This is a genomic window from Mycolicibacterium peregrinum (assembly GCF_001665625.1).
Classification (GTDB): Bacteria; Actinomycetota; Actinomycetes; order Mycobacteriales; family Mycobacteriaceae; genus Mycobacterium; species Mycobacterium peregrinum_B.
Window position 1 is genome coordinate 57,672 of record NZ_LZSY01000110.1, and the last position, 111,862, is coordinate 169,533.

General features: G+C 66.7%; 120 protein-coding genes and 1 riboswitch (2 of these 121 only partly in view). Of the genes, 48 read left to right on the forward strand and 72 right to left on the reverse strand.

What is annotated here, in order from left to right:
- Positions 1 to 1,541, forward strand: partial view of a DUF5682 family protein gene (locus tag A5779_RS16750; protein WP_064883755.1) — the 3' portion only. The gene continues 655 nt to the left of window position 1, outside the view; only the last 1,541 of its 2,196 coding nucleotides appear in the window; its start codon lies beyond the left edge, outside the window; it ends in the stop codon at positions 1,539 to 1,541.
- On the forward strand, positions 1,534 to 2,688 hold the full coding sequence (locus A5779_RS16755; protein ID WP_064883757.1) for a VWA domain-containing protein: 1,155 nt from the start codon (positions 1,534 to 1,536) through the stop codon (positions 2,686 to 2,688). Before A5779_RS16750 ends, A5779_RS16755 begins: the two co-directional genes overlap by 8 nt.
- Before the next feature lie 103 nt (positions 2,689 to 2,791).
- Here A5779_RS16755 and ipdF read toward each other — a convergent pair whose 3' ends face one another.
- Positions 2,792 to 3,580 carry a (5R,7aS)-5-hydroxy-7a-methyl-1-oxo-2,3,5,6,7,7a-hexahydro-1H-indene-carboxyl-CoA reductase gene (gene ipdF / locus A5779_RS16760; RefSeq protein ID WP_110777400.1) on the reverse strand — a complete coding sequence of 263 codons (789 nt, stop codon included), beginning with the start codon at positions 3,578 to 3,580 and terminating at the stop codon, positions 2,792 to 2,794.
- Entirely contained in the window at positions 3,580 to 4,728 is a 1,149-nt protein-coding gene (ipdE1, locus tag A5779_RS16765) for an acyl-CoA dehydrogenase IpdE1 (protein ID WP_064883759.1), read from the reverse strand. Before ipdE1 ends, ipdF begins: the two co-directional genes overlap by 1 nt.
- Positions 4,729 to 4,775: 47 nt before the next feature.
- Here ipdE1 and fadD3 point away from each other — a divergent pair, with 47 nt between their 5' ends.
- From fadD3 to A5779_RS16790, 5 genes are all read left to right on the forward strand, one after another.
- Positions 4,776 to 6,329 carry a 3-((3aS,4S,7aS)-7a-methyl-1,5-dioxo-octahydro-1H-inden-4-yl)propanoate--CoA ligase FadD3 gene (gene fadD3 / locus A5779_RS16770; RefSeq protein ID WP_064883761.1) on the forward strand — a complete coding sequence of 518 codons (1,554 nt, stop codon included), beginning with the start codon at positions 4,776 to 4,778 and terminating at the stop codon, positions 6,327 to 6,329.
- Entirely contained in the window at positions 6,320 to 7,462 is a 1,143-nt protein-coding gene (locus A5779_RS16775) for an acyl-CoA dehydrogenase family protein (RefSeq protein ID WP_064883763.1), read from the forward strand. Before fadD3 ends, A5779_RS16775 begins: the two co-directional genes overlap by 10 nt.
- On the forward strand, positions 7,459 to 8,415 hold the full coding sequence (locus A5779_RS16780; RefSeq protein ID WP_064883765.1) for an acyl-CoA dehydrogenase family protein: 957 nt from the start codon (positions 7,459 to 7,461) through the stop codon (positions 8,413 to 8,415). The genes A5779_RS16775 and A5779_RS16780 overlap by 4 nt, the downstream gene beginning before the upstream one ends.
- Complete coding sequence (gene ipdE2 / locus A5779_RS16785; protein ID WP_064883767.1) at positions 8,412 to 9,347, forward strand: acyl-CoA dehydrogenase IpdE2; 936 nt, start codon at positions 8,412 to 8,414, stop codon at positions 9,345 to 9,347. The genes A5779_RS16780 and ipdE2 overlap by 4 nt, the downstream gene beginning before the upstream one ends.
- A 106-nt stretch (positions 9,348 to 9,453) precedes the next feature.
- On the forward strand, positions 9,454 to 10,611 hold the full coding sequence (locus A5779_RS16790) for a pyridoxal phosphate-dependent aminotransferase (protein ID WP_064883769.1): 1,158 nt from the start codon (positions 9,454 to 9,456) through the stop codon (positions 10,609 to 10,611).
- Between the two features lie 37 nt (positions 10,612 to 10,648).
- On the opposite strand, the gene A5779_RS16795 is transcribed toward A5779_RS16790, so the two are convergent.
- Genes A5779_RS16795 through A5779_RS16805 form a run of 3 tightly spaced genes read right to left on the reverse strand, consistent with a single transcriptional unit; the run spans position 10,649 to position 13,485 of the window.
- Positions 10,649 to 12,025 (reverse strand): MFS transporter, encoded by a 1,377-nt coding sequence (locus tag A5779_RS16795; RefSeq protein WP_064883770.1) that lies wholly within the window; start codon positions 12,023 to 12,025, stop codon positions 10,649 to 10,651.
- Positions 12,026 to 12,064: 39 nt separating this feature from the next.
- The gene (locus A5779_RS16800) at positions 12,065 to 12,721 is read right to left on the reverse strand and encodes a 3-oxoacid CoA-transferase subunit B (RefSeq protein ID WP_064883772.1); all 657 of its coding nucleotides are present in this window, start codon (positions 12,719 to 12,721) and stop codon (positions 12,065 to 12,067) included.
- Complete coding sequence (locus tag A5779_RS16805) at positions 12,718 to 13,485, reverse strand: CoA transferase subunit A (RefSeq protein ID WP_055117909.1); 768 nt, start codon at positions 13,483 to 13,485, stop codon at positions 12,718 to 12,720. Before A5779_RS16805 ends, A5779_RS16800 begins: the two co-directional genes overlap by 4 nt.
- 161 nt (positions 13,486 to 13,646) lie before the next feature.
- On the opposite strand from A5779_RS16805, the gene A5779_RS16810 reads away from it, so the two are divergent.
- Both A5779_RS16810 and A5779_RS16815 read left to right on the forward strand, forming a co-directional pair.
- On the forward strand, positions 13,647 to 14,420 hold the full coding sequence (locus A5779_RS16810; protein WP_064883774.1) for an IclR family transcriptional regulator: 774 nt from the start codon (positions 13,647 to 13,649) through the stop codon (positions 14,418 to 14,420).
- Positions 14,421 to 14,465: 45 nt separating this feature from the next.
- Entirely contained in the window at positions 14,466 to 15,236 is a 771-nt protein-coding gene (locus A5779_RS16815; protein ID WP_064883776.1) for an alpha/beta fold hydrolase, read from the forward strand.
- Here A5779_RS16815 and A5779_RS16820 read toward each other — a convergent pair.
- Positions 15,233 to 15,793, reverse strand: coding sequence for a TetR/AcrR family transcriptional regulator (locus A5779_RS16820; protein ID WP_064883778.1), 561 nt, complete (start codon positions 15,791 to 15,793; stop codon positions 15,233 to 15,235). The two genes, A5779_RS16815 and A5779_RS16820, sit on opposite strands and share 4 nt — an antisense overlap.
- Positions 15,794 to 15,879: 86 nt before the next feature.
- On the opposite strand from A5779_RS16820, the gene A5779_RS16825 reads away from it, so the two are divergent.
- From A5779_RS16825 to A5779_RS16870, 10 genes are all read left to right on the forward strand, one after another.
- Complete coding sequence (locus A5779_RS16825; protein ID WP_064883780.1) at positions 15,880 to 16,710, forward strand: mycofactocin-coupled SDR family oxidoreductase; 831 nt, start codon at positions 15,880 to 15,882, stop codon at positions 16,708 to 16,710.
- Complete coding sequence (locus tag A5779_RS16830; protein ID WP_174554230.1) at positions 16,710 to 17,510, forward strand: mycofactocin-coupled SDR family oxidoreductase; 801 nt, start codon at positions 16,710 to 16,712, stop codon at positions 17,508 to 17,510. Before A5779_RS16825 ends, A5779_RS16830 begins: the two co-directional genes overlap by 1 nt.
- Positions 17,507 to 18,304: a carboxymuconolactone decarboxylase family protein gene (locus A5779_RS16835; protein WP_064883782.1), complete on the forward strand. Its 798-nt coding sequence runs from the start codon at positions 17,507 to 17,509 to the stop codon at positions 18,302 to 18,304. Before A5779_RS16830 ends, A5779_RS16835 begins: the two co-directional genes overlap by 4 nt.
- On the forward strand, positions 18,301 to 19,677 hold the full coding sequence (locus tag A5779_RS16840) for an aldehyde dehydrogenase family protein (protein ID WP_064883784.1): 1,377 nt from the start codon (positions 18,301 to 18,303) through the stop codon (positions 19,675 to 19,677). The genes A5779_RS16835 and A5779_RS16840 overlap by 4 nt, the downstream gene beginning before the upstream one ends.
- 12 nt (positions 19,678 to 19,689) lie before the next feature.
- A complete protein-coding gene (locus tag A5779_RS16845; RefSeq protein ID WP_064883786.1) occupies positions 19,690 to 20,259 on the forward strand; it encodes an ankyrin repeat domain-containing protein in 570 nt (189 codons plus the stop codon).
- A 66-nt stretch (positions 20,260 to 20,325) separates the two neighbouring features.
- Positions 20,326 to 21,105 (forward strand): DeoR/GlpR family DNA-binding transcription regulator, encoded by a 780-nt coding sequence (locus A5779_RS16850; protein WP_064883788.1) that lies wholly within the window; start codon positions 20,326 to 20,328, stop codon positions 21,103 to 21,105.
- A gap of 86 nt (positions 21,106 to 21,191) precedes the next feature.
- Positions 21,192 to 22,682: an amino acid permease gene (locus A5779_RS16855; RefSeq protein ID WP_064883790.1), complete on the forward strand. Its 1,491-nt coding sequence runs from the start codon at positions 21,192 to 21,194 to the stop codon at positions 22,680 to 22,682.
- Complete coding sequence (locus A5779_RS16860) at positions 22,679 to 24,103, forward strand: FGGY family carbohydrate kinase (RefSeq protein ID WP_064883792.1); 1,425 nt, start codon at positions 22,679 to 22,681, stop codon at positions 24,101 to 24,103. The genes A5779_RS16855 and A5779_RS16860 overlap by 4 nt, the downstream gene beginning before the upstream one ends.
- Positions 24,100 to 25,503, forward strand: a complete 1,404-nt coding sequence (locus A5779_RS16865) for an NAD(P)/FAD-dependent oxidoreductase (protein WP_064883793.1) — start codon at positions 24,100 to 24,102, stop codon at positions 25,501 to 25,503. The genes A5779_RS16860 and A5779_RS16865 overlap by 4 nt, the downstream gene beginning before the upstream one ends.
- Entirely contained in the window at positions 25,500 to 26,738 is a 1,239-nt protein-coding gene (locus A5779_RS16870; RefSeq protein WP_064883795.1) for an NAD(P)/FAD-dependent oxidoreductase, read from the forward strand. The genes A5779_RS16865 and A5779_RS16870 overlap by 4 nt, the downstream gene beginning before the upstream one ends.
- Here the strand turns inward: A5779_RS16870 and A5779_RS16875 are convergent.
- Together A5779_RS16875 and A5779_RS16880 are read right to left on the reverse strand one after the other, a co-directional pair.
- Positions 26,719 to 28,002 carry a cytochrome P450 gene (locus A5779_RS16875; protein WP_064883797.1) on the reverse strand — a complete coding sequence of 428 codons (1,284 nt, stop codon included), beginning with the start codon at positions 28,000 to 28,002 and terminating at the stop codon, positions 26,719 to 26,721. The genes A5779_RS16870 and A5779_RS16875 overlap by 20 nt on opposite strands.
- Positions 28,003 to 28,005: 3 nt before the next feature.
- Positions 28,006 to 28,242: a ferredoxin gene (locus tag A5779_RS16880; RefSeq protein WP_236734795.1), complete on the reverse strand. Its 237-nt coding sequence runs from the start codon at positions 28,240 to 28,242 to the stop codon at positions 28,006 to 28,008.
- Positions 28,243 to 28,383: 141 nt separating this feature from the next.
- Between A5779_RS16880 and A5779_RS16885 the strand changes: the two genes are divergently transcribed.
- Positions 28,384 to 28,977 (forward strand): TetR/AcrR family transcriptional regulator, encoded by a 594-nt coding sequence (locus A5779_RS16885; RefSeq protein ID WP_064883799.1) that lies wholly within the window; start codon positions 28,384 to 28,386, stop codon positions 28,975 to 28,977.
- Here the strand turns inward: A5779_RS16885 and A5779_RS16890 are convergent.
- The 6 genes from A5779_RS16890 to hsaA form a co-directional block, all read right to left on the reverse strand.
- Positions 28,970 to 29,809: a mycofactocin-coupled SDR family oxidoreductase gene (locus A5779_RS16890; protein WP_064883801.1), complete on the reverse strand. Its 840-nt coding sequence runs from the start codon at positions 29,807 to 29,809 to the stop codon at positions 28,970 to 28,972. The two genes, A5779_RS16885 and A5779_RS16890, sit on opposite strands and share 8 nt — an antisense overlap.
- A gap of 175 nt (positions 29,810 to 29,984) precedes the next feature.
- Positions 29,985 to 31,529 carry a hypothetical protein gene (locus tag A5779_RS16895; protein ID WP_236734796.1) on the reverse strand — a complete coding sequence of 515 codons (1,545 nt, stop codon included), beginning with the start codon at positions 31,527 to 31,529 and terminating at the stop codon, positions 29,985 to 29,987.
- Positions 31,530 to 31,883: 354 nt separating this feature from the next.
- On the reverse strand, positions 31,884 to 32,453 hold the full coding sequence (gene hsaB, locus A5779_RS16900; RefSeq protein ID WP_064883803.1) for a 3-hydroxy-9,10-secoandrosta-1,3,5(10)-triene-9,17-dione monooxygenase reductase subunit: 570 nt from the start codon (positions 32,451 to 32,453) through the stop codon (positions 31,884 to 31,886).
- Positions 32,453 to 33,352 carry an iron-dependent extradiol dioxygenase HsaC gene (gene hsaC, locus A5779_RS16905; protein ID WP_064883805.1) on the reverse strand — a complete coding sequence of 300 codons (900 nt, stop codon included), beginning with the start codon at positions 33,350 to 33,352 and terminating at the stop codon, positions 32,453 to 32,455. Before hsaC ends, hsaB begins: the two co-directional genes overlap by 1 nt.
- A 3-nt stretch (positions 33,353 to 33,355) precedes the next feature.
- Positions 33,356 to 34,222, reverse strand: a complete 867-nt coding sequence (gene hsaD, locus A5779_RS16910; RefSeq protein WP_055117946.1) for a 4,5:9,10-diseco-3-hydroxy-5,9,17-trioxoandrosta-1(10),2-diene-4-oate hydrolase — start codon at positions 34,220 to 34,222, stop codon at positions 33,356 to 33,358.
- A 3-nt stretch (positions 34,223 to 34,225) separates the two neighbouring features.
- Positions 34,226 to 35,416, reverse strand: a complete 1,191-nt coding sequence (gene hsaA, locus A5779_RS16915) for a 3-hydroxy-9,10-secoandrosta-1,3,5(10)-triene-9,17-dione monooxygenase oxygenase subunit (protein ID WP_064883807.1) — start codon at positions 35,414 to 35,416, stop codon at positions 34,226 to 34,228.
- Between the two features lie 168 nt (positions 35,417 to 35,584).
- Between hsaA and A5779_RS16920 the strand changes: the two genes are divergently transcribed.
- Together A5779_RS16920 and A5779_RS16925 are read left to right on the forward strand one after the other, a co-directional pair.
- A complete protein-coding gene (locus A5779_RS16920; RefSeq protein WP_064883809.1) occupies positions 35,585 to 36,643 on the forward strand; it encodes a ferredoxin--NADP reductase in 1,059 nt (352 codons plus the stop codon).
- 28 nt (positions 36,644 to 36,671) lie between these two features.
- The gene (locus A5779_RS16925; protein WP_064884041.1) at positions 36,672 to 37,241 is read left to right on the forward strand and encodes a hypothetical protein; all 570 of its coding nucleotides are present in this window, start codon (positions 36,672 to 36,674) and stop codon (positions 37,239 to 37,241) included.
- Positions 37,242 to 37,266: 25 nt separating this feature from the next.
- Here the strand turns inward: A5779_RS16925 and A5779_RS16930 are convergent, their stop codons facing one another.
- Positions 37,267 to 37,728, reverse strand: coding sequence for an Rv1443c family protein (locus A5779_RS16930; protein WP_064883811.1), 462 nt, complete (start codon positions 37,726 to 37,728; stop codon positions 37,267 to 37,269).
- 60 nt (positions 37,729 to 37,788) lie between these two features.
- On the opposite strand from A5779_RS16930, the gene A5779_RS16935 reads away from it, so the two are divergent.
- Positions 37,789 to 38,454 (forward strand): TetR/AcrR family transcriptional regulator, encoded by a 666-nt coding sequence (locus tag A5779_RS16935; RefSeq protein ID WP_064883813.1) that lies wholly within the window; start codon positions 37,789 to 37,791, stop codon positions 38,452 to 38,454.
- A 37-nt stretch (positions 38,455 to 38,491) separates the two neighbouring features.
- On the opposite strand, the gene A5779_RS16940 is transcribed toward A5779_RS16935, so the two are convergent.
- Positions 38,492 to 40,621 (reverse strand): acyl-CoA dehydrogenase family protein, encoded by a 2,130-nt coding sequence (locus tag A5779_RS16940; protein WP_064883815.1) that lies wholly within the window; start codon positions 40,619 to 40,621, stop codon positions 38,492 to 38,494.
- 201 nt (positions 40,622 to 40,822) lie between these two features.
- Here A5779_RS16940 and kstR point away from each other — a divergent pair, with 201 nt between their 5' ends.
- Both kstR and otsB read left to right on the forward strand, forming a co-directional pair.
- The gene (kstR, locus tag A5779_RS16945; protein WP_055117958.1) at positions 40,823 to 41,500 is read left to right on the forward strand and encodes a cholesterol catabolism transcriptional regulator KstR; all 678 of its coding nucleotides are present in this window, start codon (positions 40,823 to 40,825) and stop codon (positions 41,498 to 41,500) included.
- Positions 41,501 to 41,503: 3 nt separating this feature from the next.
- The gene (gene otsB / locus A5779_RS16950) at positions 41,504 to 42,247 is read left to right on the forward strand and encodes a trehalose-phosphatase (protein ID WP_064883817.1); all 744 of its coding nucleotides are present in this window, start codon (positions 41,504 to 41,506) and stop codon (positions 42,245 to 42,247) included.
- 80 nt (positions 42,248 to 42,327) lie between these two features.
- Here the strand turns inward: otsB and A5779_RS16955 are convergent, their stop codons facing one another.
- The 4 genes from A5779_RS16955 to A5779_RS16970 are packed head-to-tail and all read right to left on the reverse strand — an operon-like array spanning position 42,328 to position 46,065.
- Positions 42,328 to 43,428, reverse strand: a complete 1,101-nt coding sequence (locus tag A5779_RS16955) for an Rv3575c family transcriptional regulator (RefSeq protein WP_064883819.1) — start codon at positions 43,426 to 43,428, stop codon at positions 42,328 to 42,330.
- A gap of 11 nt (positions 43,429 to 43,439) precedes the next feature.
- Complete coding sequence (locus tag A5779_RS16960; RefSeq protein ID WP_064883821.1) at positions 43,440 to 44,321, reverse strand: metal ABC transporter permease; 882 nt, start codon at positions 44,319 to 44,321, stop codon at positions 43,440 to 43,442.
- Positions 44,321 to 45,115, reverse strand: coding sequence for a metal ABC transporter ATP-binding protein (locus A5779_RS16965; RefSeq protein ID WP_064883823.1), 795 nt, complete (start codon positions 45,113 to 45,115; stop codon positions 44,321 to 44,323). The genes A5779_RS16960 and A5779_RS16965 overlap by 1 nt, the downstream gene beginning before the upstream one ends.
- Positions 45,115 to 46,065, reverse strand: a complete 951-nt coding sequence (locus A5779_RS16970; RefSeq protein WP_064883825.1) for a metal ABC transporter solute-binding protein, Zn/Mn family — start codon at positions 46,063 to 46,065, stop codon at positions 45,115 to 45,117. Before A5779_RS16970 ends, A5779_RS16965 begins: the two co-directional genes overlap by 1 nt.
- A 57-nt stretch (positions 46,066 to 46,122) precedes the next feature.
- On the opposite strand from A5779_RS16970, the gene A5779_RS16975 reads away from it, so the two are divergent.
- The 4 genes from A5779_RS16975 (at position 46,123) to A5779_RS34050 (ending at position 48,965) form a co-directional block, all read left to right on the forward strand.
- On the forward strand, positions 46,123 to 47,253 hold the full coding sequence (locus A5779_RS16975; RefSeq protein ID WP_064883827.1) for a GTP-binding protein: 1,131 nt from the start codon (positions 46,123 to 46,125) through the stop codon (positions 47,251 to 47,253).
- 62 nt (positions 47,254 to 47,315) lie between these two features.
- Complete coding sequence (gene bluB, locus A5779_RS16980; RefSeq protein WP_064883829.1) at positions 47,316 to 47,975, forward strand: 5,6-dimethylbenzimidazole synthase; 660 nt, start codon at positions 47,316 to 47,318, stop codon at positions 47,973 to 47,975.
- A 9-nt stretch (positions 47,976 to 47,984) separates the two neighbouring features.
- Complete coding sequence (locus A5779_RS16985) at positions 47,985 to 48,746, forward strand: LamB/YcsF family protein (RefSeq protein WP_064883831.1); 762 nt, start codon at positions 47,985 to 47,987, stop codon at positions 48,744 to 48,746.
- A 42-nt stretch (positions 48,747 to 48,788) separates the two neighbouring features.
- Positions 48,789 to 48,965, forward strand: a complete 177-nt coding sequence (locus A5779_RS34050) for a hypothetical protein (RefSeq protein WP_165609799.1) — start codon at positions 48,789 to 48,791, stop codon at positions 48,963 to 48,965.
- Here A5779_RS34050 and A5779_RS16990 read toward each other — a convergent pair.
- From A5779_RS16990 to A5779_RS17090, 21 genes are read right to left on the reverse strand one after another with little or no spacing between them, the layout of a single operon-like run.
- Positions 48,926 to 50,137, reverse strand: a complete 1,212-nt coding sequence (locus tag A5779_RS16990) for an MlaD family protein (RefSeq protein WP_064883833.1) — start codon at positions 50,135 to 50,137, stop codon at positions 48,926 to 48,928. The two genes, A5779_RS34050 and A5779_RS16990, sit on opposite strands and share 40 nt — an antisense overlap.
- Positions 50,134 to 51,258, reverse strand: coding sequence for an MlaD family protein (locus A5779_RS16995; protein ID WP_064883835.1), 1,125 nt, complete (start codon positions 51,256 to 51,258; stop codon positions 50,134 to 50,136). The genes A5779_RS16990 and A5779_RS16995 overlap by 4 nt, the downstream gene beginning before the upstream one ends.
- Entirely contained in the window at positions 51,255 to 52,370 is a 1,116-nt protein-coding gene (locus tag A5779_RS17000; protein WP_064883837.1) for an MCE family protein, read from the reverse strand. Before A5779_RS17000 ends, A5779_RS16995 begins: the two co-directional genes overlap by 4 nt.
- Positions 52,367 to 53,377: an MlaD family protein gene (locus tag A5779_RS17005; protein WP_064883839.1), complete on the reverse strand. Its 1,011-nt coding sequence runs from the start codon at positions 53,375 to 53,377 to the stop codon at positions 52,367 to 52,369. The genes A5779_RS17000 and A5779_RS17005 overlap by 4 nt, the downstream gene beginning before the upstream one ends.
- Positions 53,370 to 54,455: an MCE family protein gene (locus A5779_RS17010; RefSeq protein ID WP_064883841.1), complete on the reverse strand. Its 1,086-nt coding sequence runs from the start codon at positions 54,453 to 54,455 to the stop codon at positions 53,370 to 53,372. Before A5779_RS17010 ends, A5779_RS17005 begins: the two co-directional genes overlap by 8 nt.
- Positions 54,456 to 54,466: 11 nt before the next feature.
- The gene (locus A5779_RS17015) at positions 54,467 to 55,933 is read right to left on the reverse strand and encodes an MCE family protein (RefSeq protein ID WP_064884044.1); all 1,467 of its coding nucleotides are present in this window, start codon (positions 55,931 to 55,933) and stop codon (positions 54,467 to 54,469) included.
- Between the two features lie 11 nt (positions 55,934 to 55,944).
- Positions 55,945 to 56,757 (reverse strand): MlaE family ABC transporter permease, encoded by an 813-nt coding sequence (locus tag A5779_RS17020; protein ID WP_064883843.1) that lies wholly within the window; start codon positions 56,755 to 56,757, stop codon positions 55,945 to 55,947.
- 1 nt (position 56,758) lies between these two features.
- The gene (locus A5779_RS17025; RefSeq protein WP_064883845.1) at positions 56,759 to 57,595 is read right to left on the reverse strand and encodes an MlaE family ABC transporter permease; all 837 of its coding nucleotides are present in this window, start codon (positions 57,593 to 57,595) and stop codon (positions 56,759 to 56,761) included.
- Positions 57,592 to 59,187: a fatty acyl-AMP ligase gene (locus tag A5779_RS17030; RefSeq protein ID WP_064883847.1), complete on the reverse strand. Its 1,596-nt coding sequence runs from the start codon at positions 59,185 to 59,187 to the stop codon at positions 57,592 to 57,594. The genes A5779_RS17025 and A5779_RS17030 overlap by 4 nt, the downstream gene beginning before the upstream one ends.
- The gene (locus tag A5779_RS17035) at positions 59,184 to 59,468 is read right to left on the reverse strand and encodes an acyl carrier protein (RefSeq protein WP_064883849.1); all 285 of its coding nucleotides are present in this window, start codon (positions 59,466 to 59,468) and stop codon (positions 59,184 to 59,186) included. The genes A5779_RS17030 and A5779_RS17035 overlap by 4 nt, the downstream gene beginning before the upstream one ends.
- Before the next feature lie 12 nt (positions 59,469 to 59,480).
- The gene (locus tag A5779_RS17040; RefSeq protein ID WP_064883851.1) at positions 59,481 to 60,251 is read right to left on the reverse strand and encodes an ABC transporter permease; all 771 of its coding nucleotides are present in this window, start codon (positions 60,249 to 60,251) and stop codon (positions 59,481 to 59,483) included.
- Entirely contained in the window at positions 60,248 to 61,195 is a 948-nt protein-coding gene (locus A5779_RS17045; protein WP_064883853.1) for an ABC transporter ATP-binding protein, read from the reverse strand. The genes A5779_RS17040 and A5779_RS17045 overlap by 4 nt, the downstream gene beginning before the upstream one ends.
- Before the next feature lie 7 nt (positions 61,196 to 61,202).
- Complete coding sequence (locus tag A5779_RS17050; protein WP_082941720.1) at positions 61,203 to 61,949, reverse strand: hypothetical protein; 747 nt, start codon at positions 61,947 to 61,949, stop codon at positions 61,203 to 61,205.
- The gene (locus A5779_RS17055; RefSeq protein WP_064883855.1) at positions 61,946 to 62,452 is read right to left on the reverse strand and encodes an Rv1443c family protein; all 507 of its coding nucleotides are present in this window, start codon (positions 62,450 to 62,452) and stop codon (positions 61,946 to 61,948) included. Before A5779_RS17055 ends, A5779_RS17050 begins: the two co-directional genes overlap by 4 nt.
- 10 nt (positions 62,453 to 62,462) lie before the next feature.
- Positions 62,463 to 63,095, reverse strand: a complete 633-nt coding sequence (locus tag A5779_RS17060) for a hypothetical protein (protein ID WP_064883857.1) — start codon at positions 63,093 to 63,095, stop codon at positions 62,463 to 62,465.
- Positions 63,092 to 64,594, reverse strand: a complete 1,503-nt coding sequence (locus A5779_RS17065; RefSeq protein ID WP_064883859.1) for a pyridoxal phosphate-dependent decarboxylase family protein — start codon at positions 64,592 to 64,594, stop codon at positions 63,092 to 63,094. The genes A5779_RS17060 and A5779_RS17065 overlap by 4 nt, the downstream gene beginning before the upstream one ends.
- Positions 64,591 to 65,916, reverse strand: coding sequence for an aminotransferase class III-fold pyridoxal phosphate-dependent enzyme (locus tag A5779_RS17070; protein ID WP_064883861.1), 1,326 nt, complete (start codon positions 65,914 to 65,916; stop codon positions 64,591 to 64,593). Before A5779_RS17070 ends, A5779_RS17065 begins: the two co-directional genes overlap by 4 nt.
- On the reverse strand, positions 65,916 to 67,001 hold the full coding sequence (locus tag A5779_RS17075; protein ID WP_064883863.1) for a fatty acid desaturase family protein: 1,086 nt from the start codon (positions 66,999 to 67,001) through the stop codon (positions 65,916 to 65,918). The genes A5779_RS17070 and A5779_RS17075 overlap by 1 nt, the downstream gene beginning before the upstream one ends.
- Positions 66,998 to 67,978 (reverse strand): SDR family NAD(P)-dependent oxidoreductase, encoded by a 981-nt coding sequence (locus tag A5779_RS17080; protein ID WP_064883865.1) that lies wholly within the window; start codon positions 67,976 to 67,978, stop codon positions 66,998 to 67,000. The genes A5779_RS17075 and A5779_RS17080 overlap by 4 nt, the downstream gene beginning before the upstream one ends.
- On the reverse strand, positions 67,978 to 69,099 hold the full coding sequence (locus A5779_RS17085; RefSeq protein ID WP_413784924.1) for an N-acetyltransferase: 1,122 nt from the start codon (positions 69,097 to 69,099) through the stop codon (positions 67,978 to 67,980). Before A5779_RS17085 ends, A5779_RS17080 begins: the two co-directional genes overlap by 1 nt.
- Positions 69,100 to 69,112: 13 nt before the next feature.
- Positions 69,113 to 70,207 carry a hypothetical protein gene (locus tag A5779_RS17090; protein ID WP_064883869.1) on the reverse strand — a complete coding sequence of 365 codons (1,095 nt, stop codon included), beginning with the start codon at positions 70,205 to 70,207 and terminating at the stop codon, positions 69,113 to 69,115.
- A 196-nt stretch (positions 70,208 to 70,403) separates the two neighbouring features.
- Here A5779_RS17090 and A5779_RS17095 point away from each other — a divergent pair, with 196 nt between their 5' ends.
- Positions 70,404 to 70,943 (forward strand): Rv1363c family protein, encoded by a 540-nt coding sequence (locus A5779_RS17095; protein ID WP_064883872.1) that lies wholly within the window; start codon positions 70,404 to 70,406, stop codon positions 70,941 to 70,943.
- A gap of 18 nt (positions 70,944 to 70,961) precedes the next feature.
- Complete coding sequence (locus A5779_RS17100; protein WP_064883874.1) at positions 70,962 to 71,483, forward strand: Rv1363c family protein; 522 nt, start codon at positions 70,962 to 70,964, stop codon at positions 71,481 to 71,483.
- Positions 71,484 to 71,506: 23 nt separating this feature from the next.
- Here the strand turns inward: A5779_RS17100 and A5779_RS17105 are convergent, their stop codons facing one another.
- Positions 71,507 to 72,388: a metal-dependent hydrolase gene (locus A5779_RS17105; RefSeq protein WP_064883876.1), complete on the reverse strand. Its 882-nt coding sequence runs from the start codon at positions 72,386 to 72,388 to the stop codon at positions 71,507 to 71,509.
- A gap of 150 nt (positions 72,389 to 72,538) precedes the next feature.
- Between A5779_RS17105 and A5779_RS17110 the strand changes: the two genes are divergently transcribed.
- The gene (locus tag A5779_RS17110; protein ID WP_064883878.1) at positions 72,539 to 72,925 is read left to right on the forward strand and encodes a hypothetical protein; all 387 of its coding nucleotides are present in this window, start codon (positions 72,539 to 72,541) and stop codon (positions 72,923 to 72,925) included.
- Here the strand turns inward: A5779_RS17110 and A5779_RS17115 are convergent.
- Together A5779_RS17115 and A5779_RS17120 are read right to left on the reverse strand one after the other, a co-directional pair.
- The gene (locus A5779_RS17115) at positions 72,881 to 75,046 is read right to left on the reverse strand and encodes a heavy metal translocating P-type ATPase (RefSeq protein ID WP_110777421.1); all 2,166 of its coding nucleotides are present in this window, start codon (positions 75,044 to 75,046) and stop codon (positions 72,881 to 72,883) included. The genes A5779_RS17110 and A5779_RS17115 overlap by 45 nt on opposite strands.
- A 44-nt stretch (positions 75,047 to 75,090) precedes the next feature.
- Complete coding sequence (locus tag A5779_RS17120) at positions 75,091 to 75,375, reverse strand: DUF1490 family protein (protein ID WP_064883882.1); 285 nt, start codon at positions 75,373 to 75,375, stop codon at positions 75,091 to 75,093.
- A gap of 79 nt (positions 75,376 to 75,454) precedes the next feature.
- Here A5779_RS17120 and A5779_RS17125 point away from each other — a divergent pair, with 79 nt between their 5' ends.
- Positions 75,455 to 76,462: a permease gene (locus A5779_RS17125; protein ID WP_064883884.1), complete on the forward strand. Its 1,008-nt coding sequence runs from the start codon at positions 75,455 to 75,457 to the stop codon at positions 76,460 to 76,462.
- Complete coding sequence (locus A5779_RS17130) at positions 76,459 to 77,166, forward strand: TIGR03943 family putative permease subunit (protein ID WP_064883886.1); 708 nt, start codon at positions 76,459 to 76,461, stop codon at positions 77,164 to 77,166. Before A5779_RS17125 ends, A5779_RS17130 begins: the two co-directional genes overlap by 4 nt.
- Here the strand turns inward: A5779_RS17130 and A5779_RS17135 are convergent.
- From A5779_RS17135 to rpmB, 8 genes are all read right to left on the reverse strand, one after another.
- Positions 77,157 to 77,822, reverse strand: coding sequence for a (2Fe-2S)-binding protein (locus A5779_RS17135; protein ID WP_064883888.1), 666 nt, complete (start codon positions 77,820 to 77,822; stop codon positions 77,157 to 77,159). The two genes, A5779_RS17130 and A5779_RS17135, sit on opposite strands and share 10 nt — an antisense overlap.
- Positions 77,819 to 78,559 (reverse strand): ABC transporter ATP-binding protein, encoded by a 741-nt coding sequence (locus A5779_RS17140; RefSeq protein WP_110777426.1) that lies wholly within the window; start codon positions 78,557 to 78,559, stop codon positions 77,819 to 77,821. The genes A5779_RS17135 and A5779_RS17140 overlap by 4 nt, the downstream gene beginning before the upstream one ends.
- Positions 78,560 to 78,594: 35 nt before the next feature.
- A complete protein-coding gene (locus tag A5779_RS17145) occupies positions 78,595 to 79,614 on the reverse strand; it encodes a FecCD family ABC transporter permease (protein ID WP_064883891.1) in 1,020 nt (339 codons plus the stop codon).
- Positions 79,611 to 80,582: an ABC transporter substrate-binding protein gene (locus A5779_RS17150; protein WP_064883893.1), complete on the reverse strand. Its 972-nt coding sequence runs from the start codon at positions 80,580 to 80,582 to the stop codon at positions 79,611 to 79,613. Before A5779_RS17150 ends, A5779_RS17145 begins: the two co-directional genes overlap by 4 nt.
- A 40-nt stretch (positions 80,583 to 80,622) precedes the next feature.
- Positions 80,623 to 80,748, reverse strand: a riboswitch (cobalamin riboswitch).
- An 11-nt stretch (positions 80,749 to 80,759) separates the two neighbouring features.
- Positions 80,760 to 81,023, reverse strand: coding sequence for a 30S ribosomal protein S18 (gene rpsR / locus A5779_RS17155; RefSeq protein ID WP_064883895.1), 264 nt, complete (start codon positions 81,021 to 81,023; stop codon positions 80,760 to 80,762).
- Positions 81,023 to 81,328 carry a 30S ribosomal protein S14 gene (gene rpsN, locus A5779_RS17160; RefSeq protein ID WP_055117987.1) on the reverse strand — a complete coding sequence of 102 codons (306 nt, stop codon included), beginning with the start codon at positions 81,326 to 81,328 and terminating at the stop codon, positions 81,023 to 81,025. Before rpsN ends, rpsR begins: the two co-directional genes overlap by 1 nt.
- Positions 81,328 to 81,492 (reverse strand): 50S ribosomal protein L33, encoded by a 165-nt coding sequence (rpmG, locus tag A5779_RS17165; RefSeq protein ID WP_036442423.1) that lies wholly within the window; start codon positions 81,490 to 81,492, stop codon positions 81,328 to 81,330. The genes rpsN and rpmG overlap by 1 nt, the downstream gene beginning before the upstream one ends.
- Complete coding sequence (rpmB, locus tag A5779_RS17170; protein WP_036442426.1) at positions 81,492 to 81,728, reverse strand: 50S ribosomal protein L28; 237 nt, start codon at positions 81,726 to 81,728, stop codon at positions 81,492 to 81,494. Before rpmB ends, rpmG begins: the two co-directional genes overlap by 1 nt.
- 72 nt (positions 81,729 to 81,800) lie before the next feature.
- Between rpmB and mrf the strand changes: the two genes are divergently transcribed.
- The 4 genes from mrf to A5779_RS17190 are packed head-to-tail and all read left to right on the forward strand — an operon-like array spanning position 81,801 to position 85,402.
- Complete coding sequence (gene mrf, locus A5779_RS17175; RefSeq protein WP_110777406.1) at positions 81,801 to 82,979, forward strand: ribosome hibernation factor-recruiting GTPase MRF; 1,179 nt, start codon at positions 81,801 to 81,803, stop codon at positions 82,977 to 82,979.
- Positions 82,976 to 83,230 carry a type B 50S ribosomal protein L31 gene (locus A5779_RS17180; protein WP_064883897.1) on the forward strand — a complete coding sequence of 85 codons (255 nt, stop codon included), beginning with the start codon at positions 82,976 to 82,978 and terminating at the stop codon, positions 83,228 to 83,230. Before mrf ends, A5779_RS17180 begins: the two co-directional genes overlap by 4 nt.
- Positions 83,231 to 83,246: 16 nt before the next feature.
- Entirely contained in the window at positions 83,247 to 84,170 is a 924-nt protein-coding gene (locus tag A5779_RS17185) for an MBL fold metallo-hydrolase (RefSeq protein WP_064883899.1), read from the forward strand.
- On the forward strand, positions 84,167 to 85,402 hold the full coding sequence (locus A5779_RS17190) for an SLC13 family permease (RefSeq protein WP_064884058.1): 1,236 nt from the start codon (positions 84,167 to 84,169) through the stop codon (positions 85,400 to 85,402). The genes A5779_RS17185 and A5779_RS17190 overlap by 4 nt, the downstream gene beginning before the upstream one ends.
- Positions 85,403 to 85,475: 73 nt before the next feature.
- Here A5779_RS17190 and rlmB read toward each other — a convergent pair whose 3' ends face one another.
- Genes rlmB through carD form a run of 5 tightly spaced genes read right to left on the reverse strand, consistent with a single transcriptional unit; the run spans position 85,476 to position 89,522 of the window.
- Positions 85,476 to 86,420, reverse strand: a complete 945-nt coding sequence (gene rlmB, locus A5779_RS17195; protein ID WP_064883901.1) for a 23S rRNA (guanosine(2251)-2'-O)-methyltransferase RlmB — start codon at positions 86,418 to 86,420, stop codon at positions 85,476 to 85,478.
- Positions 86,421 to 87,857, reverse strand: coding sequence for a cysteine--tRNA ligase (gene cysS, locus A5779_RS17200; protein WP_110777409.1), 1,437 nt, complete (start codon positions 87,855 to 87,857; stop codon positions 86,421 to 86,423).
- A 19-nt stretch (positions 87,858 to 87,876) separates the two neighbouring features.
- A complete protein-coding gene (gene ispF, locus A5779_RS17205; protein ID WP_064883903.1) occupies positions 87,877 to 88,353 on the reverse strand; it encodes a 2-C-methyl-D-erythritol 2,4-cyclodiphosphate synthase in 477 nt (158 codons plus the stop codon).
- The gene (ispD, locus tag A5779_RS17210; RefSeq protein ID WP_236734798.1) at positions 88,347 to 89,030 is read right to left on the reverse strand and encodes a 2-C-methyl-D-erythritol 4-phosphate cytidylyltransferase; all 684 of its coding nucleotides are present in this window, start codon (positions 89,028 to 89,030) and stop codon (positions 88,347 to 88,349) included. Before ispD ends, ispF begins: the two co-directional genes overlap by 7 nt.
- A 3-nt stretch (positions 89,031 to 89,033) precedes the next feature.
- Positions 89,034 to 89,522 carry an RNA polymerase-binding transcription factor CarD gene (carD, locus tag A5779_RS17215; protein ID WP_003882506.1) on the reverse strand — a complete coding sequence of 163 codons (489 nt, stop codon included), beginning with the start codon at positions 89,520 to 89,522 and terminating at the stop codon, positions 89,034 to 89,036.
- A 297-nt stretch (positions 89,523 to 89,819) separates the two neighbouring features.
- Here carD and A5779_RS17220 point away from each other — a divergent pair, with 297 nt between their 5' ends.
- The 3 genes from A5779_RS17220 to disA all read left to right on the forward strand — a co-directional run bounded on the left by A5779_RS17220 (position 89,820) and on the right by disA (position 93,037).
- Entirely contained in the window at positions 89,820 to 90,410 is a 591-nt protein-coding gene (locus A5779_RS17220) for a copper chaperone PCu(A)C domain-containing protein (protein ID WP_064883905.1), read from the forward strand.
- Between the two features lie 80 nt (positions 90,411 to 90,490).
- Entirely contained in the window at positions 90,491 to 91,897 is a 1,407-nt protein-coding gene (radA, locus tag A5779_RS17225; RefSeq protein WP_064883907.1) for a DNA repair protein RadA, read from the forward strand.
- 21 nt (positions 91,898 to 91,918) lie between these two features.
- Positions 91,919 to 93,037, forward strand: coding sequence for a DNA integrity scanning diadenylate cyclase DisA (gene disA / locus A5779_RS17230; protein ID WP_064883909.1), 1,119 nt, complete (start codon positions 91,919 to 91,921; stop codon positions 93,035 to 93,037).
- Position 93,038: 1 nt separating this feature from the next.
- Here the strand turns inward: disA and A5779_RS17235 are convergent, their stop codons facing one another.
- Together A5779_RS17235 and A5779_RS17240 are read right to left on the reverse strand one after the other, a co-directional pair.
- Positions 93,039 to 93,809, reverse strand: coding sequence for a hypothetical protein (locus A5779_RS17235; protein ID WP_174554231.1), 771 nt, complete (start codon positions 93,807 to 93,809; stop codon positions 93,039 to 93,041).
- 73 nt (positions 93,810 to 93,882) lie between these two features.
- The gene (locus A5779_RS17240; RefSeq protein WP_064883913.1) at positions 93,883 to 94,503 is read right to left on the reverse strand and encodes a carbonic anhydrase; all 621 of its coding nucleotides are present in this window, start codon (positions 94,501 to 94,503) and stop codon (positions 93,883 to 93,885) included.
- A gap of 25 nt (positions 94,504 to 94,528) precedes the next feature.
- On the opposite strand from A5779_RS17240, the gene A5779_RS17245 reads away from it, so the two are divergent.
- Positions 94,529 to 95,401, forward strand: coding sequence for an HhH-GPD family protein (locus A5779_RS17245; protein WP_110777411.1), 873 nt, complete (start codon positions 94,529 to 94,531; stop codon positions 95,399 to 95,401).
- An 82-nt stretch (positions 95,402 to 95,483) separates the two neighbouring features.
- Complete coding sequence (locus tag A5779_RS17250; protein ID WP_064883915.1) at positions 95,484 to 95,768, forward strand: hypothetical protein; 285 nt, start codon at positions 95,484 to 95,486, stop codon at positions 95,766 to 95,768.
- Positions 95,769 to 95,772: 4 nt separating this feature from the next.
- Here A5779_RS17250 and A5779_RS17255 read toward each other — a convergent pair whose 3' ends face one another.
- Complete coding sequence (locus A5779_RS17255) at positions 95,773 to 96,744, reverse strand: helix-turn-helix domain-containing protein (protein ID WP_064883917.1); 972 nt, start codon at positions 96,742 to 96,744, stop codon at positions 95,773 to 95,775.
- Between the two features lie 71 nt (positions 96,745 to 96,815).
- Between A5779_RS17255 and A5779_RS17260 the strand changes: the two genes are divergently transcribed.
- On the forward strand, positions 96,816 to 97,046 hold the full coding sequence (locus A5779_RS17260) for a hypothetical protein (RefSeq protein ID WP_064883919.1): 231 nt from the start codon (positions 96,816 to 96,818) through the stop codon (positions 97,044 to 97,046).
- Here A5779_RS17260 and A5779_RS17265 read toward each other — a convergent pair.
- Entirely contained in the window at positions 97,029 to 97,790 is a 762-nt protein-coding gene (locus A5779_RS17265) for an alpha/beta fold hydrolase (RefSeq protein ID WP_064884067.1), read from the reverse strand. The genes A5779_RS17260 and A5779_RS17265 overlap by 18 nt on opposite strands.
- Before the next feature lie 39 nt (positions 97,791 to 97,829).
- Between A5779_RS17265 and A5779_RS17270 the strand changes: the two genes are divergently transcribed.
- The 4 genes from A5779_RS17270 to A5779_RS17285 are packed head-to-tail and all read left to right on the forward strand — an operon-like array spanning position 97,830 to position 101,471.
- Positions 97,830 to 98,147, forward strand: a complete 318-nt coding sequence (locus A5779_RS17270; protein ID WP_064883921.1) for an antibiotic biosynthesis monooxygenase family protein — start codon at positions 97,830 to 97,832, stop codon at positions 98,145 to 98,147.
- A complete protein-coding gene (locus A5779_RS17275; RefSeq protein WP_207549087.1) occupies positions 98,122 to 99,486 on the forward strand; it encodes a serine hydrolase in 1,365 nt (454 codons plus the stop codon). The genes A5779_RS17270 and A5779_RS17275 overlap by 26 nt, the downstream gene beginning before the upstream one ends.
- Before the next feature lie 18 nt (positions 99,487 to 99,504).
- A complete protein-coding gene (locus A5779_RS17280) occupies positions 99,505 to 100,962 on the forward strand; it encodes a serine/threonine-protein kinase (RefSeq protein WP_064883923.1) in 1,458 nt (485 codons plus the stop codon).
- Positions 100,959 to 101,471, forward strand: coding sequence for a hypothetical protein (locus A5779_RS17285; protein WP_064883925.1), 513 nt, complete (start codon positions 100,959 to 100,961; stop codon positions 101,469 to 101,471). Before A5779_RS17280 ends, A5779_RS17285 begins: the two co-directional genes overlap by 4 nt.
- Positions 101,472 to 101,504: 33 nt before the next feature.
- Here A5779_RS17285 and A5779_RS17290 read toward each other — a convergent pair whose 3' ends face one another.
- From A5779_RS17290 to A5779_RS17340, 11 genes are all read right to left on the reverse strand, one after another.
- Entirely contained in the window at positions 101,505 to 102,056 is a 552-nt protein-coding gene (locus A5779_RS17290) for a histidine phosphatase family protein (RefSeq protein WP_064883927.1), read from the reverse strand.
- A 16-nt stretch (positions 102,057 to 102,072) separates the two neighbouring features.
- On the reverse strand, positions 102,073 to 102,837 hold the full coding sequence (locus A5779_RS17295; protein ID WP_064883929.1) for a CbtA family protein: 765 nt from the start codon (positions 102,835 to 102,837) through the stop codon (positions 102,073 to 102,075).
- Positions 102,838 to 102,858: 21 nt separating this feature from the next.
- Positions 102,859 to 103,074, reverse strand: coding sequence for a CbtB domain-containing protein (locus A5779_RS17300; protein WP_064883931.1), 216 nt, complete (start codon positions 103,072 to 103,074; stop codon positions 102,859 to 102,861).
- Between the two features lie 221 nt (positions 103,075 to 103,295).
- Entirely contained in the window at positions 103,296 to 105,824 is a 2,529-nt protein-coding gene (clpC1, locus tag A5779_RS17305) for an ATP-dependent protease ATP-binding subunit ClpC (RefSeq protein WP_064883933.1), read from the reverse strand.
- Positions 105,825 to 106,116: 292 nt separating this feature from the next.
- Positions 106,117 to 106,458 (reverse strand): histone-like nucleoid-structuring protein Lsr2, encoded by a 342-nt coding sequence (lsr2, locus tag A5779_RS17310; protein ID WP_036442478.1) that lies wholly within the window; start codon positions 106,456 to 106,458, stop codon positions 106,117 to 106,119.
- A gap of 131 nt (positions 106,459 to 106,589) precedes the next feature.
- Positions 106,590 to 108,113, reverse strand: coding sequence for a lysine--tRNA ligase (gene lysS, locus A5779_RS17315; protein WP_064883935.1), 1,524 nt, complete (start codon positions 108,111 to 108,113; stop codon positions 106,590 to 106,592).
- A gap of 134 nt (positions 108,114 to 108,247) precedes the next feature.
- Entirely contained in the window at positions 108,248 to 109,063 is an 816-nt protein-coding gene (locus tag A5779_RS17320; RefSeq protein ID WP_064883937.1) for a type III pantothenate kinase, read from the reverse strand.
- Complete coding sequence (gene panD / locus A5779_RS17325) at positions 109,063 to 109,479, reverse strand: aspartate 1-decarboxylase (RefSeq protein ID WP_064883940.1); 417 nt, start codon at positions 109,477 to 109,479, stop codon at positions 109,063 to 109,065. The genes A5779_RS17320 and panD overlap by 1 nt, the downstream gene beginning before the upstream one ends.
- Positions 109,479 to 110,423, reverse strand: a complete 945-nt coding sequence (panC, locus tag A5779_RS17330; protein ID WP_064883941.1) for a pantoate--beta-alanine ligase — start codon at positions 110,421 to 110,423, stop codon at positions 109,479 to 109,481. The genes panD and panC overlap by 1 nt, the downstream gene beginning before the upstream one ends.
- Positions 110,420 to 111,403 (reverse strand): Rossmann-like and DUF2520 domain-containing protein, encoded by a 984-nt coding sequence (locus A5779_RS17335; RefSeq protein ID WP_064883943.1) that lies wholly within the window; start codon positions 111,401 to 111,403, stop codon positions 110,420 to 110,422. The genes panC and A5779_RS17335 overlap by 4 nt, the downstream gene beginning before the upstream one ends.
- A gap of 80 nt (positions 111,404 to 111,483) precedes the next feature.
- Positions 111,484 to 111,862, reverse strand: the final stretch of a protein-coding gene (locus tag A5779_RS17340) for a DUF6779 domain-containing protein (RefSeq protein WP_064884071.1). Its footprint extends 1,160 nt past the window's final position; 379 of the gene's 1,539 nt are visible here — the last part of the coding sequence; the start codon falls outside the window, past its right edge; its stop codon occupies positions 111,484 to 111,486.

Genomic DNA, 111,862 nt, shown 5'->3' on the forward strand with positions numbered 1-111,862 from the left:
GCGCCGACGCGGCACTGTTGCGAGGGCTGCCCAAGGCCAAGTCCGCGACGGTGTGGGTGCCGTGGACACATTCGCGACTGGCCGCGGCCTCAGGTTACGGCGCAGGCGTCCGGTCACCCGGCTGGTACCAACACGCCTTCCTCGAGCGGGACCGGCCGGTGGAAACCTGGCTGACGTTGGCGGCCCGGGCATTACGCGAGCACGACATCTTCGTCTCCTCGGCGCACGTCATCGAAGGCGTCCGGCTGGCCAACGCGCTGGCCGCGATGCGGGGTCGGGCCCATCCCGGTCTCAGCGAGGTCAACGAGGCCACCGAGGCCGTGCTGTGCGAGGGGTCCGACACCCGGTTCGGGCTGATCGTGCGTGAGTTGGTCGTCGGCGAACGGCTCGGCAGCATTCCCGAACACCTGCCGATGGTGCCCCTGCTCGCCGATATCACGAAGCAGCAGAAATCGCTGCGGCTCAAACCCGATGCCAATGCCAAGCAGGTCACTCTCGACCTGCGCAAGCCCAACGATCTGGCGAAATCACATCTGCTGCACCGGCTTACCGTGCTCGATATTCCGTGGGGCGAGCCCGAGATCGCCACCGGCCAGGGCACGTTCAAGGAACCCTGGACGCTGCAGTGGCAGCCGGAGTTCGCGGTGAGGGTCGTGATTTCGTCGGTGTGGGGCAACACCGTGTACCGCGCCTGCAAGGCGAAACTGACCGACACCGCCGAGAACGCGACACATCTGGGCCAGGTCACCGCGGCGATAGAGGCGGCCCTGCTCGGCGGTGTCGACGAGGCTGTCCCACCTCTGCTGACCATCCTCGAGAACAAGGCCGCAGTCGACCGGGACCTGACCGAACTCATGGCGGCCCTGCCCGCGCTGGCCCGCTCGCTGCGCTACGGCGACGTGCGTCGCACCGACGCAGGCGCGCTCGGTGCGGTCACCACGTCGCTGCTGCGCCGGGTCAACGTCGGTCTTCCCGCGACGCTGACCGGGCTCGGTCCGGACGCGGCCGCCGAGATGCTCGCACACGTCAACGCCGTCACCGATACCGTGGATCTGCTCGAGGCCGATGTGCGCGGCGAATGGCTGGCCACCATCGCACGGCTGGCCGGTCGCGACGATCTGCACGGCAGCCTGGTCGGCCGATTCGTCCGAATCGGTGTCGACGGCGCCGTGTTCACTACCGCCGAAGCGGCCCGCCGCATGCGGCGGGCCTTGAGCATCGGCGCCCCGGCCGACGAGAAGTCCGCGTGGATCGAGGGCTTCCTGTCCGGCAGCGGACTGCTGTTGGTGCACGACACCGAGCTGTTGGCTGTGATCGACGAATGGTTGAGCGGTTTGACCGCAACGGAATTCACCGATGTCCTGCCGTTGGTGCGTCGCACCTTCAGCACCTTCGACGCCGGCATCAAACGCAATATCGGGCATGCGGTGACCACCGCAGGCGCCACCGTCCATACCGAATTCGACATCGATGCCGACCGCGCCCGCCCCGTCGTGATCGCGGCGGCCGCCATCTTCGCAAGAGGTATCAACCATGGCTGACGACACCACCCCGGACGAACGCGACCGCCGGTGGCGGCTGGTACTGGGGTCGGATGCGGACTCGCTGCCGAGCCTGCAAGCCGGTGACGTCGAGATGGACAAGGCGCTGTCGGAGCTCTACGACCGCAAGGTTGGCCTCGGCGGATCCGCGCCCAAGGTGGCGCGGTGGCTGGGTGACATCCGAAAGTACTTCCCCAGCACGGTGGTTCAGGTGATGCAGCAGGACGCCATTGAGCGGCTCAATCTGCGCATGCTGCTGCTCGAACCGGAGATGATGGACAGCATCGTCCCGGATCTGTCGTTGGCCACCACACTCATCACGCTGGGTGAGGCCATTCCCGACGAGTCGAAGGCCTCGGCCCGGGCACTGGTGCGCAAGGTGGTCGAGGACATCGAGCGGCGCATCGCCGACGGTACCAAGGCCACACTGCGCGGGGCGCTGTCGCGGAGCGCGCGGACCAACCGGCCGCTGGCTTCCGACATCGACTGGAATCGCACCATCGCCCGCAACCTGAAAACCTTCCAGCCGGACCTGAAGACGATCATCCCCGAACGGCTGGTCGGGTTCCGCCGCGCCGGCCGATCGGTGACCAAGGACATCGTGCTGGCCATCGACCAGTCCGGTTCGATGGCCGAATCGATCGTGTATTCAGCAGTTTTCGGGGCGGTCATCGCGTCGATGCGGTCATTGCGCACATCCCTCGTGGTGTTCGACACCGAAGTCGTCGACCTCACCGATCTGCTCGACGATCCCGTCGACGTGCTGTTCGGTACCCAGCTCGGCGGCGGCACCGACATCAACCGGGCCATCGCGTACTGCCAGAGCTTGATCACGCGGCCCACCGACAGCATCTTCGTGCTGATCTCGGACCTCTACGAGGGTGGCGTCCGCGACGAGATGCTGGCCCGGGTCAAACAGCTCGTGGATGCGGGCGTCCAAGTGGTCGTGTTGTTGGCGCTGTCCGATTCGGGCGCACCGTCATTCGACCGGGAGATCGCCGCCGACCTGGCTGCGATGGAGATCCCGGCGTTCGCCTGCACTCCCGACGCATTCCCCGAACTGCTGGCGCTGGCCATCACCAAGGGCGACATCCGCGGCTGGGCTGACCGGACCGGCCTCGCTCAGCGCGGGATGGAGACGAATTGAAGACGCCAATTTCGACAGCAGGGCTGCTGCGCCCACCAAAGCGCGACCTGCTGTCGAAAGCGATGGTTCACAACCGGTTCAACCCGGCCCATAACAACGAGCCCTAGGCGCGCTGGCTGGAAACCGCGATGACCTCGCCGGTCAGGTAGCTCGAGTAGTCGCTGGCCAGGTAGGCGATCGTGGTGGCGATCTCCCACGGCTCGGCCGCACGGCCGAACGCCTCGTCCGAGGACAGCCGGTCCAGCAGCGCCGCGTCGGCGGACTTCTCCAGGAACTTGTGCCGCGCGATACTCGGCGACACCGCGTTGATTCGCACCCCGTACTCGACGGCTTCGATTGCGCTGCAACGAGTCAGCGCCATGACGCCGGCCTTGGCCGCGGCGTAGTGCGACTGCGAGTGCTGCGCACGCCAGCCGAGAACACTGGCGTTGTTCACGATCACCCCGCCGTGCTCGACGTCACGGAAATAGCGCAGCGCGGCGCGGGTGGCCCGCATCACCGAGTTCAGCGTGACGTTGAGGACGCGATCCCACTCGTCGTCGGCCATGTCGACCAACGGGGTCTCGCCACCCAGGCCGGCGTTGTTCACCAGAACGTCCAGGCGGCCCATCTTTTCGACCGACCGGGCGATCAGCGCGTCGACCGCCTCGGTGGAGGTCACGTCGCAGACCACGGCGTCGACCCGGCCCAGGCCGAGCTCGGCCAACTGGTCGCGGGTCTCGTTGAGGCGCCGCTCGTGGTAGTCGGACACCACGACGTCGGCACCCTCGAGCAGCGCGCGACGGGCGGTGGACGAGCCGATGCCGGTTCCGGCGGCGGCGGTCACCAGGACGACCTTGCCCTTCAGCAGGCCGTGGCCCTCAACCTCTTTGGGAGCTACCGACAAATCCATCAGCCCTTGGCCTCTCGGGGTAGGCCGAGCACGCGCTCGGCGATGATGTTGCGCTGGATCTCGTTGGACCCGCCATAGATGGTGTCCGAACGCGAGAACAGGTACAGCCGCTGCCACTCGTCGAATTCACCCTCGGGCAACGTCAGCCCGGCCGTACCCTGCACGTCCATGGCGATCTCGCCGAGCTCGCGATGCCAGTTGGCCCACAACAGCTTCGACACATTGTCCTGCCCGGGCTGCTCGACATCCATGGTCGCCAGGGCGTAAGACCGCATGGCCTGCAGGCCGGTCCACGACTCGGTCAGCTTCTGGCGGATCAGCGGATCGTCGGCCGCGCCGCTGCGCTTGGCCAGCTCGACGAGGTTGGAGTGCTCGCGGGCGTAGCGGATCTGCTGGCCCAGCGTGGACACGCCGCGCTCGAAGGTCAGCGTGCCCATCGCCACGCGCCAGCCGTCACCGGGCTGACCGACGACCAGCGAGGCCTCGGTGCGGGCGTCGTCGAAGAACACCTCGTTGAACTCGGAGTCCCCGGTCAGCTGGATGATCGGGCGGATCTCGACGCCGGGCTGATCCAGCGGCACCAGCAGATAGGACAGGCCGGCGTGCCGCTTGGAGCCCTTCTCCGTGCGCGCCACGACGAAGCACCACTGCGCCCAGTGCGCGAGTGATGTCCATACCTTCTGGCCGTTGATGACCCATTCGTCGCCGACCAGCTCGGCCGTCGTCGCCACATTGGCCAGGTCACTGCCGGCGTTGGGCTCGGAGTAGCCCTGGCTCCACAGCTCGGTGACGTCGAGGATCTTGGGCAGGAACCGCTGCTGCTGTTCGGGGGTGCCGTACTCGATGAGCGTCGGCCCGAGCAGTTCCTCGCCCAGGTGGTTGACCTTGTCCGGCGCGTTCGCGCGGGCGTACTCCTCATAGAAGGCGACGCGGTGCGCGACCGACAACCCGCGGCCGCCGTGCTCCACCGGCCAGCCGAGGCAGGTCAGTCCCGCCGCGGCGAGATGCTGATTCCACGCCCGACGCTCTTCGAAGGCTTCGTGTTCACGCCCCGGTCCACCCAGGCCCTTGAGCGCTGCGAATTCGCCAACAAGATTGTCTGCGAGCCACTGCCGGACCTCGGCCCGGAACTCCTGGACCTCTATCACCCCTGTAGGCTAACCTACCAAGCACTTGCTTTGTTAAGGGAGCATCGATGACGAGCGATCGCCGCACCGTTCCAGCGGTGCTGGACCGGGTTGCCGTGGAGTTTTCCGACCATGAGGCCCTGGTCAGCGACAATAAGAGCCTCACCTATTCGGAACTGCGCGCGCACGTACGCCAAGCCGCTGCGGCGATGATCGACCTCGGTGTCGAACCCGGCGACCGGGTGGCGATCTGGTCTCCCAACACCTGGCACTGGGTGGTGGCCTGCCTGGCCACCCACTACGCCGGTGCGCAGATGGTGCCGCTGAACACCCGCTACACCGCCAGCGAGGCCACCGACATCCTGGCCCGCACCGAGGCCCCGCTGCTGATCGCCTCGGGCGAGTTCCTCGGCTCGGACCGCGCGGCCGAACTGGACCGCGACGCACTTCCCGCGTTGCGGCACATCGTGCGGGTGCCCATCGAGAAACAGGACGGAACCTGGGACGAGTTCGTCGCCCGGGGATCCGGACCGGATGCCCTGGAAAAGGTCGACGTGCGGGCGGCTGCGGTGCAGCCCGACGACGTCTCCGACATCCTGTTCACCTCCGGCACCACCGGGCGCAGCAAGGGTGTGCGCTGCGCCCACCGCCAGTCACTCGACGGATCGGCAGCTTGGGCCGAGTGCGGCCAGGTCACCAGCACCGACCGCTACCTGTGTATCAACCCCTTCTTCCACAACTTCGGCTACAAGGCCGGCATCCTGGCCTGCCTGCAGACCGGCGCCACGCTGTACCCGGTGCTCACCTTCAAGCCTGAACAGGTCCTGAAAACCATTGCCGAACAGCGCATCACGGTGCTGCCCGGCCCGCCGACCATCTTCCAGACCCTGCTGGACCAGCCCAACCGCGCGGACTACGACCTGTCCTCGCTGCGCTTCTCGGTGACCGGCGCGGCCGTCGTCCCGGTAGTGCTGATCGAGCGGATGCAGTCAGAGCTCGACATCGACATCGTCCTGACCGCCTATGGCCTGACCGAGGCGGCCGGCTTCGGCACCATGTGCAGCGCCGACGACGACGCCGTCACCGTGGCCACCACCTGCGGCCGGCCCATCGCCGATTTCGAACTGCGCCTCGCTGATTCGGGCGAGGTGCTGCTGCGCGGACCCAACGTCATGCTCGGCTACCTCGACGACCCCGAGGCCACCGCGGCCGCGATCGACACCGAGGGCTGGCTGCACACCGGCGACATCGGGACGCTCGACGCCCGCGGCAACCTGACCATCACCGACCGGCTCAAGGACATGTACATCAGCGGCGGGTTCAACGTTTACCCGGCCGAGATCGAGCAGGTGCTGGCCCGGTTGGACGGTGTCGCCGAGACGGCGGTGATCGGCGTTCCCGACGAGCGGCTCGGTGAAGTCGGGAAGGCCTTCGTGGTACTCAAGCCGGGCGTGACGCTCGACGAGGTGGCCGTGATCGCGTACGCACGTGAGCATCTGGCGAACTTCAAGGCGCCGCGATCAATTGAGTTTCTGGATGTGCTGCCGCGAAATCCGGGCGGCAAGGTGATCAAACCGGTGCTGCGCAGCAGAGGGACCCGAGAAGGGGTGCAATGGACCTGACATTCGACGACGAGACCGAGGCCTTTCGGGCCGAGGTCCGTGAGTTTCTGACGGCCAATCGGGATTCGTTCCCGACGAAGTCGTACGACACCCTTGAGGGTTTCGAACAGCACCGCCGCTGGGACAAGGTGCTTTTCGACGCCGGACTGTCGGTGATCGCCTGGCCCAAGGAGTACGGCGGCCGCGACGCCACCCTGCTGCAGTGGGTGGTGTTCGAGGAGGAGTACTTCCACGCCGGAGCGCCCGGTCGGGCCAGCGCCAACGGCACCGCCATGCTGGCCCCGACGCTGTTCGCCCACGGCACCGAAGAGCAGCTCCAGCGCGTGCTGCCGAAAATGGCCAGCGGCGAGGAGATCTGGGCCCAGGCCTGGTCGGAGCCCGAGTCAGGAAGTGACCTGGCCTCGCTGCGCTCGACGGCCACCAAGGTCGACGGCGGCTGGAAGCTCAACGGGCAGAAGATCTGGAGCTCACGCGCACCATTCGGTGAGCGCGGCTTCGGCCTGTTCCGGTCCGACCCGGAGGCCCAGCGCCACAAGGGTCTGACCTACTTCATGTTCGACCTCAAGGCGCCGGGCATCACCGTGCGCCCGATCGCCCAGCTGGGCGGGGACACCGGTTTCGGCGAGATATTCCTCGACGACGTGTTCGTGCCGGACAACGACGTGATCGGCGGCGTGCACGAGGGCTGGCGCGCGGCGATGAGCACATCGAGCAACGAGCGCGGCATGTCGCTGCGCAGCCCGGCGCGCTTCATGGCGCCTGCTGAACGTCTTGTCGCACAGTGGAAGTCCGACCCTGACCCCGTGTTCACGGACCGGGTTGCCGACGCCTGGATCAAGGCCCAGGCCTACCGGCTGCACACGTTCGGCACCGTGACCCGCCTGGCCAACGGCGGTGAACTGGGCGCCGAGTCCTCGGTGACCAAGGTGTTCTGGTCCGACCTGGACGTCGCCCTGCACCAGACCGCCCTGGACCTGCAGGGCGCGGACGCCGAACTGGTCGATCACTGGACCGAAGGCCTGCTGTTCGCGCTCGGCGGCCCGATCTACGCCGGCACCAACGAGATCCAGCGCAACATCATTGCGGAAAGACTGCTTGGCCTACCGCGCGAATCTGGAGGGAAGCCTAAGTGAACTTCGAAATCGACGAACAGCAGCGGGACTTCGCGGCCAGCATCGACGCCGCACTCGGCGCCGCCGATGTTCCGGCCGCGGTACGAGCCTGGGGGGAAGGGGACACCGGGCCGGGCCGCAAGGTGTGGGCACAGCTGACCGACCTTGGGGTCACCGCACTGCTGGTGCCCGAGAAGTACGACGGCATCGAAGCCCATCCGGTCGACCTCGTCGTCGCCCTGGAGCGGCTGGGCTACTGGGCAGTGCCCGGTCCGCTGACCGAGTCCATCGCCGTTGCACCGGTTCTGCTGGCGAACGACGAACGCTCGGGTTCGCTGGCCTCCGGCGAGCTCATCGCCACGGTTGCCATGCCGCCACAGGCACCGCGCGCCGTCAACTCCGATTTCGCCGGATTGACGCTGCTGGCCGCCGACGGTCAGGTCGGTGACGCGACTGCCGGCGCCGGCCACGATTCCGTCGACCCGGCCCGAAAGCTGTTCGACGTCACCGCATCCGGCGATACCCAGGCCGCCGACACCGCGCGCGCCTACGAGTTCGGTGTCCTGGCCACGGCCGCCCAGCTGGTGGGCGCCGGCCAGGCCATGCTGGACCAGTCCGTCGAATACGCCAAACAGCGCGCGCAGTTCGGCCGGATCATCGGCTCGTACCAGGCCATCAAGCACAAGCTGGCCGACGTGCTCATCGCCGTCGAGCTGGCCCGCCCGCTCGTCTACGGTGCGGCGCTGTCGCTGGCAGAGGGGTCACCCGACACCGCCCGCGACATCAGCGCCGCCAAGGTGGCCGCCGCCGATGCCGCCCTGCTGGCCGCCCGCTCGGCGCTGCAGACCCACGGTGCCATCGGGTTTACCCAGGAACACGACTTGTCCCTGTCACTGCTGCGCGTTCAGGCGTTGCGGAGTGCCTGGGGCGATCCCACCCTGCACCGTCGTCGACTCCTGGAGGTCCTCTCGTGAGTGAAGAACGCCAACTGCTGCGCGAAACCGTCGCCGCGCTGGTCGACAAGCACGCCTCCCCTGAGGCCGTGCGCACCGCGATGGAATCCGAGCGCGGCTACGACGAGAAGCTGTGGAGCCTGCTGTGCGAGCAGGTCGGCGCGGCCGCACTCGTGGTTCCTGAGGAACTCGGCGGTGCCGGAGGCGAACTCGCCGATGCCGCAGTGGTTCTCGAGGAGCTCGGCAAGGCGCTGGTGCCGACCCCGCTGCTGGGCACCACGCTGGCGGAGCTCGCGCTACTGGCGGTCGACGATCACGAACCGCTCGAGGGTCTTGCCGAGGGCACGTCCATCGGGACCGTGGCCTTCGACGCCGACTACGTCATCAACGGCGACGTAGCCGATGTGGTCATCGGCACCGACGGGGAAAACCTGACGCGCTGGACCACGTTCACCGCGACACCCAAATCCACCATGGATCTGACCCGCCGGTTGTCCGCGGTGATCGCGGGCGACACCGTCGTCCTCGGTGCCGATCCCGGTCTGGCCGACACCGCGGCCCTGCTGATGGCCGCCGAACAGATCGGTGCCGCCTCGCGCTGCCTGGATCTCACCGTCGCCTACACCAAGGACCGGGTGCAGTTCGGCCGCGCGATCGGCAGCTTCCAGGCGCTCAAGCACCGGATGGCCGACCTGTACGTCAAGGTGTCCTCGGCGCGCGCCGTCGTCAACGCCGCCATCGCCGACCCGTCGCCCACCACGGCCTCCCTCGCCCGCTACTTCGCCAGCGAGGCGCTGTCCGCAGTGACCGCCGAAGCCATCCAGCTGCACGGCGGTATCGCGATCACCTGGGAAAGCGACATCCAGCTGTACTTCAAGCGTGCTCACGGCAGCGCCCAGCTCCTGGGTCCGCCGCGGGAGCATCTGCGCCGGCTCGAAACACAAGTTTTCTAGGCGTGTCCGATGTTCGCCGAAACCGCATTCCAGCAGGTGGCTACTCGCACTTTCTCTGCCGGAATGCCATTTCGGCGATCAGAGCGGCATTGTTAACCTCACTCCGATGACCGACCACGTCTCCCTGCGCGCCGGGATCCCTCCGTTTCACGTCATGGATGTGTGGCTAGCCGCGGACGAACGCCAGCGCACGCACGGCGACCTGGTCAACCTGTCCGCCGGACAGCCCAGCGCCGGGGCGCCGACGGCAGTGCGCGATGCCGCCGTGGCTGCGCTCAACCAGGGCTCCCTCGGTTACACGGTCGCGCTCGGTCTGCCAGAACTGCGCGCGCAAATCGCCGCGTCGTATCTCAGGTACGGCGTCGAGGTCGGTGTCGACGAGGTGGTTCTCACCACCGGGTCGTCGGGCGGATTTCTGCTGACCTTCCTGGCTTGCTTCGACGTCGGCGACCGGGTGGCGATCGCCAGCCCGGGCTACCCCTGTTACCGCAACATCCTCACGGCGCTCGGCTGCGAGGTGGTGGAGATCCCGTGCGGGCCGGAGACCCGGTTCCAGCCGACGGTCGCGATGTTGGAGGCACTCGATCCCCCGGTGGCCGGCGTGATCGTCGCCAGTCCGGCCAACCCGACCGGCACCGTCATTCCGCCCGAGGAATTGGCCGCGATCGCTCGCTGGTGCGACAGCGCAGATGTGCGGCTGATCAGCGATGAGGTCTACCACGGTCTGGTCTACCCAGGCGCGCCGGAGACCAGCTGCGCCTGGCAGACATCGCGGAATGCCGTGGTGGTCAACAGTTTCTCGAAGTACTTCGCGATGACCGGTTGGCGGCTGGGCTGGCTGCTGGTGCCGACCGGCCTGCAGCGCGCGGTCGACCGCCTCACCGGCAACTTCACCATCTGCCCACCGGCTCTGGCACAGCATGCCGCGGTGGCCGCGTTCGCTCCGGAATCCCTGGCCGAGGCCGACGGCCTGCTGTCGCATTACGCCGACAACCGCAGGCTTCTGCTCGACGGGCTTCGCAGCATCGGTATCGACCGGGTGGCCCCGCCCGATGGCGCCTTCTACGTGTATGCCGACGTCAGCGATTACACCGACGACTCACTGGCCTGGTGCTCGAAGTTGTTGGCCGACACCGGCGTTGCGATCGCCCCTGGCATCGACTTCGACACCGTGCGGGGTGGCTCCTATGTGCGGCTGTCCTTCGCCGGACCGACCAGCGACATCGAAGAGGCCCTGCGCCGCATCGGTGCGTGGTTGAGCTAGTTCGACTCTGCGGTGAGGGCGCGGCCCAGTCGCACATTCACGCCCTGGACGCAGAGTCGACGGCGTTCAGGTCGGCGCGGTCCACGTCGGCCAGGTCGATACCCCTGGTTTCCCTGGCGAAGTACACCGCCACCAGGGTGACGACCGAGGCGCCGGCCAGATAGATCGCGATCGGCACCGATGAGCCGAAATCGCTCAACAACCGCACGGCGATGATCGGCGCCAGTGAGCCCGCCACGATCGCGGTTACCTGATAGCCCAGCGAGACACCGGAATAACGCATCCGGGTCGGGAACATCTCGGACATCATCGCCGGCTGCGGCGCATACATGAAGGCGTGGAACAGCAGGCCGATGACGACGGCCGACATGATCACCAGGTGGTTCTGGCTGTCCATCATCGGGAAGGCGAAGAACCCCCAGGTTCCGGTGGCGACGGTGCCGATCAGGTACACCGGGCGCCTGCCGACGCGGTCCGACAATGCGCCGACCAGCGGGATGGCCACGAGGTGCACGGCATGGGCGACCAACAGCCAGCGCAGGATCGCGCCGGTGTCGGCGTGCGCGTGCACCTTCAGGTACGTGATCGAGAAGGTGACGACCAGGTAGTACATGATGTTCTCGGCGAAGCGCAACCCCATCGCGGTCAGCACACCGCGCGGGTAGCGGCGCAGCACCTCGACGGCGCTGAACGACGATGTCTTGAGCTGCTCTGCTTCCTGTTGTGCCACAACGAAGATCGGCGCGTCGGTGACCTTCGTGCGGATGTAGTAGCCGATCAGCACCACCACCGCCGACAGCCAGAACGCGACCCGCCAACCCCACGACAGGAAGTCCGCGTCCGAGAGGGTGCTGGTCAGCACCAGCAGCACGATGGTGGCCAGCATGTTGCCGACAGGAACACCGGCCTGCGGCCAACTCGCCCAGAAACCACGGCTGCGATCGGGACTGTGCTCGGCCACCAGCAGCACCGCCCCGCCCCATTCGCCGCCGACCGCGAATCCCTGAAGGAAGCGCAGCACCACCAGCAGGGTGGGCGCCCAATATCCGATCTGCCCGTACGTCGGCAGACAACCCATCAGGAAGGTCGCGGCGCCGACCAGAAGCAGCGAGAACTGCAGCAACTTCTTGCGGCCGTACTTGTCCCCGAAGTGGCCGAACACGATCCCGCCCAACGGCCGCGCCACGAACCCGACCGCGTAGGTGACGAACGCCGCCAGGATCGCATCCAGGTCGCTGCCGGACTGGGCGAAGAACACCTTGCTGAAAACCAGCGTCGCGGCAGTGCCGTACAGGAAGAACTCGTACCACTCGACGACCGTGCCGGCCATCGACGCGGTGACGACGCGTTTGAGGCCGGAGGTCGTCGAGAGACCCTCTTTGACTATGAAGGGGTTGTGATCGGCAGCACACATGGTGTGTGAGTATGCAGGTCGGACCGAACCCGCGCGGCGCTAACCCTCGATCAGCGGCGCGCCCGTGGCGGCTTGCACCTCGTTGAAACTGAGGTCCGGCGCGGCCTCGACAAGGGTCAGCGTGCCGTCGCCGGAAACGTCGATGACCGCCAGATCCGTGATGATCCGGTGGACCACGCGTTCTCCGGTCAATGGCAACGTGCAGCTCTCGACAATCTTCGGCTGACCCGACTTGTCGACATGTTCCATCAGGACGATGACCCGGCCGGCCCCGTGGACGAGGTCCATCGCCCCGCCCATGCCTTTGACCATCTTCCCCGGGACCATCCAGTTCGCCAGGTCCCCGAATCGCGACACCTGCATGCCGCCAAGCACTGCGACGTCGATGTGGCCGCCGCGGATCATTCCGAAGGACAGTGCCGAATCGAAGAACGCCGCCCCGGGGAGCACCGTGACCGTTTCCTTGCCCGCGTTGATGAGGTTGGCGTCGATCTGGTCGGCCGTCGGGTACGGACCGGTGCCCAGAATCCCGTTCTCCGAGTGCAACGTGACATGGACGTCGGGGTCCAGATAACCGGGAATGAGCGTCGGAAGGCCGATTCCGAGGTTTACGTACTGTCCATCGGACAGTTCACGCGCCGCACGGGCGGCCATCTGCGCACGCGTCCAACCTTTGGTGATCACCGAATCCGTCATGCGGACACCTCTGTCTCCTCGCGCACGGTGCGCTTCTCGATGCGTTGCTGCTGTGGTCCCGTCTCGACGATGCGCTGCACGAACACACCAGGAAGGTGGACGGCCTCGGGATCCAGTTCGCCTGGCTCGACCAGTTTTTCGACCTGGGCGATCGTGATCCGGCCGGCCATGGCGACCAGCGGGTTGAAGTTCATCGCAGTCTTGTCGAAAACCAGGTTGCCGTGGGTGTCACCGACGGCGGCGTGCACGAGGGCGAAATCGGCGTGGATGCCGGTCTCCATCACGTATCGCCTGCCGTCGAATTCCCGGGTCTCCTTGGGCGGCGAGGCGACGGCGACCGAACCATCGGCCGCGTAGCGCCACGGCAGCCCACCGTCCGCAACGAGAGTGCCCACCCCGGCGAGCGTGTAGAAGGCGGGGATACCGGCCCCGCCGGCGCGCAACCGCTCAGCGAGCGTGCCCTGGGGCGTCAGCTCGACTTCGAGCTCACCGGCCAGGTACTGACGCGCGAACTCCTTGTTCTCCCCGACGTAGGACGCTGTCACGCGGCGGATACGCCCCAGGCCGAGCAGGACGCCGAGACCCACGCCGTCGACACCGCAGTTGTTGGAGAACACCGAGAGGTTCCCGACCCCGGAATCGGCCACGGCCTGAATCAGGCTGTCCGGAATCCCGCAAAGCCCGAATCCTCCGACTGCCACCGATGCGCCGTCGCCGATGTCGGCGACCGCCTCGTGGACGTCAGCGACCTTCTTACTGGCCATACTCCATGCTCCCGCGTTCGTTCAGTGGATCACTTGCCTATGCGAGGACATCACCATCGGGCCGGGTAACGCAAGACCCAGCGGTGTGCCAGGCGGGTTGTGTCCGCTCAGATGACGCGACGCGCCACCGGCGTCCATTCAGTGGACGCTAGAGTGTGGCTGTGACCGACGGTGGACCTGGTACTCCGGTGATCACGCGGGCCGCGGCGATCCTGCGTGCTCTCGCCGACGCCCGGTCGGACGGACTCACCACGACCGCGCTTGCCCGCACGACGGACACGCCTCGCGCGACCGCGCACCGCATGCTCACCGCGCTGGCCGGCGAAGGCCTCGTCGACCGCGCGTCCGACACCGGTGTGTGGTTCCTGGGGCCGGAGATCTACCTGCTGGGATCGGTGGCCGCCACCCGCTACGACGCGGCACCGCTGGCCACCGACATTCTCCGCACACTGGCGCGCGACACGGGCGAGAGCGCGTTCCTCTCCGCCCGCCGGGGCGACGAATCGGTGTGCGTGTCAGCCGAAGAAGGCAGCTTCCCCCTGCGCTCGCATGTGCTGTACCCGGGTAAGCGATTCCCCCTCGGGGTCGCCTCGGCCGGTATCGTCATGCTGGCACATCTTCCGGATTCGGAGATCGCGGCATACCTCGATCGTGTTGACCTGACCGGGGATTGGGGCGCGGTGCACTCGACTACCCAGCTTCGACGCCGCATCGAACAGACCAGGGTCAGCGGGTACTCGGTCAATCCGGGCCTGATCGTCGAGGGCAGCTGGGGTATCGGCGCCGCAGTGTTCAACGAGCTGGGTCAGCCGATGTGGGCGCTGAGTCTCACCGGGGTGGAGATGCGCTTCGATGCCCGACGCCAGGCCGCACTCGGAGAGTCGTTGCTGCTAGCCGCACACACTCTCGGCCAACGCCTGAAGCGGAAGCGATGAGCAGAATGCTTGCGGCCGAGCCTCGACCTTGCTGCAGTGAGAGGTATGCCATTCACCGAGCACGACCGCGGGCGGGCCTACTACCGGCACTGGGCCACCCCGGAGCCTCGCGCAGCCGTCATCTTCCTGCACGGGTTCGGTGAGCACACCGGGGTCTACCACCGCTACGGATTCGCGCTCAACGCCGCGGACATCGACCTGTGGGCGGTCGATCAGTTCGGCCACGGCCTGACCCCGGGCCCCCGAGGAGATTTCGGCAGCATCGAGGACAGTTCGGCGCTGGCCGAGGCTTTGACCGCCCTCGCCGAACGCGACACCCCGGGCATACCGCTGGTGGCGCAAGGACATTCGTTCGGCTCGGTGGTCACGCTGTTCCGGCTGCTCGGCGAGCCCACTCGCTACCGGGCCGGCGTCATCTCCGGTGCGCCGCTGGTGCCGATTCCCGAAATGGTCGACCCGGACACCTCATTGGACCTGGATCCGAAGTGGCTCTCGTCCGATCCGTTCTACCTCGACAGCCTGGAGAACGACCCGCTGGCCTTCGTAGACGCCGACGGCGCCGCGCTCACCCGCGAGCTGGACCGGGCCTGGGATCGGTTCGGCGCGGAACTGCCCGGCCTCACGGTGCCGACCCTGGCCCTGCACGGCTCGGCCGACGTCATCGCTCCGGCCGGCGCGGTCAAGGCCTATGCCGAACAGATAGAACCCTTGCAGTTCAAGGAGTTTGACGGCGGCCGCCACGACATTCTGAACGAGTCCGTGCACCGCGAGGTGGCCGCGGACATCGTGGAGTTCATCGGCGCGCAGATCGGCTAACGCCCGGACTCGTATCCCGCGGTGAGCCAGTAAATCGTCCGGTCGAGCCTGGGCAGGATCTCGGCGATGGCGATCTCACCCGCCGTGAAACGGCCGACCAGGCCGAACACCAAGCTGGTCAGGATGTTGTCGAGATCGTGCACGAACGCGTCGTCGACGCCGGACAGGATGGACAAGCCCGCAGGCACCACGGCGTCGAGGCCGCGGCGCACGAGACGGTCCCCGCCCGGCGCGGCCCGGGCCCGCGAGTAGGCCCTGAGCATGTCCGGGTGCTTCTCCCAGGGTTCGAAGATGGTGCGGAACATCCGCATCAGCGCCTCGTACAGCGATTCCCCCGGTGCGCGCGTCTGACCGGCCACTCCCGAATACCGGTTCTCCGCCATCCAGGAATCGAGCGCGGCCAGGATCAGCTCGTCGCGGGTGGAGTAGCGCTTGTAGATCGTGGCCAGCGAGGTCTTGGCCCGGCGCGCCACCTCCCGCAATTGCACGGCCTCGTAGCCCTCGGACTCGAGGATCTCCACGACGATGTCGAGGATCCGATCACGCTCATCTGCCACTTCGAGAACACCCTTGCCGCCGGAGAGTAACCACGTTACCGTACCGCTGTAACACGGTTACACCCATTCGAGCGAAGCGAGGATCAATGGGGAATCTGGACGGAAAAGTCGCCTTCATCACCGGGGTAGCCCGAGGCCAGGGGCGCAGTCACGCGGTGACGCTTGCCAAGCAGGGTGCGGCCATCATCGGGGTGGACATCTGCGCGGATATCGCATCCAACCCGTACCCGATGGCCAGCCGCGACGAGCTCGACGAGACCATCGCCCTGGTCGAAGCAGCCGGCGGCAAGATGCTCGGATCGGTCGCCGACGTGCGCGACTTCCACGCCGTCAAGAGCGCACTCGATGCGGGGGTCGAGCAGTTCGGCCGACTGGACATCGTGCTCGCCAATGCCGGCGTCGCCCCCACCGCGTTTCGTGAGGTGACGATCGAAGAAGACCTCGAGATGTGGACCGATGCGGTCGGCGTCAACCTGGTCGGCTCGTTCCACACCGCCAAGGCCGCGATCCCCCACCTCATCGCAGGCGGGCGAGGCGGGTCGATCGTGTTCACCAGTTCCACCGCCGGACTGCGCGGCTTCGGCGGCATGCAGGGCGGCGGCCTGGGCTATGCGGCATCCAAGCACGGCATCGTCGGACTGATGCGTACCCTGTCCAATGCCCTTGCCCCGCACAGCATCCGGGTCAACACCGTGCACCCCACCGCGGTGAACACCATGATGGCGGTCAACCCGGCCATGACGGCGTTCCTGGAGAACTACCCCGACGGCGGTCCGCACCTGCAGAACCCGATGCCGGTCTCACTGCTGGAGCCCGAGGACATCAGCGCGACGATCAGCTACCTGGTTTCCGACGCTGCCAAATACGTCACCGGGGTCACCCTCCCCGTCGACGCCGGCTTCACGAACAAGCTCTGATGGGGCGCGTCACCGGCAAGCGCGTGCTGATCACCGGCGCAGCACGCGGTATGGGCCGAAGCCACGCGGTACGTCTGGCCGAAGAGGGCGCCGACGTGATCCTCGTCGACATCTGTGAGTCGTTGCCAGAGGTGGAGTATCCACTGGCAACGCGCGCTGACCTGGACGAAACCGCCCGCCTCGTCGCCGAATTCGGCCGTCAGGCATTGACCTATGTGGTCGACGTGCGCGACGGCGAAGCGTTGAGCGCCGCAGTCGCCGATGGCGTCGAGAAGCTGGGCGGCCTGGACGCCTCGGTCGCCAACGCCGGCGTCCTGACCGCGGGCACCTGGGACACCACCACCGCCGAACAATGGCGCACCGTCGTGGACGTCAACCTGATCGGCACCTGGAACACCTGCTCGGCCGCACTGCCGCATCTGGTGGAACGCGGCGGCAGTCTGATCAACGTCAGTTCGGTGGCCGGGATCAAGGGCTCACCGCTGCACACGCCCTACACCGCGTCCAAACACGGGGTGGTCGGCATGAGCCGCGCGCTGGCCAATGAGCTTGCCGCGGTGAATGTCCGGGTCAACACCGTGCATCCCACCGGCGTCGCCACCGGGCTACGACCCGACACCCTGCACACCCTGATCCACGAGACCCGTCAAGACCTCGGGCCGATCTTCCAGAATGCGCTGCCGATCCAGATGACCGACGCACTCGACATCAGCAATGCGGTGCTGTTCCTCATCTCCGACGAAGCCCGGCACGTCACCGGACTGGAGTTCAAGGTCGACGCCGGGGCGACGATCCGATGACCGCCGCCGATACCCGGGTCGAGCGGGGCAGGCGCGAGTTCGCCGAGGTGATGACGTTTGAGGCGCCGTCCGACGGTTCGCCGGCCACTGCGAACCTCATCGACTTCGTGTTCGCCGAGGTGTGGGCGCGCACCGCGCTGAGCCGCCGGGACCGGCGGTTCGTCACGCTGCCGTGCGTCGCGGCAGCCGACGCCGAGGGGCCGTTGCGCGACCACGTGTACGCCGCGCTGAACAGCGGTGACGTATCCATCGTCGAGATGCGGGAGACCGTCCTGCATTTCGCGGTGTACGCCGGGTGGCCCAAGGCCTCGCGGTTCAACATCATGGTCGACGAGCAGTGGGACCGGATCCACCGTGAACGGGGGCTGACCCCGCCCGCACCCGAACCGCTGCTGCCGCTACCGACACCGAGCGATCCGGAGGAACGGCTGGTCTGCGGCGAGCAGTCCTTCCGCGACATCAACTGCATCCCGTTCGCCCCGACCCGGGACAACCCGTACTCCGGCGCAGGCATCCTCAACTTCGTCTTCGGAGAGATGTGGCTGCGGCCCGGACTCGGCATGAAGGAACGACGCCTGGTGACGGTGGCCTGCGTGGCCTTTCAGGATGCGCCGCTGCCGATCCTCAGCCACGTCTACGCCGCACTCAAGAGCCGCGACGTCTCCTTCGAGGAAATGGACGAACTGGCACTGCATTTCGCGGCCTACTACGGATGGCCCAAGGCATCGAACCTCAACCAGGTGATCCGAGATCAGCAGCAACGTGTTCTTGAGGAAGAGAACGCCGAGGCATGAAGTTCGAGCACATCTACCCGGCGACCGGCCGGCCGAACGGAACCGTGGACCTGGCCGGAACCGCCGAGATAGACGAAGCGGTAGCGGCCGCGGCAAGGGCACAGCGGGAATGGGTCTCACTGACCGTCGACCGGCGCCGCGACCTGCTGATCGACCTGGCCGACGTGGTGCACGAACACCTCGACGAGCTCGCGAAGCTCAACGTGGCCGACTATGGGGTGCCGATCTCGTTCGCAGGCACCGCAATGCTTCTGGAGCGGTTCCTGCGACATTTCGCGGGCTATGCCGACAAGCCGCACGGGGTGACGACACCGGTCAACGGATCGTTCGACATCAACCTCGTCGAGCGTGAGCCCTATGGCGTCGTCGGTGTCATCACCCCGTGGAACGGCTCTCTGGTCGTCACCGGATCGTGCGTCGCTCCGGCGCTGGCCGCCGGCAATGCCGTCGTCCTCAAACCATCCGAGCTCGCCCCGTTCGCGGTGCTGCGCTTCGGCGAGCTCTGTCTGGAGGTCGGACTGCCCGAGGGACTGGTGACCGTCGTACCGGCCGACGCCGAGGGCGGCGACGCGCTGGTGCGGCACCCCGGCATCGGCAAGATCGCCTTCACCGGCGGCGGTGGTACGGCGCGCAAGGTATTGCAGGCCGCCGCAACCAATCTCACTCCGGTGGTCACCGAGCTGGGCGGAAAATCCGCCAACCTCATCTTCGCCGATGCCGACCTCGATCTGGCCGCATCGCTGTCGGCCCACCAGGGCCCGCTCATGCAATCAGGCCAGAGCTGCGCATGCGCGAGCCGGATACTGGTCCACGACGCGGTCTACGACGAGTTCCTGGAGAAGTTCCTCGGCGTCATCGGCACGGCCAACATCGGCGACCCGATGGACCCTGCGACCACGTTCGGACCGGTGATCAGTCAGGCCGCCGCCGACCGGATCCTGACCGCCGTCGATACCGCGGTGGCCGGCGGTGCGGGTGAATTGCTGGTGGGCGGCAAGCCGATCGACAGCGAGGGCTACTACGTCGAACCGACGGTTTTCGGCGATGTGGACAACTCCTCGGAACTCGCGCAATTGGAGACCTTCGGACCCGTCGTCTCGGTGATGCGGTTCCGCGAGGAGGACGAGGCCGTGCGGATCGCCAACGACACCCCGTACGGCCTCAACGCCTTCGTCCAGACGTCGGATCTCAACCGGGCCCATCGGGTGGCCCGCCGGCTGGAATCCGGATCGGTGTGGATCAACCAGTTCAGCGACATCTCACCCCAGGGCCCGTACGGCGGTTACAAGCAGAGCGGCTCGGGGCGGACCGGCGGCATCGAGGGCCTGAACGAGTTTCAGCAAGTAAAGAACATCCGGATCGCCGTGCGTTGATACGGTTTTTCGGTGAAGTTCAGGTTCACTCCTGGCCGCCGAAACGACCGCAGAGTGGTGCCCCGCGATGATCCCGTCGGTACCGATCGCGCGGGCCGCACGGCACTGCACTACGCCGTCACCAACGACCCGGTTGGTCTCAACTACACGGCCGCCCTCAAAGACCCGCAGCTCGCGGCCGAGAACTTCCGGATCGGCAACCAGTTTCGGATCGAGAACACCACGCGACTGCTCGCGTTGGGTGCTGACGTCAACGCCGTCGAAAACGTCGGGATGACGCCGCTGCACTTCGCCGCCCAGAGCGACAGCGTCGACATCGTGAGGATCCTGCTCGAGGCAAACGCGGACGTGAACGCCGTCGCCGAAGACGGCTGCACGCCGCTCTATCGGGCCGTCCGCAACACGACCGGGAAGCGGGCCGACATCGTGGCGGTGCTGATGGCCGCCGGTGCCGACCCGACCATCGACGACGGCAACGGGCCGGCGGTGCTGAGGTTCATCGCGCGCGTCGGCGATACCCAGCTGCGCGACATCATGGCCGGGTACGGGCACACGGTGGCCGGATTTCCCGGCTCCGGTTGACGTGGGCCACACCACACCCCACAATAACCGTCATGTTCGGTCAGAAATCCACATCGACGGTCAACCGTGCTGCCGGTTGAGCGCCATGAGGCGATCGTCGAGGCGGTAGGCACCGCCCAGGCCATCAGCACCGACGAGCTGGTCCGCCGCCTCGGGGTTTCGGCTGAGACCGTCCGCCGCGACCTGGCATTTCTCGAAGAACGCGGGGCACTGCGCCGGGTACACGGGGGCGCAGCCGCTGTCGCCGACCACCGCCCCATCGAGCCCTCATATTCCGAGCGCACGATGATTCGCCACCAAGCCAAGGCCCAGCTGGCCCGGGTCGCCGCGGGGCTGCTCGAAAACGGTCAGACGGTGATCATCGACATCGGGACCACAGCCGTCGCCGTCGCCCAGGCGATCCCGCGCGCGTTCACCGGCACGGTGATCACCCCGTCGCTGCCGGTCGCGGTGGAACTCGCCGACCGCTCGGGAATCGAGCTACTGCTGGCCGGCGGACGGGTCCGGGCCGGCGACCTGGCCTGCTCGAATGCCCACACGAAGTCCTTCTTCACCGACGTCTACGCCGACATCGCCCTGCTCGGGTCCGGCGGGGTGGACGCGGTAGCCGGGCTCACCGATTTCCATCTCGACGAGATCGACGTGCGCCGCACGATCATCGCCAACAGCGCCCGCAGCTACATCCTGGCCGACTCGTCCAAGCTCGGGCAGGTGGCGCCGTACCGCGTGTGCGATCTCAGCGCCGTCAACGGACTGATCACCGACCAGAACACCGACCCGGCCGTGGCCGCGGCACTCGAAGAGACGGGAGGTGTGGTCATGCCGGCGCGGCCGGCAAGCGCCTGAAACGGGTGCGGGCGACGTTGCAGCGTCGCCCGCGGACCGAGCAATTCCTTCGCGAAACAGTCGATTTCCCTCAGAAAGCTCGATCAATGACAAATTCTTCCACATCGCCGTACGGCTACACCGAGACACTGGAACGCGGCACCGGTAAATTCGCCTCGTTCGCCGTGGCCTTCGCCTTCGTCTCGATCGCCACCGGCATCTTCACCACCTACGGCAGCGTGCTCAACAGCTCCGGCCCCATGGGGATCTGGACCTGGCCCATTGTGATCGTCGGCCAGGTCGCGGTAGCCCTGCTGCTCGGCTCGCTGGCCGCCCGGATCCCGGTGACCGGCTACGCCTATCAGTGGGTGTCGCGGCTGGCGAACCCGATTCTCGGCTGGATCACCGGCTGGATCTCGTTCACGTTCCTGGCGATCGTGGTGGTCGCGGTCGATTACACCGTGGCCGCCACCGTGGTACCCGCACTATTCGACTTCACCGGAACCCCCATAACGTCGTTCGAGATCACCGCCGCTGTCCTGTTCCTGCAGGCATTGTTGGTCGGGCTGTCGACCAAATGGACCGAGCGGGTCAACAACTTTGCCGTGACCGCGGAACTGATCGGCATGGTGGCGCTGGTGGTGCTGCTGTTCATCGTCGGCGTGATCGCACACAAGCTCTCCGTCGGCAACCTGTTCTCCCGCGGCGACATCCCCGCCGAGGGGTACTGGAGCTTCGGCACCGCCACCGCGGTGGGCCCGTGGATGCTCGGTTTCCTGCTCGGCGCCTTCACCATCGTCGGCTTCGAATCCGCCGCCAATCTGGCCGAGGAAACCAAGAAGCCCGAAATCGTTGTGCCACGCGCCATGTGGCAGGCCGTGCTGGCCTCAGGCGTGCTGGGCTTCTTGTTCCTGCTGGTGGTTACCGCCGCCGTCAACGATCCGACCACGCTGGCCCAGTCGGGCACCCCGATCGCCGACGTGATCCGCGACATCCTCGGCTCTTTCGTCGGCACCGCGCTGCTCGTGCTGGTGGCGATCGCGATCTTCGCCTGCGGCCTGGTGATCCTGATGAGCGGCGTGCGCCTGGTCTGGGCGATGTCACGTGATCAGCGCTTCCCGGGATGGCAGCTGCTGCACAAGGTTTCACCGCGGTTCCGTACCCCGGCCAACGCCACCGTGTTCATGGCAGCCACCTCGGCGGTGATCCTCGGCATCTTCTCCACGAGCACCGACGCCTTGTTCAAATTGTTCTCCGCAGCCACCCTGCTGCCCGCATCCATCTACGCCATCACCATCGCGCTCTACATCGCGACCCGCAAGAAGCTGCCCGCGAGTGCGGGATTCAGCCTGGGACGCTGGGAGGTTCCGGTTCTCGTGGTGGCCGTGGTGTGGCTGGTGTTCGAGCTCTCGTTGTTCCGCGACGCGTCGTTCAAAGATCCGTGGCTGTACGTCCTGGCCATGGTCGCGATCGGTGCGGTCTACCTCGGGTACCTGCTGGTCACCCGCGGCAAGGAAGGTCTCAAGATGCCCGAGCTGGCCTCGATCGACGCCGAATTGGACGAGGTCGCCGGCGCAGTCGAGGAACCCGTGAAATGACCGTTCTGGCCATCGACCAAGGCACCTCGGGGACCAAGGCGATCGTCGTCGACCCCGAACAGGGTGTGGTCGGCTTGGCCGAGGTGCCGGTACACCCGCGCTACCTCGACGGCGGCGGCGTCGAGCAGGATCCGGCTGAACTGCTGCAGTCCGTGCTCGGCGCCGGTCGCGCCGCCCTCGAGCAGGCCGGCCGGCCAGTTCAGGCGGTGTCTCTGGCAAATCAGGGCGAGACCGTGCTGGTCTGGGATCCCGATACCGGCCGCCCGCTCAGCCCGGCCATCGTGTGGCAGGACCGGCGCGCCGAATCCCTGTGCGCGGACCTCGCCGGGCACGCCGACATGCTCACCACGCGAACCGGATTGGTGCTCGACCCGTACTTCTCGGCACCGAAGATGGCCTGGCTGCGCCGCAATGTCGAGTCCACCGGCGTCGTGACGACCTCGGATACCTGGCTGCTGCACCAGCTCACCGGTGAGTTCGTCACCGATGCCACGACGGCCAGCCGCTCGGCCGCCGTGGACCTCGGTGCTCAGGACTGGAGTCCCGATCTGCTGGCACTGTTCGGTCTGGACGGCGAACGTCTGCCCCGGATCGCGGCGAATGACGAGATCGTCGGCACCACATCGGCTTTCGGTTCGGACACCCCGGTCGGTGGGATCGTGGTGGACCAGCAGGCCGCACTGCTGGCCGAGGCGTGCCTCGAATCCGGCATGGCCAAGTGCACGTTCGGTACGGGTGCCTTCCTGCTGTCGAACACCGGGACCACCCCGGTGCGTTCGACCACGGGCCTGACGTCGTCGGTGGCCTGGCGGGTCGGTGGCGTCGACTCGTTCTGCATCGACGGCCAGGTCTACACCGCGGCGTCGGCCGTCAAATGGCTGACCTCGCTCGGTGTGATCAGCGGCGCCGCCGAAATCGACGCCGTCGCAGAATCCGACAGCGGCGGCGTGCTGTGCGTTCCCGCGCTGGCCGGGCTGGCTGCGCCGTGGTGGAAATCTCAAGCCACCGCGACGATCTCGAGGATGACCCTGTCAACCGGGCGCGGACACATCGTGCTGTCTGTTCTACAGGGCATCGCCGCACAGGTCGCCGAGCTGGTCGCGGCGATCGATGCCGATGCGCCGCCACTGACCCGGCTGCGGGCCGACGGCGGGCTCACCCAGTCCACTGTGCTGATGCAGGCCTGCGCCGACATCCTGCAGGTGCCCGTCGACGTCTATCCCTCGGCGCACGCCACCGCCCTTGGCGCGGCCGCGCTGGCCCGACTCAGCCTGGCACCTGAGAAGTCGGTGGCCGACGTCGTCACCGACTGGACCCCGTCGGCGACTTACGAGCCCCGCTGGAGCGCGGCACGTGCCACCGAATTCCGCTCGGCCTGGCGCGAACTCGCCGAGACCACGTACCACCAGGAGATTTCATGAACACCCCGAGTGGACCCGACGTATTCGACGTCGTGGTCATCGGAGCCGGAATCGTCGGCTCGGCCATTGCGCGTGAGCTGTCGGGATACCAATTGTCCGTTGCCCTGCTCGAAGCCCGCGACGATGTCGGGGACGGCACCAGCAAGGCCAATACGGCGATCCTGCACACTGGGTTCGACGCCAAACCCGGAACGCTGGAATCCACCATGGTCAGCCGCGGTTACGAGCTGCTGTCCGGCTATGCGAGCCGCACCGGTATCCCCGTCGAGCACACCGGGGCCATCCTGGTGGCCTGGGACGACGAACAGCTCGATGCCCTACCGGGTTTGAAGGAGAAAGCCGCAGCCAACGGGTATCAACGGTGCGAGATCGTGGATTCCGCGGCCGTCTACACCGCGGTCCCCGCTCTGGGGCCAGGCGCACTCGGCGGGCTCACCGTGCCCGACGAATCCATCATCTGCACCTGGACGGTGAACCTCGCGTTGGCCACCGATGCCGTCAACCGGGGCACCACCCTGCTGACCGATCACCGCGTGGAACGCGTCGAGGTTGGTCACGGGGTCACCACACTGCACACCTCCGCCGGCGCTGTGCGCACACGGTGGGTGGTCAACGCGGCCGGCCTGGGAGCCGATGTCATCGACAACCTGTTCGGCTTCTCGCGATTCACCGTGACCCCGCGCCGCGGCGAGCTGATCGTCTACGACAAGCTGGCGCGACCGCTCGTCGACAAGATCGTGCTGCCGGTGCCGACCTCACGCGGCAAGGGAGTTCTGGTCAGCCCCACCATCTATGGCAACGTCATGCTCGGCCCCACCTCGGAGGACCTGACCGACCGCACTGCCACCGGTACCTCGGAGAGTGGATTCGAGTTCCTCCTGAAAAAGGGCCGCGCGTTGATGCCCCGGCTCCTCGACGAAGAGGTCACCGCGACCTATGCCGGGCTTCGGGCCGCGATCGACCACAGCGACTACCTGATCGAGGCGGATCCGGCGCAGCATTACCTGCTGGTCGGCGGCATCCGGTCCACCGGCCTCACTGCGGGCATGGCCATCGCCGAATACGCCCGCGCTCAACTGGTCTCGGCCGGCCTAGAGCTGGTACCCGCCGACGAACTGCCCGATCCGCCACAGATGCCCAACCTCGGCGAGGCGTTCCCCCGCCCCTATCAGCAGGCTGAGAAGATCGCCGCCGATCCTGCCTATGGCCGGATCGTGTGCTTCTGCGAACGCGTCACCGAGGGCGAACTGCGCGACGCCTGCCATTCCGTCATCCCACCCGCAGCCCTGGAAGGTCTGCGACGACGCACCCGCGTGATGAACGGTCGCTGCCAGGCATTCTTCTGCGGCGCCGAGGTGCAGTCGGTGTTCGAGCAGGAACGTCAGGAGAGCAACAAGTGAGCACCTACGACGTCGCGATCATCGGCGGCGGCCCCGCAGGTTTGACCGCCGCGGCTGATCTGGCGAACAGCCCGGGCCTGAATGTGGTTGTGCTGGAACGTGAGTCCGAGGCCGGCGGCATCCCTCGCCACAGTGATCACCCGGGTTACGGCATCCGCGATATGAAGACCTTCATCAGCGGGCCGGCGTACGCCCGCCGCCTGGTTCGTAAGGCGACGGCGGCCGGGGCCGAGATTCGCACGGCCACCATGGTCACCGGCTGGGCCGGCGAGAGGTCCCTGGAGCTCACCTCGCCCGCGGGGCGCGAACAACTCGACGCCCGCGCGATTGTCCTGGCAACCGGTGCTCGCGAGCGGGCCCGCCCGGCGCGGCTGATCCCCGGCGACCGGCCCGGCGGCGTCTACACCACCGGACAGTTGCAGAACACCGTGCACCTGCAGCACCGCAGCGTGGGCAAGCGTGCCGTCATCGTCGGAGCCGAACTGGTCAGCTACTCGGCGGTGCTCACCCTCAAGCACGCCGGCTGCGAAACCGCGCTGATGACAAGCGAATACCCGTCGCCCGAGTCGTATGCGGTCTTCAACCTCGCCGGCCGCACCCCGCTGATGGACGTCGAGGTCGCCACTACCACCCGGGTGGTCCGAATCATCGGAAAGGGTGTTGTCGTGGGGGTCGAGATCGAGAACACCCGCACCGGGCAACGCCGCATCGTGGCCTGCGACACCGTGGTGTTCACCGGTGACTGGATTCCCGACCACGAGCTGGCCCGCGCCGCGGGGCTCGACATGGACCCGAAAAGCCTGGGGCCGGTCGTCGACACCGCGCTGAGGACCAGCCGGGAAGGCGTGTTCGCGATCGGCAACCTGCTGCACCCGGTGGACACCGCCGACATCGCCGCGCTCGACGGCCGCCATGTGGCCGCCCAGGTGCGTCGCTACCTGGGCGGCGAGGCTACGCCCGGCGACGGGATCCATATAAAGGCCGCGGCCCCGCTGCGCTGGGTGGCACCGGGCTTGCTGCGGCCCGGCGACCCCGCCCCGGCGCGGCAGCGCCTGCTGTTGTGGACCGACTCCTTGGTGCGCATACCGAAAGTGGTTGCGCGCCAGGACGGCACGGTCATCGGCCGGAAGACCCTGCCCTGGCCGGCCTCACCCGGCCGGGTGTTCCGGGTGCCGTCGAGCATCCTCGACAAGGCCGATCACCGCGGCGGGACGGTCACCCTTTCACTGGGGTGAACGTGATGTTCAGTCCGGTGAGTCCCCGGAGCAGGAACGTCGGCTCATAGGTGTAGTTCCGCTGCCCCGCCGGCCCGTGCACGGACTCGTCAATGCTGATGTCCCGCATACGATCCAACAAGCGGCGCACGGTAATCTGCCCCTCGACGCGGGCCAGCGGTGCCCCTGCGCAGGTGTGGATGCCGCGGCCGAAGGCGATGTGTTCGCGGACGTTCTTCCGGTCCGGACGGAATTCGTGAGGATCGTCGAACTTGCGAGGATCGCGGTTGGCCGCGCCGAGGCACAGCATCACGATGCTGCCGGCCTTCAGATGCACTCCGCCGAGCGTGGTGGTCTTGCGGACCAGCCGGAAGTCTACCTTCGTCGGTGCGTGCATCCGCAGCGCTTCCTCGATGAAAGTCGGGATACCGTCCGGATTCTCGCGCAGTGTCCGCTGATACTCCGGGTAGTCACCCAGGGTCTGCACGGCGGCGGTGAGCAGCTTGGTGACGGTCTCCTGCCCGGCGGCGAACAGGAAGGTGGCCGGCTTGACGACCTCCAGCAGTTCCGGCGTCGAGCCGTCGGGATAACTGGCGGTGGCCATGCCGGAGAGCACGTCGCCACGAGGCTCACGCCGACGCTCGGCGAGGTATCCGGCGAACTTGTCGTCCAGGTACTGCAGCGGGTCGCGACCCACCGGCTCACCGTCGAGCGCCCCGACCCGATTGCCCTCCGGCCGCTCGGCACCCAGTGCGGCAAGGAATTCCGGGCGATCCTCCTCGGGAACACCCAGCAGATCGATGATCGCCGAGGTGGCGAAGGGTTTGGCGTACTCGGAGAGGAACTCGCATCTGCCGTTGCCCATGATCTGATCCAGCTGGTGATCGACCAGCTGCCACATATAGTCCTCGTTCTCCTTGAGACGACGAGGCGTGAGCAGCTTGCTCAGCAGCGAGCGGGCCCGCTCATGCTGCGGCGGGTCCATCACCACCATGTGCTCATGGATCGGGAACAGATGGCGGTGCGCCTCGATCTGTTCGCTGATGTCGTCGCCCTCGGGCTCGAAAGGCAGCGGCGGGAACAGCCCGCCGATCGCGTTCACAGCCGAGAACGACGCATGGTCCTTGAAGGCCGCCATGACTTCCTGGTAGCCGGTCACCGCCACGACACCGTGATGCGGTTCGGCAAACACCGGCCCGTTGCTGCGCAGATATTCGTAGTACTCGTACGGGTCCTGGGCGACGGCCGGGTCGGCGAAATAGTCGACTGAGGCGAGATCGGTCATGGCTCACTGGCCTTTCGTGCTGGTGTTGAGCAGGCTGATCGCCTGGCGCGGGCAGGCGTCGACGGCAGATTTGACGTTGTCCCAGGTACCTTGATCCCACTGCCCGCTCACCGGGGCAGCGCCGGCCACCTCGTCGTCGGACAGGTCGAACACCTCAGGGGCAAGTTGGATGCACAGTGCATGGCCTTCGCACAGGCCGGCGTCCACCTGGACCCGGGCCGTACTCATGTCTTCGGGCATCTGTTTCCTCAGTTCTGAATTTGATCAGTCGATCAAACCGTTAGGATGGCTCATGCTTACCACCCCCGGCGTTCGGCGGTCAAGGTTCCAGGCCGGCAAGAAATATGTGTTGTCGGGCAATGACTTTGGGGGGCCGTCCTGATGCCTGCCGCACGCGCCGCCAAAGAGAAGGACGCGGGAACCCGCAAGCGCCTCATCGAGGCAACCGCCCAGGTCATCCGAGACGAGGGGTATGCCGCCGCCACCACCCGGCGGATCGCAGCCGTGGCCGGCGTGCGCTCGGCGCTGGTCTACTACTACTTCGACACCCTCGACGACCTGTTCGTCTCGGTGCTGCGCAGCGGTGCCGACGCGGCGCTGGCCCGGCTGCGCGAGGCGATCACCACCGACGATCCGCTCCGGGCCCTGTGGCTGATCAACTCCGACTCCCGCGTGACCGGACTCAACACCGAGTTCATGGCGCTGGCCAATCACCGCAAGGAGATCGGCGTCGAACTCAAGGCCTACTCCGAGCGGGTCCGCGACATCGAGGCCGCAGCCATGGCCGGGGTACTGCGCGCCCACGGTGTGGACATGGAGGAGTTCCCGCCGGTCGTGATGTCGATGCTTCTCACCCAATCGGCCCGCAGTCTGTGCAACGAAGAGGCGGTCGGCGTGACCGAGGGCCACGCCGAGTTCCGCGCCTTCGTCGAGCGGTTTCTGCGGCGGTTCGGCAGCGAAGCAACCGCTACTTGAGCATGCTGCCGGCATCCACCGTGACCGGCAGACCGGTGATGTAACGGGCCTCGTCAGAGGCCAGGAACAACACCGCGTTACTGATGTCGACAGGCTCGACCCAACCGACCGGAAGCACGTGCATCAACTGGGCGACCACAGCCATGTCGTCGGGACCCGGGTTCTCCAGGTCGGGACGGAACAGCTTCATCGTGCCCTCGTTCATGAACATCGGCGTGTTGACGTTCGTCGGGCACACCGAGTTGACCCGGATCGAGTGCTGCCCCAGTTCCACCGCGAAGCTGCGCATCAGACCGATCACACCGTGCTTGGCCGCGATGTAGTGGCCGGTATGCGGATAGGCCTTGAGCCCGCCGACCGAGCTGGTCAAGACGATCGAACCGCCACGTCCGCCGGAAAGAATGTGCGGCACTGCGGCTTTCACAGTCTTCCAGACGCCGGACAGATTGACGCCGATCATGTCGTCCCAGTCGGATTCTTTGGTCTCGTGCAGGACATCGCCACCGTTGCCGATGCCGGCGTTCGCCACCACGATGTCGAGCCGGCCCAGCTGCTCCACACCGCTGTCGACGGCCCCTTTGAGCGCGCCGAAGTCACGCACATCGAGCTCGGCGGTGACGATGCGACGGTCGAGACCCTTGATCAGATCCGCCGTCTCTGCCAGGTCGTCCGGGGTCGACGCCGGGATCGCACTGGTATCGGTGACCGGGGCGCAGACGTCGACCGCGATGATGTCTGCGCCCTCTTGCGCCAATCGCAGCGCATGGCTGCGTCCCTGCCCGCGCGCCGCACCGGTAACGAGGGCGACCTTGCCCTCTACCCGACCATTCATGTGTGTCCTCTTCCCATCGGTTTGATCGATTGATCAAACCTTGGCAGGGCACAACCATGTTCGTCAAGAGCCGGGTTGATCAACCGGTCAGGGACTGCTGGATTCGACGTCGGCGCCGAACGCAACTGGGCCCCACCCGTCACGGGTGGGGCCCAGCTACGCGTCGTGCTACTTATTACGAGTCAGAGCCCGAGCTCTTCTTGGAGTCACTGGAGCCCTTGGACTTGTCAGCCCCGGCCTTGGTCGCCTTGGGCTTGGCCTTGGCTTCCTTGGCGGTGCTCTCCTTGGCGGCGCTCTCCTTGGCGGTGGCCTTCGATTCCTTGGCCTCCTGGGCCTTGGCCTGCTTGGCTTCCTTGGCCTCGCTGATCTTGGCCCTGATCCGGTCCGTGATCTTGGTCTTGCCCGTGGCCTTCGCATCGGCATTGGCCGACTTGCTGGTTGCAGGCGTGGCGACAGACTCTCCGGCAGCCTCATCGGCCGCAGGAACGGCACTGGCAACCGACGTCTCGACCTTCGCGGCCTCGACAACCGGGGTTTCGACCTTCGGAGCCTCAACAGCCACGGTCTCGGACTTCGGAGCCTCGACCGGGCTTTCAGCCTTCGGAGCCTCGACGGCCGGAGCCGCTTCCTTCACCGACTCGACGGGCGACACGGTCAACGCCGTCTTGGGCGCCAACGCGGAAACCAGCTGAGCCGAGATGCTCGCGGGCACCGATGACGGAGCCGAAGCGGGAGCAGGTGTTTCCGGGGTGTTGTCGATGGCATCGGCGAGGCTCTTGGGGATGTTCACCAGCAGGTTCTGCAGAAGACCTGCGACGATCCGGGCGCCACCCTGCTCGCCGGGCTCGGCCCAGGTGAGCAGTGCCGGCCACTCGGTGTAGCCCCCGGTGCCCGTCTCCGGGTCGGGATCGGAGTACTTGAATCCGTTGAGCGCCGCGTTGACGAGGATGCCCGGCGTGTTCACGACGGCGTTGAAGGCCCCCTGCATATCGCCCGCGGCGACGCTGGTGCTGATCGCCTCGGCAACGCGGGCGAGCTCGAACGTCGGACCGCTGATCGTTGCGAAGGCGCCCTGGAACAGGGCGCTCACGACGACGCTGGAGGTGAAGGTCGCACCGATCAGATTCGTGAAGTTCTGCGCGATCTGCTCCGGGATCCCGGTCAGGTACTCGGTCCCGCCGCGCGGGATGCCCGAAAGGATGAACCCCGGAGCGATCAGCGAACCGAAGGCGCCCTGGAACGCGTACAGCATGGAGTGGTTGAACCACCGGTACGCCTCGCCGATGTCGCCGGCCTCGAGTGCGGCCTGCGCCTGCGCCAACCGCGCCTGCCCGTTGGGGCCCTCATACCAGTTCTTCAGGTTGGTGGGGATGGCCTCGAACGCCGCACCGAACTTGCCCGCGTAGCCCAGCTGGTTCTCCAGCACCTGGTTCAGCAACGGCGCCGGATTGGCAGCCAGGGCGGCACCCAGAGACTCGAGGTTGCCCAATGTGTTGCTGAACAGCGTCCCGTAGACGTCCACGGGCGAGGCCGTCGCGTCCATGGTCGACGCCGTCAGGTCGTAGGCGAAGCTCTGAGCCTGCTGAATGAGCGTCGTGTTCTGGGCAACCGGGGTCACCGCAATCGCGCTGGCGCTGAGCATGGCGACGCCGGCGACGAGGAACCGATCCTTCCGGCTCACCACTGGGGTGTCGCCGGAGGGGAGTGCAGGTAGGGGCACGAAGAACTCCTGAAAGCTGATAGTTGACTGAGGAACGAGCAAAAATTAGCTTAGGTTTTCCTAAATATCAATAGGTATGCCTGCCCTAAATTCTGTTTGCCTAGGCAAGCGCTTGGCAATCGCCAGGTCGGAGGCCGGTGGCCCGGCAGATTTCCTGTTCGGGGCGTGTTTTGACGGCTTCAGACCGCATCGATGGGATCGGCTTCCCGATACTGGGAGCCTTCCTGGTCATCGGGGCAGACCGTCCGCGAATCCCTATGCGTTCGTTTCTTTGCCAGACGAACCTGTGGAGCAGGAACACAAACTGGGCCCCCTCCCATCGGGAGGGGGCCCAGTCGTGTCAGCGACGAAAAGTCAGAGCCAGGTGTCAGGCGTGGTGGCCGTCAGGAACGCGTCCAGATCGTCACGCCACTGTGCCGGGGTGTTCTTGTCCGGCTCGATCCCGGTGTACTCACCACGGTAGAACAGCAACGGCCGCGGCTTGCGCTTGGGCACTTCCGACAACGAGTGCACCGCACCGAACACCACGAAATGGTCGCCGCCGTCGTGCACGGAATGCACATTGCAGTCGATGTGGGCAAGGCTGCCGTCGATCACCGGAGAACCGAGTTCCGAAGGGGTCCAATCGATCCCGGCGAACTTGTCCGGAGCCTTGGAGCCGAACTGCGCCGACACATGCTGCTGATTCTCGTGCAGCATGTTCACGCAGAACTTTCCGCTGGCCTCGATGGCCTGCCACGCCCGCGACTGCTTGGTGGGACAGAACAGCACCAGTGGCGGATCAAGCGACAGCGCCGCGAACGACTGACAGGCAAAGCCGACCGGCACGTCATCGTGAAGCGTGGTGATGACCGTGACGCCGGTACAGAACTGGCCCAGCACATTTCGGAACGTGCGCGGGTCGAGCGGCTGAGCCTGTGCCATCACTTGAATCCGACAGAGAAGTCGTGGCCCCAGAGACTGATCCCCACGCTCTCGCGGGCGATCCAGCTCTCGTCCTCGACTTCCAGTCCCTCGCAACCGAATTCCATGTCGAACCCACCGGGGGTCTTCATGTAGAAGGACAGCATCTTGTCGTTGATGTGCCGGCCCAGCGTCGCCGACATCTTCACGTTGCGACGGTTGGCGCGGTCCAGGCACAGGCCGACATCGTCGGAGTTCTCCACCTCGACCATCAAGTGCACGATGCCGGTCGGGTTGGGCATCGGCATGAAGGCCAGCGCGTGGTGCCGCGGGTTGCAGCCGTAGAAGCGCAGCCACACCGGGTCGCCATCGGCTGGGCGGCCCGCGAGCTGCGGCGGCAGCTGCATCGAGTCACGTAGCTTGAAGCCCAGCACATCCTGGTAGAACGCCTGCGCGGCAGCGTCGTCGTTGCAGGTCAGCACCACGTGCCCGAGGCCCTGCTCGGCAGTCACGAACTTGTGGCCGTACGGGCTGACGAACCGGCGGCCCAAGTACTGCGCACCGTAGAACGCCTCGAGGACGTTGCCGGCGGGATCGGAGAACCGGATGAGCCCTTCGACCCTGCGCTCGCGGATCTCGTCCCTGGTGCCCTCGACGAAGTCGACGCCCGCCTTGGACAGGCTCTCGCGCAGGCTCTGCAGCGCGGGAGCGTCGGCGACCTCCCAGCCCGAGATCAACAGTCGGTCCTGGTCGCCCGGCACGATCACCAAGCGGGCCGCGAAGTCATCCATCCGCAGGTAGAGCGCGTCCGGGATGGAACCCTCGCCCTCCACCATGCCGAGCACTTTCACGCCGAACTGGCGCCACGCGGCCACGTCGGTGGCCTCGATGCGCATGTAGCCGAGTGCCTTGATGCTCATCTGCTAACCCCCAAGGAAATCGATGGTGAGTTTGTTGAACTCGTCGAACTTCTCGACCTGAGCCCAGTGTCCACACTGCCCGAAGACGTGCAGCTGTACCCGCGGAATCTGCTTGAGGGCGACCAGCGCGCCGTCGAGCGGGTTGACCCGGTCCTCGCGGCCCCAGATCAGCAGCACCGGCTGACGCAGCTTGTACACCTCGCGCCACATCATGCCGAGCTCGAAATCCGCACCCGCGAACGACTTACCCATCGCGCGGGTGGCCGCCAGCGATTCGGGGGTGCTGGCGATCGCGAACCGCTCGTCAACCAGCTCCGGGGTGACCAGCTTCTGGTCGAACACCATGATCCGGATGAAGGCCTCGAGGTTCTCCCGGGTCGGTTCGAAGTTGAACTTCGCCAGGGCCTTGACGCCCTCGGTCGGATCGGGCGCGAACAGGTTGACGCTCAGGCCGCCGGGGCCCATCAGGATGAGCTTGCCCGCCCGGTCCGGGTAGTCCAGCGCGAACCGCACCGCGGTGCCGCCGCCGAGCGAGTTGCCCAGCAGCGGGATCCGGCCCTGCAGACCGAGGTGGTCGAACAGGCCCAGCAGCGCCTTGGCGCTGTAGCGGTTGTACTGCTCGTGCTCGGTGTGCTTGTCCGAGTGCCCGTAACCCGGCTGGTCGACCGCGAGCACGTGGTAGTGCTCGGCCAGAACCGCGATGTTGCGGCCGAAGTTCGACCAGCTCGAAGCGCCGGGGCCACCGCCGTGCAACAGCACGATGGTCTGGGCATTCGGGTCACCCGCCTCGTGGTAGTGCAGCCGCATGTCATCTCTGACCTGGGCGTAGCGCGAGGTGGATTCGAAGGTGATCTCTTGGGTGGCAGTCATGTATCAGACCATCGTGTCGGCCGGGGGCAGGCCGAACTCGTTGTTGCCGAAGATCAGGTAGGCGCGCTCGGGATCGTTGGCCGCGTGCACCCGGCCGGCGTGCGCGTCACGCCAGAACCGCTGCACCGGAGCGTCATTGGACAGTGCGGTGGCACCCGAGGCCTCGAAGAGCCGGTCGATCGAGGCGATCGCGCGGCCGGTGGCACGCACCTGATCGCGCCGCGCCCGGGCCCGCAGCTCGAACGGGATCTCCTCGCCGGCGACCAGCAGGGCGTACTCGTCGGCGACGTTGCCCGACAGCTGACGCCAGGCGGCGTCGATGTCGCTGGCAGCCTCGGCGATGCGGATCTTGGCGAACGGATCGTCCTTGGCCTTCTCACCGGCGAAGGCGGCGCGGACGCGCTTGCCCTGGTGCTCGACGTGGGCGTCGTAGGCGCCGTAGGCCATACCGACGATGGGCGCCGAGATGGTGGTGGGATGGATTGTGCCCCACGGCATCTTGTACACGGGAGCGGTGTTGGTCTCATACCCGCCGGCGGTGCCGTCGTTCATCGCCTTGTAGGACAGGAAGCGGTGCTTGGGCACGAACACGTCCTTGACCACGACGGTGTTGCTGCCGGTACCGCGCAGGCCGACGACGTTCCAGACGTCGTCGATCTGGTAGTCGGTACGCGGGATCAGGAAGCTGCCGAAATCGACCGGCCGGCCGTCCTTGATGACCGGGCCGCCGAGGAAGGCCCAGCTGGCGTGATCGCAGCCCGAGGACCAGTTCCAAGCACCGTTGACGAGGTAGCCGTCACCGGTCTCGGTCACCACACCGGCACCCATCGGGGCGTAGGACGAGGAGATCCGGACCGAGGTGTCCTCGCCCCAGACGTCTTCCTGAGCCTGCTGATCGAACAGCGCCAGGTGCCAGTTGTGCACACCGATGATGCCGGCGACCCAGCCGGTGGAACCGCACGCGCTGGCCAGACGCCGGACCGCCTCGTAGAACACGGTCGGGTCGCACTGCAGGCCGCCCCACTGCTCGGGCTGCAGCAGCTTGAAGAAACCGATGTCCTCCAGCGCCTTCACGTTCGCGTCGGGCAGCTTGCGCAGATCCTCGGTCTCCTGAGCGCGCTCACGCAGCGTCGGCAGCAGTTCATCGATGCCGGCCAGCACTGCCTGCACGTCACGCTGTTCAATGGATGTCACGGAAATGCCTCCCAAGATTCGGACTGCGATAAGCGCGAGCTGACCGCTTAGACTGAGATTAGAACACGTTACGATTTGTGTCGAGTAGCGCCTGGCAATGGTGGGCTGGACCAGGGCAAGTACGTTTTTGTAACATGTTCTAGTTATGAGTGAAGAGAGGGTCCAGCCGTGACTGATGAGCCACTGGGCAGCCATGTGCTCGAACTGCAGGTGAGTGCAGTCATCGAGGAGACGGCCGACGCCCGGTCTCTCGTGTTCTCCGTGCCCGAGGGCTCAGAGATTCCCGCCGACCGGCTGCGCTATGCCCCGGGCCAGTTCCTGACCCTGCGGGTGCCGAGCGATCGCACCGGCTCGGTGGCCCGCTGTTATTCACTGTCCAGCTCGCCGGTGACGGACGACCAGCTGACCGTCACGGTCAAGCGAACCGTCGACGGTTACGCCTCGAACTGGCTGTGCGACAACGCACATGCCGGCATGAAGATGCACGTGCTGGCCCCGTCGGGCACCTTCGTACCCAAGAATCTCGACACCGACTTCCTGCTGCTGGCCGCGGGCAGCGGCATCACCCCGATGATGGCGATCTGCAAGTCGGCACTCGCCGAGGGCACCGGCAACGTCGTCCTGGTCTATGCCAACCGCGACGAGAACTCCGTCATCTTCGGTGCCACCCTCCGCGAACTGGCGGCCAAGTACCCCGACCGGTTCACCGTCGTGCACTGGCTGGAGACCGTGCAGGGCCTGCCCAGCCCGGCCGCACTCGCCACACTCGTCGGCCCGTATTCGGCGCGCGAGGCCTTCATCTGCGGGCCCGGACCGTTCATGGCAGCAGCCGAGCAGGCGCTGCAGCAGGCCGGCGCCGCCGACGAGCGCATCCACATCGAGGTGTTCAAGTCGCTCGACTCCGACCCGTTCGCCGCGGTCGTCATCGAGGAAGAAGAGGGCGACCAAGAGCCGGCCACCGCGATCGTCACCCTGGACGGCACCACCCACGAGGTCCGTTGGCCACGGTCGGCCACGCTCCTCGACGTCCTGCTGGACAAGGGATTGGACGCACCGTTCTCCTGCCGCGAAGGCCACTGCGGTGCCTGCGCCGTGCTCAAGAAGTCCGGGGACGTCGAGATGAAGATCAACGACGTACTCGAACCATCCGATCTGGACGAGGGCCTGATCCTGGGTTGCCAGGCCACACCGGTGTCGGATTCGGTCGAAGTCACCTACGACGAGTAACGAGCGGATACCTTTCTTGACGATGACGATCAACAGGCTTTCCGCAGCGAGCACGGCAGCAGTGCTGACCGCGGCTGCGCTGGCGTTCCCCGGGTCGGCCGCGGCCGCCTCCAATTCGGCCGTCAGCTCGATCCCGAGCCCCCAGGGCACGATCGAGATGCACGTCAGCGCGGACTGCGCCGGCACCACATGCAACTTCCGGACGTCGGCGAACCTGCTGACCCCGGACGGGCCGATCGGGTTCCCCGGCGACGCGTGGGCGCGTCAGACCATCACCCTTCGTAGTTCCAACAAAGACACCTGGCAGGAAGCCTCCTACAGCGCCCCGGCCGGGATGCCCCGGGAGATCAAGGGCTCCAACCACGACAACGTGCTGTCGAAGTTGTACCGGTCGGTCAACAAGGTCGAGATCTCGGCGACGTACTTCGGTGGCGGGCCGATCGAACGCTTCACCATCGACGGCGTGTCGACACCCACCAAGTGGCAGACCGGCCAGCCGAACACCGCGGACAACTTCATCATCTGCTCGGACATCCACGTGACCTGGGGCGGGGTGAACCTCACCACGCCGAGCGCCTGCGCCACGACCGGGTTCTGACCGCGCGCGCCTTCTGGATTGGCGCTCAGGCGTCGTCTACAGCCATGTGTTTGTCCACGAGCCTGCGCCACCGGCGGTGCCGGTAGGCGTAGATCCCGCGGGCAACCGCGACCACCAGGGAAGTCATTCGGTCGGCGTCGATCTCGACGGTGTCGCTGTAGCGGCACGACCGATCGGTGACCGGTTCGACGTGCAGGGTGTGATCCCAGGAACGCAGCATGCCGCCGTACTCGTGGGTGCGGATGGTGCGGGTGGTGTCGTCGACGTCGAGAACCTCGATGGTGTGCCGGTAGGCCGGGATCACGTGGAAGGCGAACAGCCATCCGGTGCCCAGGTCCCCGGCCCGGAACGGTTCGGTGCGTCCGGCCAGAGCGGGCACGCCGAACAGGCCGCGGCAGACATAGAGAAACGTCGGGACCTGCTGCATGGCCTGCCACACTCGTTCCGTGTCGGCAGGAAGAATCGTCTCAACATGGATGCGCTGCATGCCACCAATTTTCGAGAGCAGCGCGACGCCTGACTACTCGCTTTTCGTGCGGAGGCGACAATGACCCCTACCGACCGATTTCGGGCTCGTAAGCAGCCCAGACAGCAGCGCGCCGTGGAGACCCGACAGGCCATCCTCGAGGCGGCGGCTCGCGTTTTCGCCGAGTACGGGTATGCCGCGGGCACCACCAACCGCATCGCCGAAGCAGCGGATCTGTCGATCGGCTCGCTGTATCAGTACTTCCCGAACAAGGACGCGATCCTGTCGGCGCTCACCGACGCACACGTCGACGCCGGTACGGCGCTGCTGCGCGAGCGCACTGCCTCAGGCCTGCCCGAATCACTCGAAGATCTCCTGCGCCTCTTCGTCCGGGCGACCATCGACAACCACCGCGACGACACCCGACTGCACCGCGTGCTGTTCGAGGAAGCTCCTCGCTCACCGGCTCTGCTCGACCGGTTGCACCGCGCCGAAGAGGATGCCGTCGGCACGGCAAAAGCCTTGCTGGACAGCCACTCTGACGTTGCGGTGGCCGACACCGGGTTTGCGGCGCGCATGGTGGTCGCGACCGTCGAGTCGCTCACACACCGGCTGTTGGCGTGCGACAAACCCGCCGACGCCGAACAGCTCGAGGACGGCATCGTCACGATGCTGGCGGGGTACCTGCGGGACCCCAACGGCCCCCCACCTTCGCGAGCAGACGCAAAGTCGCACCAAAACCCTTGAATTTGCGCGATTTTGCGTCTGCTCGGCGGAGAAAGTCCTAGCGCGGCAGGCCGAGGAGACGCTCACCGGCGACGGTCAGCAGGATCTGTTCGGTGCCGCCGGCGATGGTCAGGCAGCGCGTGTTGAGGAAGTCGTGCACCTCGCGGTTACGCACCGCACCGCCGCCGTCGGACAGTTCCAGGCGGAACTCGGCCAGTGTCTGCCGGTAACGCACGCCGATCAGCTTGCGGGCGCTGGCCTGCGCGCCGGTGTCCTGGCCGCTGACCGCCAACTGCGCGATCCGCTGGTCCAGCAGTGAACCCACCTGGGCTGTCAGGATCAACCCGCCGAGGCGGTCCAGGTCGGCCGGATCCACGTCGGGCTGCGCGCCGAGGGTGCGCAGCAGCTCTTCCATCGGATTACCCAGTGCCGTGCCGCCGGCCATCGCCACGCGCTCGTTGGCCAGGGTCGTGCGGGCCAGCCGCCAGCCGTCGTTGACGGTGCCGACGACCATCTCGTCGGGCACGAACACGTCGTCGAAGAAGACCTCGTTGAACAGCTCGTCACCGGTGATCTCGCGCAGCGGGCGGATCACGATGCCCGGCGACTTCATGTCGATCAGGAAGTAGGTGATGCCCTTGTGTTTCGGAGCGTCGGCGTCAGTGCGTGCCAGGCACACGCCCCAGTGCGCTTTCTGTGCCGCCGAGGTCCACACCTTCTGACCGGTCAGCTTCCAGCCCGGCTCACCGTTGGGACCTTCTGCGCGAACAGCTTTCATACGCAGTGCGGCCAGGTCGGAGCCGGCGCCGGGCTCGGAGAACAGCTGGCACCAGGCCAGATCGCCGCGCAGCGTGGCCGGCACGAACTGGTCGATCTGCTCGGGGCTGCCATGCTCCAGGACGGTCGGCACCGCCCACCAGCCGATCACCAGATCCGGGCGCTCCACCTCTGCCGCAGCGAGTTCCTGGTCGATCAGCAGCTGCTCGGCCGGAGATGCGTTGCGGCCGTAGGGACGTGGCCAGTGCGGCGCCAGCAGGCCGGACTCGGCCAGGGCCACCTGACGCTTTTCCACCGGCAGCGCGGCCACCTCGGACACCGCGGCGCTGATCTCGGGGCGCAGGCCGGCCACCGACTCCAGATCGATCCGGAGTTCACGACGCACACCCTGCTGGGTCAGTGCCGAGACCCGGCGGATCCACCGGCGCCGACCACCGAGCGCGTGCGAAATCCCATATGCGCGACGCAGATACAGATGCGCCTCGTGCTCCCAGGTGATGCCGATACCGCCGAGCACCTGGATGCAGTCCTTGGCGTTGGCCTCGGCCGCGTCGATACCGGCGGCGGCCGCGACCGCAGCGGCGATCGACAGCTGGGAGTCATCGGCCTCCGAGACCGCACGCGCCGCGTCGGCGGCAGAAACCGAGATCTGCTCCGAGCGCAACAGCATCTCGGCACACATGTGCTTGACGGCCTGGAAGCTGCCGATCGGCTTGCCGAACTGCTCGCGCACCTTCGCGTACTCGGTGGCGGTCTGCAGGGTCCACCGCGCCAACCCGGCGGCTTCGGCGGCCAGGACAGCCGCGGTGATGTCGGAGAACCGCTGCCGCGAGACATCGAGCACCTGCGCGGGCGCCGAGTCCAGCACGACCCGGGCCAGCGGCAGCGAGAAGTCGGTGGCGGTGAGCAGTTCGACGCTCACACCGGCAGCACCCGCGTCGACCAGCACAACGCGGTCCCCGGCGGGCAGCAGCAACACCCCGGCGGCGTCCGCGCCGAGGACAAACTCGGCGGTGCCCGAGATCTTGTCGCCGGACAGCGTCAGGTCCGCATCCAGGGCCGCACCGGCCGTGCGCTCACCCGATACCAGGGCCTCCAGCACAGCCTCGTCGGTGACGACCAGGGTGGCCAGCGCCGTGGTGGCCACCGGGCCGGGCACCAGCGCGGCCGCGGCCTCGTCGACCATCGCGCACAGATCCTCGACCGTGCCGCCGGCGCCGCCCTGTTCCTCGGGGACCGCCACGCTGAAGATCCCTAGTTCGGCGAGACCCTGAAACGGCCCGCGCCAGGCATCGGCATCATGTTCAGCCTCGCGGACGGCGGTAGCTGTAGCAGCTGCGGCCGCCCAGCTACGCACCAGGTCACGGGCGGCAAACTGCTCGTCGGTGATGGTGGCAGACGCGCCGGACATGGTGGACCTCCTAGCCCCTAGCGCGAGAAGTCCGTGCTTCTCACTAGAACGTGTTCTAATGGTGACAGTGTTCGACCGTCAAGTCGACCCGCATCACAGCAGGACACGTCCGTGTGTTTAACGGCTCGGAGGTGTGTAGAAGGAGATCGCCGTGCGTATCGTTTTCGACGGGGCACGCGACGAGAGGGGGCCACACACCGCATGTCCAGCGCACCACAGAAGACAGGCAGCGAATCGTCCGGGTCTGACACCCGGCCGCGTGAGGTTATGAACGTGGCAGTCCTCGCCGAATCCGAACTCGGCTCCGAAGCTCAGCGGGAGCGCCGCAAGCGCATCCTGGATGCGACCCTGGCCATCGCCTCCAAGGGCGGCTACGAGGCCGTCCAGATGCGTGCCGTGGCCGAACGGGCCGATGTCGCCGTCGGCACGCTCTACCGCTACTTCCCGTCCAAGGTCCACCTGCTGGTGTCGGCCCTCGGCCGGGAGTTCGAGCGCATCGACGCCAAGACCGACCGTGCCGCACTGGCCGGCGGCACCCCCTACCAGCGGCTGAGCTTCATGGTCGGCAAGCTGAACCGCGCGATGCAGCGCAACCCGCTGCTCACCGAGGCCATGACCCGGGCCTTCGTCTTCGCCGACGCCTCGGCCGCGGGCGAGGTCGACCATGTCGGCAAGCTGATGGACTCGATGTTCGCCCGCGCGATGAGCGACGGCGAGCCGACCGAGGACCAGTACCACATCGCCCGGGTCATCTCCGACGTGTGGCTGTCGAACCTGCTGGCCTGGCTGACCCGCCGTGCCTCGGCCACCGACGTCAGCAAGCGACTCGACCTGGCTGTCCGGTTGCTCATCGGCGCCGAGGACAAACCTAAGATCTAGCGGGTGAGCCTTCCCGCTGACCTGACCCAAGCTCTGACGGCCGCGGCCCGTGTCGACCGGCTCCTGATCACCTCTGATTTCGACGGCACCCTGGCCCCGATCGTCAACAACCCGGCCGACGCGCGCCCACTGCGTGACGCCGCCAAGGCACTTGTCGCCCTCTCCGAACTTCCCGGCATCTCCACCGCCCTGATCTCCGGACGGGCCCTCGAGGTGCTGCGGGACCTGTCGGGTATGCCCGCGGCGGTGCACCTGGTCGGCAGCCACGGCGCCGAATTCGACTCCGGATTCACCCACCCCATCGATCGCGCCCTCCTCGACACGATCGCCGGTGAGCTGCAGGCGATTGCGGCCAGCCGGCCCGGGGTGACCGTCGAACTCAAACCGGCCAGCGTCGCACTCCATGTGCGTAACGCCGAACCCGCCGACGCCGACTCCGCGCTGCTGCAGGCTCATGCGGCGTCAAAGGCCTGGGATGCCGAGTTGACCGAGGGCAAGGCCGTCCTCGAGTTCGCCGTGATCACCACCGACAAGGGCGAGGCGATCGACATCCTGCGCGACGAGCACGAGGCGTCGGTGGTGATCTACTTCGGCGACGACGTCACCGACGAGAAGGCGTTCCGCCGGTTGCGCGACGGCGACGTCGGCGTCAAGGTCGGACCCGGCGAGACCTTGGCCACCTACCGGGTCGACGAGCCCGAAGATGTTGGGGCAGCACTGAAGTACCTGCTCGACGCGCGCCGCTGACGCCGAAATGACATTCCAGCAGAAGAAGTGCGAGTGGACACCTGCCGGAATGCCGTTTCGGCGGAATGGGGTGAAGCAGACTAGGCCGGCGGGCCCGACGTCCGGCCCCGCACCACCTCGGTCTCGAGCACGTCGATCACCGGCAGCCCGTCCCGCGGCGGATTGTGCAGCAACTCACCGGCCCGCCGGCCCTTGGCCATACTGGACTGCACCACCGTGGACAGGCCGCGCCGCAACGCCTCCGGCACCCCGTCGAATCCCGTGACCGTCATCTGCCCCGGCACGTAGATGCCACGGGAACGCAGATAATCCATGGCCGACAAGGCCAGTACGTCGGCGGTGCACATCAGCGCGGTGATGCGGGGATTGGCGTCCAGCGCCGCCTCGGCGGCCGCTCCGCCGGACGTCGGTAGATGGTCGTAGCTCTCCACCACCGTCAGCGTGTCCGGCGCCAGGCCGGCAGCCGTCATCGCGTCGTACACGCCGTGAATCCGTTCGCGCTGCACATGGAAATGCGGGGACAATACCCGATCCGGATCTGCCAGTGCGGGTTTCATGCTCTCGTGCGGCCAGTCCCGGCCCAGCCGCATGGTCAGCAGGCCGATGTGTTGGTGGCCCAGCTCCAGCACATGCTCGGTCAGCCGCCGCATCCCGCCGCGGTCGTCGATGCTGACCCGCGACACCCCGGGAACGTCCTTGGGTTGATCCACCACCACGACCGGCAACTGCCGCTGACGCACCACCGGCAGATACGGATCATCGTCGGAGGCCGAGTACACCACGAATCCGTCGACGCCCGCCGCGAGCACCGCCGCCGAGCCATCCTCGAAACTGCGGTTCGGCCCGATGGCCACCAATAGCAGCCCCTGACCCGCCGCCTCGCAGGATTCGGCAAGCCCCGCAACGAAATCGAGCGCAGCGGGATCACTGAACGAATAGTTGAGCGGCTCGGTGATGATCAGCCCCACCGCCCCGGCCTTACGGGTGCGCAGGGAACGGGCCACCGGATCCGGTCCGGCATAGCCCAGCCGCTTGGCCGCATCGAAGATCCGATCGCGAAGCTCGGCGGACAACTGGTCGGGACGGTTGTAGGCGTTGGAGATCGTGGTGCGCGAAACCTTCAGTTCGGCGGCCAACGAAGCCAGAGTGGCCCGCCGCGGCGGGTGGGGACTCCTTGGCATGCTTTCTGAGGCTAGCCGATAGACGAATTCCTCACCCGGTCAACCGTCCACACCGCCAGCCAGATGCCACACGCGATCGTGACGATGACGAAGCTCGGCGGCATGTTGAAGATTGCCGACACGGCGAGCCCCGCCCATACCGAGACCACGCTGATCACGGTCGAGATGGTCATTGCGAGGACCGGTCGGGCCGTCACCATGATTGCCGTCGCCGCCGGAGTGACCACGAGTGCGAACAGCAGCAGCGTGCCGACGGCCAGCACGGCCATCGTCACCGCGATGCCGAGCAGAACCATGAACAGCACCGACAACGCGCGGACCGGCACCCCTTTCGCCTCGGCCACCTGGGCGTTGACCGACGCGAACAGCAGTGGGCGGAAAACGATTACGACCGCGGCCGCCAGCACCACCAACAGCGCGGTGAACATCAGCAGCTGCTGGTGGGTGATGGCCAGCAGATTGCCGAACAACACGTTGGTCAGCGTCGACGAGTTCTTGGTGGCCAACGAATTGAAGAACAGGCCGAAGCCGGTGGCCAGGGCCAGCACCGTGCCGGTGGCCACCTCGCGGTCATGGGCCCGCTTGCCCAGCGCCCCGATCACCAGGGCCCCGCCGACACAGAAGGCCCCCAACCCCAGGCCCACCGGAAGGCCGAGCAACGCCGCACCGGTGGCACCCGGCAGTCCGATGTGCGCCAGCGCATGGGCAGCGAACGCGGTATTGCGCACGATCACGAAATAGCCGATCAGCCCGGCGGCCAACGCCACCAAGGTGCCGCCGATCAGCGCATTGCGCATGAACGCCGACGTCAGGATCTGCCACCAGTTGTGCTGATAGCCCAGTGCCAGAGCGCTTTGGGCGAACGTGCCCTGCGCCAGCAGACCCGCCGACATCACACGCTCCTCATGTACATCTGCCCCAGCGGGGTGTGGGCCACCTGCACCTGCGTTCCGTAGAGGTGGGTCAGCAGGTCCGCGTCCACCACCTGGTCGATGGCGGCGTGGTGCGCGTGCCCGTCGAGCAGATATATCGCGCTGTCGAGCACGCTGAGCAGCGGGTTGAGGTCATGGGCGACAACGAGAATCGTCACACCGAGGTCTTGGTTGAGCTTGGCCAGCAACTGCACGATCTCGTGTTGGTTGCGCAGGTCGAGTGCGGCCAACGGCTCATCGAGGATCAACATCTTCGGATGTCCGACAAGGGCGTTGGCCAGTGCGATGCGCTGCCGCTGCCCGCCCGACAGCTCGGACAGCCGCATGGTCGCGAACCCGGTGGCCTCGACCCACTCCAGGGCCTCGTCGACCCGGGCGCGGTCGGCGGCCGAGGTGCGGGTGAAACCCCAACGCCGGCCGGTGAGCCCGAGGGTCACCGCACCACGGGCCCGGATGGCCTCCCCCGCGCCTGCCGCGTAATCCTGAGGGACGTAACCGATGAGGTCGTTGTGTTCACCCGGCGCACCGCCGAGCACCCGCACCGAACCCGAGGCGGCCGGCAACAGGCCCAGGATGACCTGCAGCATCGTGGACTTGCCCGATCCGTTGGACCCGATCAGCGCCACGATGCCACCGGTCGGGATCTCGAAGGTGCCCTCCGACCAGATCAGCCGGCCCCCACGCACGGCACTGACGTCGTCGAAGACCAGCGCGGGCGGGTTGGCGGTATCAGGGTCGGCGGTATCGGGTGGCACTAGGCCTGCACTCCGAGCGCCTTGGCGAGCGCGGTCAATTGGTTCACCTGCCAAGCCTCGAACGAATCCGTTCCCGGCGCCACCGTTTCGGTGACATCGACGACCGGAATTCCGGCGCTCTCGGCGGCTGCCCGGATCTGCTGGGGCAGCGAGCCCTCGGTCTGGGTGTTGTAGATCAGCACATCGGCGCCGTGATCGGCGAGCAGTCGCAGGAACGCGTCCAGATCGGCCGGTGACGGTTCGGTGTCGTTGGACGACGCGGCCTGATAGCCCGCGGGCGTCTGATTGACCAGGCCGACCGCGGCTGCCATGTCGTCGAACACGGTTTCGGTGGCGGCATAGCGCTTACCGGGCGCCTTGGTCTTGATGTCGGTGATCAGTTGTTGGTAGGGCTGCATCGAGGTCGTGAACTCGGCGCGGCGCTGCGCGAAGTAATCCTTTGCGTCCGGAGCCATTTGGCTCAGTTCCTCGGTCACCGCATCGGCCACGCCGGTCACCGCGACCGGGTCGTACCAGGCATGCGGGTTGGCCGAGGGATCGTCGGACTCACCGACGGCGCGCAGCACGATGGCATCCGGCGCCGTGCTCTGGGCGAGCTTGGTCGCCCACTCGTCGTAGTGGCCACCGTTGATGACGACCAGTTGGGCGCCCTGGAACTTGGCCGCGTCCGCGGGCGCGGGTTCGAAGTCGTGGGGATCGACCGACGAGCCGGCCACCACGGTGGTCACCTTCGCGCAGTCGCCCCCCAGGGCGGACACGATGTCGCCCCACTGGTCGACGCTGACGACCACGTTGACCGGCGTGGTCACGCAGTTCCCACCGGCCTCGGGTTGCTGGGTTTCTTCTGAGCCGCAGGCGGCGAGGGCGAACGGTGTGGCCAGCAACAACGCGGCGGCCACGGCGCGGAGATTCAGGGGCGGGAGCACGGCGATAACGATAACCGTTTGCATTAGCCGATGCACGCCCGGATGATGATTTATTGAAAATCGTTTTCATTAAGGAGTCCGATGTCCGACCTGCTGCCCGTCACCGTCCTGTCCGGCTTTCTCGGCGCCGGGAAGACCACGCTGCTCAACCACATCCTGGCCAACCGTGAGGGCAGACGCGTCGCGGTGATCGTCAACGACATGAGCGAGGTCAACATCGATGCCGCCCTCATCGCCGGACAGGGACACCTCGACCGCACCGAAGAGAAGCTCGTCGAGCTGACAAACGGCTGCATCTGCTGCACGCTGCGCGAAGACCTGGTCGAGGCGGTTGGCGCGCTGGCCCGCCAGAACCGCTTCGACCAGCTCGTCATCGAATCAACCGGGATCTCCGAACCCATGCCCGTGGCCGCCACCTTCAGCTGGGAATTCGAGGATGGCTTCCGACTCGGCGAACTCGCCCGGCTGGACACCCTGGTGACGGTGGTCGACGCGTCCACGTTCCTGACCGAGATCGTTCGCGGGGAGGGCCTGGCCGACCGGGACCTGTCCGCCGGCGAGGGCGATGCCCGCAGCATCTCCGACCTTCTCACCGATCAGGTGGAGTTCGCCGACGTCATCCTGCTCAACAAAACCGACCTGGTGAGCCCGGCGATCCTCGACACCGTCCACACGCTGCTGCGCAGACTCAATCCGACCGCCAAGCTGATCCGGACCGACCACGGCATCGTCGACATCGGCGAGGTACTCGGCACCGGGCTGTTCGATCCCGAGGCGGCCGCCCAGACGCCGGGCTGGGATGAGGAGATCGCCGACGGACACACGCCCGAAACCGAGGAGTACGGCATCAGCTCGATGACCTTCCGCTCCGATCGGCCGTTTCATCCCCAGCGCCTCGGCGACGCGCTCGGTCAGGTGACAAGGGTCTTGCGCAGCAAGGGATTCTGCTGGATCGCGAGCCGTCCGACGATCGCCGCCATCTGGTCGCAAGCCGGCCCCAACCTGGCGATCGAACCGGCGCAGTACTGGTCGGGCACCGAGATCGCGCCGGGTCAGGAGATCGTGTTCATCGGAATCAAGCTCGACCGGGACATGGTCCGCCGGCTACTCGACGGCGCCCTGCTGACCGACGCCGAACTGGCCGAGGGGCAGCAGGCCTGGGTCGGCTATCCCGATCCGCTACCGGCCTGGAGCGTCACCCACTCGCACTGAGCAGCCTGCGTTGGGGACGAGGACGTCGTCGACCTTCTCCACCGCACGCCTAAGCTCGATTCGTGTCCGAGCACGCCTTCAGCCCCGACGAGCGCCGCGCCGTCTACCGCGCCATCACCGAACGGCGCGACATGCGCCAGTTCGTACCCGGCAGCGCCGTCGCGCCCGAGGTCCTCGGCCGGTTGTTGCAGGCCGCTCACGCAGCACCGAGCGTGGGTCTGATGCAGCCCTGGCGGTTCATCCGGATCACCGACGACGCCTTGCGCAGAAAGATCCACTCACTGGTCGACGAGGAACGGGTCAACACTGCGGACGCTCTCGGCTCACGCGGCGACGAGTTCCTGGCACTGAAAGTAGAGGGCATCCTCGACTGCGCCGAACTGTTCGTCGTCGCCCTCGGCGAGAACAGAGACCGGCACATCTTCGGCCGCCGCACGCTGCCTCAGATGGACCTGGCGTCGGTGTCGTGCGCGATCCAGAACATGTGGCTGGCCGCCCGCGCCGAAGGTCTCGGCATGGGGTGGGTGTCGATCTTCCAGCCGCTGCCGCTTGCGGAACTGATGGGCATGCCCGATGACGCCGAACCGGTCGCGATCCTGTGCCTGGGCCCGGTGCCCGAGTTCCCGGACCGGCCGGTGCTGGAGATCGAGCACTGGACCGTCGGGCGCCCGCTTCCCGAATTCGTGTCGGAGAACGGCTGGCCGGACGCACCGTCGTCCTAGGCTGGTTGCGTGGCTGAATCCGTCGACCTCAATGCCGATCTGGGCGAGGGCTTCGGCGCGTGGGAACTCGGCGACGACGAAGCCATGCTCGGGGTCGTCACCAGTGCCAATGTGGCCTGCGGTTTCCACGCCGGCGACCCGGCGCTGTTGCTGCGCACCTGCCGTCAGGCCGCGGCCAGAGGCGTGCGGGTCGGAGCCCAGGTCAGTTACCGCGACCTGGCCGGGTTCGGCAGACGCTTCATCGATGTCACACCCGAGGATCTGACCGCCGAGGTGATCTACCAGATCGGCGCACTGCAGGCCATCGCCCGTGCGGCAGGGACCACGGTCGCCTACGTGAAACCCCATGGCGCGCTGTACAACACCATTGTCAGTCACCGGGAGCAGGCCGCCGCGGTGGCGGCCGCGGTGCACGGCGTCGACGCCGGCCTGCCGGTGCTGGGTCTGTCGAGCTCGGTGTTCTTCGAGGAGGCCGGGAAGCGCGGTCTGCGCACCGTTGCCGAGGCGTTCGCCGACCGCGCCTACCAACCCGACGGCACACTGGTGTCACGCCGCGAACCTGGAGCCGTGCTGCACGATCCCGTGGAGATCGCCGAACGGGTGGTGGGCATGGTCACCACCCGGCAGACCACCGCCGTGGACGGATCGGTCATCCCGGTAACGGTGGAATCGGTTTGCGTACATGGCGATTCACCGGGGGCGGTAGATATCGCCACGGCAGTACGCGAACATCTGCTCGCCGGCGGGATTCAGCTGTCGCCCTTCACCTAGCCTGACACTCCGCTGACTATTGGTAATGATTACCATTTCCATATGCTCCGGTTTTCCCGCGTCCGCGACCAGCTCAAAGTCGCCGCAATGACCTGGTTCGTCCGGCTCCTGCGGTTGATCGTCGTGATCGCCGAGTGGTGGCCCGTTACGTCACCGACCAAGCCGGCCCGCCCGGACGATCAGCGGGGCGGCTCGATGGGCAGCGTGGGTCCGCCGTAGGGCGTCGGGATGGTGTAGCGGCCCGGCGGCGTCGGATCGGCCGTGGTCGCCAGGTCCGCCCCCGCCGGAGGACCCGCCGTGTCGTCGCCGGCAGGCCGCGGAGCATTACGCGCACCGCGAACCAGCAGGCTCGGGTCGTCATCGTGGCAGTACGTGTACAGATTCGGCTCCGGATAGTCGGCGGCCGAGGGAGGCCGACGGGGCGTTCCGTAATCACAGGCGTAACGCGGATAGATGTCGGCGGTCACCCACAGTCCGTGTTCGTGCATCGTGCTGATGAAGGCCTCCAGCGCGGAACCCCGGTAGTCGGGGAAGAGCGCATCGAGGGCCGGAACCCGGACATAGGACAGCCGCGCCACCGTGGCCAGATTTCCCAGCAACTGCACCATGGTGTCCGAGTTGTCGGTGAACAGACCGTCGATCGCGCCCAGCGTCGCCGGGGACCCACCGAGGAGCTCCCGGTAGCCGTCCTGCATCCCGGCGACTCCGGCCATCGTGTGGCGCAGATTGGTTGCCGTGGCGGCGATCCCGCTGTTGACATCCACCGCCGAAGACAGCACGACCCGGCTGCTGCGGATGATGTCCACCGTTTCGGGCAGCACCGAATCCAGCGTCGACAGCAGGAACATGCCGCCGTCGACGATCGCAGAGAGTTTCTCCGGCCCGGCGCCGCTCACGCTCAGCTCGGCCTTGACCCGCTCCAGCTTCTGCGGATCCACCTGCGCCAGAACCCCGTCCGCATGGGCCAGCAGCTCGGCCATCGGGACCGGCACGGCGGTGCGGGCGCGGGAGATCACCGCGCCGTCTGCCAAATACGGCCCGTCCTCGGATGTCGCGGCGAAGTCGACGTACTGTTCGCCGGCCGCCGACAGCGCCGAGACCCGGACCGAGCTCGATGCCGGTATCTGCACATCGTCGGCAACGCGCAGGACCGCCTCGACACCGTCCGGGGTGAACGCGAGGTGCTCGACCTTCCCCACCCGCACTCCGCGCATCGTCACATCCTGGTTGGGCAACAGCCCCCCGGACTCCGAAAGTTGAACCGTCACCTGGTATGTCGCGCCCAGTGGCCGTACCTGCAGCACGCCGGTCATCAGGTAATAGACCGATACGACGAGCGTGAGCGCCAGCGCCGTCAGAGCCGCCCAGGCACTACGCCGGGTTCCGCTCACGGTTGAGGTCCTCGACCGACCACCCGCTCCTGCAACCGCCAGAGCACGAATTTCAGGGATCCGACGAGCTGGTGCCAATCGGCCCGTTTGGGTCCGTGGAATCCGGGATCCCCCGAGAACCCGGCGTCCGGGATGGATCCGAGGACGAGCCGGTCGATCCCGGCCGCTCCCGCCATCGACGTACCCGCGGTCATCTTGACGAACGGCGCGTACAGCCGGTTCAGTGAGGCCAGGCTGGTTTGCGGGTCCACGACGACGTCGTTGAATGCGCGCGCGATCGCGTCCGCGTCGGCGATCACGCTGCGGCCGCTGGTGTCCGTTCCCGCGATGGACGGGAACTTGGCCAGGTTCTGCGAGATGTCACCGAGGGTGAGGACGAGGTCGGTCACCTGGCCGGTGTTGTCGGCCAGTGTCTCGGTGGCCGGCGCCGCGGCCTGCAGGAGATCGCTGGCTTCTTGATTCTTGGTCTGCAGCAGCTCGGCCAGTCGTGTCGTCTCGGTCATCGCGGAATCGAGTTGTGCCGAGCGGGCATTCACTGTGCCGAGTAGTCGGTTCGACTTGGCCACCAGGTCGCCGAAGGCCCGGCCGTCAGGCCCGGCGGCCTTGCCCATGCCGTTGACGATGTTGGTCAGGTTGTGGACGGCACCCCCGTTGACGAGGACCGCCGCCGAGCTCAGCACCGACTCGACCGTCGCCGCGGCCGTGGTGGAGTCGAGGCCGATGCGATCACCGTCTCGCAGCGGACTCGTCCCGGCCGTGGCCGTACGGGGCGGAATTATCGAGACGAACACATCGCCCAGCGGTGTGGCCGAGCGGAGTTCTGCTGTGCTGCCCACCGGTAGCTGAACATCGTCGCTGATCCGCAAGGTGGTCACCGCAGTGAAGTCGCGGGCGGTCATGTCCTCGACCTGACCGATGTCGGCACCGGCGAGCTTGACCTTGGCGTGCTCGGGCAGATTGAGCGCGTTGGCGAACACCACGGTCAGCCGGTAACCGCCGGATCCGAGACCCGGGGCGGGCAATGGCAGGTCGGCCAGACCGTTCGTGGCGCACCCCGCGGTCAGTAGCACGGCCGACAGCAGCCCCAGCGTTCGGCGCAGATATCCCTGTATCGCAATCATTTCTGCCCCATCGCCGCGAGGCCGTCGAGCATGTTGGTCAGCCCGAAATCGGGGCCGTAGTCCTGCAGGGTGCCGGTGCTGCACCCGAGCTGGCGCAGACCCATCATGTTGCAGACCTCCTTGGCCATCTGGCCGTCGAACACCATGCGGTCGGCCAGGAAGTGGGCGCGGATCGCACCGTTGCGCTGGTCGATCGCGTTGTAGAGGTTGTCGGCCATCAGGGGAAGCACGTCGAAGAACTCCGCGAGTTCGCGCTGGCGGTCATTCAGTGTCTGCATGCTGGTGTCGCCATTGGCGATTCCCTGCTTGATCAGGTCGCGATTTGCCGTCAGGATCTGTCCGGTCTGCTCGACGACATCGTTGAGTTGCTTGCCGGTGGTGCCCGACCCGAAGTCCTCCGCTGCCAGAATCTCGCTGAGTTGGCGTACCACGGAACCGAATTCACGTAGCTTCGCGTCGTTGCCCGCCGCGGCATCAAGCAGGGAACTGAGGTTGGTGATGATGGTGGTCACCTGTTGGCGGGTGCGGGTTCCGCCGTCGGAACTCAACCGCAGTGCACGCGACAGTTCGTCCAAGGTCCCTCTGATCTGGTCACCGTTCCCGGCGATCACTCCGTCACCCGCGTTCTGCAGGTCGGCCACGGGCCCGCCTCCTGCCCCGTCGCCCCGCAACGACGTCGCCAGCTTGTCGAGCATCCCGAGCACCCGGTCGAATTCCACCGGGGTCTTCGTGCGATGCAGGCCGATGGTGTCGCCATCGCGCAACGTGGTTCCCCCGCGGTACGGGGGTGACAGCTCGATCTGGCGGTCGGTGAGAATCGAGGTGGACAGGGTCACCGCCTCGACGTCCGCCGGTATCGCGACCGTCTCGTCGACGGTGAAGGCGACCTCGGCATAGCTGCCCTTCGGCGTCACCCTGGTGACCTCACCTACCGGAATTCCCAGTACCGCCACCACGTTTCCCACATAGAGGCCGGCCGCGCTGTCGAACTGCGCGGTGACGGTGATGCTGCGGTTGCGGTGGCCGAACAGGTGCCAGCCCACTGCGGCGGCGATCGCCAACACGGTGATCGTCGCGGCGGCCTGCACCAGGCGCTTGTGCCTGCCGATCATTTGCAGTCCTTGAGGTATGGGATCATCCCGAACTGTTCGGCCCGGCCGCTGATGGCGCACATCCAGGAATCGATGAGGGCACCGGCCGGGGCGTTGGTCTCGATGGCGTTGCCGAAGCCGGTGGCATTCGCGATCTGGCGGATCGGAACCGGTGCGATCTGCAACAGGTTTCGGAAGAGGGCATCCTGCTGCGCGAATTTCTCACTCAGCTGTTGCATCGTCGACAGCACATCGTCGACCGCGGCGCGGTCGTGCACGGCAATGGTGTGCAGTGAGTTCACCACGGACCGAAGAGACTGCATCAGGGCGTGGAATGCTGCCGACCGCGCCACGAAGTCGCCCACCAGTTCCTGCCCCTGCCGAACGAAGTTGCCGATCTCGGACTGCTGCCGTCGCAGCATGCTGGTGACGTGTTCGGTGTTCGTCAGAAGACTGCCCAGCTGGTCGCGTCGTTGCGCGATCACCGATGAGAGGGCGCGCACGTTGTCCATCGCCTGGGGCACCACCGAAGGCAATCCATCCAGTTGCCGGCTCAGCACATCGAGGGACTCAGCGATGCGATCCGCGTCGACCTGCTCGAAGGTTCTGGTCGAATCAGCAAGGGCGGCTTGTAGATCGTAGGGAACCTCGGTGTGGGCCAGATCTATGGTTCGGTCCGCGGGCACCCCGTCCCCACCCGGCCGCAGGTCCAGATAACGAGACCCGAACAGCGTGGTCACCTTGATCGCAGCGCGGGTGTCGCGGCCCACCGGAACGTCGTCGCGGACGCGGATCTCGGCCTCGACGTGGTCCCCGGCGAGGTGCACGGCGGCGACTGTGCCCACCGGGACGCCCGCGACCGCCACGATGTCGTCGGGGCGCAACGCCGCCGCCTGAACGAATTTCGCTGTATAGCGCTGATACCCGATGCCGGCCTCCTTGACCAGCAGCATCGCTGCGATCAGGCCCCCCACCGTGAGCACGGCCAGCAATCCGAGCCAGGCCTTCCTGGACACCTGGTCAGCCATTGGCCATGCTCCTGCACTTGGGAGTGTGCTTGGCGGTGCCGCCCGGTGTCGCAGCATCGACGATGATCGGCACGACGTCGTTGAGCCCCGGGAAGAATCCGTAGGCATTGACGTCACACGCATAGGCGTTCATGTAGGCCCCCTCGCCGAACACCCGTGACAGTCCCTTCAACAGCAGCGGCGTGTTGAGCCCCGTGTAGGCGATCTGCGGTTCGATGTCGAGCATGTGGCGGGTGTAGCCGGGCTCGCGGTTGAGCATGCCCCGGATGGTCGGTTGCACGTCTTGCGCGATCCGCGACAGATTGCCGGCCGCCGCCGTCGTAGCGCCCAGGGACGACACCAGGGGTTCGCGGCGATCGTCGAAGGCTGCCACCGCATTCCGCGCCGCGGTGATGGTGCGTTCGAATTGGTCGTTCTGACCGGACAAATTACCCACAACACCGTCCATCCCGGCGATCACGCGATCGAGGGCCCGGTCTTCGCCTACGAAAGTCTCAGTGAGAACCGATGTCTGGTCGACCAACCGCGTAATCGCGGCGGTGTCTCCCTGCAGCGATCCGACAACTGCGTTGGTCAGGTTGTTCACCTGGTCGGGGTCCAGCACGGCGAACAGGGGCTCATAGCCGTTGAGCAGGGTGCCGATGTCGAAGGACGGCTCGGTGCGATCGACCCCGATCACCGCTCCGCCCGGGAGCCCGGTGACCGGACCTTCACGACCGCGGTCCAACGCGAGATACCGCTGCCCGACGACGTTCTGGTAGTTGACCGATGCGACGGTGCCTGTGGTGAGCCCGTGGCCGTCCTGCACGATGAACGAGACCTTCGCCAGGATTCCCTGCAACTCGATCGCCTGTACGCGGCCGACCCGGACACCGGCCACGCGCACGTCGTCGCCCTCACGCAATCCGAAGACGTCGGTGAACACCGCCGAGTAGGACGAGGCCGGACCGCTGACGTCGCGCCGCAGCGTGACATAGACCAGCCACGTCAACACGGTGGCCACTACCAGGAACAGGCACAGCCCCAGCAGCGGCCCACGGCGTCGTACCGACTCGCCGCTCAGGGCAAAACTGGACATCGAATGTTCTCCTAGGGCTTGGGTTCGGCTGCGGTCGGGGTTCGCGTGACGACCGTTCCCCGCGCGAGGGGACCGAGGATGAGTTGCGTGGCCACCGTGGCGGGCTCGCCGGTGATCTCGCCCAACCGGTCGCGCTCGAGACCGCTGCCGACCGGGCCGACGTTGCCGCCGAACGAGGCGGGTGCCGCACTACCGGGCACCGGCGGTGCCGGAGAGATACCCGAAGGGAGAGGCGGAAACGGATCCACCGGCGGTGCCTGTGGGGCCAACAGCGGTGGTCCCACCGCGACCAGGTTGCCGTTCTCCCCGATGGCGGTGCCCGGCGGCGGCGCCAGATCCGGTGGCGGCCGATAATTCTGCGGCAGCAGGACTTCGGGGAGATCGGCGCGCACGGGCACCTCGGGGGCGGTGAGGCAGCTCGGCCCCACCAACGCTCCGTATCGCGGACAGTCGGCGCGGGTATAGGTGTAGGACGGCGTGAATGACAGGTTCACCCGTCCACGGGCGGTGTCGAGTTCGGAATCCCAGACCTCCGCAAAGAAAGTGTCGGAGAACCTGGTCATCCGCTGACTGATCGGCACGAAATGCTGGGCATTCTGCGCCAGAACACCGAGCACCGGCGTCAAATCGGTGGTGATGTGGACCAGCCGGTCGGTCTGATTGTCCAGTGACTTCACGGTGGTATCGGTGGTGTGCGCAGCCGCCGCCAGGAAATCTTCGAGGCTACGGCGTTGCTCGACGAGGGTCTGCATCGGCCCGACCGCCTCGTGCAGCGCCTCGACGAGGTCGGGAGCCGTTGCCGACAGACCGCGAGCCGCGGCGGACAGCGCCGAAATCGTCGACGGCCCTTCATCTGTCGCGACGACGGCATTCAGCTCGTCGATCAGACGATTGAGTTCGGCAGCCGATGTCAGCAGTTCGCCACGGCGGTTGTTGGTGGCCGCCCCCACAGCGGCGAGAACACCGATGGTGTGGTCCTCACGTCCGCGCCCCGCTGCCGCAAGGATGTCGTGCAGTTTGGTGATGGTGGTCTGGAACAGCACTGTCGGCAGCGCGGTGTCCTCGGCGATCTGCCCGCCATCGTGGATCGGTCCCGACGCGCCGCTCGCCGTCTCGACCAGCTGCAGTGACGACACGGCGAAGGCGTTGCTCGGCACCACCCGCGCCGCTACGCCGGCCGGAATGCCCTGCGCGTAGGTCGGATCCAGCCGGATGAAAACCTGGTTGGGCCGTTCGCCGGTCCCGGGCGTGACGCTTTCCACTGCCCCCACGAGGACGCCGCGGAACTTCACATCCGCTCGGGCCGGTAGACCGTCGCCGATGTGACGCAGTTCGGCCACCACGTGCACGTTGCGGTCGAACAGCCCGGTCGATTTCACCAGCAACACCGAGGCCACCACCCCGACGACGACGAGCGCCGCCGTGCCACGCCGGATCAGCTGCCTGCCGGTGAGGTGGTTTCCGTCCAGATCCACCATGATCGCCACGGTCAACCACCCAGCCTTGCACCGGAATTCACGCTCCACAGCGCCATCGTCAGCAGCATGTTGACGATGATCACCACCGTGATGCTCGCCCGCATGGCATGCCCAGCCGCGATACCGACCCCCTCTGGGCCGCCGCCGGCACAGAAGCCGTAGTAGCACTGCACCGTTGCCGCGATCCAGACGAACACAACAGCCTTCACGACGGAGTACACGATGTCGGGTCCGCTGATCAGCAAGGTGAAGTAGTGCAGGTAGGGTCCGAGCGATCCGCCGCTGATGAGGCCGACCATGATCTGGCACGACAGGTAGCAGATACCCAGGCACGCCGCGTACAGCGGAATGATCGCGACCACCGACGCCAGCAGCCGGGTGGTGACGAGGTACGGGATCGGCCTGATCGCAAGCGAGTTCATCGCGTCGATCTCTTCGGAGATCCGCATCGAGCCGATCTGTGTGGTGAACCTGCAGCCCGCCTGAACCGCGAACGCCAGGGCCGCCATGATCGGGGCCAGTTCCCTGGTGGTGACCAGCGACGAGATGATCCCGGTCGCCGGACCGAGTCCGAGCAGGTTCAGAAAGTCGTACCCCTCGACCGCGATCAGGGCCCCGGTGGTGATGCCGAGGACGAGGATCACTCCGGCGGTGCCGCCGCCCACCACGATGGAACCGTTGCCCCAGGTGATGTCGGAGACCAACCGGAGAAACTCGCGCCGATACCGGCGCAGAGCCAGCGGCGCGCCGTTGAGAGCGTGGGCGGAGAATGCGACGAAGTGGCCGAACCGCGCCACCGGCCTCGTCATCACGGGCTGGGTCATCTCACAATCCCGTCCGTGGGAAGAGCATGGTGTAGAGCTGGCTCACCGCGACGTTGACCGTCATCAACACCAGAACCGATTCCACGACGGCCGCGTTGACGGCGTTGGCCACGCCGGCCGGGCCCTGACTGGCGGCGAGCCCCTTCTGGCAGGACACCACCGCGACGATCGCGCCGTACACCGCCGACTTGAACAACGCGAGCAGCATGTCTCCCGTGGTGGCGAACGACGCGAACGTGGCGATGAAACTGCCTGGTGCACCGCCCTGTACGTAGACGTTGAACAGGTAGCTCGACAGAAAGCCGACGAAGCACACCACCCCGGTCAGCGCGACGCCGATCACGATCGCGGCTGCGAAGCGGGGCACGACCAGCCTGCGGACCACGGAAACGCCCATCACCTCCATCGCGGCCGTCTCCTCGCGCATGGTCCGGCAGCCCAGATCCGCTGTCATCGCGGCCCCCACCGCCGCTGCCAGCAGCAGCGCGGCGACCAACGAGGCGGCCTGCCGAACGACGGCCAGTCCGCTGGCCGCACCGGCGAACGAGGTCGCGCCGACCTGACCTGCCAACAGCGCGAACTGGATTGACAAGGTGACCCCGATCGGCAGCGCCACCAGGATCGTCGGCATGACGGCTGCGCCGGCCATGAACGCCGCCTGCCGAACGAACTCGGCCCACTGAAATCGCCCGGTCACCAGGTCGGTGACGCAGAACCGGATCGTCGCCAACCCGAGTACCACCTGCTCGCCGACGGTGGCCATCGCGGCTACCGGATGACGCCGCAGGTACCCCGCACCCACCTGGACAACACGGGAACTGGTGTCCCGCACTGTCATCTGGCCAGCCGCGCAGTGGTCTCCAACCGACGCAACTTGCCCGACGACGTCTTCGGCAGCCACCCGGTCGGGACGACGTGCACTTCCCGCGGACTGATCCCGAGCTGCCGATAGATCCGATCGGCGATCTCGCCACGGATCCGCGCGGTCTCGGCGCTGTCGGAGTGCAGGGCCGACTCGGCCACCATCGAGAAGCCCTCACCGGCCGCCGCGGTGGAAAGTCGCACCGCGGCAACGCCTCCCGAGCGCACCCCGCTCACCCCAGCCACGCTTCGTTCGATGTCCTCGGGATGGACGTTGCGGCCGGAGATGATCAAAATGTCCTTCTTGCGGCCGCAGATCACCGGTTGTCCGTCATCGGTCAGGTAACCGATGTCCCCGGTGCGGAACCATCCGTGGGAATCGGTGGCGGCGTCGATGCCGTCGGCGGTGCGGTATCCGCGGGTCACATTGTCGCCGCGGATCTCCAATTCGCCGGTCGCAGGCGATTCCACCACCGAACCGTCCTCACTCACCACGCGGATCTCACAGCCCGGCAGCGGCGGTCCGAGCGCCACCCGTTGCCCGCAAACCCGGTACTCGTCGCCCGGGCGGACGAACGACACCCCCAGCGTCGCCTCGGCCATCCCATAGGCCGGCACGATGGCGTGCTTGCGCAAGCCGAAGCGGGCCGCAGCGGTGGTCAACCGGTCGAGGGTCGCCACATCGATTGCCTCGGCGCCACTGAGCGCAAACCGCAACGTCGACAGATCGTAAGCACCGTCGGCAGCCTTGCCGAGCCGCCGGGCAAGCACGGAGTAGGCGAAATTGGGTGCGGCCGTCATGGTCCCGCCATACCTGGTGATCAGCTCGGCCCACAGCAGCGGATCGCCGAGGAAGTCGACCGGCGTGACCTTGACGGTATCGATGCCCAGACACATCGGTGTGATCAGAAAGCCCATCATTCCCATGTCGTGAAAGAGCGGCAGCCAGCTCACCACGACATCGGCTTCGGCGTCGGCCGCTGAAGCTGCGGCCATCCCGACCAGGTTGGCCTCGATGTTGCGGTAGCTGATGGCGACGGCCTTGGGACGGCCGGTCGATCCGGAGGTCAACTGCTGGAAGGCGATCGCATCCTCGTCCGAGTCCACGATGCGCCCCGGGGGTCCGTCGAGCACATCGGGCAGCAACACAGTACGCACCCCGGCGGCGGACAGCGCCTGGGCGGCCGGAAGGAACGGGCTGCCGACCACCACGGTGGAGGCGCCGATCGCCGACAGCGTCGGCTTCAAGTCGGCCGCCCACTCCGCGATCTCGGTGCGGTGGGTCGGATGATGCAGCATCGTCACGGCAGCACCGGACATCCAGATGCCCTGCACCAGCGGGGCGATCTCACCTGGCGCGCCGGCCAATACGGCCACGGCGTCCCCGGGGAGCACTCCGGCGCGCTGCAGCCCTCCGGCGATGTTGCAGCCGGCCTGATGCACCTGCGCCCAGGTTGCCGTTGTCAGCTGGTCGAGCCGAGATCGTCCGTCGGCGTCGACCGGTGCCGTGGTGAGGCCCCGGGAAGTGACCTCGGCCCCAATCTGCAGTCTGGACAGGACGGAGTTCACGGCTGTCCCGGCGGGTTGCCCGCCGCGCTCATCGCACCGGAGCCGGCGAGCCTGCGGTTCTCCACCAGCTCGACGAGGGCACCGACGGTCTTGCACTCGAACACATCGTCCTTGTCGAGCACGACACCGAATCGGTTCTTGATCTCGGAAACCCCGAGTGCGAAGGACAACGAGTCGAACCCGAGATCCCCGACGAGCTCGGAGAAATCGTTGACGTCTTCGGCGGGCAGTTCGAGTTCGTCGGTGATGAACTCGATGAGGAATTCGCGTACTTCTGACACGGCCTGGCTACCTTACTTTCCGATCTTGCGGCGAATCACCATGTGAATGGGTATTTGAAGGAGGGCGAACATGCCAACGGCGACAAGGCATCCCGTGACGACGGTGCCGACATCGAACTCGCCGTACATGATGGTCGACGCGGCCGCCACAATGTGGGAGAACGGGTTGAGGTTGATACTGAACCGCAGCCAGTCCGACAGGAACACCGAGGGCATGAGGGCCTGGCTGATGAACAACACCGGCAGCGCCAGCGGCAGCATCGCCACCGGCGCCTGCGGGTTGAGTGTGCGCAGCGCCACCAGGTAGAACAACGAGCTGTAGGCCGCCGACCACAGGAACATCAGCACGACAAGCAGTGCGCCGGTGAGGATCCCGTCCCGCAGCGGGGTATCGAGCAGGGCCAGCAGGGCGATCACGATGACCGCCGCGGGCAGGATCCGGAACATCTCGAATCCGAACTTGGCCGCCATGATCTGGCCGGTCGACACTCCGTAGAGACGGAGTCGATCGGTGAAACCGGACCGAATTTCGTCGATCAGGGTGCCCGCGCCGTAGCCCGCCCCGAGCATCGGGATCAGCATGATGAGGCCGGGCGCGATGTAGGCGGTGTAGGACGACAGCGGAAACCCGGGCAGATCGGCGACCCGCTGGAACATCGAGCGCACGAAGATCACCAGGACCACCGGAAAGACGATCGGGAAGATGAACCCGAAGACCGGCTGCCGCAGGCCCACCACGACATAGCGGCGGAACAGTCGCAGAGTGTTGGACAACGATTTCATCGGGTGGCCTCCAGGAACGCGTCGCGCAGCGAGGTCGACCGCACTTCGATGTCGGCCTCGCCCAGTCCGATTCGTTCCAATGCGGCGCTGAGCTTGCCGAGCGCCGAAGCCGACGCCGAGTCGAGTGCGGTCGTCAGCCCGGTGTCCGTGGTGCGTTCGACCGCATAGCCCGTGGCGGCCAAGGCCCGCACCGAGTCCTCGGGTATCGCCGCCTCCGACGAGATGGCCGCGACGAATCCGTGGCTTCTGGTGAATTCCTGGGTCGATCCGGATGCGACCAATGTGCCGTCCTTGATGATTCCGACTTCGTCGGCCAGTGAGACCGCCTCGTCCATGTCGTGGGTGGTCAGCACGACCGTGCGGCCTTGCGAGCGCAGGGATCGGATGGCGTTCCACACCTCTTGCTTGCCCTCGATGTCGAGGCCGCTGGACGGCTCGTCGAGGAACAGCATCTTCGGGTCGTGTGCCACTGCCAGTGCCACGTCGACCCGGCGGCGCATACCACCCGACAGGGCGCCGACCTTGCGGGTGAGGTACTTGCCGAGGCCGAATTGCTCGACCAGCTCATCTTCCCGTTGCTGCCGTTGGCCTTTCGGCCAGCCGGCCATCGCCAGGCTCATCCGGATCTGCTCGACCGGCGACATCCAGAGGTCGAGCGCCACCTCCTGCAGTGCCACGCCGATCAGCGGCCGGAGCGCATCGGTGTCGGCCACCGGGATACCCAGCACCTCCAGCCGGCCGCTCGTCGGTGCGAGCAGCGTCGTGGCCATGCGGATGGTGGTGGTCTTGCCCGCGCCGTTCCGTCCGAGCAGGCAGTAGACCACCCCGCGGGGCACGGTCAGACTGAGCCCGTCGACCGCACTGGTCTCGGCACCCGGATACGACTTGGTGACGTCGTCGGCGAGCAACGCCGGCGACGAATCGTCTTGGTTGTCTTCAGGCATGGGTCGTTCAATCTCCGACTCTGGGAAGGACGTGGCGTTCCAGCTCTTCGGTCAGGTGGATCCCCTGCGCGGTGAGGTCCACGTCGAGGGCGGTGTAGAGCGGAAAGCTGCCGCCCGTGGGCGTGTCGTTGACCTGATGGATGGTCCCGGTGCTCACACCTGTCACGTTGAGATCGACCACGGTCCGGACCAGTTCGACAGGCTTGCCACGCCAGGTGGCTTTCCGGGTTCCCTCCGAACGCACGCTGCCGGTAACCGTGGCGCCGCCACCGCACGAGCCGGTGAGCTCACGGGGTTCACCGGCGTCTCCCAGGTCGATTCCACCGTCCACCGCGCATTGCAGCGAGACGCGGGAATCGAGCGGGTTGACGATCGTGATCGCGTCGAGCGTGCCGGCTCCGTTGGCAGCCTTCGACACCATCCCGGTCTCGTACGGGAACCGGTCGCCGGTGTAGTACTGCTCGACCTGCAACTCGTCACGCCGCGCGCCGGGACCGATGGTCAGCACCCCGGAGGTGGGCAGCGACGTGGTCTCGTCGAGGTAGGTCACCGAACCCGAAATCTCCAGTGGATAGGTCCCGAAGGGCGAATCGGGGCGCGGTTCGGCGGCCGGTTCGCCCGCGGCATCGGGATACTTCAGCAAGGCGTAGGCGTGGCCAACTGGCCGCCCGGCCTCTTCGTTCACCGAGGCACACCCGGCCAGCAGGCCGGACCCGAGCACACACGCACCGGCAGCCGTCACGAATCTGTTCACCGGGCTGCGCCCGCCCCGGCGAGCGTCCGGTTCAACCTGCGATGCCGGTGGCTGAAGAACGCAGACAGCACCCGGCTCATCACCTTGCCCCAACCCGGGATCAGACCCATCGGGGCCTGCGGCGCGAGAGTGATCTCGTCGGTGACGATCGTCTTGTTCCCCGCGGGCTCGAGGGTCCGGTGATGCACCCAGATGCGCATCCCGGTCATGATCGACTCTTCACGGAACATCCGGCCCGAATCGATCCTGGCGATCGTGATGTCGTCGAACCCGAACGGCACGATGCCGAACAGCAGCAGAAAGCTCTTGCCGATACGGGTGCCCGGCGTGACGTCGGCGATCGAGCGCCCCCTGAACTGACGCGGCATCGTCATCTTGAGATAGGGGCCCATCTCATCGTTGATGCCCTCCTGGGTGGTGACGCGCTCCCACACCTGATCCACGGGGCAGTCGATCTCGCTGACCTTGCGGAAGACGTGTTCTTGCGTGTGAATGGATCGCATGTCGGTTCCTCTAATTGCTTGACGGGGAAAGGTCTCTGGCGGCATCCGCGACGAACGAACCGCTGATGTCGACGACGGCCGGAACGCTGTCGGCTCCGATGTAGTCGGGCATCATCTCGCCGATCTGGTGGATGCGTGTCGGCAACAGCTGGCTGTACCACTCGAACAGCGGCACCACGAGCGCCACCGTGACGTAGTCGACACCGTCGGCTGCCAGTCCGCCGAAGAACGCCTGCCAGATCTGCTCGATCATGCCGACCCTTCGGTGCTTCTTACGTACTCCCTGGGTGGCCAACTCGGCGATCCGTTCGGGTGCGATGTCTTCGAAGAACGAATTCCACTGCGGGTACAGGATGTTGCGACCGTCGCGCAGCGTGCTGAAGCTGTCCAATCCGAGTGCGGCATCCACCCGCAGCCCCCGCAGCACCGCGACCGGTTCGTTTCCGGCGTCCTCGCTGAACCCCACGAAGATCTCCGACGACCGCTCCCACGGCCGGTAGTGCACCATCTCGCCGGCCTCGATGTCCGACTCGCTCGCGTAGTCGTTCTCCAGCCCGAAGATGCGATATTCCACGCTCTTCGCCCAGTTGAATCTCGCGTCGCCCGGACGTACCCGGTCGACGCGAAGCAGACTCGTAGTCATGCGTTGGTGAATTCCCTTCTGCGGGCTCGCAAGATGCGGTCGCCCTCCATGGCGATGGCAGCTATCACGTCGGCGGCCGTCTGTTGACCGACGAGGGGGTTGACGAAAGTCAGCTTGAGCGCCTGGGTGCCACCCGCGGTGGAGCGGCCGATCACCGCACGCCCAGACTCGGCCAGGGCGATCCGGATCTCCTGGTTCACGTCGTCGCATTCGACGTCGGACAGGTCGGGATGCTGCCAGCGCACCACGACGGTGTTCGTCGCGACCGGGGCCACCAGGTCCAGCCGTGGGTGGTCCGGCACCGCGCCTGCGGCCGCAGCCGCTGCCGCGCAGGTGGCATCGATCATCTCGCCGAGCCGTTGCCTGCCGAGGGCCCGCAAGGTCACGAACACCTTCAGCGCGTCGAATCGGCGGGTCGTCTGAAGCGACTTGCCGACCAGATTGACCACATCTTCAGCCGAATCCTGCAGTGGATTCAGGTAATCGGCGTGATCGGCCAAGATGTCGAAGGAGTCGCTCCGGCGTACCAACAGCGCGCTGCAGCTGATGGCCTGGAACAACAGCTTGTGGAAGTCGACGGCAACGGAATCGGCCATCTCGATCCCGCGGAGCAGGTGACGATGAGTGTCGCTGAACGCCAGGCAACCACCCGCGCAGGCGTCGACATGGGTCCAGATGCGATGCTCGCGCGCAACGGCGATCGCCTCCGGCAGTGGGTCGATCGCACCGAAGTCCGTTGTGCCGGCTGTGAGTACCAGCGCGATGATCGGCGTGCCTGCCGTATTCGCCCGATCGATGCAGTCGACGAGTCCGTCGACGCGCATCCGTCCGTCCGCGTCGGTCGGTACCTCGACGACAGCTCCCGACAGTCCGAGGATTCGCAGTGCCTGCCGCACCGAAAAGTGCGTCTGAGGGGTGCACAACACGCGCCAGGAGCGCGCCTCGACCGGTAGGCCCGAGGACAGATCGGATCCGAACCGGTCGCGGGTGAACACGTCTCGGGCCATCAGCAGTGCCTGCAGGTTGGACTGGGTCCCCCCGCTGGTGAACGTGCCGTCGGCACCGTCGTCGTAGCCGAGCGTGGCGCACAGGTCACGGATGACCTTCTGTTCGACAGCGGTGGCCGCGGGTGCCTGATCGAAGGAGTCCAGCGACTGGTTGAAGGCGCTGACCAGAATCTCGGCGGCCAGCGACGACAGCGTCGGTGGGCAGTGCAGATGTGCCAGATAGCCAGGATGGGTAACGACGGCGGACCGGCCGGACAGCAAGCCTGCTGCCTCACCCAGCGCGCGTGACAGCCCGATTCCCGCCGGATTGTCGAGACTGAACTCGTCGACAGTTCTGCCTACCTCGGCATAACCGGTCACCAGCCCCGGCCGCTCTGGATCACGCAGCTCGGTCCCGGTCCAGATGGCGGCCAGGGTCAGCGCTTCGCGATACGCGCTCAGTCCGTCGGGGGTGAGAAAGTCATCCGCGAACGGGCTCGGATCGGTGGTCACTGGGCCCCCATCAAGATGTTGTCGGCCGGCCGCTGCCGCTGGACGAGCCGCACTGCGGAGTCAAATGCATTGAGCGCGTCCGACATGTCGGCTTCGTCGATGGTCAGCGGCGGCAGGAAGCGCACCACATTCCCGTACTGTCCACCGGTTTCCACGATCAGGCCGTGCTCCAGGCAGGCCAGTTGTATCTGTCGGGCCAGTTCCGGGTCCGGTGCCGCGGCACCGTGTTCCCGCGGAAGCATCGGGTCGACGATCTCGGCCGCCAGCATCAGGCCGACGCCCCGCACGTCGCCTACGATCTCGGATTGCGCTGCAACCGATTTCAACCCTTCGAGGAAGGCAGCACCCATCGTCTGCACACGGTCGGACAAGTGGGTCTCGACAGCGAACCGGATCACCGCACTGGCTGCGGCGAACGCCATCGCGTTGCCGCGGAACGTACCGGTGAAAGCCCCGGGCTCCCACACGTCATAGCGTTCCCGGATCACCAGCACCGCGATGGGCAGTCCGGAACCGAGCCCTTTCGAGATCACCATCATGTCCGGTTCGATGTCGCAGCGTTGAAAAGCCCAGGCCGGCCCGGTCCGGAACATCCCCGCCTGCACCTCGTCTGCGATCAGCGGAACGTCCAGTCGGCTCGCCGTGTCCCGCAACGCCTTACCCCATCGGTATGGCGCGGGGATCACGCCACCCTCGCCCAGCACGAACTCCGCGAGGACAGAGGCCGGCGCGGTGACACCGGAGTGGGGCCGGGTCAGGTTCTCGACGGCCGCCACCGCGAGTTCGACGCCATCGTCCCCACCGACGCCGAACGGGCACCGGTAGTCCTGCGGATACGGCAGGAAGGTGGCCCGCGGAGCCAGCACCACAGGTTGGCTGCGCAATCCGCCGCCCGAGCTGGCCGACCGCGCAGCCCGGGTGCAACCGTGGAAGCCGCCTTGCACGCCGATGTGTTCGCGTCCGCCCGTGGCGATCTCGGAGAGCATCAGCGCTGCCTCCACCGCGCTGGCTCCGCTCGGCGAGCACAGGTGCACCCGGCCGTCACGCGCGAGTCCGGGCGGCAGGATGGACAGCAGATCCTCGACGAATCGCTCCCGGGTCGGGGTGTGAAAGTCGAGCGACTGCCACGGTTCTCCCGATTCGAGGGTCTTGGCCACGGCCTCCCGGACCACGGGATGATTCCAGCCAAGCGACATCGCCCCGGCCGCGGCCAGGCAGTCGACGTACCAGCGGCCGTCGGCGTCACGCAGACGAGATCCGGCCGCTTCGACCGGCCGGATCGGCAGCCGCCGCGAGTAGGTCGCCGCACCCGACTCCCGCATCACAGCGCCCCCTCGGCCGGCCGCGACGATTCCGTACGTGGATGTGCGAGAAGCCGTCTCAGGGATGCGGTGAGTGACCGGTCCTCGGTCTGCCAGAAACCACCGTCGCGCGGGATCGCCTCGGCCAGTCGGCGTCGCGCCTTCCCGAGCTGGTGATAGGGCAGTTTCGGGAAGAGGTGGTGCACGGCATGAAACCGCAGCCCCAGCGGCGCCCACAGCTCGCCTACGATCGGCATCGACGGATGGTCGATGGAATCGAGGATCTGTTCGGGAAACGTCATCCGCTCGTTGCGGCTCTCGTAGCGATGTGCCGCCAGCACCCGTACCCAGTTGACGAACAGCACCGCCGCCACGATCAAGTAGGCCTCGAGGAGACGGTTGGGTGAGTACATCCCGCCCACCAGCAGCGCCAGCATCACGGCGAGGTAGGTGAAGCAGGCGATTTCCTGCACCAGCCAGGAGCGCGGCGTCCGGCCCTCGGGCAGTTTGCGGACGAAGTCGGCGTCGATCATCAGCGCCGAGGCCCGGGTCAGGACGTAGGAGCGGATGCCGGGGACCAACCAGCTCAGCGGTGCCAACACGAGAAATCTCAGCACGAATACCAGCGGGCCGAGCAGAGCGGTGAACGGCAGCGCGATCACCCGCCAACGCGGCTCGACCGCATACGGTACGTACTCACCATCGTCGGCGGTGCCGTAAGTACGGGACCCGTGATGATCCTGGTGGAACTCGTAGGTGAATTGCGGTACCAGCAAGGGAATTCCGCACACCATGTGCCATACCACCGAGAACCAGCGCAGTTCCTCGGGCGCATGGACGATTTCGTGGACGAACAACACAGCGCGGTAGAACGCCAGTGCGGCGATCGCCATGCAAGCGATGGCCACCGGTGAGGCCAGTCGGTCAGCGGGACACATGAAGAATGCGGTGTAGCCGACCAGAACGCACACGGTGAGGTCAACCCAGTAGATCCACTGCCGGCGGGCAGCCAGATCGGCGACCAACGACCGAGCCTCTGCCATCGAAATACCGAGCACATCCCTGGAACCCGTCCCGACGGGCGTCTGGCGGATATCACTGGTCATCGGGTGAACTCCGTGATCAATTCAGACGTGGACACTCGCCGAATGCCGAGCTCACGCGCGGCCTTGCGGGAGTCGTAGTACACGTGACGGGCCATCAACTCGACGTTCTCGGGCACCAGCGCATCGTCGTGACGCGCAGTGCCGGCCAAGTCGCGCACGACGCGATTTCCGGCTCCGGCGGCTCGGAGCAGCCCCATGGGCAGGGTACGAACGCGATGGTTCCGCCCAACGGCTTCGACCAGCAACTCCGCGATCCGTCGGTAGGTCAGGTTTGCACTGGACAGGATGTACCGCTCACCGGAGGCGCCCTTCACCATGGCGGCGGTGGCTCCGATGACGAAGTCGCGGGCCGAGCAGACGGCAGTCCCGCCCGGCGGCACTCCGCGCAGCAGACCGCGTCGCGCCGCCATCAACAGCCCCTGCCACGATCGTGCCGGACCGGATGCCGGCGCGAAAACCGCTGCGGGATTGACCACCACGGCGTCGAGCCCACGTCCGACGAAATCGAGCATCACGCGCTCGCCGGTACGTTTGGTGGCGGCATAGACGTTGTCGAGCACAGAGTCCCGGACATCGAACTGCTCATCGGCCACCACGTCATCGGGTGGATAGCCGATGGCCGCGGTCGACGACACATGTACGACGCGCTGGACTCCGTTGCGGAGTGCACTCTGCGCCACATGATAGGTACCCAGCACGTTGACGTTCCAGACTGCATGGGCCAGACGGGAATTCGGCGATGCGATACCGGCGAGGTGGTACACCTGCGAGATGCCCCGCATGGCTACGTCGACGCTGGACTCGTCGGTGACATCGGCGCGGACCACCTCGACATCACGGCCCAAACCCCCCGGTTGGGCCGCAAGGTCGTCGGGTCCGGTCATCACGGTGACCGCCTCACCATTGCCAACCAGCTCGGCGACCAGCGCACTACCCAGATACCCGGCGCCTCCCGTGACCAGGATTCGGCCGGCCATCACAGCGCCTTCTGGTAGACGCGGTGCCGTTTGTCCGGCTCGGTCTTCATCTGCGCGGCCAGGGAATTCGACCACACGTTGTCCTCGTGCAGCCAGGTGGTCGCCACGGACGAATAGCCGCCACTGGTGCTGGCACGGACGATCTCGCCCGCCAGGATCCGGCCGATACCGGCCCCGAACTGGGTTTCCGCCGCACCGATGAGGACCACGACCGCAGTGTCGACGCCGCGGATCCGTCCCCCACGCTTGGCCGCGATGCGCAGCAACATCGACGGGGTGAGTCGGCCGGATTGTCCGGTGATCTCGTTGACATCGGGCAGCATCAACAAGAACCCGACCGGTGTCCCGGCGGCCTCGACGATCCGGACGAGACGGGGGTCGATCAACGGCCGCATCTCGGAGGCCATCCCGGCGAACACCGCTTTGCTCAGCGGGACGTTCTCTGGATGGCGAGCGAAGGAATCGTTGTACAGGACCCGGAGAGTCTCCAGTTCGTTGTCGAAGTCCCCCATCCGAACGGACCGCACGGTGGCGCCCTGCGCATCCATCACCGCGTCGGCACGCCGGACCAGTCGATGTTGGACTGCGCTGCCGGCCCCGGTGTCCCATCGGTAGCAGGCGCTGTCGAATTTCTTTTGGTACCCGGCAGACTCGACGAGTCCCAGATAATGCTGCGGGTTGTAGGGCTGCATGAGGGTTGGCGGGGTGTCGTAGCCCTCGGCGAGCAGCCCCACCTCCTCCCGCGTCGAATAGCTGTAGGGTCCGATCATCTTGTCCATGCCACGGCGACGCACCCAGTTCTCCGCGGTTTCCAGCAGCGCGCCGGCCACATCGTCATCGGCCGTGCTCTCGAAATGCCCGAAGAACCCACAGTCGCCGTACCGCTTGACGTACTCGGAGTCGATGCTGGCCGAGATCCGTCCGACCGGCTTTTCGCCCTGGTAAGCAACGAAGTTCGCGAGCTCGACCTCGCGGTGCAGCGCGTTCTTCGTGGCGTTCATCTTCGTCCGCATGACCCGGCGCAGCATCGGCCGCCACCGGGCGTCGCCGCGATAGAGGTGCCACGGAAGGTCCACGAACCGTCTGGCGTCCGCGGGCGAGGTGACCTCACGGACGTCCAACGATGTCTTCAGGTCACTTGGCACGAACGATTCCCAGGTCGTACGCCAGTTCCGGATTTCCCTTGCTCTTCCAGAGCGCGCCGTCCATGTAGAAGTGATGCAGCACGAACATCAGCGGGACGGCGAAGATGACGGTGTCCAGCTGTCCGGCGAGGATGCCCAGCAATGCCAGACCCGCCACGTAGAGCGGAAGTGCCTTACGCGTCGACAGCCGGGCCAGCAGCAGCTTCTTCTCGCGCGGATCCTGCGAGGCCGCGAAGCGGGTGTTGTTCCGCGTCCAGTTGATCAGGTGGTACTGCAGGCTGTGGGTGGTGGTGGCGATCAGGATGAGGGCGAACAGATCCGACACCAGCAGGTAGGACAGGTTGTAGGACAGCGCGGCGATGATGAATGTGGCCACCGCCATGGGAGGCAGCGTCGTCTGCCCGTCGCGGCGCAGCCTGACCTGCTCGGCGACCGCCAAGGCGAGCAGTACCGCGGCGACCGCGTAAGCGATCACGATGAGCGCATTGGGAATCGGCGGCACCGGCACACTCAGGTTCGAAAACGGCAACCTGTGGCCGAACACCTCGTACTCCGAGAAGTGCAGTCCGTGGCTCGCCCGGTAGAGAACCGGCGCCAGGCAGGTCGCATACAGCGCGTACTTCAGCCGGTTTCGCGGTCCCTTGTACCCGTTCTTCGATGCGTAGATGTTCATGATCCCGAAGTGCTGCTTGAGGACGTGAAAGACCTGCCAGTACGCCCAGATTGCCAACAACGGCACCAGCCAGCCACCGAACCAGAGCACTCCGACGATCGTCGCGACGACGGCGAAGCTCAGCAGGTAGTGCACGCGGTACCGCGATCGCTCCCGGGGATCGAGCCACACCCGCACCGTCGTGGTCAGCACGTGCGGCAGGTCTGACAGGAGCGAAAATGCCACCGCCCCAACCAGAAATACGCCCTTGTGACTCTCCGCTGCGAACAGGATCGCCGACAGCAGTGCACCCAGCCCGAAGACGAAGTAGATGTCGACTCGGCGGCTGACGAACCAGCCCGGCTGATGTTCGCCGTCTTTCGGTCGCGGTTGACGAGTGTCCGTGGCGACACCGGCCGTCCCGATGGGCATTCCAGCGGCCATCCCAACCCCTCCTCGTAGCCTCGACTGCCGGCCTCTAATGAAAATGGTTATCGTTATCGACATAACGTAGGGTGGGCGCCAGCCCCTGTCAACGCCGATTTCACCGGGGTTGCCGAAATGTGGCGCCCGCCACACGGGTGCGGTAAAAGCCTGCCCGGAACCGAGATTCGACGAGGAACACACCGTGACGGCAACGATCGACGACGACACCATCGCCCCGGTCGGTGACGACGGACCGGGAACGAGCCGACTCGGCCGACTGTCGGTGGCCGCAGGCGCGGCCGTCCTCGTCGTCGCCACAGCGGCCTCGGCACTGCTGGGCTCCCAGGTGTGGCAGCACCGGAAGGTCGACGCGGCGGGCCACCGGGCACTGGCGGCGGCGACGGCCTATGCCGAAACGCTGACAAGCATCGACAGCAACCGGGTCGACACGAACTTCACCGACATCCTCGACGGCGCCACCGGCGAGTTCAAGGACATGTACACACAGTCGAGCGTTCAGCTACGAAGGCTTCTCATCGACAACAAGGCGACGGCGCATGGGACCGTGGTGGATTCGGCGATCAAGTCCAAGTCCACCGACGAAGTCATCGTCCTCCTGATGGTCGACCAGACGGTGACCAACGCAGCCCTGCCCGATGCCCGAATCGACCGCAGCCGGATGAAGCTCACCATGAAGAACGTCGATGGACGTTGGCTCGCCGCCAAGGTCGAGCTTCTCTAGACCGGGACAGGAGCACAAATGACCGAACAGACCGACGTAGACATCGCACCGGATGCGCGCAGCTCGGCACACCCGGTGCGCAGGGCACTCACCGGCCTGGTCGCCATCGCAATCCTCGCCGGATCCACGTTCGTCGGGTGGCAGTGGAAGCAGCAGCGGGACAACGCCATCGCCGCACACGAGGGCCTGGGAGCAGCGCAGCGATTCGTCGGCGTGCTGACCAACATCGACGGCGCCCGCCTCGACGAGAACTTCAGGTCGGCAGCCGACGGCTCGACCGGTGAATTCAAGGACCAGTACGCGAAGTCCAGCGAACAGCTGCGCAGGCTGCTCACCGAGCACAAGGCCGTGGCACACGGCATGGTGCTGGAATCGGCCGTCAAGTCGGCCACGCCCGACACCGTCGAGGTCCTGCTTTTCGTCGACCAATCGGTGAGCAACTCCGCCAACCCCCAACCGCGACTGGACCGCAGCAGGATCCGGATGACCATGAAGAAGATCGACGGACGTTGGCTCGCAAGCAAAGTGGAACTCCCTTGACGACGCCGTGCCATTGTCCGGCGCTACCGCAGATGATCCAGCAGGGCACCGTCGCCGCCGAAGTAGCGGTCGCGCCAGCGATCGAGTAGCTCACTGTCATCGATGTCGTCGGGATGGAACCCTGCTGTGAAGTACCGCCGAATCTGCGGCAGCACTCCGGAGAACAGCGGTGAGCGCGGTAACGCGGCAAGGCTTTGGAGGGTCCGGGCAGGATGGCGCCAGGCCCAGCTGTCGGAGCCCACGGACAAGAGCAGCACGACGGCTCTGGTGAGGAACAGAAACAGCACGGTGGCCATGGCTGCCCGGCGCATCCGCTCGGTCCCACCGACGTGCCGGTACACGTCGAACGCCACGGCTTTGTGCTCCATCTCCTCGATCGCGTGCCAATTCAGCATGGCCCGAACCTCGGGATCGGTCAGCTGCCGCTGAATCCAGGGCGTATCCAACACCTGAGCGCCCAGCACCGCGGTCAGGTGCTCGACAGCGGCCGTAGCAGCCAACGCGAATCTCACAACGACGCTCGGCAACCGGTCATGCTGCCGCTCAAAACTTTTGACCAGCTTGGCGCCGAGCCGGTCAATACCGCCGGTGGCCCAGTAGCCCATTCTGATCAGTTCCACGTTCAACGCACGATGCTGCAACCCGTGCGTCATCTCTTGACCGATGAAACCGGCGACCTGGGCTTTGAGCCACGGGTCGTCGATCTGGTCGCGGTAGCTGCGGACGGAGTGGATGAAGAACTCCTCTCCCGACGGGAAGAATCCAGACAGGAGCGCGACCAGATGACTCAGTGCGATGTCGCCGGCGACGAAATGGCGTCGCGAGGGCGACGTGGGGTCGAAAGAAAATGAGATCCTCCGTGTGGCAACTGGTTTCGGCGCAGAGCCGGAACGGCCATTCCCCATTGCGATCCCTTCGGAAGTATGCCACCCACCCACGACTTATTGAAAATGATTTTCGACAAGCCGTGGTCCGCACTGTAGCGTGGAATCGTCCAGTTGAAAATGATTTTCAACAACAGGGGCCTGACCGGGCCGCCATGGAAAGGTGTCCGTATGTCGTGGCAGGTCTACACCTGCGAACCGTTCACCGTCGCCGTCTGCATGCGCTGCTCGTCGTCCGATCCGCAATCGCCACTGTTCCGCATGTTGCGGAACGTCGTACGAGGCTGCCCACACGGAGTGTTGCTGAGCACCCAATGTCTGCTGGGCACGTTCACCTGCGCTGCCAGAAGTGCCGATCTCAGCCCGGTGCTCGTACTGCAACCCTGTTCGGCAGAACGGGTTCCCAGCGCGGCTGCGATCTGGGTCGGGCCGATCGGCAACGAAGCCGATGCGCGGGATGCGTGCGACTGGATCGCGGCGGGGCGTTGGGACCGCACGAACCTGCCGGAGCGCCTACGAGCTGATCGGCGCCTCGTCCGGGTGAGTGCTCGCAACTGAGCAACCTTGACGCGGCTGCTGCTGGCCGAGCTCATAACGGATCAGCCGGGCACTGTTGGCCACCACGGCCACCGACGATGCGTTGTGCAGGACCGCGGCAAGAACCGGCGACAGCGCGCCACCCGCCCCGATGAGTAGCCCGACTGCATTCACGGCGATCGACATCGCATAGTTCTGCTGGATCACGTCCACCGCCCGACCACCGAGGGCGCGAACATCGATCAGCCGGCGCAGATCATCACTGGCCAGTGCCACGTCGGCGGTCTCGACCGCCACATCGGTGCCACCGAGGCCCATCGCGATACCGATGTCGGCCGCGGCGAGTGCGGGTGCATCGTTGACCCCGTCGCCGATCACCGCCACGGTATGCCCCTCGGCGTGGAGTTCACGCACGACCGCGAGTTTGTCTTCGGGCATCACCTCGGCGCGCCATTCGGTGATACCGAGTTCGTCGGCGACGGCCGCCGCGGCGTCGGGATGGTCGCCGGTCAGCATCACCATCCGGCGGATACCGGTCGCCCTCAGCTCCCGCAGAACCTCGGCAGCCTCGGGCCGGATCTCGTCCCGCAATCCGATCAGGCCGACGAGTTTTCCGTCGACAGCCAGCAGCAGCGGGGTCTCGGCACTCCGGCGAAGTTTGCCCACCCATTCCGAAGCCCGCTTGGTCACCCTGACCTTCTCCTGAGCCAGCAGCGACGGACTGCCCAGTAGCAACGTTCGCCCATCGGCCCTGGTCCGCATGCCGAGTCCGACAAGGACCTCGCACTCCTGGTGCGGGGGTATCTCGATGTGGCGTTCCTTGGTAGACCTCAGCACGGCGTCGGCCAACGGATGCCGTGCGTGGATCTCCGAACTCGCCGCATAGGCCAGAACTTGCTCGGGCTCCCAGTCTTTATGGAAGGCAACCACATTGGTGACAATCGGGCGTCCGATCGTCAGCGTGCCCGTCTTGTCGAACACCATCGCATCGACCCGACCGGCCTCCTCGAGATGTGAGCCACCCTTGATGAGAATGCCGCGCCGGGCGCCGTTCCCGATCGCGGCGCTGATAGCCGTCGGTGTCGCCAGACCCACCGCACAGGGGCAGGCCACCAGCAGCATCGTCATCGCGCGACGCACATCCCTGGTGATCACCAGGGTCAGCGCCGACAACACGAAGGAGGCAGGCACAAAGCGTCGCGAAAAGTTCTCACCGACAGTCTGAATGGGCGCCCGGTGCTGCTGCGCTTCCTCGACCCGGCTGATGATGCGCCCGATCGTGGTGTGGCGGCCGACTGCTTCGGCAGTGATGACCAACCTCCCGCGGACCACCACCGAACCCGCGTAGACCTGACTTCCCGTGGTCACCGCCACCGGCAGGTGCTCGCCGGTGATCGCCGACTGGTCGACGATGGCCTCGCCTTCGCTCACCACCCCGTCGACGGCAATGGCGACCTGCTCGTGGACCACCACCTCGTCACCGACCCGCACCCCGTCGATGGGCACCTCGACCTCGGTGCCGTCGGCGAGCCGCAACCACACCGTGTCCTGTGTGCCCTGCAGCAGATTGGCGATTGCCCGGCGGGTGCGGCGCAGAGTGAGATCCTGCAGATACTCACCGATGTTGAGCAGCCACAGGACGGTCAGCGCTACGACGTTTTCCCGCAGCACCAGACTGGCCACGGTGGCAGCCGAGACGAGAACGTCGGTGCCCGCACTGCGGTTTCCGGCCAGCGTCCGCAACGCGCCCCGCAAGAAGGGGTAACCCGTCACGATCGTCGCTCCGGTTGCAAACATCCGACTCGTCGGCCCGAGCAACGGCGGCCTGGCAAATATGTATCGCCGCACTCCCAGCAGCGCCAAGGCCAACGCGCCCAATGTCATTCGGACGATGTCGCCGTTATGGATGTCAGCCGATCGGGGTGTCCGAACTGGAACCAGATGCCGGGCAACCTCACCCGCCGTCGACATCGCGGTCATGACCGCGCTGCGGTCACAACGCTTCGGCGAGTACCACACCACGACAGAAGCAGTCCGTGGGTAGGCATGAACGGCCCGCACACCTGGCACCTGATCGACGGCATCCTCTATCGCGACGGCGCGAAGCGAGTCACCCCGGAACCAGGGCGCGTGCACGCGCATCCGGCCTGCGGCGTCGGATACGACCTCGAGAGTGGCCACAGCACTCAGTGGTCGTGCGAATGCCCGGCATCGGCGACGGCGGGAGGCGGTACTTCCTCGCCGATCCGTTCGCGCGCCTCCGCCATCACATCGGCGACTTTCAGGCGGGCCGACTCGGCGCCTTCTTCGGCTTTGCGGGCACCGCGCAACGCCCACGCGGTCGTCGTCACCGCAGCTTCCCGAATCGGCGCCTTGGCCACGGCCTTACGTAAGCCGTCGTATGCCGCCACCCCGACCGCGCCGGTGACGACCGTTGTCGCTGCCTTCGCAAGCAAGCCATGCCACACCATGTGCCCAGCCTAGCCCCACCCGATGAAAATGATAGTCATTTGCATCCCGCCCAGCTGGTTCCCACCTGGGGCTGGCATCATGTCCGCCGTGGCCATGACATCGGCAGCATTGCGCTGGCGACCGACATCCATGCAGGTGCTGGTGTTCGGGATCATCGCGTTGGCCCTGGCAGGCAACGCCATGCGCAGTTTCGTCGACGGCACCCCCGACGTGGCGACTGCGGCCACGGTGTTCTGCGGCGTGTTCGTCCAGGCGTTGCCGTTTCTGGCGCTCGGGGTGGTGATCAGCGGCCTGATCGCGGTCTTCGCGACACCCGACCGGTTGGCCCGGTGGCTGCCGCGACGCACCGGCACGGCAATCCTGGCCGCGGGTATCGGTGGCGCGGCGCTACCTGGGTGCGAATGCGGGTCGGTTCCGGTGGCACGCCGACTTTTCGGAGATGACACGGGCGGCGCGGTGGGCGCGGCGGCGCTGACGTTCATGCTCGCGGCACCGGCCATCAATCCAGTCGTGCTGGTGGCAACCGCCGTCGCGTTTCCCGGTCATCCACAGATGGTTGTCGCCAGGTGCGTGGCCTCGCTGTGTACCGCGCTGATCATGGGAGTCGCATGGGCCCGGTTCGGCCGCCCGGAATGGATCACCCGCAGACTGCCGCGACCTCACCACAGCGACGGCTCGAAGTGGCTGCTGTTCACCGAAGCCGCCCGACACGATTTCCTGTCGGCATGCTCGTACCTGGTTGTCGGGGCGGCCGCCGCAGCGGCCCTGCACGTACTCGTGCCGACCTGGGTGTACGAGCATCTGGCCGGCCAGATGATCCTGGGCGTCATCACCATGGCCCTGCTCGCCGTGGTGCTGGCGTTGTGTTCGGAGGCCGACGCCTTCGTCGCGGCCAGCCTGACCATGCTGCCGCTGCTGCCGCGACTGGTGTTCCTGGTGGTCGGGCCCGCCGTCGATATCAAGCTGTTCGCGATGCAGGCCGGAATGTTCGGCCGGGCCTTCGCGATTCGCTTCGCGCCCGTGACGTTCCTGGTCGCCACGCTCGTCGCGACCGGTGTCGGACTGCTGATCGTGGGACCGCAGTGAGCCGGGAAACTGAGAACGCCTTGCTGCTGCTGATCGGCGTCAGCACGGCGATCATCACACTCACCGGCGCCTTCACCCGGTACGTGAAACCGTCGCTGCTTCCCTACCTGGCCGCCACCTCCGTGCTGCTGATCGTGCTGGCCCTGGCATCGATCGTGGCCGATATCCGGCACGGTCGCGACGAGGAACCCGCGCATCACGACCATTCCCACCGACGGGGTACGGCCTGGCTGCTGCTGATCCCGATCGCGCTGCTGGCATTCGTCGTGCCACCGGCGATCCGCCCGCAGGCCGCGTCGGTGTCCGAAGTCTCCACCGATGTGCTGAGGCGCGCTTTCCCTCCCCTTCCCGACGGCCGGGCACCGGAAATCTCGCTGCCCGACGTGCTGACGCGAGTGGCTCAAGACAGTGCAGGCACCCTCGATGGCCGAACCGTGACCGTCTCCGGTTTCACGATGCGTGACGGTGAGCGCACAGATCTGGCCCGAGTGGTGATCATCTGTTGTGCCGCAGACGCTCAGCTGGCCCGCATCCACCTGTCCGGGCCGGCTGCCAATCAGTTGGCCGAGTATCCGGAGAACACCTGGATCAAAGTCGAGGGCACGATCCCCGCGGGACAAAGCGATTCGAGCCGAGGCAGTATTCCGACGATGACTGCCCTGAGCGCGGTCCGTACCGAGCCGCCGGCACGGCCCTACGCCTGACCGCGCGGTCTCGTCAGTGCACAGTCCCCGCAGTTGGAACCGCCGGGCACCCGGTAGTAGAGGCAGCAGCTGCGGCGGCGGAATGTCAGCCCGGTCAGGTCGCCCGCCCCGACCAATTCTCCCGTGGTCAACAATGATTCGGTGACGTCCCGCACGTCGTCACGTAAATCCGGTCGGGCCCCGGCCAGCTCATGTGCGGCCGCCACCAGAGCGGCAGCGGCATTGCCGTAGAGCAGCCCCGACGCCATCTTGACCTTGAGCCCGGCGGCCAGCGGCTCCAGGTGCTCGGTGATCACCAGTCGGTACAGCTGCTGTGGCAGTGCGCCGTCGACGGGTGTGCCCACGGCCATCGGCAGCCGGAGCTCGGTACTGGTGGAACGACGCTGCAGATCGGTCAGCTCGGGCAGCACTCCGTACTGCAGCGCACCGGCCAGCAGCGGTGACCACAACCGCGATGCGTGGCTGAACTGAACCAGGGAGGCACCGATACGCAGATCCGTCGTGCGGTATCCGGCCGTGGTCTTGGCGACGAGGTCCGCGCAGCCGTCGTCATAGCAGCGTTGCACCGGAACCCAGCCGGCCGGGTCGCCACCGACGGTGATCGCGAAGAACCCTCCGAGCAAGGCGATTTCGCCGAGTTGGGTACCGATGTTCACGATGTCGCCACCGCCCTGGGCACAACGCCGACCTGAGGCCTGCCTGCGTCGACGGTGATGCGGGCGGCGACCCCGTACACGTCGGCAAGCAAATCCACGGTGAGGACCTCCACCGGGGTCCCGATCGTCACCACTTCTCCGCCGTCGAGCACACAGATCCGATCGCAATACGCGGCAGCGAGATTCAGGTCGTGCAGTGCGGCGATCACCGTCGCTCCCGTGTCCCGCAGCAGGCGCAGGGCCTCGTGCTGATGACGCAGATCGAGGTGGTTCGTGGGTTCGTCGAGCACGATGACGTCGGTGCGCTGGGCCAGCGCGCGAGCGATGAGCACCCGTTGCTTCTGCCCGCCGGAAAGCCGACCATAATCGGCGCCGCTCAGGTCCGCGATGTCCAGTGCCGCCATCGCCCCGCCGATGATCTCGCGGTCCTCACGGCTGTCGGCCGCGAAGGACCGCTTGTACGGTGTGCGGCCCATCGCGACCATGTCGTACACGGTGAGTTCGAAATCGCCGGTGGCTTCCTGTAATACCGCCGCCACCCGGCGCGCGGCCTGCTTGCCCGGAATCTTCCACACGTCGGTGCCGTCGACCAGCACCCGTCCGGCACTCGGCCGCAGAGCCCGGTACAGCGTGCGCAGCAACGTCGTCTTTCCCGCCCCGTTCGGGCCGACCACGGCCAGCACCTCACCTGCGGCCACTGCCAGCGAGACATCGGTGACCACCGGCTTGCCGCGCATCGACACCGACACCGCGTCGAACACCACCTCTACCGTCACACCCCGGCCTTTCGTCGCATCAGCCACAGGAAGAACGGCCCGCCGACCAGTGCGGTCAGGATCCCGACGGGCAGTTCCTCCGGGGTGGCCACGGTCCTGGCCACGATGTCGCACGACACCAGGAATGCCGCCCCCAGCAATGCGGCAGCCGGCAGCGCCTTGCGGTGGTCGGCCCCGACCAGCAGCCGCACCACATGCGGCATGATCAGCCCGACGAATCCGATCGTGCCGCTGACCGCGACCATGGCGCCGACCATCAGCGCCACGACGACGAACATCCCGGCCCGGAACCGGTGGACATCGAGCCCCAGCGAGGCAGCCGCCTCCTCACCGGTGTAGAGCAGGTTCAGCGATCGGGTGAAGGCCAAGAGCACCAATACGCCGAGGAACACAGCCAGCGCGGGCACCCAGACCATGCGCCAGGTGGTCCCGCCCAGGCCGCCGAGCATCCACCGCACCGCCGACTGTGTCTTGTGCGGATCGTCAGAAGTCACGATCATCAGGCTGGCCAGCGCGGACAGCACTTCGGCCACCGCCACGCCGGCCAAAACCAACCGCACGGTCGTCATCCGCCCACCCGAACGAGCCAGGACGTAAACCGCAACGAGTGCGAGGAAGGCCCCGAGGAAGGCCGCCAGTGGCAAGGTCAGCGCCTGCAGCGCGCCCGCACCGAACACGAGCATTGCGACGGCGCCGACCGATGCTCCCGAGGAGACACCCAGCAGCATCGGATCGGCAAGCGGGTTGCGCACCACGGCCTGCAACGCCATCCCGCACGCCGCCAGGCCGGCACCGACCACCGCCCCCAGCACGACGCGCGGCAGCCGGGCGTCGAGCACGATGGATTCCCGGACCGCAGGCCAACTCTGCTCGACGAGGCCCGGATGCACGGAGTGCAACACGATGGCCCACACCTGCCCCGGCGGGATCGAGACCGAACCGACGGCGACCCCGGCGGTCATCGTCGTCAGCAGCAGCCCCGCCAACCCGGCGAGGACCAGCCGGTAGGGAATCACGCAAACCGGTCCGGGTGCAGCTGTCGCGCCAGCGACTCCACCGCCCGGCCCACCCGCACGCCGACGACCACCGATGACAGCGGAAGCACGGCGAACCTCTGCTGCTCGACAGCCGGAACATGCTGCAGCAGAGGATGCTCGGTGAGGAATCGCTTCTTGTCCTCGACCGGCCGATCCCCGTAGTCATAGATCACGATGACCTCGGGTGCGCGCTCGGCGAACTGCTCGAACGACACGTCAGCCCAAACCTTGGGGACATCGGCGAACACGTTGGCTCCGCCGGCCTCTTCGATCATCAGGTTGCCGATGCCTTTGCCGCCCGAGGTGAACACCGTTGCCTCGCCACTGTCATAGACAGCGACGCGTATCGGCTGGGTCCCGCGTAGTTTCGCCTCGGACTGCGCCAACTCGCCGTGGAGCTTCTCGAGCTGCTGCTCGGCGCGGTCGGGGACACCGAAAATGTCTCCGATAGTCCGGATTTCGTCGTCCACGGCCGACATCGTCACGGGCTCGTCCCGGCAATCCTCGATGTTGAGGTAGGTGTGGACCCCGGCATCGGCCAGCCGCTGCCGACCACGGCCCTCCTTCTCGTCGAACGCGCTGTCCCAGCCGCCGTAGACGAAATCGGGTTCGGTGGCCAGCAACGACTCGTAGGACGGGTACTCCTTGGCCAGTACCGGAATACTGTCGTAGGCGGCCTGGTACTCGGGCAGGATCCGATCGTCGAGATAGGACGTGCCGGCCATGGAATTCTCCAGGCCCAGCGCCAACAGCACCTCGATCGCGTGCTGGTTGAGCGCGACTGCGCGAGTAGGCGGATGTTCATAGGTCGAGCTGACGCCGCAATTGTCCACGGTGACCGGGAATCCCGGTGGGGCGCCGCCTGCGGTGTCGGGCGCCGCGGTCGAGGCGCACCCCGATACCAGTAGCACCGATGCCAGTCCGGCGGTCAGCCAACGAGCAGCCATGGGCGTACCCATCCTCTCCGGGGAGATCCGCCCCAGTGCGTGCGAGGTGGCGACTGCGGTGTGTATCTGGCTCTCGACGACCAGCAAGAACTGGTCGATCGATCACAGTGGCGGGACCGCGCCGGATTCACACCGGCTTCCACGATCCGCAGTCGCCCTATCGCCGTCGATGGTAGGTCAGGCCGGCCCGACGACTGGCAGCAGCGCCATCTCCCTGGCGTTCTTGATCGCCGTGGCGACCTGGCGCTGTTGCTGCGGGGTGAGCCCGGTGATGCGCCGGGACCGGATCTTGCCCCGCTCGCTGATGAACGTGCGCAGCAGGTGGACGTCCTTGTAGTCGACCTCGGTCACCCCGAGGGCCTTCAGCTGATTGCGCCTCGGCTTCTTGAGATCGATGGCCGGCGGCCGCTTCTTGTTGTTCTTCCGGGAATTCGCCGCCATCACCAACTCGACTTCCGTACGCCGGGCAGTTCACCGCGGTGCGCCAGTTCGCGCACCCGGACTCGCGACAGGCCGAACTTGCGCAGATGCCCACGTGGTCGCCCGTCGACCGCGTCCCGGTTGCGCAATCGGACCGGGCTGGAATCGCGCGGCAACCGTTGCAGCGCCGACACCGCCGCGGCCTTCTGCTCACGCGTGCTCTCCGGATTGCGGATGGCCTCTTTGAGCTCGGCCCGCCGTTCGGCGTAGCGCTCCACGAGCTTCCGGCGCTGCTCGTTCTTGACGATCTTGGATCGCTTGGCCATCAGCGCTCCTCACGGAATTCGACGTGGCGGCGGATGACGGGGTCGTACTTGCGCAGCACGATCCGGTCCGGGTCGTTGCGGCGGTTCTTGCGGGTGACGTAGGTGTACCCGGTCCCCGCGGTCGACTTCAGCTTCACGATCGGCCGAATATCGGTGCTGGCCATCAGATCTTCTCCCCTGCGCTACGCAACCGGGCCACCACGGCCTCGATGCCGTCGCGGTCGATCACCTTGATTCCCTTGGCGCTGACGCGAAGTCGGATCCTGCGCCCTTCGGTCGGCAGGTAGTACGTCTTGGTCTGGATATTGGGGTTCCAGCGGCGGCGACTGCGCTTGTGCGAGTGCGACACCGTGTTGCCGAACCCGGGCGAGCGCCCGGTGACTTGGCAGTGGGCAGACATCGGTCTCCTTCGGATGGGGTAGCCTCACGATAATGATAATCGTTTTCAACAACAACTGTGTCGGGAGGTACGGTGCGAACCCCTGTGGTGCTGATCGCCGGTCAAGGTGACAGCGACGGCGTAGCAGAAGAACTGGGCCGCAGGCCGGGAACCGTGCTCGTGCGCCACACCTTTGACGGCCATGTGGTGCTGCGGACCGTGTCCGACGGCAGCGGCACATCCGAACTCGCCCTCGAGCTCGCCCACGGTTGCGTGTCCTGCACAGTCCGCGACGACCTGCTGATCCTGTTACGGCGCCTGCACCGGCGTGGCGACGTGGAGCGCATCGTCGTGCAGTTGATGCCCTGGCTGGAGGCCGAGCCCGTGTGCTGGGCCATCAACACCATCCGGGTCCACGTCGGGCCCGGCTACATCGACGGACCCGCCTCTCGCGACGTCACCATCGGCGCGGTGATCGCGTGCCTGGACGCCACGGTGTGGCTGCAGCAGTCCATCGGCGACGAGGAACTGCCCGACGGACGCACCGTCGCCCAGGTGGTCGTCGGCCAGGCCGAGTTCGCCGACATGCTGGTGCTCGACGAGCCCGAGGCCACCACCCTGTCGGTGCTCCGCCGACTCGCACCCCGCGCCCGCATCACCGTGGGCCCCGACCAGGTGGAGCTCGGCCTGGCTCATCTGGAGCCGAACAGCCCCCGCGGGCGCACCCCGACACCGCACGATCCGCTTCTGGCCGGTGAACCACCGCTGGAACCCGACGACGAGGTCATCATCGTCGAATTCGCCGCCCGCCGACCTTTCCACCCGACGCGCCTGCACGACGCTGTCGACCTCCTGCTCGAGGGCGTGGTGCGCACCCGCGGCCGGGCTTGGCTCGCCAATCGGCCGGCCGACGTCATGTGGATCGAATCCGCAGGCGGTGGAATGCACTTCAGCAACGCCGGAAAATGGCTCGCGGCAATGGATTCCACCGAGCTGGCCTACACCGACCCGGAACGCCTGGCGATGGCCGCCATCGACTGGCACCACCAGTTCGGCGACCGCCACATTTCGCTGACCGTCCTGGCCTGCGGCGCCCGGCCCGGCGACGTCATCGAGGCGCTGCACGGTGCGCTGCTCACCGACGACGAGCTGGCGCGACCCGAGGAATGGGCCGATTACCCCGACCCGTTCGGGGACTGGCACGAAGAACCCTGTCAGCCCGGAATCGACGAACCCGCAGCATCCGTCCACACAGAAGGGGAATCCCAATGAAGGCCGACATCCACCCCGACTACCACCCCGTGGTGTTCCAGGACGCCGCCACCGGCAGCCAGTTCCTGACCCGGTCGACGGCCACCAGTGAACGCACGATCGAGTGGCCCACCCCGGACGGCGTCCGGACCTACCCGCTGATCGTCGTCGACGTCACCAGCGATTCGCACCCGTTCTGGACCGGCTCGGCCCGGCACATCGACTCGGCCGGGCAGGTGGAGAAGTTCCGGCGGCGTTACGGACACGTCTAGCCCATAGGGTGGGGCCATGCGGCTGAAGCCCGGCAGGCCCCACCTGGCCCCCTATGCACGGTATTTCGACGCACCGTCGGCCACCCCGCAATCCCCGGTCACCGTCACCTGGGCGGGGGTCAGCACGCTCCTCGTGGACGACGGCACGTCGGCAGTACTGACCGACGGCTTCTTCTCACGGCCCACACTGCCGCGCGTGGTCCTGCGCAAGCTGGCGCCGTCACTGCCCCGCATCGACGGCAGCCTGGCCCGCCTCGGCGTCGACAGGCTCGAAGCGGTGCTGCCGGTACACAGCCACTTCGACCACGCCATGGACTCAGCCGTCGTCGCCGAGCGGACCGGAGCCAGGTTGGTGGGCGGCAGCTCCACCGCCCAGGTCGGCGTCGGGGGCGGCCTGGACCCCGATCGGATCGTGACCGTCACGCCGGGCGAAGCCGTCACCCTCGGCTCGTATGACGTGACGCTCTTCGAGTCCGAACACTGCCCACCGGACCGATTCCCCGGCATCATCACCGAACCGGTCGTCCCGCCGGTCAAGGTCGCGGCCTACAAGTGCGGAGAAGCCTGGTCCACCCTGGTGCACCATCGGCCCAGCGACCGCCGGCTGCTGATCGTCGGCAGCGCGGGGGCGGTGCCTGGCGCCCTGGCGGGGCAACGCGCCGAAGTGGTCTACCTCGGGATCGGCCAGCTGGGGCTGCAGTCCGAACAGTATTTCGAGACCTACTGGGCCGAAACCGTGCGCGCGGTCGGGGCGCGGCGGGTGGTGCTGATCCACTGGGACGATTTCTTCCGCCCGCTGCACGAGCCACTGCGCGCGCTGCCGTACGCGGGCGACGACCTCGATGTGTCGATGCGGGTGCTGACCCGGCTCGCCGAACAGGACGGAGTGCGCCTGCACCTACCCACGGTGTGGGACCGCTCCGATCCCTGGCTCAGTTGATCCTCGCGCTCATCGCCCTGGCGGTTGTGCTGGCGTTCGCGCTGGCACGGCCGGAAGGATGGCCCGAGGCCGTCGTGGCGATCCCGGCTGCGGGGCTGCTGATCGCGTTCGGGGTGATCTCGGGGCCCGACGCCCTGGCCGAGGCGAATCGCCTGCTGCCCGTGGTCGGATTCCTCGCAGCCGTACTGGTGCTGGCGCACCTGTGTGACGACGAGGGCCTGTTCCACGCCGCGGGCACGTTGATGGCCCGGGCCAGCCGGGGTGATTCCCGGCGGCTGCTGACCCGGGTGTTCCTGATCGGGGCGACGACGACGGCGGTGCTGAGCCTGGATGCGACCGTCGTGCTGTTGACACCGGTGGTCCTGGCCACCGCCCGCACGCTCGCGATACCGCCCCGGCCGCACGCATACGCCAGTGCGCACCTGGCCAACTCCGCGTCGCTGCTGTTTCCGGTGTCGAATCTGACCAACCTGTTGGCCTTCGCCGTGGCTGGACTGTCCTTCACCGAGTTCAGTGCGGTGATGGCGCTGCCCTGGCTGGCTGCTGTCGCCGTCGAATTCGTCGTGCTCCGTGTGCTTTTCCGCCACGAACTGAGCCGTCCGGCAGCCGAGGTCACTCCCCCGCCGCCCGAGATTCCGGTGTTCGTGCTCGTGGTGCTGGGTTTGACGCTGGCGGGCTTCGTCTTCACCTCGGTGTTGGATGTGTCCCCGGCCTGGGCGGCACTGGCCGGGGCGGTGGTGCTCGGCGTGCGCAGTCTTGCGCAGCGTCGCAGCACCATCGGCGGGATCGTGCGCGCCGTCAATGTGCCGTTCCTGGCGTTCGTGCTGTGCCTGGGTGTCGTGGTCGACGCGGTCGTGCACAACGGACTGGGCGAGTGGATGCGTGGGGTGCTTCCCGTCGGCGACTCGTTACCCGCGCTGTTGGGCCTTGCGGCAGTGGCGGCCGTGCTGGCAAATCTGGTCAACAATCTGCCCGCGGTGCTGGTGCTGCTTCCACTGGTGGCCGGCGCCGGTCCGGGCGCCGTGTTGGCCGTGCTGATCGGGGTCAACATCGGCCCCAACCTGACCTACGTCGGATCGCTGTCAAACCTGTTGTGGCGCAATGTGGTTCATCGCGAAGGACTGCCGGCTCGGTTCACCGAGTTCAGCCGGGTCGGGCTGGCGACGGTGCCGCTCACCCTGATCGCCAGTGTGTGCGCGCTGTGGATCGGCCTGCGGGTCCTCGGGGGTTAGTCCGGCGTTGACTCTGCGGTCAGGGCTGACCACACTCGCACTTCTGCGCCGTAGCCGCAGAATGAACGTCAAATCAGAGGCTTCGGCGCTGACGGGCGATCTCAGCCAGCACCACACCGGCCGCGACCGACGCGTTCAGCGACTCCGTGGGCCCCGCCATCGGGATCGACACCACCGCATCGCAGTTCTCGCGGACCAGCCGGGACAGACCCTTGCCCTCCGAGCCGACCACCACGACCATCGGCCCGGTGCCCTCGAGTTCGTCCAGCGTGGTGTCGCCGCCGGCATCGAGACCGACGACCTGAAGACCGGCGTCGGCGTAACTCTTCAGTGTGCGAGTCAGATTCGTCGCCCGCGCCACCGGAGTACGGGCCGCGGCCCCGGCACTGGTGCGCCACGCCACCGCGGTCACCGAAGCCGACCGCCGCTGCGGGATCACCACGCCTTGTCCACCGAACGCCGCCACCGAACGCACGATGGCGCCCAGGTTGCGGGGATCGGAAATGTTGTCCAGGGCCACCATCAGCGCGGGCTCCCCGGAGTCCCGGGCCGCCTTCAGCAGATCGTCGGGGTGGGCGTAGTTGTACGGCGGCACCTGCAGGGCCAGGCCCTGGTGCAGTCCGTTGGAGCTCATCCGGTCCAGATCGTGGCGCTGCACCTCGAGGATCGAGATACCGCGGTCCGCGGCGATCTGCACCGATTCGGTGAGACGCTCGTCGGCCTCGGTGCCCAACGCCACGTACAGCGCGGTGGCCGGGACCTTCGCCCGCAGGCACTCCACCACCGGGTTGCGGCCGAGCACCAACTCGGTGTCGTCGGTCTTCTTGTGCCGCCCCTGTGCCTGACGCGCCGCCTTGGCGGCCTTCTTGGCAGCCGGATGGTGCGGGCGCTGATCGGCCCGCGGCGTGGCGCCACGGCCTTCGAGCCCGCGGCGACGCACGCCGCCGGACCCGACGGTCGGCCCCTTCTTGGTGCCCGGCTTGCGCACTGCGCCGCGCCGCTGCGAATTCCCGGCCATCTACGCTCCGTTCCCGTCCACCAGTGCCCACTGTGGACCATCGGCGGTGTCGGTGACCTCGATACCTGCCGCCTTGAGTCGATCCCGGATGGCATCGGCCGCGGCCCAGTCCCGATTGGCCCGGGCCTCGGCCCGACCGGCCAGCGCCCACTGCACCAGCTCGTCCACCGCAGCCAGCGCCGCCGACGTCTCGTCGCGGGATTCCCAACGCTCGTCGAGCGGATCGCAGCCGAGGATCCCCATCATCGCGCGGATCGAGGTGGCCTGCGCCATCGCGCCGTCGTGATCACCGGCATCCAGCGCGCGGTTGCCCTCGGCCCGCGCCGCATGCACCTCGGCCAGTGCGATCGGCACCGCGAGGTCGTCGTTCAGTGCGGCCGCGAACTTGGGCGTCCAGTCGCCGACGGCCACCGCGCCGACCCGGTTGCGCACCCGGTGCAGGAAGTCCTCGATGCCGCTGTAGGCCTTCACCGCGTCCTGCAGCGCGTTCTCGGAGAACTCCAGCATGGACCGATAATGGGCGCTACCCAGGTAGTAGCGCAGCTCGGCAGCCCGAACCCGTTGCAGCACAGCAGGAATCGAAAGCACGTTGCCCAGCGACTTGCTCATCTTCTCGCCGCCCATGGTGACCCAGCCGTTGTGCAGCCAGTACCGGGCGAAGCCGTCACCCGCGGCCCGAGCCTGGGCGATCTCGTTCTCGTGGTGCGGGAAGATCAGGTCCATGCCGCCGGCATGGATGTCGAATTCCTCGCCCAGGTAGGCCTCGCACATCGCGACGCACTCGGTGTGCCAGCCGGGACGTCCCCGGCCCCAGGGCGTCGGCCACGACGGCTCGCCCGGCTTGGCGCCCTTCCACAGCGTGAAGTCGCGCTGATCGCGTTTGCCCGTGGCCACACCCTCACCCTGGTGCACATCGTCGATCCGGTGACCGGACAGCGCACCGTAGTCGGACTGGCTCTGGACGTCGAAGTACACGTCGCCGCCCTGGGCGTACGCGTGCCCCTTCTCGATCAGCCGGTCGATGAGCTCGACCATCTGGGTGATGTGGCCGGTGGCCCGCGGCTCAGCCGACGGCGGAAGCACACCCAGCGCGTCATACGCGGCGCTGAACGCCCGCTCGTAGGTCGCGGCCCACTCCCACCACGGCCGGCCGGCATCGGCCGCCTTGTTGAGGATCTTGTCGTCGATGTCGGTGACGTTGCGGATGAACGCAACGTCGTATCCATTGGCGGTCAGCCAGCGGCGCAGCACATCGAACGCAACTCCGCTACGGACATGACCGATGTGCGGTAAGCCCTGAACGGTGGCACCGCACAGGTAGATCGAAGCGTGCCCCGGCCGCAGCGGTACGAAATCCCGTACGGCACCCGCCATGGTGTCGTACAGCCGCAGGCCGGTCTCTGTTGCCGACCCGACAGCTTGAGCGCGATCGGTCACGACGTGCCAGCTTACCGGCCTATTCCGCCGGAACCACCAAAGCGCTGGCTATCGCGGCCAAACCTTCACCCCGACCGGTCAGACCGAGCCCGTCGGTCGTGGTCGCCGAGACCGACACCGGAGCCCCGATCAGACCGGAGAGCAGCTCCTGGGCCTCCTCACGGCGCGGCCCGATCTTGGGCCGGTTGCCGATGACCTGCACCGTGGCGTTGCCGACCGTGAAGCCCGCTTCCTGCACCAGCCCGCGCACGTGGCGCAGCATGGCGGCGCCGGTGACTCCGCGCCATTCCGGCCGGTCGGTTCCGAAGACCCCTCCGAGGTCGCCGAGGCCCGCCGCACTGAGCAGCGCGTCACACAATGCGTGCGCGGCGACGTCACCGTCGGAATGGCCGGCGCAGCCGTCCGCGCCTTCGAACTCCAGGCACAGCAGCCAGCACGGCCGGCCCGGCTCGATCGGATGGACGTCGGTACCCAGCCCGACTCTGGGGATCAGCACGTGCCACGCGCCATGACAGCCTCGGCGAGCAGCAGATCCAGCGGAGTCGTGATCTTGAAGGCCATCGGATCGCCCTCGACAATCTGCACGGGTGTACCGATCTGCTCGACGAGCGAGGCGTCATCGGTGACCACACCGGCACCGGCACGTTGATAGGCCCGGCGCAACACATCGGCGCGGAAGCCCTGCGGGGTCTGCACGGCCCGCAGACCGGCCCGCTCGGGCGTACCCAGCACCGTGCCGTTGGCGTCGACGGCCTTGATGGTGTCGGCCAACGGAAGACCGGGAACGACGGCGGCGTGGCCGTCGGCCAGTGCCGCGACGATCCGGGCGACGAGCGAAGGGGGAGTCAACGCCCGGGCGGCGTCGTGCACGAGGACGAAATCCGGTTCGCCTGCGGCTGCTACCGCATCTAAGGCCAGTCCCACCGATTCGGTGCGATCGGCTCCCCCGGCCACGATGTGCGCACGTCCCCCGAAAACCAAGGTGGCCTCATCCGTGAGCGCGGGCGGAACCGCGACCACGACCTTGTCGATCACCCCTGAGGCCAACAGCCCATCGAGGGCGTGCTCCAACAGGGGTCTGTCCCCCAGTTTGACGAACGCTTTGGGTCTGCCCGCGCCTAGCCGCTCACCTGAGCCGGCGGCCGGGACGACCGCGACAGTTGTTGCCACCACGCGTCAGGACGCGGCGGCCAGAACCTCGTCGAGGATGGTCTCCGCCTTGGCGTCATCGGTGTTCTCGGCCAGCGCGAGCTCACCGACCAGAATCTGCCGGGCCTTGGCCAGCATTCGCTTCTCACCCGCGGAAAGACCGCGTTCCTGATCGCGACGCCACAGATCCCGGACAACCTCGGCAACCTTGTTCACGTCACCGGAGGCCAGCTTCTCGAGATTGGCCTTGTAGCGGCGCGACCAGTTGGTCGGCTCTTCGGTGTGCGGAGCCCGCAACACCTGGAAAACCTTGTCGAGACCTTCCTGGCCCACGACGTCGCGGACACCGACATACTCAGCGTTGTCTGCGGGTACTCGAACGGTCAGATCCCCTTGGGAAACCTTCAGGACGAGATATTCCTTCTGCTCGCCTTTGATAGTCCGGGTTTCGATCGCCTCGATCAACGCAGCACCGTGGTGTGGATAGACGACGGTGTCTCCGACCTTAAAAATCATCTGATTCGAGCCCCTTTCGCTAGTCCATCCTAACACGGGCCCAGATCACACGCGCACCAACTATGCAGGTCAGGGGCCATGCAGGTGAAGAACAGGGGTTGACATGGTGACGAAAGCGTGCAACCACCTGGCCTGCCGAGGGGCCGAAACGGCTGCCCCCGCAAAGGCGTTGCGCGCCCGGGACGGCCGTGGCCGGACCCCGTTCCGGAGCGTCTGCCAAGCCCTCGCATTCCGCCCGCCGACGCCACCTACTACTGTGCATAGTCGAAGTACGCCGACCCAGCTCAGGAGGCTTGAGTGAACCGCTTCGCAATGCGTGCCTCGGCCGGTCTGGCCGCATGTGGCCTGACCGCAGCCGTTCTCACCGGGTGCAGCGCCGGCCAGGTCTCCCAGACGGCCACCCAGGAGCCCGCCGTCAACGGCGTCAACGCACAGTCCGGCGCGATCGCGCTGCGCAACGTGCACCTGCGCGCGCCGCAGCAGAAGGACTACGTCGAGGCCGGCTCGGAGGCCGAGCTGCTGTTCGTCGCAGCCAACGGATCCGACGAGCAGGCCAACAAGCTCGTCTCGATCAAGTCCCCCGTCGGCGACGTGGCACTGACCGGGGATCAGACCATCCCGGCAGGCGGCGTCCTGGTGGTGGGCGAGCCCGACGGCCAGACCAAGCCGCTGGAGAAGACCGAGGCCGCCGACGCCGTCACCGCCAAGGTCACGCTGACCAAGCCGGTCACCAACGGCCTGCTCTACGACTTCACCTTCAAGTTCGAGAACGGCGAGACCACTGTCGCCGTGCCGATCTCGGCGGGCGAAGCACCGCGGCGCAACACGGCCGGCGAAGAGCCGAGCGAAGCCGCCGCCGGCGGCGCCGAAGCCGGCGGGCATCACTGACCTGACACACCGCTGACCGCGGGCCCCCGACCGGCGCGTGCCTAACCGCTGATGTCGGGGGTTGCCGATACTGTCACGGCGTGGCCGCTTCGAAAATACGTTCGCAATACCGCTGCTCGGAATGTCAGCACGCCACCCCCAAATGGGTGGGGCGCTGCGCCAATTGCGGCACGTGGGGAACGGTCGACGAAGTAGCGACACTCGCGTCGGTGGGCAGCTCTGTCCGCCGTTCGGTGGCACCGACGTCGCCCGCGGTTCCGATCACGTCGATCGACCCCGGTATCACCCGGCATTACGCGACCGGGGTCACCGAACTGGACCGGGTTCTCGGCGGCGGCCTGGTGGCCGGTTCGGTCACGTTGCTGGCCGGGGAACCCGGTGTCGGCAAGTCCACACTCCTCCTCGAGGTGGCCAACCGCTGGGCCCACACCGGCCGCCGCGCCCTCTACCTGTCCGGCGAGGAATCCGCGGGCCAGATCCGGCTGCGCGCCGAACGCACCGGCTGCACCCACGACAACGTCTATCTGGCAGGCGAATCCGACCTCCAGATCGCGCTCGGGCACATCGATGAGGTCAAGCCCAGCCTGGTGATCGTCGATTCGGTGCAGACCATGTCCACCACCGAAGCCGACGGCGTGACCGGTGGGGTGACCCAGGTGCGAGCGGTGACCACAGCGCTGACCGGCTACGCCAAAACCGCGGTCGGAGACCCGGCGGTGGCCATGATCCTGGTCGGGCACGTGACCAAGGACGGCGCCATCGCAGGCCCGCGTTCCCTTGAGCATCTGGTCGACGTGGTACTGCATTTCGAAGGTGATCACACGTCGAACCTGCGCATGGTTCGTGGGGTCAAGAACCGGTTCGGCGCTGCCGACGAGGTCGGCTGTTTTCAGATGCACGACAACGGAATCGAGGGTGTCAGCGATCCGTCCGGGCTGTTCCTCGACCAACGCCCGGCGGCAGTTCCCGGCACCGCCGTCACCGTCACCCTGGACGGCAAGCGCCCGATGATCGGTGAGGTGCAGGCGCTGGCCGTACAACCGGTGGGCCCGCCGCGGCGCGCGGTCAGCGGTATCGACTCCGCCCGCGCCGCGATGATCAGCGCGGTGCTCCAGACCCGCTGCGCGCTGCCGATCGGCGGCCACGACCTGTACGTGTCCACCGTCGGCGGCATGCGACTGACCGATCCGTCCTCGGACCTGGCCGTGGCATTGGCCATCACCTCGGCCTATCTCGACATCGCACTGCCGATGAATGCGGTGGTGATCGGCGAGGTCGGACTCGTCGGCGATCTGCGCCGGGTCACCGGCATGGACCGCAGACTGGCCGAGGCCGCCCGGCTGGGTTTCACGATTGCCGTCGTCCCGCCCGGGGTCACCAGCGCACCCGCTGGACTGCGCGTCATCACCGTCGACCACATCGGGGCAGCCCTACGGGCACTCAGGGAGATCGCAATTGCCAGCAATCAGGAACATCGCGGACAATAGCGGCCGACCCTAGGAGAATTGATGGCCGTGAACTCCGGTGCTCGCACCAGCCGCACCGTCGTGCATCTGGCGCGGCCGACGCTACGGGAAACCCTCGGCCGGCTGGCGCCCGGAACGCCGCTGCGCGACGGGCTGGAACGCATCCTGCGCGGCAAGACGGGCGCGCTGATCGTGCTCGGCTACGACGACAGCGTGGAGGCCATCTGCGACGGCGGGTTCGCCCTGGACGTGCGCTACGCACCTACCCGCCTGCGCGAGTTGTCCAAGATGGACGGCGCGGTGGTGCTGTCCAGCGACGGGGGCCGCATCGTGCGGGCCAATGTGCAGCTGGTGCCGGACCCGTCGATCCCCACCGACGAATCCGGAACCCGGCACCGCTCGGCGGAGCGCACCGCGATCCAGACCGGATATCCGGTGATCTCGGTGAGCCATTCGATGAGCATCGTGACGGTGTATGTCGCCGGCGAGCGCCATGTGGTGCCCGACTCCGCGACGATCCTGTCGCGGGCCAACCAGACCATCAACACACTGGAGCGCTACAAGGGTCGGCTCGACGAGGTCAGCAAGCAGCTGTCCACCGCCGAGATCGAGGACTTCGTGACACTGCGTGACGTCATGACCGTGGTGCAGCGGCTGGAGATGGTGCGCCGGATCAGCCTGGAGATCGACGCCGACGTCGTCGAACTCGGCACCGACGGGCGCCAGCTCAAACTGCAGCTCGACGAACTCGTCGGCGACAACGAGGCCGCACGCGAGCTGATCGTGCGGGACTACCACGCTCTGCCGGACCCGCCGACGGCCGCGCAAGTGGGCGCGACCCTGGATGAGCTGGACGCGCTGACCGACAGTGAGCTGCTCGACTTCACTACGCTGGCAAGGGTTTTCGGGTACCCGTCGACCTCTGAGGCACAGGACTCGGCGATGAGCTCGCGCGGCTACCGCGCGATGGCCGGCATCCCGCGACTGCAGTTCGCGCACGTCGATCTGCTCGTCCGCTCGTTCGGCTCACTGCAAGGACTGCTGGCCGCCAGTGCCGACGACCTTCAGTCGGTGGACGGCATCGGGTCGATGTGGGCGCGGCACATCCGCGAGGGTCTGTCGCTGCTGGCCGAGTCGACCATCGCCGACCGGCTGGCCTGAGTCAGTTACCCGGTGCGGCCGGGTCAGCCGGCGGTACGCCCTCGGCGGGCGGCCCGGGCTGCTGCGGATTGGGTTGGGCCAGGATGAACGGCACCGGAGCCGATCTGAGATTGCCCAGCTGCACCATCAGGTTGTAGGTGCCCGGTCCGATCGGCTGACGCGGCATCGGGCACTGCGGCGCCGATCCCATACCCGTCCAGGTGACCTCGGTGGTCACCTGCTCGCCCGGGTTGAACGTCTTCACCAGCGTCTCGTTGGACGGAGCGCAGTCCAGGTTGGACCAGAGCCGGTTGTTGTCCAGCGCGTACACGTAGGCGGCCAGCACCGCGGCACCCACGTCACGCTTGCAGGCCACCAGGCCGATGTTGGTGACGACCATGGTGAACTTCGGCTGCTCGCCCACGACGTACTGGGGCTGGCTCGTGATGCCCTTGACCGCCAGTGTGGAATCCGGGCAGTCGTCGCCCTCCTTGAGCAAGGGTGGCGGCGTGACGGCGGCCGTCGGTGTGACGGTCGGCGGCGGCGCGTGCTGAGCCGGAGGCACCACCGGGGTCTTGACCTCGGGATTCTCGCCCGGCAGCGGCGTGGGCGGAGCAGCGGCGGCAGTGGGTTCGTCGGCCGACTTGGTCTCGGCTCCGGAGCTGCTGGTCACGATCACCGCGACGATCGCGGCGATGATCCCCACGACGACTACCGCGATTCCGATGGCCAGCGCCCGGCGCCGCCAGTAAATCTGCGAGGGCAGTGGCCCATGAGGTTCGAGATCCAACACGGCTTTCACGGTAAGCCCAGGTCATACCCAGTTGCCCGAGGCGCCCCGGCGTGTCGGGGCGCCAGCGAAATTCTCAGGCTTCGCCGATGTTGCCCAGATGGCTGCGCAGTTCCACGTGTCCGTCGGACAGGTGATACGTCGCGCCGACAATGGCCTGGGTGCCCGCGGCGAGACCGTTGGAGATCGCGGCCGACCGCATCTGCAGCTGGTTGACCGTCTCCTTGACGTGGAAGGCCTCGAACTCGTCGACGCGGGTCAGACCGGAGTGGCGGCCCATCAGGATCGACGGGGTCACGCGCTCGACGATGTCGCGCACGTAACCGCCGGGCACCTGTCCCTCGTCGAGGGCGTTGATGGCAGCCTTCACCGCGCCGCAGCTGTCGTGCCCCAGGACCACGATCAGCGGCACGTTCAGGATCGACACCGCGTATTCGATCGAACCCAGCACCGCGTTGTCCAGCACGTGGCCCGCGGTACGCACCACGAACATGTCGCCCAGGCCCTGGTCGAACAGCAGCTCAGCGGCGACGCGGCTGTCACCACAGCCGAACACGACGGCGGTCGGCTTCTGCCCATGCGCAAGCTTGGCGCGGCGCGCGATGTCCTGGCTGGGATGCTGCGGTTCGCCGGCGACGAAGCGGGCGTTACCGTCCTTGAGTGCTTTCCATGCGGACACGGGGTTCGAGTTGGGCATATCAGTCATTCTGCATGAGCCGCCGATGAGCATCGACCCGGGCGAATTAGTAGGTTGGTATGAATCCGCCCAGCGCGACCTTCCCTGGCGCAGGCCGGGTGTCACCGCCTGGCAGATCTTGGTCAGTGAATTCATGCTGCAGCAGACGCCGGTGTCGCGGGTAGAGCCCATCTGGCTGGCCTGGATCGAACGGTGGCCCACGCCGTCGGCCACCGCGGCCGCCGGGTCGGCCGAGGTGCTGCGCGCCTGGGGCAAGCTGGGTTATCCGCGGCGGGCCAAGCGTCTGCACGAGTGTGCGGTGGTGATCGCGGGCGAATACGACGACGAGGTACCCAGCGACGTCGAGACGCTGCTGACCCTGCCCGGCGTCGGCGCCTATACGGCCCGTGCCGTCGCCTGCTTCGCGTATTCGGCCGGCGTCCCGGTGGTCGACACCAATGTGCGCCGGGTGGTCACCCGGGTGCTCCACGGTCAGGCGGACGCACCCGCTCGAGCCCGCGACCTGGACGACGTGGCCGCACTGCTGCCGCCCGACGAGACAGCGCCGGTCTTCTCGGCCGCCCTGATGGAATTGGGCGCGGTGGTGTGCACCGCACGCGCGCCGCAGTGCGGCGGCTGTCCGTTGAGCCGATGTCGTTGGCGCGCTGCGGGTTACCCGGCCGGAACAGTCACCAAGCGCGTGCAGCGTTACGCCGGGACCGACCGCCAGGTGCGCGGCAAGCTGCTGGATGTCTTGCGCGCCAGCAGTTCTCCGGTGACCCGGGCTCAACTCGACGTGGCCTGGCTCTCCGACACCGCCCAACGAGACCGCGCACTGGACTCATTGCTGGTGGACGGCCTGGTGGAGCAGACCGACGACGGACTCTTCGCTCTCGCCGGCGAAGGTGGAAATACATGAGGTCAGCATGAATACCTGCCGCAGCACACCATTGGGGCTTCGCTTCACATAGAACGGATCTATGTCAAGCAAAATCTCAGCGATGTTTGCGTGTACGGCGATGGGCCTGGGCCTCGCCCTCGGCCTGGCGGCACCGGCCACCGCCGCACCGTCGGGGACGGGTTCAGCTTCCGACACCGTGCGCGATCTGGAGAGCCGGGGCTATCACGTGCAGGTGAACTCCAACGCCAACACGGGCCTGTCGAACTGCCGGGTCACCGGGGTGCACGGACTGGCCGACTCCAACATCGACGACAACGGGTACCGGATCGACCCGTCCCAGCACACGACCGTCTACGTCAACGTGTCGTGCCAGCCCGACGGCTGATACCTCACGCCGTGACGGCGTCTTCGTCTGCACTGCAGGAGAATTGGCGCCGATAGTCGGACGGTGTCACACCGATCACCCGACGGAAGTGATGCCGCAGCAACGTCGCGGTGCCGAACCCGGCCTGCCCGGCGATCCTGTCGATATCCAGATCGGACTCTTCGAGCAACCGCCGCGCGTACAGCACCCGCTGATCGGTGATCCACTGCATCGGCGTGGTGCCGGTCTCCTCGACGAACCGGCGGGCGAAGGTACGGGTGGACATCGCGGACCGTCTGGCCAGCGTCGTCACGGTATGCGGCTTGTCCAGATTACCCATGATCCAATCCAGGTGCGGTGCAAAGCTTTCCGAACACCTCACCGGAATCGGCTGATCGATGAACTGGCGCTGCCCGCCATCGCGCTGCGGCGGGACGACCATGCGCCGGGCGATCTTGTTGGTCACCTCACTACCGAGCTCGCGGCGAACAAGATGCAGACAGGCATCGATACCCGCTGCGGTACCCGCGCTGGTGATCAGATTGCCGTCGTCGACGAACAGCACGTTGCGATCCACCCGCGCGGTCGGATATCTACGCGCCAGCTCATCGGCGTGCATCCAATGCGTGGTGCACGGCCTGCCGTCCAGCAGGCCCGCGGCGCCGGCCAGGAAAGCACCCGAGCACACGGTCAGGATGATCGATCCCGCGTCGGCGGCGGCACGCACGGCCTCCAGCGCCTCGGGCAGGTAATCCGAGCCGCCGATCGCGGGGATCGCGACCAGGTCCGCACCCTGAAGTGCATCCAGGCCGTATTCGGGTGTCAGGGTGGCGCCGACGGATGTCCGTAGCGGCTTGCCCGCCTCGGGCCCGCACACCTTGAAGTCGAAGTTCGGCACGCCGTCGGCGGACCGATCGATCCCGAAGACCTCGCAGATGACCCCGAACTCGAATACCGCCAGGCCGTCGAGCACCAGCGTGGAGACGCTTCTCAGCATGGCAGCATTTTATCGTAAGGTGTCAGCGCTGCCACTGTTGGCGGTATATATTCCTCACAACAATTACTGCCATGACTGTTGCACTTGCCCTGATCATCCTGATCTCACCCTTCGCGGTCGCCGCCGCGGTGAGCTGGGCGGCACGGCGCAGCAATGTCCTGCGTTTCCGCCTGGATCTGTTCGACCTCAACCAGCCCGACTACGAGACCTACCGCGCGGGCCACGACCTCGATGCGATCCGCAGCCGCTTCGAGCACCAGCCGTCGTGGCCGAGCGCTGGGGCCCTAGGCGAGCGTCGTTAGGAAGCCGGTCACGGCGTCTCGGTACACCTCGGGTGCATCGTCATGGATCAGATGACCCGCGCCGGGAACGTACAGATACCTTGCGTCCTGGCCAGTTTCGGCCATCTGACGCATCTGCCCCGGCGGCGCCACCGAATTCTCCGCCTCCATCAGCAACGTCGGCACCCTCACCTCCCGCCACTGCTGCCAGTAGTCCCGCGTTCCCCACTGGGCGGCGATGTCCAGCCACCACTGCGGGTACCCGTGCAGCCGCCAGCCGGTGGCCGTCCGGTCGAAAGCCTCGAGAAAGTACTGCCCTGCGACGGGTCCGAACTCGTCGTAAACCTCCTGCGCCGAGGCGAACTCGACCGGGAGCGCGTGCACCCACGGCTCCCACGGCCCGGTGGTGCGGCCACGGAAATCGGGGGCCATGTCCTCGACCACCACTGCCTTGACCAGTTCCGGCCGGGCCGCGGCCAGACACCACGAATGCAACGCGCCCATGGAGTGCCCCACCAACATCACCGGCCGCCCCAGACCCGCCACGGCATCACCGAGATCCGCGACGAAACGCTCGGTGCTGATCGGATGAGGATCGACCACATCGCGCCCGCGGTGCCACGGAGCGTCGTACGTGTAGACCTCACCCAACCCGGTCAACCACGGCAATTGTCGCGACCAGGTGCTGCCGCGGCCCATCAACCCGTGTACCAGCACGATGGGCTCGCCGCACCCTCCTCGGTGGGTGAGTAGATCTGTGACCATCCCGTTATCTTGCCGGGCAGCCACGGTAGCCTGAACACCATGCCCGTCGTGAAGATCAACGCCATCGAGGTCCCGCCCAACGCCGGCCCCGAACTGGAGAAGCGCTTCGCCAACCGCGCACACTCCGTCGACAACCAGCCCGGATTCCTGGGCTTCCAACTGCTGCGTCCGGTCAAGGGCGAAGACCGCTACTTCGTGGTGACGCAGTGGGAGACCGAGGAAGCCTTCCAGGCATGGGCCACGGGCCGCGCCGCCGAGGCACACAAGGGCGAGCACGCCAACCCGGTCGCGACCGGCGCGTCACTGCTGGAGTTCGAGGTTGTGCTGGACGTTGCAGGGCCCGCTGCCCAGGCGTAGCCGCGGCCGGACGCTGCGCCGCACGGTTGGCCTGACGGCCATCACGGCGGTCGCCGCGGCCCTGGCTTGTGGCTGTTCGCCCAACGTCGCGCCTGCGGCAGAAGTGTCCTACGGCGCGCACATCGACACCATCACGCCGCCTGGCCTGCGGGCCAAGCAGACCATGGACATGCTCAACTCCGACTGGCCGATCGGCCCCATCGGCGTGCGCACGCTGGCCGCCCCCGAAAAGGTCGATCTGGTGGGCACCAAGATGGACTCGATCTGGTGGGATCGACCGTTCAAGGTCACCTCGGTGGACATCGGTGCCACACAGGCGACGTTGCATGTGCTGACGTCCTACAACGTGGCCCAGGACATCGCACTGCGGACCAACGACGCCGGCCTGGTCGACCGCTTCGACGTCACGCTGGTGCCGCCGAAGATCGAACAGTGGTCCGACATCGACACCGAGCTGACCAAGTCCGGCGCGCGTTACTCCTACCGGGTGTCCAAAGTGAACAACGGGAAGTGCGAGCAGGTCGCCGGCACCAACACCGACATGTCACTACCCCTGGCCTCGATCTTCAAACTGTATGTACTGCTTGCGGTTTCGGACGCAGTCAAGGCCGGCACGCTGAGTTGGGACGATCACCTCACGATCACCAAGGAAGGCAAGAAGCTCGGCTCAGCCGGGCTGGACAAACTTCCCCCCGGCGCTCAGATCACGGTGCGGACGGCCGCCCAACAGATGATCTCGGCCAGCGACAACATGGCCACCGATCTGCTGATCGGCCGGATGGGCCCGGCCGCGGTGGAACGCGCCCTGGTGACCGCGGGACACCACGATCCGGCCAGCATGACCCCGTTCCCGACCATGCACGAGGTGTTCTCGGTCGGTTGGGGCGAACCGAATCTCCGCGACCAGTGGAAGACCGCCTCTCCCGCCGATCGGGTCGCGCTGCTCCAGCAGACCAATGCCCGTCCCTACGAACCGGATCCGTACCGCACCCACACTCCCGCATCCAACGACGGGCTGGAGTGGTTCGCCAGTGCGGCCGACATCTGCCGGGTACATGCTGCGCTGCAGGCCTCGGCCTACGGTGCAGCCGCGCCGGTGAAGGACATCCTCTCCGCCCTACCCGGAATCGATCCGGATCCCGACAAGTGGAAGTACATCGGCGCCAAGGGCGGCAACCTGCCCGGCGATCTGACGTTCAGCTGGTACGCAGTCGACTACACCGGGCAGCCGTGGGTGTTCAGTTTTCAGCTGAACTGGCCGAAGTTCCGTAGCCCGACGGCAGCGGGCTGGTTGTTGCAGATTGCCAAGCGGGCATTCGCCATGGCGCCCGTGGGCTAGCTCGGTACGATCCGCTGCATGCCGCTGCAGACGGGGTCGAATTTCGCCGGGTTCACAGTGGTGCAGCCGCTGGGCTCGGGCGGGATGGGCGAGGTTTATCTGGTCGAGCATCCGCGCCTGCCTCGCCACGAGGCCCTGAAGATTCTCCCGGCCAGCGCCTCCCAAGATCCCGGCTACCGCGACCGGTTCACCCGAGAAGCCGAACTGGCTTCGAGCTTGTGGCATCCCAACATCGTTGCCCTGCACGACCGCGGCGAGGCCGACGGCCAACTGTGGATCTCGATGGATTACGTTCGCGGCCAGGATGCCGCGAATCTGGCGCGGGCGCATCCCGGGGGTCTGCCGCTGGTCCAGGTGACGGCGATCGCCACCGCCGTCGCCTCAGCCTTGGACTACGCGCACGGCCACGGGATGTTGCACCGCGACGTCAAGCCCGCCAACATTCTGCTCGGTGAGAGCGACCACGCCGATCAACGCATCCTGCTCGCCGATTTCGGCATTGCCCGCCGCACCGGGGACATCAGCGGACTGACCGCAACCAACACCACGGTGGGCACCGTGGCCTACGCCGCCCCCGAGCAGTTGCTGGGCGCGCAGCTCGACGGCCGGACCGACCAGTATGCCCTGGCGGCCACGGTGTTTCACCTCTTGGCGGGCGCACCGCCGTTCGTCGACACCAATCCTGCGGTGGTGATCGGCAAACACCTCAGCGCGGCACCGCCTCCCTTGTCCCAGTTCCGGCCGGAGCTGGCCCGACTGGACCCCGTTTTCGCGCGGGCGTTGGCCAAGTCCCCCGCCGACCGCTATCCGAAGTGCTCAGATTTTGCGCAGGCACTCACCGGTGCCGCATTCGCTGCGCCGCAGTCGATCCATCATCAGATGACGATGCCTGCGGCGGTCGCGTCGCAGGCTGCGGCACCGACACACTTCGCCGTCCCCACCGGAATCCCACCAGGGTTCGGCGCCCCGGCGGCATCACCGCGCGGGACTGCTGCAGCGGTGGCGGTCATGCTGGTGCTTCTCGTGTTGCTCGCCGGCGCGGGCGGATTCACCGCCTGGCAATGGTCGCGTCCCACACCTCAGGCTGCTGCCTCGACGCAGTGGAAGCCGTATGCCGACTTCGCCCAGGGGTTCACCGAACGGATGATGTCCATCAGTCCGCAGACAAGTGAGGCCGACGTCGGCTGGATCCTGGACAACGCGACCGGAAAGTTCCACGACCAGTTCGCGAAAACGCGTGACACTTTCGTCGAGACGTTGAAAGCCACCGGCGTGACGACGACTGCGAGCACCAAGTCGGTGGCACTCAAGTCCATCGACTACCACGACGAAAACGCCGTTGTTCTCATCGCGGCGACGGCGCAGCCCAAGAACGACTCCGGGGGCGACCAGGCTCCCCGAAATTGGCGGCTGATCGTCACCGTCGAGAAAGTCGACGGTGCCTTCAAGGCCTCGAATGTCGAGTTCGCATCGTGACCGGCCGCCAGACTGCCCTGTGGATCATCAACGCCGCGTTGGCCGTTGGTATCGCGGCGCTCGCCGCGCTCGGCGGTATCCAGCTGATCGTGAAGAGTCGCCCGGCACCGGTTGCGCTCGCGGATCAGGCCGATCTACGACAGGCCGTCACCGACGCCGCGGCGACCAGCACCACGAAGATCCTGTCCTACTCCTCCGACACCGTCGAGCAGGACGTGGCCGCGGCTCTCGCCGTCACCACCGGCGACTTCGCCGACTACTACAAGAACTTCACCGAAACGTCCGTCATCCCCGCCGCGCAGCAGAAGCACGTCAACACCACGGCAACCGTTGTGCAGTCCGGCGTCATCTCCATCGACAACCCCGACACGGCAGCAGCTTTGGTGTTCGTCAATCAAGTCACCACCAGCGCGGACAACCCGGACCCCTCCACCAGTCAGAGCGCGGTGCGGGTGGGCATGAAGAAGGTCGACGGACAATGGCGCATCGACAGTTTCGACCCCCAGTGACCTGACCGGCAACCGGATTACTGCGCAGCCCGGTCATCCGGTGTTGCGCAGCGTCCAGGCCTGGCCGCGGAAATTCATGACGGTGCGGCTCATCGGCGCGATGTCGATGCGCCAGAACGATTTCGGTGGTGCATCCAATGCAACCAGGATGGCCGCGCGGATCACCGCGGGGTGGGTGACGGCCACCAGCCGTCCCCGCGCCGAGGCCAGGCTGTCCATCCAGCCGTGCACCCGTTGGACGAGACCGACCACCGACTCGCCGCCGTGTGGTGCCCGAGTCGGGTCGGTCAGCCAGACCGCCAGGTCCGCAGGCTGGACACCGCTCAGAACGGTCCCGCGCCAACTCCCGAAGTCCAGATCGGCCAACTGGGGTTCGACCGCCGCCGGCAGACCGAGGAGTTCCGCGGTCTGCCGTGCCCGTTTCTCCGGCGCGCAGTAGGCCGCGTCGACGACGCCGAGGTCGACGGTCGCATCGGCCTGCCGATGGCCCAACTGGTTCAGCGGTTCGTCGTTGGGGAATCGTCCGGCCGCCATGGCGTCGGTCATCGCATGCGACACCAACGACAGCCGGACGACCTCACTCATCGAGAATCACCGAAAGTCACGCGCTGACGGACTGCTTCTTCTCGTCCAGCACCTTCGCTGCCAGGGCACCGAACACCAGTCCGATCGTCACCCAGATCACCACCTGGGTGCCCAGCGAATACAGCCGGAACTCGTAGAGGTCATCGGCGGGGAACGTCGACGGCGTCTCATGGATGCCCGGCAGGATCAGGAACACCACGGCCATCGACACCACGTAGTCGGCGACGCCGACCAGGCTGGCATTCCACACCCCCAGCTTCGGCGTGAGCCGACGCGTCAGCAGGATCGAGCCCACGAACAGCGCCGCCGAGAGCACGACCAACAGCACGTACAGGAGGGTCCGCTGCTTGATCGTCTCGTCGAGGCTCACCGCCGGCGGGTTGGGCGGGTACTTGAGCGCGGGGACGATCCACAGCGAGACCAGCATGCCGCCGGCGGTCAGCGCCGCCACTGCCCGCGCCGAGAGGTTGATCCGGCCATACACGACGCAGAACACGACGGCCAGCAGCGCGCCCATCGCGACGCTGAAGATCAGAACACCAAGACCCATCCCGATGTTCGACTGCACGCCGCGGGTGAACACCTCGGCGCCTTCGCCGCCGTGAGAATGCCCGCCCGCACCGTGTGCGTGTTCGGCGGCCTCATGTGCCGCGCCGACACCGTTCTCGAAGTCGATGGCTCGGCCGATGACCGGTTCGATCAGCAGCTTGGCCCAGAGGAAGGCGAGCACGCCTGCTAGGGCGCCGGCCAGGATGCCGCGCCCGATGAGTTGTCTTTCCATTTGTCCGGTATCTCCGCTGCGTCAGTGGCAGGGGAAACCGAGCAGGTGGCGGGCATCGTGCACGAACTCGTGCACGTAGGTGTTGTTGCCGAACACGGACGTCGCACCCTGATCCATGCCGACGAAGTAGAGGGCCAGCAGGGCGACGAACGCCGACAGGGTCAGCCAGAGCACCGCCTTGGTCGCCGACAGGTCGATCGGCCGGGCATGGACCTTGCGTGCGTCAGTGGAAGTCATCTACGTGCCTTTCCGGGAATTCGCGTCCCAGTCCGTGTCATGACAGGTCAGGGTCTGACTTTTACAGTGGCGCGGCCGTCTTGGATTCTCACCAAGTTCCTTTGCCTGTCGATTACAGCAGCATCCTAACTACCGCGCAGGAGTTCTCCCTACGGCAGGTATGAAATCGGCATGAAAAATGCCCCCGCCAATTGCGGCGGGGGCATTCTTCGTCTTGGACCTTATTCCGCAGTCGCTGCGGCCTTGGCCAGATCCGGACCGTCGGAGCCGGCTGCCTTGGGCGCACCGGAGAACGTGAACTTCGCGTCCTCCCCGGCACCTTCGCCGTCCCAGCCCTCGACATCGACCGTCACCAACTGGCCGGGGCCGAGCTCCTCGAACAGGATCTTCTCGGAGAGCTGGTCCTCGATCTCGCGCTGGATGGTGCGCCGCAGCGGGCGGGCACCGAGCACCGGATCGAAACCGCGCTTGGCCAACAGGGCCTTGGCCTTGTCGGTCAGCTCCATGGCCATGTCCTTGGCCTTGAGCTGGTTTCCGACCCGGCCGATCATCAGGTCGACCATCTGGATGATCTCGTCCTGCGTCAGCTGGTGGAACACGATGATGTCATCGATGCGGTTGAGGAACTCAGGCCGGAAGTGCTTCTTGAGCTCGTCGTTGACCTTCTGCTTCATCCGCTCGTAGTTGTTCTCCCCGCCGCCTTGGGAGAAGCCCAGCCCGACAGCCTTGCTGATGTCGGAGGTTCCCAGGTTGGAGGTGAAGATCAGCACCGTGTTCTTGAAGTCGACCGTGCGGCCCTGACCGTCGGTGAGACGGCCGTCTTCCAGAACCTGCAACAGGCTGTTGTAGATCTCCTGGTGGGCCTTCTCGATCTCGTCGAACAGCACGACCGAGAACGGCTTACGGCGCACCTTCTCGGTGAGCTGGCCGCCCTCTTCGTAGCCGACGTAGCCCGGAGGGGCACCGAACAGCCGCGATGCGGTGAAGCGGTCGTGGAACTCGCCCATGTCGATCTGGATGAGCGCGTCGTCGTCGCCGAACAGGAAGTTGGCCAGCGCCTTGGACAGCTCGGTCTTACCGACACCGGACGGGCCGGCGAAGATGAACGAACCGGACGGGCGCTTCGGGTCCTTCAGACCGGCGCGGGTACGACGGATCGCCTTGGAGACAGCCTTGACGGCGTCCTCCTGGCCGATGATCCGCTTGTGCAGCTCGTCCTCCATGCGCAGCAGGCGCGTGGTCTCGGCCTCGGTCAGCTTGAACACGGGGATGCCGGTCCAGTTGCCGAGCACCTCGGCGATCTGCTCGTCATCGACCTCGGCGACAACGTCCAGATCGCCTGAACGCCACTGCTTCTCGCGCTCACCGCGCTGAGCGACCAGGGTCTTCTCCCGATCGCGCAGGCTCGCGGCCTTCTCGAAGTCCTGCGCGTCGATCGCGGACTCCTTCTCCCGGCGGGCGTCGGCGATCTTCTCGTCGAACTCGCGCAGGTCTGGCGGAGCGGTCATCCGGCGGATACGCATCCGGGCGCCGGCCTCGTCGATCAGGTCGATCGCCTTGTCCGGCAGGAACCGGTCGTTGATGTAGCGGTCGGCCAGGGTGGCCGCGGCCACCAGCGCACCGTCGGTGATCGAGACGCGGTGGTGCGCCTCGTAGCGGTCACGCAGACCCTTGAGGATCTCGATGGTGTGCTCGACCGTCGGCTCACCCACCTGGACCGGCTGGAATCGGCGCTCCAGGGCGGCGTCCTTCTCGATGTACTTGCGGTACTCGTCGAGGGTGGTGGCACCGATGGTCTGCAGCTCGCCACGGGCCAGCTTCGGCTTCAGGATCGAGGCCGCGTCGATGGCGCCCTCGGCGGCACCCGCACCGACGAGCGTGTGCAGCTCGTCGATGAACAGGATGATGTCGCCGCGGGTGTTGATCTCCTTGAGCACCTTCTTCAGGCGCTCTTCGAAGTCACCGCGGTAGCGGCTGCCGGCCACCAGCGACCCCAGGTCGAGGGTGTAGAGCTGCTTGTCCTTGAGCGTCTCGGGGACCTCGCCGTGCACGATGGCCTGTGCCAGGCCCTCGACCACGGCGGTCTTGCCGACGCCGGGCTCGCCGATCAGCACCGGGTTGTTCTTGGTGCGGCGGCTCAGCACCTGCATGACCCGCTCGATTTCCTTCTCACGGCCGATGACCGGATCGAGCTTGCCCTCCATCGCGGCGGCGGTGAGGTTGCGGCCGAACTGGTCGAGGACCAGAGAGGTCGACGGGTTGCCCGACTCGCCACCACGGCCACCGGTACCGGCCTCGGAGGCTTCCTTGCCCTGGTAGCCGCTCAGCAGCTGGATGACCTGCTGGCGCACGCGCGTCAGCTCGGCGCCGAGCTTGACCAGCACCTGCGCGGCGACGCCCTCGCCCTCACGGATCAGGCCGAGCAGAATGTGCTCGGTACCGATGTAGTTGTGGCCGAGCTGCAGCGCCTCACGCAGGGACAGCTCGAGCACCTTCTTGGCGCGCGGCGTGAAGGGGATGTGACCGGACGGTGCCTGCTGCCCCTGGCCGATGATCTCCTCGACCTGGCTGCGCACGCCTTCCAGCGAGATGCCCAACGACTCCAGCGACTTGGCGGCTACGCCCTCGCCCTCGTGAATAAGACCCAACAGGATGTGCTCGGTCCCGATGTAGTTGTGGTTGAGCATCCGGGCTTCTTCTTGCGCCAGGACGACGACCCTGCGGGCACGGTCGGTAAATCTCTCAAACATCGGTGGTTACCTGCTCTCCATCGCGTAGCGATACCCGCGTACGGCTTCGTTATATCGGTTTTCTCGTAGCCCGCACGTAGTACCTACCGTCCACTCTAATGGGCGGCCGTCCCGGGTGCGGAGGTTGGACCCAGGACAAGCTGTCCACATCGAGTGCTGCAGATGAGCAACGCTGCCGGTAGACGATTCGTTTCCGCAAACCGCTCGATTCGGGTTCGCCACTAGCGAAAAACTCCGGACCGGGAATTCTCACCGGTCCGGAGCTGGCAACTATCGGTTACGTTGCGGTCGTCTATGTTGCGGCGTGGAATGCGTCGATGACATCGGCGGGGATGCGGCCGCGCGTCGATACGTTGTGGCCGTTCCGACGGGCCCATTCGCGGATGGCGGCGCTCTGCTCGCGATCGATGGCACCGCGGCCACGGGCCGGGCCTGCCGCCCGTCCACGCCGACGCCCGCCGACCCGGCGGCCGGCCTCCACCCACTGCTTCAGATCGTTTCGGAGCTTGGTCGCGTTTTTCGAGGAAAGGTCGATCTCGTAGGTGACACCGTCGAGGCCGAATTCGACCGTCTCATCGGCGGTGGCTTCGCCGTCGAAATCGTCGACCAACGTGACGGTCACTTTCTTAGCCATTACCCCGCACCGAACCCTTCTGCCTACGCATTGGTGACTTACGCCTGAGTATCCTGCACCCGCGCCCCAATGTGCCACAAAACACGCACATTTCCAACAACGGGTCGGTCAGGGCAGTTCAGTTGTGTGACTCAGTTACTGTGACGACGAACAATCGGGAACAAAACCGTCTCTCGAATAGACAACCCCGTCAACGCCATCAACAAGCGATCGATACCCATTCCGGTACCCGTGGTCGGCGGCATCGCGTACTCCAATGCGGCAAGGAAATCGTCGTCGAGAACCATTGCTTCATCATCACCGGCGGCGGCCGCACGCGCCTGGGCCTCGAATCGTTCCCGCTGGATTACCGGGTCGATGAGTTCGGAATATCCGGTAGCGAGCTCGAAACGCCGTATGTACAGGTCCCATTTCTCGGTCACCCCGGGAATGCTGCGGTGGGCGCGGGTCAACGGCGAAGTCTCGACCGGGAAGTCGCGGACGAACGTCGGGGCCCACAGCTTCTCACCGACGGTGTGTTCCCAGAGTTCCTCGACCAATTTCCCGTGTCCGTAGCCGCGGTCACGCGGAATCTCCACCTCGAGCCGGTCGGCAATAGACCACAAGTACTCCACTGAAGTCTCCGGTGTGATCTCCTCACCCAGAGCCTCGGACAACGAAGGATACATTTCCAACGTGTCCCATTGCCCGTCCAGATCGTAGATAGTGCCATCAGGCAATGGCACTTGACGGGTTCCGATCGCCTCGTCGGCAACTTCTTGAATAAGTTCCCGGGTGACTACTGCGGAATCGTTGTAGTCACCGTAGGCCTGATATGTCTCCAACATCGAGAATTCCGGCGAGTGCGTGGAATCAACACCTTCGTTACGGAAGTTCCGATTCAACTCGAAAACCCGGTCAAATCCGCCGACGATGCACCGCTTGAGGAACAGTTCCGGCGCGATACGCAGGTACAGATCCACATCGAGCGCATTCGAGTGCGTAATGAACGGGCGGGCCGCCGCCCCGCCGGCCAGCGTCTGCAGCATGGGCGTCTCGACCTCGAGGAAGTCCCGGCGTTCCAGTGCCGACCGCACTGCCCGCACCACCGCCACCCGCTGACGCGCGATGCTGCGCGCCTCGGGACGCACGATCAGATCGACATAGCGCTGACGGACCCGCGCTTCTTCGCTCATCTCTTTGTGAGCAACGGGCAGGGGGCGCAGGGCCTTGGCCGCGATCTGCCACGAGTCGGCCAGCACCGAGAGTTCGCCGCGCTTCGAGCTGATCACCTCGCCGTGAACGAACACGATGTCGCCGAGGTCCACATCGGCCTTCCAGGCATCCAGTGACTCCTGGCCCACCTGGGCCAGGCTGATCATCGCCTGCAGCTGCGTACCGTCGCCCTCCTGCAGCGTCGCGAAGCACAACTTTCCGGAATTGCGCGCGAACACCACCCGGCCCGAGACACCGACCGTCACGCCGGTCTGGGTGTCGGCGGCCAGGTCCGGATAGGCGCTGCGCAGTTCAGCAAGAGTGTGGGTACGCGGAACGGTCACCGGATAGGGTTCGCGCCCCTCGGCCAGCAGCCGTTCCCGCTTGGCCTGACGAATCCGGAACTGCTCGGGAAGGTCGGCCTGGGACTGGGACGCGTCGTCGCGATCGGCTGGGCTCACAAAATGCCAGCTTAAATGAACACGCGAACGCACAATTGCACGCCGACGAGCCGGCAGGGGCTATCCGCACCCTGACGGGGACAGACTGCCGCCCCGGTGTGCACAACCTCACAACAAAGGCGAATTGGTTCTGCTCACCTGGCGGGCTTGAGCCGGCCGCGCTGGCTGTCGCGGTTGCGCTCGAACACCAACCGCAGGCCGTCGAGTGTGAGGTGGCGGTCGTAGTGCTCGACTGTGCGCAGGTCCGGCAGCACCAGCGGCGCGGTGTAGCCGGTGGCCACCACCGCGACGTCGTCGCCGGCGAATCCGTCGACATCCTCGCGGATCCGGTGGACCAGCCCGTCGACCAGTCCGGCGAACCCGAAAACCGCGCCGGCCTGCATGCACTCGACAGTGTTCTTGCCGATCACCGAACGCGGACGGGTCAGCTCGACCCGCCGCAGTGCCGCCGAGCGGGCCGCGGCCGCATCCGAGGACACCTGCACACCGGGCGCGATCGCCCCGCCCAGGAACTCTCCCTTGGCCGACACCACGTCGACACAGATCGACGAGCCGAAGTCGACGATGATCGCCGCAGTGCCGTACTTGTGATAGGCGGCAAGGCAGTTCACGATCCGGTCCGCGCCGACTTCCTTGGGGTTGTCGACCAACAGCGGGATACCCGTCCGCACACCGGGCTCGATCAGCACGTGCGGCACCGTCGGCCAGTACTGCTCGAGCATGAGTCGCACCTCATGCAGCACCGACGGCACCGTCGACAGTCCGGCGGCCCCGGTCAGATGCTCGGAGTCGTCACCGATCAGGCCGTCGAGGGTGAGCGCCAACTCGTCGGCAGTCACCTCGGATTCGGTCCGGATCCGCCACTGCTGCACCACTTTCGCGTGATCCCCTGAACCGGAGATCAGCCCGACGATGGTGTGGGTGTTGCGGACATCGATGGCGAGCAGCATCAGCGCGGCGACATCAGTTCGGACACGTCCTCGGGAACGTAGGCCGGATCGTGGCCGTGCTCACCGAGGTCGACCTGCTTGTTGTCGGCGTCGACGAACACGATCCGCGGCCGATAGGCGCGGGCCTCGGCATCCTCCATCACGCCGTAGGCGATCAGGATGACCAGATCGCCCGGGTGGATGAGATGCGCTGCGGCACCGTTGATCCCGATCACCCCGGTGCCACGCTCGCCGGTGATGGCGTACGTGACCAGGCGGGCACCGTTGTCGATGTCGACGATCGTCACCTGCTCGCCTTCGAGCAGGTCGGCCGCCTCCATCAGGTCGGCGTCGATGGTCACCGAGCCGACGTAGTGCAGGTCGGCCTGCGTCACCGTGGCGCGGTGAATCTTCGATTTCAGCATGGTGCGCTGCATCAGTTCCTCCAGGGCAGTTCGTGACTCTCGCCGTCGCCGACGCGAGGATGTCCGTCGATTCCCGCCGACGCTCCGATGTCGACAGAGATGTTGTCCAGCAGTCGAGTTCGGCCCAGCCGGGCGGCCACCAGCAGCCGGGCCTGGCCTTCACTCGGCGCGGGGCCCAGCATCGGGTCACGCACCTCCAGGTAGTCGACGTCGATGGCGGGCACCTCGTCGAGCACCGCCCGCGCCGCGTCGACCGCCGCCGATGCCCCGCCCGCCGCCGCATACTTGCCGGCCAGCAGGGCCGCCGACAACGCACCGGCCTGTTCCCGCTCGTCGGCATCGAGGTACCGGTTGCGCGACGACATCGCCAGTCCGTCGGATTCCCGGACGATGGGCACCCCGACGATCTGTACGTCGACGTTGAGATCGGTGACCATCTGCCGGATCAATGCCAGTTGCTGGTAGTCCTTTTCGCCGAAGAAGGCCCGGTCCGGCCGGACGATCTGCAGCAGCTTGAGCACGACCGTCAGCACACCGGCGAAGTGCCCCTGGCGCGACGCGCCTTCGAGTTCATCGCCGGCCGCCCCGGGCTGCACACTGGTGCGGGGACCGTCGGGATACATGTCCGAACCCGTTGGGGTGAAAGCGATCTCGACGCCTTCGGCACGCAGGGCGGACAGGTCCTCATCGAGGGTCCGCGGATAGGCGTCGAGGTCCTCGCCCGGCCCGAACTGCAGCGGGTTGACGAAGATCGACACGACGACGACCGCGCCGGGCACGCGCTTGGCCGCCCGGATCAAAGTCAGGTGACCTTCGTGCAGTGCACCCATGGTGGGAACGAGGGTGACCCGGCGCCCGCTGGTGCGCAGGGCTCGGGTGACGGCTGCGACGTCGGCGGGTGCCGAATAGACGTTCAGCTCGCCGGCGACGAACTTGGGCGTGGTGCTGGGGGTCATCCGTGACTCGTTTCAGGGCGGTTTTCGGGACCTGTTTCCGGGCTCGTCTCCCGGAGAGCTGCGAGCACGCCCGCAGGCGCGTGGGCACGCTGGGCCGTACGCAGTGAGTCGGCCCGATATGCCTGGGCCAGTTGAGGATCCAGTGCGCGCAGCGCCTCCAGATGTGCGGTCACCGCAGCGGCATCCCCGCGTGCCACGGGTCCGGTCAACGCGGCCTGGCCGCGTTGCATCGCGTTGTCCAGCGCGGCCCGGGCCAGCGGGCCCACCACACGTTCGGCCAGGCCACCGGGGGCATCGTCGACGAGTTCCTGACCGAGCAGCTCCTGCCCGCGCAACGCGGCCCGCAGGGCGTCGACCGCATCGAGCACCAGCGTGACCAGGTGGTTGCTGGCATGCGCCAGTGCCGCGTGGTACTGCGTTCTGGCGTGCTCGGGCACCCGGAACGGCTCACCACCGATTTCGAGCACCAGCGACTGGCCGATCGCGTAGCCCACCTCATCGGCGGCGGTGATCCCGAAGCAGGTGTCGGGCAGCCGTGCGATGTCCTCGTCCGAGCCGGTGAAGGTCATCGCCGGATGGATGGCCAGCGGGATGCATCCCTGCTCGGTCAACGGGGCCAGCACCGTGACCCCGTTCGCACCGGAGGTGTGCACCACGATCGTGCCGGGCCGTACCGCACCGGTGGCGGCCAGACCCGACACCAGAGACGGCAGCTCAGCGTCGGGGACCGTCAACAACAGCAGTTCGGCCCGCTGGGCCACCTCGGGAACAGGCAGGACGGAGGTTTCGGGCAGCCGGCGCTTCGCGCGCAGCCGCGACGCCTCGGATATCGCGCTGCACGCCACCACCACGTGTTCGACGCGTTCCAGCGCATAACCCAGCGCTGTGCCCACCCGACCAGCGGAAATGACGCCGACGCTGAGCCTGGCCGGACGCAATCCCTCAGGCGGGGACCACCCGTTCGCAGGGGGCTGCTGCATCGCAGACGACCTCACAGGTTGAAATAGTTCTACGTTCCAGTCCCGCGTTGCGGGTACCGGACGGTCGTCACGAGACTAGCTCACTCCTCGCGGCGCCTGCGACGCCCGCCTTCGGGGCGACCTGCCTGAAACCGTGCCAGCAGGTCGTTCACCGACTGCCCGTCGGCATGATGCCCGTTCGGCGGCTCAGGCTCGTCGTCGCTGCGGTGCCGCGACGCCCGACGCGGCGGCTCGGGTGGTTGCGAGGACTCGGTGGCCAAGGCCGGCGACGGCTGAGCCGCCGCGGGTCGACCGGGATCGACTCCGGCTGAATGACGGCCCCGAGGCGGTTCGGGGGCCTGGCCCGGCGACATCGCGGGCGCCGGAGCCGGTTCCGGTTCGGGGGCCGGTTCGGGGGCCTGCGCAGGTTCGGCCGTGGGAGCGGGAGCCGACACCGGGCTCGATTCGGGGGCGCGACGC

Excerpts from the sequence above, each read along its gene's own strand:
- A5779_RS16755 (WP_064883757.1), top strand. The coding sequence starts at position 1,534 with ATGGCTGACGACACCACCCCGGACGAACGCGACCGCCGGTGGCGGCTG.
- ipdF (WP_110777400.1), bottom strand. The coding sequence starts at position 3,580 with ATGGATTTGTCGGTAGCTCCCAAAGAGGTTGAGGGCCACGGCCTGCTG.
- fadD3 (WP_064883761.1), top strand. The coding sequence starts at position 4,776 with ATGACGAGCGATCGCCGCACCGTTCCAGCGGTGCTGGACCGGGTTGCC.
- A5779_RS16775 (WP_064883763.1), top strand. The coding sequence starts at position 6,320 with ATGGACCTGACATTCGACGACGAGACCGAGGCCTTTCGGGCCGAGGTC.
- A5779_RS16790 (WP_064883769.1), top strand. The coding sequence starts at position 9,454 with ATGACCGACCACGTCTCCCTGCGCGCCGGGATCCCTCCGTTTCACGTC.
- A5779_RS16795 (WP_064883770.1), bottom strand. The coding sequence starts at position 12,025 with ATGTGTGCTGCCGATCACAACCCCTTCATAGTCAAAGAGGGTCTCTCG.
- A5779_RS16800 (WP_064883772.1), bottom strand. The coding sequence starts at position 12,721 with ATGACGGATTCGGTGATCACCAAAGGTTGGACGCGTGCGCAGATGGCC.
- A5779_RS16805 (WP_055117909.1), bottom strand. The coding sequence starts at position 13,485 with ATGGCCAGTAAGAAGGTCGCTGACGTCCACGAGGCGGTCGCCGACATC.
- A5779_RS16815 (WP_064883776.1), top strand. The coding sequence starts at position 14,466 with ATGCCATTCACCGAGCACGACCGCGGGCGGGCCTACTACCGGCACTGG.
- A5779_RS16825 (WP_064883780.1), top strand. The coding sequence starts at position 15,880 with ATGGGGAATCTGGACGGAAAAGTCGCCTTCATCACCGGGGTAGCCCGA.
- A5779_RS16830 (WP_174554230.1), top strand. The coding sequence starts at position 16,710 with ATGGGGCGCGTCACCGGCAAGCGCGTGCTGATCACCGGCGCAGCACGC.
- A5779_RS16835 (WP_064883782.1), top strand. The coding sequence starts at position 17,507 with ATGACCGCCGCCGATACCCGGGTCGAGCGGGGCAGGCGCGAGTTCGCC.
- A5779_RS16840 (WP_064883784.1), top strand. The coding sequence starts at position 18,301 with ATGAAGTTCGAGCACATCTACCCGGCGACCGGCCGGCCGAACGGAACC.
- A5779_RS16855 (WP_064883790.1), top strand. The coding sequence starts at position 21,192 with ATGACAAATTCTTCCACATCGCCGTACGGCTACACCGAGACACTGGAA.
- A5779_RS16860 (WP_064883792.1), top strand. The coding sequence starts at position 22,679 with ATGACCGTTCTGGCCATCGACCAAGGCACCTCGGGGACCAAGGCGATC.
- A5779_RS16865 (WP_064883793.1), top strand. The coding sequence starts at position 24,100 with ATGAACACCCCGAGTGGACCCGACGTATTCGACGTCGTGGTCATCGGA.
- A5779_RS16875 (WP_064883797.1), bottom strand. The coding sequence starts at position 28,002 with ATGACCGATCTCGCCTCAGTCGACTATTTCGCCGACCCGGCCGTCGCC.
- A5779_RS16880 (WP_236734795.1), bottom strand. The coding sequence starts at position 28,242 with ATGCCCGAAGACATGAGTACGGCCCGGGTCCAGGTGGACGCCGGCCTG.
- A5779_RS16885 (WP_064883799.1), top strand. The coding sequence starts at position 28,384 with ATGCCTGCCGCACGCGCCGCCAAAGAGAAGGACGCGGGAACCCGCAAG.
- A5779_RS16890 (WP_064883801.1), bottom strand. The coding sequence starts at position 29,809 with ATGAATGGTCGGGTAGAGGGCAAGGTCGCCCTCGTTACCGGTGCGGCG.
- hsaB (WP_064883803.1), bottom strand. The coding sequence starts at position 32,453 with ATGGCACAGGCTCAGCCGCTCGACCCGCGCACGTTCCGAAATGTGCTG.
- hsaC (WP_064883805.1), bottom strand. The coding sequence starts at position 33,352 with ATGAGCATCAAGGCACTCGGCTACATGCGCATCGAGGCCACCGACGTG.
- hsaD (WP_055117946.1), bottom strand. The coding sequence starts at position 34,222 with ATGACTGCCACCCAAGAGATCACCTTCGAATCCACCTCGCGCTACGCC.
- A5779_RS16930 (WP_064883811.1), bottom strand. The coding sequence starts at position 37,728 with ATGCAGCGCATCCATGTTGAGACGATTCTTCCTGCCGACACGGAACGA.
- A5779_RS16935 (WP_064883813.1), top strand. The coding sequence starts at position 37,789 with ATGACCCCTACCGACCGATTTCGGGCTCGTAAGCAGCCCAGACAGCAG.
- A5779_RS16940 (WP_064883815.1), bottom strand. The coding sequence starts at position 40,621 with ATGTCCGGCGCGTCTGCCACCATCACCGACGAGCAGTTTGCCGCCCGT.
- kstR (WP_055117958.1), top strand. The coding sequence starts at position 40,823 with ATGTCCAGCGCACCACAGAAGACAGGCAGCGAATCGTCCGGGTCTGAC.
- A5779_RS16955 (WP_064883819.1), bottom strand. The coding sequence starts at position 43,428 with ATGCCAAGGAGTCCCCACCCGCCGCGGCGGGCCACTCTGGCTTCGTTG.
- A5779_RS16960 (WP_064883821.1), bottom strand. The coding sequence starts at position 44,321 with ATGTCGGCGGGTCTGCTGGCGCAGGGCACGTTCGCCCAAAGCGCTCTG.
- A5779_RS16970 (WP_064883825.1), bottom strand. The coding sequence starts at position 46,065 with ATGCAAACGGTTATCGTTATCGCCGTGCTCCCGCCCCTGAATCTCCGC.
- A5779_RS16975 (WP_064883827.1), top strand. The coding sequence starts at position 46,123 with ATGTCCGACCTGCTGCCCGTCACCGTCCTGTCCGGCTTTCTCGGCGCC.
- A5779_RS34050 (WP_165609799.1), top strand. The coding sequence starts at position 48,789 with ATGCTCCGGTTTTCCCGCGTCCGCGACCAGCTCAAAGTCGCCGCAATG.
- A5779_RS16995 (WP_064883835.1), bottom strand. The coding sequence starts at position 51,258 with ATGATTGCGATACAGGGATATCTGCGCCGAACGCTGGGGCTGCTGTCG.
- A5779_RS17000 (WP_064883837.1), bottom strand. The coding sequence starts at position 52,370 with ATGATCGGCAGGCACAAGCGCCTGGTGCAGGCCGCCGCGACGATCACC.
- A5779_RS17005 (WP_064883839.1), bottom strand. The coding sequence starts at position 53,377 with ATGGCTGACCAGGTGTCCAGGAAGGCCTGGCTCGGATTGCTGGCCGTG.
- A5779_RS17010 (WP_064883841.1), bottom strand. The coding sequence starts at position 54,455 with ATGTCCAGTTTTGCCCTGAGCGGCGAGTCGGTACGACGCCGTGGGCCG.
- A5779_RS17015 (WP_064884044.1), bottom strand. The coding sequence starts at position 55,933 with ATGGTGGATCTGGACGGAAACCACCTCACCGGCAGGCAGCTGATCCGG.
- A5779_RS17020 (WP_064883843.1), bottom strand. The coding sequence starts at position 56,757 with ATGACCCAGCCCGTGATGACGAGGCCGGTGGCGCGGTTCGGCCACTTC.
- A5779_RS17025 (WP_064883845.1), bottom strand. The coding sequence starts at position 57,595 with ATGACAGTGCGGGACACCAGTTCCCGTGTTGTCCAGGTGGGTGCGGGG.
- A5779_RS17040 (WP_064883851.1), bottom strand. The coding sequence starts at position 60,251 with ATGAAATCGTTGTCCAACACTCTGCGACTGTTCCGCCGCTATGTCGTG.
- A5779_RS17045 (WP_064883853.1), bottom strand. The coding sequence starts at position 61,195 with ATGCCTGAAGACAACCAAGACGATTCGTCGCCGGCGTTGCTCGCCGAC.
- A5779_RS17055 (WP_064883855.1), bottom strand. The coding sequence starts at position 62,452 with ATGCGATCCATTCACACGCAAGAACACGTCTTCCGCAAGGTCAGCGAG.
- A5779_RS17060 (WP_064883857.1), bottom strand. The coding sequence starts at position 63,095 with ATGACTACGAGTCTGCTTCGCGTCGACCGGGTACGTCCGGGCGACGCG.
- A5779_RS17070 (WP_064883861.1), bottom strand. The coding sequence starts at position 65,916 with ATGCGGGAGTCGGGTGCGGCGACCTACTCGCGGCGGCTGCCGATCCGG.
- A5779_RS17075 (WP_064883863.1), bottom strand. The coding sequence starts at position 67,001 with ATGACCAGTGATATCCGCCAGACGCCCGTCGGGACGGGTTCCAGGGAT.
- A5779_RS17080 (WP_064883865.1), bottom strand. The coding sequence starts at position 67,978 with ATGGCCGGCCGAATCCTGGTCACGGGAGGCGCCGGGTATCTGGGTAGT.
- A5779_RS17090 (WP_064883869.1), bottom strand. The coding sequence starts at position 70,207 with ATGCCCATCGGGACGGCCGGTGTCGCCACGGACACTCGTCAACCGCGA.
- A5779_RS17100 (WP_064883874.1), top strand. The coding sequence starts at position 70,962 with ATGACCGAACAGACCGACGTAGACATCGCACCGGATGCGCGCAGCTCG.
- A5779_RS17105 (WP_064883876.1), bottom strand. The coding sequence starts at position 72,388 with ATGGGGAATGGCCGTTCCGGCTCTGCGCCGAAACCAGTTGCCACACGG.
- A5779_RS17110 (WP_064883878.1), top strand. The coding sequence starts at position 72,539 with ATGTCGTGGCAGGTCTACACCTGCGAACCGTTCACCGTCGCCGTCTGC.
- A5779_RS17115 (WP_110777421.1), bottom strand. The coding sequence starts at position 75,046 with ATGCGCGTGCACGCGCCCTGGTTCCGGGGTGACTCGCTTCGCGCCGTC.
- A5779_RS17120 (WP_064883882.1), bottom strand. The coding sequence starts at position 75,375 with ATGGTGTGGCATGGCTTGCTTGCGAAGGCAGCGACAACGGTCGTCACC.
- A5779_RS17125 (WP_064883884.1), top strand. The coding sequence starts at position 75,455 with ATGTCCGCCGTGGCCATGACATCGGCAGCATTGCGCTGGCGACCGACA.
- A5779_RS17140 (WP_110777426.1), bottom strand. The coding sequence starts at position 78,559 with ATGCGCGGCAAGCCGGTGGTCACCGATGTCTCGCTGGCAGTGGCCGCA.
- A5779_RS17150 (WP_064883893.1), bottom strand. The coding sequence starts at position 80,582 with ATGGCTGCTCGTTGGCTGACCGCCGGACTGGCATCGGTGCTACTGGTA.
- rpsR (WP_064883895.1), bottom strand. The coding sequence starts at position 81,023 with ATGGCGGCGAATTCCCGGAAGAACAACAAGAAGCGGCCGCCGGCCATC.
- rpsN (WP_055117987.1), bottom strand. The coding sequence starts at position 81,328 with ATGGCCAAGCGATCCAAGATCGTCAAGAACGAGCAGCGCCGGAAGCTC.
- rpmG (WP_036442423.1), bottom strand. The coding sequence starts at position 81,492 with ATGGCCAGCACCGATATTCGGCCGATCGTGAAGCTGAAGTCGACCGCG.
- rpmB (WP_036442426.1), bottom strand. The coding sequence starts at position 81,728 with ATGTCTGCCCACTGCCAAGTCACCGGGCGCTCGCCCGGGTTCGGCAAC.
- A5779_RS17180 (WP_064883897.1), top strand. The coding sequence starts at position 82,976 with ATGAAGGCCGACATCCACCCCGACTACCACCCCGTGGTGTTCCAGGAC.
- A5779_RS17185 (WP_064883899.1), top strand. The coding sequence starts at position 83,247 with ATGCGGCTGAAGCCCGGCAGGCCCCACCTGGCCCCCTATGCACGGTAT.
- rlmB (WP_064883901.1), bottom strand. The coding sequence starts at position 86,420 with ATGGCCGGGAATTCGCAGCGGCGCGGCGCAGTGCGCAAGCCGGGCACC.
- carD (WP_003882506.1), bottom strand. The coding sequence starts at position 89,522 with ATGATTTTTAAGGTCGGAGACACCGTCGTCTATCCACACCACGGTGCT.
- disA (WP_064883909.1), top strand. The coding sequence starts at position 91,919 with ATGGCCGTGAACTCCGGTGCTCGCACCAGCCGCACCGTCGTGCATCTG.
- A5779_RS17240 (WP_064883913.1), bottom strand. The coding sequence starts at position 94,503 with ATGCCCAACTCGAACCCCGTGTCCGCATGGAAAGCACTCAAGGACGGT.
- A5779_RS17245 (WP_110777411.1), top strand. The coding sequence starts at position 94,529 with ATGAGCATCGACCCGGGCGAATTAGTAGGTTGGTATGAATCCGCCCAG.
- A5779_RS17250 (WP_064883915.1), top strand. The coding sequence starts at position 95,484 with ATGTTTGCGTGTACGGCGATGGGCCTGGGCCTCGCCCTCGGCCTGGCG.
- A5779_RS17255 (WP_064883917.1), bottom strand. The coding sequence starts at position 96,744 with ATGCTGAGAAGCGTCTCCACGCTGGTGCTCGACGGCCTGGCGGTATTC.
- A5779_RS17260 (WP_064883919.1), top strand. The coding sequence starts at position 96,816 with ATGACTGTTGCACTTGCCCTGATCATCCTGATCTCACCCTTCGCGGTC.
- A5779_RS17265 (WP_064884067.1), bottom strand. The coding sequence starts at position 97,790 with ATGGTCACAGATCTACTCACCCACCGAGGAGGGTGCGGCGAGCCCATC.
- A5779_RS17270 (WP_064883921.1), top strand. The coding sequence starts at position 97,830 with ATGCCCGTCGTGAAGATCAACGCCATCGAGGTCCCGCCCAACGCCGGC.
- A5779_RS17280 (WP_064883923.1), top strand. The coding sequence starts at position 99,505 with ATGCCGCTGCAGACGGGGTCGAATTTCGCCGGGTTCACAGTGGTGCAG.
- A5779_RS17290 (WP_064883927.1), bottom strand. The coding sequence starts at position 102,056 with ATGAGTGAGGTCGTCCGGCTGTCGTTGGTGTCGCATGCGATGACCGAC.
- A5779_RS17295 (WP_064883929.1), bottom strand. The coding sequence starts at position 102,837 with ATGGAAAGACAACTCATCGGGCGCGGCATCCTGGCCGGCGCCCTAGCA.
- A5779_RS17300 (WP_064883931.1), bottom strand. The coding sequence starts at position 103,074 with ATGACTTCCACTGACGCACGCAAGGTCCATGCCCGGCCGATCGACCTG.
- clpC1 (WP_064883933.1), bottom strand. The coding sequence starts at position 105,824 with ATGTTTGAGAGATTTACCGACCGTGCCCGCAGGGTCGTCGTCCTGGCG.
- lsr2 (WP_036442478.1), bottom strand. The coding sequence starts at position 106,458 with ATGGCTAAGAAAGTGACCGTCACGTTGGTCGACGATTTCGACGGCGAA.
- A5779_RS17320 (WP_064883937.1), bottom strand. The coding sequence starts at position 109,063 with ATGCTGCTCGCCATCGATGTCCGCAACACCCACACCATCGTCGGGCTG.
- panD (WP_064883940.1), bottom strand. The coding sequence starts at position 109,479 with ATGCAGCGCACCATGCTGAAATCGAAGATTCACCGCGCCACGGTGACG.
- panC (WP_064883941.1), bottom strand. The coding sequence starts at position 110,423 with ATGACCCCCAGCACCACGCCCAAGTTCGTCGCCGGCGAGCTGAACGTC.
- A5779_RS17335 (WP_064883943.1), bottom strand. The coding sequence starts at position 111,403 with ATGCAGCAGCCCCCTGCGAACGGGTGGTCCCCGCCTGAGGGATTGCGT.